Below are 113,533 nucleotides of genomic sequence, written 5' to 3'. Positions count from 1 at the left end.
CCCAGGCCAGATTGAGCGCCTGAGTGTTTTTGGGGGCTGTCCTGGCACATGCGGCGCTCGATTTGCGCACCACCTCAAACCCAAGCCATGCACCACAAAGGAAGCCCACCATGCGCGCCCTGTTGTTCAGCAGCCAGCACTACGACCAGGAAAGCTTCACCCGAGCCGCCAGCGGCACCACCCTGGACCTGCACTTCCAGCCAGCCCGCCTGACCCTCGATACTGCAGCCCTGGCCGCTGGCTGCGAGGTGGTCTGCGCCTTCATCAATGACGAACTCGACGCCCAGGTACTGCAACGCCTGGCCGCCGGCGGCACGCGCCTGGTCGCCCTGCGCTCGGCCGGCTACAACCATGTCGACCTGGCCGCCGCCCAACGCCTGGGCCTGACCGTCGTGCGGGTGCCGGCGTACTCGCCACACGCCGTGGCCGAACACGCCGTGGCGCTGATCCTGGCCCTCAACCGGCGCCTGCACCGGGCCTACAACCGCACCCGCGAGGGTGACTTCACCCTGCACGGGCTGACCGGCTTCGACCTGCACGGCAAGACCGTCGGCGTGGTCGGTACCGGCCAGATCGGCACCGCCTTCGCCCGCATCATGGCCGGTTTCGGCTGTCAGTTGCTGGCCTATGACCCCTACCCCAACCCCGAGCTGCTGGCCCTGGGCGCACGCTACCTGCCATTGTCCGAGTTGCTGCGCGAAGCCCGTATCATCAGCCTGCACTGCCCGCTGACCGAGCACACCCGGCACCTCATCAATGCGCAAAGCCTGGCCCGGCTGCAGCCCGGCGCCATGCTGATCAACACCGGCCGCGGCGCGCTGGTCGACACCCCGGCGCTGATCGACGCGCTGAAGAGCGGCCAGCTCGGCTACCTGGGCCTGGACGTCTACGAAGAAGAAGCCCAGTTGTTCTTCGAGGACCGCTCCGACCTGCCGCTGCAGGACGACGTACTGGCCCGCCTGCTGACCTTCCCCAACGTGATCATCACCGCCCACCAGGCTTTCCTTACCCGCGAGGCACTGGATGCCATCGCCGTGACCTCGCTGGATAACATCAACCGCTGGGCGGCAGGCAATCCACAGAATCTGGTGAGGGGTTAGTGCTAGGATACGCGGCATTTCTGGAGGACCCATGGTCGAGCACGATTTCCGCTACACCCTTTTCAACCCGCAACACACCCTGATCGAGTGCCGTGCACTGGTGCCGGGCCGTTACCAGGTCACCGGCAATGGCGGCTCGATGCACAAAGGCGACACCCTGCTGGTTACCCTCAAGGGCAGCAAGGACTTGTCCATGCGCCTGACAGTGGAGAGCGTGCGTCACCTGATCAACCCGCGCGGCCAGTGGGTTGCCGTAGCCAGCGGCCCAGTGTTCAACGAGCTGGAAATCCTCACCTGGCAGGTCGCGTGCGACAGCTGCGACGCCGTGCTGGACTTCGAGTTCGCGGTGGACGCCAAGCTGGGCAAGAAAGCCCGCCAACCTGCCGCCAGCGCGCGCGTTGCCGAGCTGGGCTGGGCCAGCCGTGGCGAGAAACACCTGTGCCCGCGATGCCAGGAGAACGCCGAGTGAAGAATCTGCTGACCGGCGTGCTGATTGCCAGCGGCCTGCTCGGCTGCGCCGCGGAACCGCCCAAACTGCAGCAGGAGCGCAGCTACGTGCTGGAGTGGATTGGCGAACGGCCGCTGATCGACTACAGCCATCTGACCCTGACTCTGGCCAGCGATGGTCGTGCCTATGGCAACGGCGGCTGCAACCACTGGTTCGCGCCGTACACACTGGACGGCGAGCACCTGAGCTTCGGCAAGGTCGGCAAGACCCGCAAACTGTGCGCACCGGCGTTGATGGAGCAGGAAAAGCGCTTCCTGCAGGCGTTGGAAACGGTGCAGCGCTGGGATGTGTCGCCTATCGAACAGATGCGCTTCTGGCCGGCCGAAGGCAAGCCACTACGCTTCTGGCCTGAAGAAGGCTGAGGATTGCCGGGCCGCTTTGCGGCCTGTGGGAGCGGCCTTGTGTCGCGAAAGGGCTGCATGGCAGCCCCGGCAATTTCAGCGGCGAAGCTGATATCCGGGGCCGCTGCGCGCCCCTTTCGCGACACAAGGCCGCTCCCACAAGACCGCGTAGCAACCCAAGGGGATCAGGCGCCCTTCAGGGCCTTGATCCTGGCCTGCAGGCCTTCCCGGGTCTGCTCGCCCATCAGCTGTTCCCGCACCTTGCCCTTGTCATCGATGATGTAGGTCACCGGCAGCGCCTCGCTGCGCGGCAGGTCAAAGCGCTCGGCCGGGTCCTGCGCCAATACCGTGAAAGCAATGCCCAGGGTTTCGGCCGCCTGTTTCAGCTCCTGCCCCTGCAAGCCATCGAAGTTCACCCCCACCACCTTGATGCCGTCGGCCGCCCACTGCTTGGCCGCCGCGTTCAGTTCAGGGATTTCGGTACGACACGGCCCGCACCATTCGGCCCAGTAGTTGAGCACCAGCCAGTGCCCGTCGACCTGTTCGGCCTTAACCGTATTACCGTGTTGGTCCACGCCATAATCGGCACCGCAACCACCGAGCAACAGGCTCGCGGTGATGGCCAGTACTGCTGCCAGACGCCTTGCCATGGGTCAATCCTTATCGAGTTTTCAAGCAAATTGGTCAGTCGCTGCGGTTAGAATAGCCGCCACACCCTGCTGGATGCGACCCGACATGACCGACCTCACGCTCTATCATAACCCGCGCTGCTCGAAATCCCGCGGCGCCCTGGAACTGCTCGAAGCCCGCGGCCTGGCACCGACCATCGTGCGCTACCTCGAGACCCCGCCCGACGCCGCCACCCTCAAGGCCCTGCTCGGCAAGCTGGGCATCGCCCCGCGCCAGCTGCTGCGTACCGGCGAGGACGAGTACAAAGAGCTGAACCTGGCCGACCCGGCGCTGACCGACGCGCAGCTGATCGAGGCCATGGCCCAACACCCCAAGCTGATCGAGCGGCCGATCCTGGTCGCCGGTGACAAGGCTGTGGTTGGCCGCCCACCGGAGAAAGTACTGGAGATCCTGCCGTGAGCCAGCCCTACATCCTGGTGCTGTATTACAGCCGCCATGGTTCGACCAGCGAGATGGCCCGGCACATCGCCCGCGGCATCGAGCTGGCCGGCATGGAGGCCCGCCTGCGTACGGTGCCGGCGATTTCCACCGAGTGCGAAGCGGTGGCCCCGGACATCCCGGCCAGTGGCGCGCTGTACGCCACCCTGGACGACCTGCGCCACTGCGCCGGCCTGGTACTGGGCAGCCCGACCCGCTTCGGCAACATGGCAGCGCCGCTCAAGTACTTCCTGGATGGCACCAGCAGCCTGTGGCTGGGCGGTGAGCTGGTCGGCAAGCCGGCAGGTGTGTTCACCTCCACCGCCAGCCTGCACGGCGGCCAGGAAACCACCCTGCTGTCGATGATGCTGCCGCTGATGCACCACGGCATGCTGGTAATGGGCCTGCCGTACAGCGAATCGGCATTGCTCGAGACCCGCGGCGGCGGCACACCGTATGGTGCCAGCCATCATGCTGGCGCCGATGGCAAGCGCGAGCTCGACCAACACGAGATAGCCCTGTGCCGCGCCCTTGGCCAACGCCTGGCGACCACTGCCAAGGCCCTGGAGGGCGCACGTGGCTAAGAAGCCCAAGGTATTGCCGGCACTGGAATGGCTGGCGCCGCGCCTGCGCCTGACGCGGGCGCTGAGCCTGGCGTTCTTCTTCGGCCTGATCGCCCTGCTGGTGGTGAACAACCTGTGGTTCGCCAACCTGCACGGGGCACGGGTCGAGGTAATCCTGGCGATCGAACTGGTACCCTTGCTGCTGTTGCTGCCGGGCATGCTGACGGGCAGCGCCCGGGCACATGCCTGGACCTGCTTCGTGGTGAATATCTATTTTATCAAGGGCGTACTGGCGGCCTTCGACCCGGCGCGGGCGCTATTTGGCTGGGTAGAAGTACTGGTGAGCCTGGGGCTGTTCATTGCCGCGCTGCTGTATGTGCGCTGGAAGTTCCAGCACGAGCGGCGCATGGCGGGCGAAGGGAATTAATATTGGGGCCGCTTTGCGGCCCATCGCCGGCAAGCCGGCGATGGGCCGCAAAGCAACCCTAAAATCTCAATGATTGACGGTATGCGCCAGCATCACCGACAACTGGCACAGCGGCCGCCCACTTTCTGCATGCCACTGGTTGAACGCCTGCTGCACCAAGGCCAAATCCCGCTGGCTGGTCGGTGGCTTGTCGATCACCTTCTGCGCAATCAACGCCGCGGCCATGTCATCGGTAGGAATGAAGGTGTCCTTGCCGACCATGCGCAAAAAGCGCGGCGCCGACAACCCGCCCAACTGGTTGCCGTGCTTGGCCAGGTACTTCCACAAACCGACGATGTCGGTCAGCGGCCAGTCGGCGATGAAGGCGCCGAAACTGCCCTTCTCCTTCACCATGTCAAGGACCATCTGCGCATTGCGCGGCACGCTCTTGAGCTTGCCCAGGTGGCGGATGATGCGCTCGTCGTGCATCAGCCGCTCCAGGTGCTCGGCGCCCATCAATACCACCTTCTCCGGGTCGAAGCCGAAGAACACCTGCTCGAAGGCCGGCCACTTGGCATCCACCAGGCTGTGCTTGAGCCCGGCGCGGAACACGCGCAGGGCCAAGGTCGACAGGTAGCGGTCGTCGCTGATATCACGCAGTTGCGCCGGCGTGCGCGGCTGCGGCAGGAAGGCCTCCAGGGCCTGGGCCGAGCCGAAGCGGTTCAGGCAGTACTCATGCAACCACTGGTAGTCACGCATGGGCTCAGATGTTCAGCACGTCAAGGAAACGCGGGGTGGCGTTTTCGTCGATCTTCAGGCTGCTGAAGTCGAACAGGTTGCGGTCGGCCAGCTGCGACGGTGCCACGTTCTGCAGGGCGCGGAAGATGCTCTCGGTACGGCCCGGGTGCTTGCGCTCCCACTCCACCAGCATGTCCTTGACCACCTGGCGCTGCAGGTTTTCCTGCGAACCGCACAGGTTGCACGGGATGATCGGGAACTCCTTCATGTCCGAGTAGGCCTGGATATCCTTCTCGCTGCAGTAGGCCAGCGGGCGGATCACCACGTTGCGGCCATCGTCGGCGCGCAGCTTTGGCGGCATGCCCTTGAGCGCGCCGTTGAAGAACATGTTGAGGAAGAAGGTCTCGACGATATCGTCGCGGTGGTGCCCCAGCGCCATCTTGGTCGCGCCGATTTCGTCGGCGAAGGTGTACAGGGTGCCACGACGCAGGCGCGAACACAGCGAGCAGGTGGTCTTGCCCTCGGGCACCAGCTCCTTGACCACCGAGTAGGTGTCCTTCTCGACGATGTGGTACTCGACGCCCAGTTCCTTGAGGTAGGCCGGCAGCACATGCTCGGGAAAACCCGGTTGCTTCTGGTCCATGTTCACCGCAACGATCTCGAACTTGATCGGTGCCACCTTCTGCAGGTGCAACAGAACGTCGAGCATGGTGTAGCTGTCCTTGCCCCCGGACAGGCAGACCATGACCTTGTCGCCATCCTCGATCATGTTGTAGTCGGTGATGGCTTCGCCGGCGAGACGACGCAGGCGTTTTTGCAGTTTGTTCTGGTTGACCGAGAGGGTGCCCATAGCGCTTGGATCCGCGAGGTGTGACAAAAGCCGGCTATTTTACGCACAAACGCGGCGGCGCTGTAGGCATTCCGATAAAGACTTCAATGTAATCAACAGCGCGCCTTACAGCGCAATTTGCTCTAAAAAGCGCGGTTTATGCGGGTAACGGCTTCCTATACTGCGACATAAGGCCACATTACCGCTTGCTTCGGTGTTCGGGCCTCGGGCCGCTTGCGCTCCATCTGGGGGGCGTTTGGCAACAATGAGAGGAGTGACCGGCATGATTCATCACGTTGTGGGGCTGTTTACCCATCCCGACCAGGAATGGCGGGAAATTCGTGGCGAAGAAGAAACCATCAGCCACATGTACCTGACGCACACCCTGATCCTGGCTGCGATCCCCGCCGTTTCGGCGTTCATCGGTACCACCCAGGTCGGCTGGGTGATCGGCGACCGGCCAGCGGTGATGCTGACCATGGAAAGCGCCATCTGGATGAGCATCATGTCGTACCTGGCGATGCTTGCCGGGGTGGCGGTAATGGGTGCGTTCATCCACTGGATGGCCCGCACCTACGATGCCAACCCGTCCATGGCCCAGTGCATCGCCTTTGCCACCTACACCGCCACCCCGTTGTTCATCGGCGGCCTGGCGGCGCTGTACCCGCACCTGTGGCTGGGCATGCTGGTTGGCACCGCCGCCATCTGCTACACGGTGTACCTGCTGTACGTCGGCTTGCCGACGTTCATGAACATACCGCCCGACGAAGGCTTCCTGTTCTCCAGCTCGGTGCTGGCGGTTGGCCTTGTGGTACTGGTGGCGATCATGGCCGCCACGGTGATCATCTGGGGACTGGGCGTGGGGCCCGTCTACACCAACTAGAACAGCTCGACCAACACTGGGGCATCAACCAGGGGCCGCCGCAAGGCGGCCTCTGGCTGTACGCTGACCGGTGGCTCGGCAGGCTACCCGGGGTTGCGGCATAATGCCCGGTCAGGAGAACCACCCCGCCATGCCCGAGCTGCTAAGACAACGCGTCGAAACCTGTTACCAGCAAGCCGAAACCTTCTTCAAACGCCCCTTCCCGCGCCCGGAAGTCAGTTTCAAGCTGCGCGGGCAAAAAGCCGGTGTCGCCCACCTGCACGAGAACCTGCTGCGCTTCAACCTGCAGCTTTACCGCGAAAACCAGGAAGACTTCCTGCGCCAGACCGTGGCCCATGAAGTGGCGCACCTGGTGGCCCACCAGCTGTTCGGCGACCGTATCCAGGCCCATGGCGAGGAGTGGCAGCTGATCATGCGCGGGGTGTATGAACTGCCGCCCAACCGTTGCCACAACTACGAAGTGCAACGGCGCGTGGCGACCCGCTACATCTACCGCTGCCCGTGCCCGCAGAGCGACTTCCCGTTTACCGCGCAGCGGCACAAGCTGGTGCGCCAGGGGCGGCGCTACCTGTGCAAGCGGTGCAGGGAGATATTGGTGTATAGCGGCGAGACGCGCGTCGAATAGATTGTGTCTTGCCTGTTCCGGCCTCTTCGCGGGTAAACCCGCACAGGGATACCACTGACCTCGGACCTTGTGGTATCCCTGTGCGGGTTTACCCGCGAAGAGGCCAGTGCTGGCGATACATGAATCACAGGCACAAGAAAGGCGACCCAAGGGTCGCCTTCTTTGCATCAGCCTGTGCCTTACTTCTCGACGAAGGCACGCTCGATCAGGTAGTCACCCGGCTCGCGCATGCGCGGGGAGATCTTCAGGCCGAAGCTGTCCAGCACTTCGCTGGTCTCGTCAAGCATGCTCGGGCTGCCGCAGATCATCGCACGGTCGTCCTGCGGGTTGATCGGTGGCAGGCCGATATCGCTGAACAGCTTGCCGCTGCGCATCAGGTCGGTCAGGCGACCCTGGTTCTCGAACGGTTCGCGGGTCACGGTCGGGTAGTAGATCAGCTTGTCGCGAACCGACTCACCGAAGAACTCGTTCTGCGGCAGGTGCTCGGTGATGAATTCGCGGTAGGCGACTTCGTTCACGTAGCGCACGCCATGCACCAGGATCACTTTCTCGAAGCGCTCGTAGGTTTCCGGGTCCTGGATGACACTCATGAACGGCGCCAGGCCAGTACCAGTGCTCAGCAGGTACAGGTGCTTGCCCGGGTTCAGGTCGTCGAGTACCAGGGTACCGGTAGGCTTCTTGCTGATGATGATCTCGTCGCCTTCCTTCAGGTGCTGCAACTGCGAGGTCAGCGGGCCGTCCGGCACCTTGATGCTGAAGAACTCCAGATGCTCTTCCCAGTTCGGCGAAGCGATGGAATAGGCGCGCATGAGCGGACGGCCGTTGTCCTGTTGCAGGCCGATCATCACGAACTGACCGTTCTCGAAGCGCAAGCCCGGGTCGCGGGTGCACTTGAAGCTGAACAGGGTGTCGTTCCAGTGGTGAACACTGAGGACACGTTCGTGGTTCATGTTGCTCATCTAATGGGGCTCCTGAAGAAAGACGCGGCGCGCGCAAGGCACGCAGTTGCGCAATAGTTTAGGGGCAGCGACAATATCTGTTAACTGGATTATCAAGATATGTGTTATCGGTTATATCGATATGCGATTTACACTTCGTCAACTGCAAGTCTTCGTGGCCGTGGCCCAGCACCAGAGCGTTTCGCGCGCCGCCAGTGTGCTGGCCTTGTCACAGTCGGCCGCCAGCACCTCGATCACCGAACTTGAGCGCCAGTCCAGCTGCCAGCTGTTCGACCGCGCCGGCAAGCGCCTGAGCCTCAACGCCCTGGGCCAGCAACTGTTGCCGCAGGCCGTGGCCCTGCTCGACCAGGCCAAGGAAATCGAAGACCTGCTCAACGGCAAGTCCGGTTTCGGCTCGCTGGCGGTCGGCGCCACGCTGACCATCGGCAACTACCTGGCCACCCTGCTGATCGGCAGCTTCATGCAGGTACACCCGGAAAGCCAGGTGAAGCTGCATGTACAGAACACTGCGCACATCGTGCACCAGGTGGCGCATTACGAAATTGATCTGGGTCTGATCGAAGGCGATTGCAACCACCCGGACCTGGAAGTGCAGCCCTGGGTCGAGGACGAACTGGTGGTGTTCTGCGCACCGCAGCACCCGCTGGCCAAGCTGGGCCGCGCCGATGTACAGACCTTGTCCCAGGAAGCGTGGATCCTGCGCGAACAGGGTTCAGGTACGCGCCTGACCTTCGACCAGGCCATGCGTCACCACCGCACCAACCTCAACATCCGCCTGGAACTGGAACACACCGAAGCGATCAAGCGTGCAGTGGAATCGGGCCTGGGCATCGGCTGCATCTCGCGCCTGGCCCTGCGCGACGCCTTCCGCCGCGGCAGCCTGGTCGCGGTGGAAACCCCGGAGCTGGACCTGATGCGCCAGTTCTACTTCATCTGGCACAAACAGAAGTACCAGACCTCGGCCATGCGCGAATTTCTCGAACTGTGCCGCAACTTCACTGCGGGCTTCACCCGCAGTGACGAGATCGTGTTGCCACCAATCGCTTAAAGCAGGATCACACCCCACACCAGCGCCACCATGGTCAGTGCCACCAATTGCGCGGCGCTGCCCATGTCCTTGGCGTTTTTCGACAGCGGGTGGCGCTCCAGCGAAATGCGGTCGATGGCTGCCTCCACCGCCGAGTTGAACAGCTCGACGATCAAGCCCAACAGGCACACAGCGATCATGATCGCCCGCTCCGCACGGCTCACCGGCAGCCAGAAGGCGATCGGGATCAGCAGCACATTGAGCAGCACCAGTTGGCGGAACGCGGCCTCGCCCTTGAAGGCGGCGCGCAGGCCGTCCAGCGAATAGCCAGCGGCGTTGAGAATACGTTTGAGGCCGGTCTGGCCCTTGAATGGCGATGTCATGTGAGTCACTTCACAACAGAAAGGCCAGCAGACTAGACCGGCACGGGTCAAAAAAGCGTGAAGCCACGCGTACTCAGTTGCTGGCAACCGACTCAAGTTGTTGCAGCAGCAACGCGGCCTGGGTGCGAGTACGCACACCCAGCTTGCGGAAGATCGCGGTCACGTGGGCCTTGATGGTCGCTTCCGACACGTTCAGCTCATAGGCGATCTGCTTGTTCAGCAAGCCTTCGCAGACCATGGTCAGCACGCGGAACTGCTGCGGCGTGAGACTGGCCAGGCCTTCGCTGGCGGCCTTGGCTTCGGCCGAGACATCGACCTTTTCAAACGCCTGCGGCGGCCACCAGACCTCACCGTCGAGCACCTTGCGCACCGCATCCTGAATCACTTCCAGGGTGCTGGACTTGGGAATGAAGCCACTGGCGCCAAACTCGCGGGACTTGACCACCACTGCGGCCTCTTCCTGCGCCGACACCATAACCACGGGGATCTGCGGGTATTGCCCGCGCAGCAGCACCAGCCCGGAAAAACCGTAGGCACCCGGCATGTTCAAGTCCAGCAACACCAGGTCCCAGTCGGCTTTTTCGCTCAGGCGGGTTTCCAGTTCGGCAATGCTGGCGACTTCAACCAGGCGTACATCCGGGCCCAGGCCGAGGGTAACGGCCTGGCGCAAGGCGCCACGGAACAGCGGGTGGTCATCGGCAATCAGGATTTCGTAAGTGGCCATCGATCTGGGGATCCTGTTCTGTGTCGGGCACTCGGGTAAGGGTCATTATGAACCAAAGCAGGGGTTGTGCCCCTTGGACTATAGGAAGGTATGCAAACGCTGGTGGGTGTCGTCCTGCTCGTCCAGCGGCAGGCGCCGCTTGCCGCTCAGGTAATGCAGGCTGAACACGTCCAGGTAGGCGTCCAGCGCCTGCGAGGCCTGGGTATCGCCAGCCAGGTCCAGGCACATGGCCGCGACTTCCGCGGTGCAGAAGTGATCATCGCGCCTGGAGCGGCGCAGGCGGTAGCGGGACATCTGCTCGGCCTGCAGGCTCAACACCGGGAAGCGGTCAAGGTACGGGCTTTTGCGGAACATCTTGCGCGCTTCGGTCCAGGTGGCATCGAGCAGGATGAACAGCGGGCGCTTGCCCGGCTCACGCAGCACCTCGCTGACCACCCGCTGCTGGGCCACGAATTCGCCGGGAAAGACGATATAGGGCTGCCAGCGCGGGTCATCCAGCAAAGCCAACAAACCCTCGTCGACTGACGTGCGCAGCCAGCCAAAGGCCGAAGTGTCCTCGATCAGGTCGGCGATCAGCCAACCGGTATTGGTGGGCTTCAGCGGCTCGGTGTCATGCATCAGCAGGCACACGCCGGACTCGGCCTGCACCCGGGGCTTCCAGGCGCACAGGCAATGCGTGGCGATAACCCGGCAGTCGGGGCAACGTTCGGCACGCGAGCCACGGGCGATGAAGGGCTTGTTGCTGCGGGCCAGGCGTTCGGCGCGCAGGCGCGCTACCGCATGGCTCATGCCGGCAGGCCTCTGGACAGGTTGGGAATGGACACAAGGATGACTCGGAGAAAACAAGGGCGCCAGTCTACCAGAACAGGGGGCAATTGCTGTGCAGGTGCCAGCGCGGCCCTTATAATCGTTGTTTATACCGTACCCCAGCCTCGCGCCTGCGCGCTTCTGGGGCTGCTGCGCAGCCCATCGTCGGCAAGCCAGCTCCCAGCTCGACTGCATTGCCCACCAGGCCATGTGCAATCCCTGTGGGAGCTGGCTTGCCGGCGATGGGCCGAACTGCGGCCCCAATTGCAGCCACAGTGCGATTTTCAGGGAACGCCGTCGACCCGCGCATGTCAAAGCGCCAGTCATCGAACCAGGAGATATTCATGCTGCGCCGTATCATCCCCGCCCTGAGCCTGTTGCTCGCCCTGCCTTTGGCAGCCCAGGCGGCTTCCAAGCAGGAATACGACCTGAACAACATGCTGCAGAAGGTTGCCAAAGAGAGCAGCGTCGGCACCCCGCGAGCCATCAACGAGGATATCCTCGACCAGGGTTACACGGTGGAAGGCAAGGCACTGGTCAACCACCTGAGCGTGCGCCAGGAACACGCCGAGCGCATGCAGGGCAACCCCGAACAGGTACGCAGCCAACTGGGTGACAGCGTCTGCCGCAATAGCGGCTTCCGCAACCTGATGTCCAAAGGCGCGGTCATGGTCTACCGCTTCACGGTCTACAAGACCAACCAGCCGATCATGGACCAGGCGTTCGACAATGCCAGCTGCGTGGCCGGCAACAAGAAAAAGTAGCTACAACTTTCAATCGCTACACCTTCTCGTCTTCACGGGGGCGCCAGCCCCCTCAGCGGCATCGGCGCGCATCTCTGCCAGCAGCGCCTGCAAGTAGCGCGACTGGCACTCCAGCCCCGACAACCGGCGACGGCACTCGGCCTCCAGGCTCAGGTGATGCACCTGGGCCGCATTCTCCAGCTGCTGGTAAAGCTGCCGGTCCACCTCGATGATCAAGCGATGCATACCGCCACCTCCTGCATCGACACGTTTCGCTTTACCCAGTTAACCAAACCCGCATCACCTGAGGCTGCACGCCGACGGGCGGCTGTGCCGAACACCTCCGGCACGATCGGGCGCGAGGGTCTAGATTGAGGTCAGAGGTATTGGTGCAGAAGGAGACGTTGCATGCCTTACCAATCGAGTGAACTGCTGTTCAGCCACTTCCGCGACAACAACATCGACCTGAGCAACATCGACGCACAACTGCAACTGGTGGCACCGAACAGCCCCAACCTGCCGTTGTACCGCGACATGATGCTGACCATCCTGCGCATGGCCCATGACGACACCGACCGCTGGAGCGCCAAGATAACCCTGCAGGCCCTGCGCGAACTGGACCATTCGTTCCGCAGCCTGGAACGCTACAAGGGCCGGCGCAAGGTAACCGTGTTCGGCTCGGCGCGCACCCCGCTGGAACACCCGATGTACGCCCTGGCCCGCGAATTGGGCGCAACCCTGGCGCGCTCCGACCTGATGGTCATCACCGGTGCCGGCGGCGGTATCATGGCTGCAGCCCACGAAGGCGCCGGCAGCGACCACAGCCTGGGTTTCAACATCACCCTGCCCTTCGAACAACACGCCAACCCCACGGTGGACGGCACCGACAAGCTACTGCCGTTCCACTTCTTCTTCATCCGCAAGCTGTTCTTCGTCAAGGAAGCCGATGCCCTGGTGCTGTGCCCTGGCGGTTTCGGCACCCTGGATGAAGCGCTGGAGGTGCTGACCCTGATCCAGACCGGCAAGAGCCCGCTGGTGCCGGTGGTGCTGCTGGATTCACCGGGCGGCAGTTTCTGGCGCGACTGCCTGGACTTCATCAGCCGCCAACTGGAGGAAAACCGCTACATCCTGCCCAGCGACCTGAAACTGCTGCGCCTGGTGTACAGCGCTGACGAGGCAGTGGAGGAAATCAACCAGTTCTACAGCAACTACCACTCCAGCCGCTGGCTGAAGAGCCAGTTCGTGATCCGCATGCACCACCCGCTCAGCGAGGCGGCGCTGTATGACATCCAGGAAGGCTTTGCCGACTTGCGCCTGAGTGGCAAGTATCACCAGCAACCTGACAGCAGTGCCGAGCACGAAGTGGGCAATTTCAACCATCTGACCCGTTTGTCATTTGCCTTCAATGGCCGGGATCAAGGCAGGCTGCGCGAGCTGGTGGATTTCATCAACCTGCCGGAGAACTGGGCCAAGCCGCAGCCCATGCATACCACGCAGCGGGCCAGGGAGGCGTTGAAGGTCAGTTGATCGTGACACAAGTCCGCCTACCCTGTGGGAGCGGGTTCATCGAGGCGTCGAACCGCCGCGAAAAATCCAACGCGGTGTATGGCACCGGCTGCGCCGGTGTTCGCGGGTAAACCCGCTCCCACAAAGGGCTGCGAAGCAGCCCGGTTTTCAGTAATCGTCGAGATCACGCCCACTGAGCAGGCGGCCGATCATGTCCATGGGGAAACCCCGGTAAGCCAGAAACCGGGTCTGCTGGGCGCGGCTGCGGGGATCTTGCGGGCGCTGACCGGCAAACTTGCGTTGCCATACGTCACGCATACGCTCGCTCCAGTCCACCTCGCTCTCGCGTAATGCCTGCTCGATATCACCACGCGCCAAACCACGCTGGCCCAGCTCTTCGCGAATACGCGCAGGGCCATAGCCGGAGCTGGAACGGTATCTGATGAAACTTTCGAGGTAGCGGGCCTCGCTAAGTAGCCCTTCTTCGGCGAGCCGGTCGAGTTCAGGCTCGATCAGCTCGTCCGCAGCGCCGCGCTGACGCAACTTACGCGTCAGCTCGACGCGACCGTGCTCACGTCGCGCGAGCAGATCCATGGCTGTCCGCCGGATGGCGACGGGGGTGTCGAGTACGGCGGACATATTCAGCTATCTACCGCGCAATCAATAGCCAGCGTCAGCGTCGGCCATATCGTCGGCATCAGCCTCGACAGCAGCAGCCTTACCAGCAGCCGCTGCAGCACCAGCAGTCAGCAGCTTCTCACGAATCTGCTTCTCGATCTCGGCCCCAATGGCCGGGTTCTCAGCCAGGTACTTGGCAGCGTTTGCTTTGCCTTGACCGATCTTGTTGCCCTGGTAGGCGTACCAGGCACCGGACTTCTCGACCAGGCCCTGGGAAACACCCAGGTCAATGATCTCGCCATTACGGTAGATGCCCTTGCCATAGAGGATCTGGAACTCGGCCTGACGGAACGGTGGCGAGACCTTGTTCTTGACGATCTTGACGCGGGTCTCGCTACCAACCACCTCATCGCCTTCCTTGACCGCGCCGGTACGGCGGATATCCAGGCGCACCGAGGCGTAGAACTTCAGGGCATTACCGCCGGTGGTGGTTTCCGGGCTGCCGAACATCACACCGATCTTCATACGGATCTGGTTGATGAAGATGACCAGGCAGTTGGCGTTCTTGATGTTACCGGTGATCTTGCGCAGCGCCTGGGACATCAGGCGCGCCTGCAGGCCCACGTGCATGTCACCCATTTCGCCTTCGATCTCGGCCTTCGGTACCAGGGCGGCCACGGAGTCGACGATGATCACGTCAACAGCGTTGGAACGCACCAGCATGTCGGTGATTTCCAGGGCCTGTTCGCCGGTGTCCGGCTGCGAAACCAGCAGGTCGTCGACGTTGACGCCCAGCTTGCCGGCGTACTCGGGGTCGAGGGCGTGTTCGGCGTCGACGAAGGCGCAGGTGGCGCCGTTTTTCTGGGCTTCGGCGATGACCGACAGGGTCAGCGTGGTCTTACCCGACGATTCCGGGCCGTAGATCTCGACGATACGGCCTTTGGGCAGGCCGCCGATGCCCAGGGCGATGTCCAGGCCCAGCGAGCCGGTGGAGATGGCAGGGATAGCCTGGCGCTCGTGGTCGCCCATACGCATGACTGCGCCCTTGCCGAATTGGCGTTCGATCTGACCCAGGGCCGCAGCCAAGGCGCGCTTCTTGTTGTCGTCCATTGAAATCCTCACGTGTTCGACTTGGCCCTGACGGCCGGAATACCTGTATAAGTAGCCAGTATTATTCCACAGGCAAGCGCCCGCGCAAACCCCTGTCGTCGATTTACTCGGCACCAAGCTGTAACAAGCCGTCTAACGCGGCGATCACCGTCTGTCGGCGTACTGCCTCGCGGTCGCCGTCGAACTGGCGCCGCTCGCTGAACACGTGGCGGCCGTCGCCCCAGGCCAGCCACACGGTGCCCACCGGTTTGGCCGGCGAACCACCTTCCGGTCCGGCCACGCCGCTCACCGCCACGGCAAAACGTGCGCCGCTGGCGGCCTGGGCGCCGCGGACCATGGCTTCGACCACTTCCTGGCTGACCGCGCCAACCTGGCCGAACAACGCCTCGGGCACTCCCAGCTGGCGGGTCTTCTGGGTGTTGGAATAGGTCACGTAACCGGCCTCGAACCAGGCCGAGCTGCCCGGCACGCGGGTGATGGCCTCGGCGATACCGCCGCCGGTGCAGGATTCGGCGGTGGTCACCTGCGCATTGAAGCGGCGCAGATGTTCACCCAGGCGGGTGGCAAGCGTGGTGATCGGGTCCATGTCGGGCTCCTTGAAGGCAGGCCTCTACCCTAGCATTTTGTGGATGGGGGATGAGCATCGAGCAGTGCGCGAGGACTGCGGGGGGGGCGCCTTGAGATTCTTATCGCCCAAGGCCTGCACCTCAAAGCACCCACACAACCTCAAGGCCGCCACTCGCAGCTATCAGAAGTTCAGCCGCAGCACGGTACGCCAGATGTTCTTCATCGGTGAGCGACGGTGCTTGACCCAGTTGCGCTCCCACCACTCGTCCTCATTGCGCACCACCTGTTCCAGGTCGCTGCCGGCCACGGCAGCGGCGTGCTGGCGGAACATCATGGGGAACACGCAATGCTGGCGGATCCTGTGCTTGACCACCACATCCACCGGCGTGCCATCGTAGGGCGTCTCTGCCAGAATCCGGCAGCCCTCGCGCGACAGCACATAGGCATGCAGCGCCACCACCCGCCCCCGGGCAATGAACGGGAACCAGGTCAGCCAGGTTCGCCCCATGGAATAGCCCAGGTGCAAGGCCTCGAAGGGCCGTTTCTGCATGAAGCGATTTACCCAGCGCACCCGCGAAGGCTTGAATTCATAGGCCTTGGCATCGTCTTCGAAAATCAGGATTCGATCGAGGCCGTTGTCCAGCGCATGGCGGGCCAGTTGCTGGTGCGACTCGTAGCAACCGCGCTTGGGGTCGCTGTCTTTCTCGACGACATGAAAGTGCACTTCGTTGCCGAGCTGTCGCCCGATGGTTTCGCTGAACAGCGTGCGCCGGTCAGCACGGGTGTCGAGGGAAATACAAAAAACCGCATCTACATCAAAACGAATTGCGCTCACTGCACTGATCAACCTGGTTGCAATAACTGCCTACTGGGCCGCGGGCCACCGCGAATACGTCAGCCAGGCCATCCCTGATGGGCAAAAAGCACGCAATTCTCCATGGCAGCACCATGATGTCAACCTGCCTTCAGTGCATCTCTGCACACTCGCCGGACTTGCAGGTACTGCCTGCCGGGTAGCCGTGGTAACCTATGCGGCTTGAAAAATCCGGTGGGTCTCGGCGTCGCGCATGCAACACAGAACGCCCCAAATTTGCCCCACAATGTTGAGACCTACCTTCTAAGCCCTTGATGAATAAAGCAATCTCCGATTTCTCCGCACACACCCCGATGATGCAGCAGTACTGGAAGCTGAAGAACCAGCACCCGGACCAGCTGATGTTCTACCGCATGGGCGACTTCTACGAGATCTTCTACGAAGATGCGAAAAAAGCCGCAAAACTGCTGGACATCACCCTGACCGCGCGCGGTCAGTCGGCCGGCCAGTCCATCCCCATGTGCGGGATTCCGTTCCATTCACTGGAAGGTTACCTGGCCAAGCTGGTCAAGCTCGGCGAATCGGTGGTGATCTGCGAGCAGATTGGCGACCCCGCCACCAGCAAGGGCCCGGTGGAACGTCAGGTGGTGCGCATCATCACCCCCGGTACGGTCAGCGACGAGGCCCTGCTCGACGAGCGTCGCGACAACCTGATTGCCGCGCTGCTCGGTGACGAGCGCCTGTTCGGCCTGGCCGTGCTGGACATCACCAGTGGCAACTTCAGCGTGCAGGAGATCAAGGGCTGGGAGAACCTGCTGGCCGAACTCGAGCGCCTGAACCCGGTCGAGCTGTTGATCCCCGACGACTGGCCGCGCGACCTGCCGGCCGAGAAACGCCCGGGCGCCCGTCGCCGTGCGCCATGGGACTTCGACCGCGACTCGGCACGCAAGGCCCTGTGCCAGCAGTTCGCGACCAAGGACCTCAAGGGCTTTGGCTGCGACAAGCTGACCCTGGCCATCGGCGCCGCCGGTTGCCTGCTGATCTACGCCAAGGAAACCCAGCGCACGGCCCTGCCGCACCTGCGCAGCCTGCGCCACGAACGCCTGGACGACACGGTCATCCTCGACGGCGCCAGCCGCCGCAACCTGGAGCTGGATATCAACCTGGCCGGCGGCCGTGACAACACCCTGCAGTCGGTGATCGACCGCTGCCAGACCGCCATGGCCAGCCGTTTGCTGAGCCGCTGGTTGAACCGACCGTTGCGCGATCTCAAGGTGCTGCAGGCACGCCAGGACTCGATCCGCTGCCTGCTCGACGGCTACCGCTTCGAGAAGCTGCAGCCGCAGCTCAAGGAAATTGGCGATATCGAGCGGATTCTCGCCCGTATCGGCCTGCGCAACGCCCGCCCACGCGACCTGGCGCGCCTGCGCGATGCCTTGGGCGCGCTGCCCGAGCTGCAGAACGCCATGACTGAGCTGGAAGCGCCGCACCTGGCGCGCCTGGCCGCCATTACCGGCACCTACCCCGAACTGGCCAGCCTGCTGGAGCGGGCGATCATCGACACCCCGCCGGCGGTGATCCGCGATGGCGGCGTGCTCAAGGCCGGCTATGACAATGAGCTGGACGAACTGCTGGCGATCAGCGAGAACGCCGGCCAGTTCCTGATCGACCTGGAAGCCCGGGAAAAGGCCCGCACCGGCCTGGCCAACCTCAAGGTCGGTTACAACCGCGTGCATGGCTACTTCATCGAGCTGCCGACCAAGCAGGCCGAGCAGGCCCCGGGCGACTACATCCGCCGCCAGACCCTCAAGGGCGCCGAACGCTTCATCACCCCGGAGCTGAAGGCGTTCGAGGACAAGGCCCTGTCGGCCAAGAGCCGCGCCCTGGCCCGCGAGAAGATGCTCTACGATGCCCTGCTGGAAACCCTGATCAGCCACCTGGCGCCGCTGCAGGACAGCGCCGCCGCCCTGGCCGAACTGGACGTGCTCAGCAACCTGGCCGAACGCGCGCTGAACCTCGACCTGAACTGCCCGCGCTTCGTCGACGAGCCGTGCCTGCGCATCGAGCAGGGCCGCCACCCGGTGGTGGAACAGGTATTGACCACGCCGTTCGTGGCCAATGACCTGGGCCTGGACAACAGCACGCGCATGCTGATCATCACCGGCCCGAACATGGGCGGTAAGTCCACCTACATGCGCCAGACCGCCCTGATCGTGCTGCTGGCGCACATCGGCAGCTTCGTGCCGGCAGCCAGCTGCGAGCTGTCGCTGGTCGACCGTATCTTCACCCGCATCGGCTCCAGCGACGACCTGGCCGGCGGCCGCTCGACCTTCATGGTCGAGATGAGCGAAACCGCCAACATCCTGCACAACGCCACCGACCGCAGCCTGGTGCTGATGGACGAAGTAGGCCGCGGCACCAGCACCTTCGACGGCCTGTCGCTGGCTTGGGCCGCCGCCGAACGCCTGGCCCAGCTGCGCGCCTATACGCTGTTCGCCACGCACTATTTCGAGCTCACCGTGCTGCCGGAAAGCGAACCACTGGTGGCCAACGTGCACCTGAACGCCACCGAGCACAACGAACGCATCGTGTTCCTGCACCACGTGCTGCCTGGTCCTGCCAGCCAGAGCTACGGCCTGGCCGTGGCGCAGCTGGCCGGCGTGCCGACGGCCGTCATCCAGCGTGCCCGCGAACACCTGGGGCGGCTGGAAACCACCAGCCTGCCGCATGAACAGCCCCCGGCCCAAAAAGCCAAGGACGTGCCACAGGTCCCGCACCAGAGCGACCTGTTCGCCAGCCTGCCACACCCGGCCATCGAGAAGCTGGGCAAGCTGCAGCTGGACGACATGACCCCGCGTCAAGCTATCGAAATGCTATATCAACTAAAGAACCTGTTATAACGGCGCCCACTACAAGCTGGTAGAATCCGCCGCGGTTTGCTGGTGCTGCAGGTTATTAGCCTGGCCTGCAGCCACATGCCCGTAAACCGCGCGACCCTGAGAGGAAGGGCCGCCGCCGTCGCCTGAGGAGAGAACTAGAAATGACCTTCGTCGTCACCGACAACTGCATCAAATGCAAATACACCGACTGCGTGGAAGTCTGTCCGGTGGACTGCTTCTACGAAGGCCCGAACTTCCTGGTCATCCACCCGGACGAGTGCATCGACTGCGCCCTGTGCGAGCCGGAATGCCCAGCGCAAGCCATCTTCTCGGAAGACGAAGTGCCTGCGGGCATGGAGAACTTCATCGAGCTGAACGCCGAACTGGCGGAAATCTGGCCAAACATCACCGAGCGTAAGGACGCCCTGCCGGACGCTGAAGAGTGGGATGGCAAGACTGGCAAGATCGACCAACTGGAGCGCTGATAGCGCCCGGACATGAAAAAGGCCCCTCGGGCCTTTTTTTGTTTTCTGCGGGCAAAAAAAAGGGGCGGTTTGACCCGCCCACATTTTTTCCGTAGTCCCTGCTTGTCCTAAACATCATCCTGATGAAATCGCCTCTTGCGATGTCCCTGGCTTTCCTCCTGAAAGCCTGCGCATGTCCCTGTGCACAGTTCGAATACTAGCGACTTGAACCGGGCGGGCAACCGCGAAAGCTCACAGGGTGTTGCAGGTGACACATTTCCTCACAGCTGAATAAGCCAGGGTTTTCAATGGGTTGAGAAAACGCAGGTTCTGGATACGACAATGATTTACTGAAGTGTACATAAAAGGCTTACGAAACAAGTAAGCAAAGGCTTACACGCGATGTTACCGGGGTAGCGCGGTACACATTTGATACTTGTTTTGCCTGGCCGATTTTGGGGCTGCTTTGCAGCCCTTTCGCGACACAAGGCCGCTCCCACAGGATCGTGGTGCATTCAAAGGCGATGAAATACCTGTGGGAGCGGCCTTGTGTCGCGAAAGGGGCGCAAAGCGCCCCCGGCAATTTTGAATGGGACACCTCTGATCGCCACATACAAAAACGCCCCGAAATCATCGGGGCGCTTTGTGTTGCAGGCTTCCGCTACTGGAACAACGACTCACTGGACAGGCCGTTCTTCTCGAGGATCTCGCGCAAACGCTTGAGCCCCTCTACCTGGATCTGCCGCACCCGCTCGCGGGTCAGGCCGATCTCCAGGCCGACATCTTCCAGGGTGCTGCTTTCATGCCCGCGCAGGCCAAAGCGACGCACCACGACCTCACGCTGCTTGTCGGTCAACTCACCCAGCCATTGGTCGATGCTCTGCGACAGGTCGTCATCCTGCAGCAGTTCGCACGGGTCGGTCGGGCGATCGTCGGTCAAAGTATCGAGCAGGGTCTTGTCCGAGTCCGGGCCGAGCGAGACATCCACCGAAGACACCCGCTCGTTCAGGCCCAGCATGCGCTTGACCTCGGCGACCGGCTTCTCCAGCAGCGTGGCGATTTCTTCTGGCGAGGGTTCGTGGTCCAGCTTCTGGGTCAGCTCGCGCGCCGCGCGCAGGTAGACGTTCAGTTCCTTGACCACGTGGATCGGCAGGCGAATGGTGCGGGTCTGGTTCATGATCGCCCGCTCGATGGTCTGGCGAATCCACCAGGTCGCATAGGTCGAGAAACGGAAACCACGCTCCGGGTCGAACTTCTCGACCGCACGGATCAGCCCCAGGTTGCCCTCCTCGATCAGGTCGAGCAGCGACAGGCCGCGATTGACGTAACGACGGGCAATTTTTACAACCAGGCGCAGGTTGCTTTCGATCATGCGCTTACGGCCGGCAGGGTCACCCTTTTGCGACAGGCGCGCAAAGTGCACTTCCTCTTCCGGCGAAAGCAGAGGCGAGAATCCGATCTCGTTGAGATACAACTGGGTGGCATCGAGCGCCCGGCTGTAATCGATGTACTTGTGTTGCTTGAGCGAAGAGCCCGACTTGGCCCTCGTCCGAACCGAAGATACAGCAGGTTCGTCTGACACCACATCCGTTTCCAAAACGATTCCCGTCTCCATCAGGAGGACGTCATCGTCGATGTCAAACTCCGGCACTTCTTTACTGAGAGCCATTGTTATAGTCCTTTGCTGAGTTCGAACTCAGACTCGAGCGGCACCTATCTCCTTGGCAGCGCTGGAGCCTGTCCCCTCTACATCACAGGAACAGGCCGGGTACAACGGTCAACGACGTGGCAGGAACTGGAGCGGATCGACGGGTTTACCCTGGCGGCGAATCTCGAAATGCAGCTTCACCCGATCAGTGCCCGTGGACCCCATTTCAGCAATCGACTGCCCTGCCTTGACCTGCTGCCCCTCCCGAACCAACAGCCTGCGGTTATGGCCGTAGGCACTGACGTAGGTATCGCTGTGCTTGATGATGATCAGTTCGCCGTAGCCCCTCAAACCACTCCCGGCATAAACCACTGCACCATCAGACGCAGCAAAAACAGGCTGTCCCAAATCACCGGCGATATCAATGCCTTTATTCAAACTACCGTTTGAAGCGAATTTTCCAATCAGCACGCCATTGGCAGGCCAGGTCCAGCCGCCTACCGCGCGCTCCGCCGCGGGCACGGTGGCAACCACCGGGGCGCTGCTGGAGGCTGCCGGCGTGGCCGGTTTGCTGGTGCTGCCAGGGGGTGTGGCGGTGCTTGCCACAGGCCGCCGGATGACTGTGGTCTTGCTCGACGACGACGGGCTGGACACCACCGTGGTGCTGCCGGTAGAGCCGCTGCTGAAACGAATCGCCTGCCCCGGGCGAATCGTGTAAGGCGCCGAGATGCCGTTGCGCGCGGCCAGTTCCTTGTAGTCCCAACCATAACGGAAGGCGATGGAGAACAGCGTATCGCCAGGTTTGACGATGTACTGCCCGGTGGTTACCGCCGGGCGCTTGGGCACGGTGTTATTGCGGTCGACCACCCGCGCGCTGTTGCTGCTGGTGCTTGAGCAACCCGCCAGTAGCGTGCCCATGGCCAGTGCAATCACCAGAAGCGTGAAACCCGACCCGTCCTTGCGCTGCCGAATGACTGTGTGACCCACCCGCGCTCCCCTCATGGTGCCGAAAAACGAAATGAAGACAAGAAATGCAATATTGTTGCAATTATAACCAAGCCCGCCCGCATTGGCAGGATTGGTGAAAGACTGCTGCAAAGCCTTGGTGCAAGCTGTGCGCTAGCGCTTCACCCCGCCAGATAGACAGGGTGTTGCTGCAAGAATTCGGTGCTGGCGCAAAAATATCGTGTGGCTCAAACCAGCAGTGTTCAGGCCAGCGGGCCGTTGAGCAGCGGTACGAAGCGCACGGCCCCCAGCACGCGGCGGGAGAAGCCATGCTCCTCGCGCACGATCAGCATCAGTTGCTGGGTTTCCCCGGCTGGCCCCACCGGGATCACCATACGGCCACCGGGTGCCAGCTGGTCGAGCAGTGCCTGCGGCACTTCCGGCGCCACCGCGGTGACGATGATGCCGTTGTACGGCGCCAGCGCCGGCCAGCCCTCACAACCGTCGCCCCAACGGAACACCACGTTGCGCAGGTTCAGCTCCACCAGGCGCTCCTTGGCCCGGTCCTGCAACACCTTGATGCGTTCCACCGAGAACACCCGCTCGACCAACTGGGCCAGGATCGCCGTCTGGTAGCCCGAGCCGGTGCCGATCTCCAGCACCTTGTCCAGTGGCCCGGCCTCAAGCAGCAGCTCGCTCATGTGGGCAACCATGAACGGTTGCGAGATGGTCTGATTGTGGCCGATTGGCAACGCGGTGTCTTCGTAGGCGCGATGCGCCAGCGCTTCGTCGACGAACAGATGGCGCGGGGTACGGCGGATCACATCGAGCACCTTGGTGTTCGAAACGCCCTCTTCGCACAGGCGCTGGATCAGCCGCTCCCGGGTACGCTGGGAGGTCATGCCGATGCCACGCCGCAGCATATCGTCCTCGCGCATCAGAGCAGGCCCTCCAGCCAACCGTCGAGCTGCTCGAAGGCATCACTGAAGGTGCGGTCGAGCTGCAGCGGAGTGATCGATACGTAGCCTTGCATTACCGCGTGGAAGTCGGTGCCCGGGCCGCCGTCCTCGGCATCCCCGGCCACGGCGATCCAGTAGCCTTCCTTGCCGCGCGGGTTGACCACCTTGGTCGGCGCCGCCGCCCGCGCCCGGTGACCGAGGCGGGTGAGCTGAATGCCACGAATGTGCTCCAGCGGCAGGTTGGGGATGTTGACGTTGAGTACGGTGCGCGGCGGCAAGGCCAGGCGCGACTGCGCCTCGACCAGGCGGCGGGCGATATGGGCCGCGGTCGGCAGGTTGTCCGGCTGGCGCGACAACAGCGAAAACGCCAGCGAGGTACCGCCGAGGAAACGGCCCTCCAACGCGGCCGCGACCGTGCCCGAATAGAGCACATCGTCGCCCAGATTGGCACCGAGGTTGATCCCCGACACGACCATGTCCGGTGCCTGCGGCAACAGCCCATTGAGCCCCAGGTGCACGCAGTCGGTTGGCGTGCCGTTGAGGCTGATGAAGCCATTGGCCAAGGTCTGCGGGTGCAGTGGCCGGTCCAGCGTCAGCGAACTGCTGGCGCCACTCTTGTCTTGATCCGGGGCAATCACCACGCACTCGGCGTAATCCACCAGCGCAGCGTGCAGCGCGGCGATGCCGGGTGCGGTAACACCGTCGTCGTTCGAAATCAGAATACGCATGAGCTGTCCGTCTGCCCTGCCGACACCAGATCCACGACTTCGCGCACCACCACGGTGGCGAAGCATCCGGCCGGAAGGACGAATTCCAGTTGCAGGATATCAGGCTCGGGATAATGCCACGTAAGGCCGCCAATAGGGAGCCGCAGAATGCGTCGTTCGTGATCCATGCCTGCCTGGGCCAACCACTGGCAAAGTGCCGGCTGACGCGCGCCGACAGCGTTTTCCAGCTGTGCCGTGACACCGGTGGCCGGCGAATCGCCCGCGCCCCACATCGGGCCGGTCGGGTGCAAATCGAGAATCGCCAGGCGCGGGTCGGCACATTCCGCCTCACCCGCCGGGAAGAAGCTGCGGCTGTCGGTGAACGCCAGCAGGTCGCCCACCTGGGCCCGCGCCCAGCTGCCATCGTCGACACGAGCCGCCAACAGCTGGTTGAACAGGTAACTGCGTCCGGCCGACAGCAGCCGCGAGCGCACGTTGCGCTGCTCGGGCAGGGCCTTGCGTGCGGCCCAGTCGAGGGCGTCGTGAACGTTGCCGCCACCGTGGCCGAAGCGCTGGGTGCCGAAATAGTTGGGCACACCATGCTGCTTGAGCTGGTGCAGGCGCGTATCCAGCGCCTGGTGATCGGCAGCCAGGGCCGTCAGGCGCAGCGTGAAGCCGTTGGCCGAATGCGCGCCGCGCTGCAGCTTGCGCTGGTGGCGCACCTGCTTGAGCACGCGCAGGCTGGCATCCTCGGCACGCGACAGGTCCGGGTCGGCCTTGCCCGGCAGGTGCAGGCTGAACCACTGGCGGGTCAGCGCCTGGCGGTCCTTGAGGCCGGCGTAGCTGATCGTGCGCACGGGCACGCCAGCGGCGCGGGCCAGGCGGCGGGCGGCCTCTTCGGTGTTCAGGTCACGCTTCTCGACCCACAGCCACAGGTGCTCGCCCTGGCCCGACAGCGGGATGTCCAGCACTTCGTCGACCTGGAAATCTTCGGCCACCGCCTTGAGGACGGCAGTACCCAGTGGTTCGCCCGATGCGCGCGGGCCCAGCAGTTCCAGTTCGGTCATGCTGGCAGCAGCAGGGCTACCGAATGCACGGCGATGCCCTCCTCGCGGCCGGTGAAACCCAGCTTCTCGGTGGTGGTAGCCTTGACGTTGACCTGGTCGAGTTCGACCTGCAGGTCTGCGGCGATCAGCTGGCGCATGGTTTCGATGTGCGGGGCCATCTTCGGCGCCTGGGCGACGATGGTGGCGTCGATGTTGCCGACCTTCCAGCCCTTGGCCTGGACGATGCCGACCACATGGCGCAGCAGCACGCGGCTGTCGGCGCCCTTGAACTGCGGGTCGGTGTCAGGGAAGTGCTTGCCGATGTCGCCCAGCGCTGCCGCGCCAAGCAAGGCATCGCTCAGGGCATGCAGCAGCACGTCACCATCGGAGTGGGCCAGGAGGCCGTATTTGTGGGGGATACGCACCCCGCCCAGGGTAATGAAATCACCGTCGCAGAAACGGTGCACATCGTAGCCGTGGCCAATACGCATAGAAAAACGCCCTGAATGAGTCAGGGCGTGATTCTACCTGCTTTTGAGGCATTGGGGCTGGAGGTGATCGCCTTGGGGTCTTCAGCGCCTGCGAGATCGAGCGCCGCGCGGGCGGCGCTCGATCTCGCAGGCCCCCAAAATGCTACGCCTTACACCCGCCCCAAGGCCACCGCATGATGACGCAGGTGCTCCTCGATGAAGCTGGCGATGAAGTAGTAGCTGTGGTCATAGCCAGGCTGCAGGCGCAGGGTCAGCTCATGCCCCCCTTTGCGTGCCGCCTGCTCCAGGGCTTCTGGCTTGAGCTGCTTCTCGAGGAAGTCGTCGCGGTCGCCCTGGTCCACCAGCAATAGCGGGCACTCACCGGCCGGGGTTTCGGCCAGCAGCACGCTGGCATCCCACTCGCGCCAGCGCGCACGGTCTTCACCCAGGTAGCGGCTGAAGGCTTTCTCGCCCCACGGGCAATCCATAGGGTTGCTGATCGGCGAGAACGCCGATACCGAGCGGTAGCGCCCCGGATTGCGCAAGGCGCACACCAGCGCGCCATGCCCACCCATCGAGTGGCCACTGATGCTGCGCTCGCCCGAGGCCGGAAAGTGCGCTTCGATCAATGCGGGCAACTCCTCCACCACATAGTCGTGCATGCGGTAGTGCTGGGCCCAGGGCTGCTGAGTGGCATTGAGGTAGAAGCCGGCCCCCAGGCCGAAGTCCCAGGCGCCGTCCGGGTCGCCCGGCACCTGCTCGCCACGCGGGCTGGTGTCGGGGGCGACGATGATCAGCCCAAGCTCCGCGGCCAGGCGCTGGGCGCCGGCCTTCTGCATGAAGTTCTCGTCGGTGCAGGTGAGGCCGCTGAGCCAGTACAGCACCGGCAGCTTCTCGCCTTGTTCGGCCTGCGGCGGCAGGTAGACGGCGAACACCATGTCGCAGCCCAGCACCTTGGAGTGATGCCGGTAACGCTTGTGCCAGCCGCCGAAGCTCTTCTGGCAGGAGATGTTATCCAGGCTCATGGCAAACCTCAGAAGTGGATCACGCTGCGGATGCTCTTGCCTTCGTGCATCAGGTCGAAGGCCTTGTTGATGTCTTCCAGGCCCATGGTGTGGGTGATGAAAGTATCCAGCGGAATCTCGCCCTTCTCGGACATTTCCACGTAGCTTGGCAGCTCGCTGCGGCCACGCACGCCGCCGAATGCCGAACCACGCCATACACGGCCGGTGACCAGCTGGAACGGACGGGTGGCGATTTCCTGACCGGCACCGGCCACGCCGATGATCACCGACTCGCCCCAGCCCTTGTGGCAGCACTCCAGCGCAGCACGCATCAGTTGCACGTTGCCGATGCACTCGAAGGAGAAGTCCACGCCACCGTCGGTGAGGTCGACGATCACTTCCTGGATCGGGCGGTCGTAGTCTTTCGGGTTGATGCAATCGGTGGCACCCAGCTGGCGGGCGATTTCGAACTTGGCCGGGTTGATGTCGATGGCGATGATGCGCGAGGCCTTGGCCTTGACCGCACCGATCACCGCCGACAGGCCGATGCCGCCCAGGCCGAAGATGGCCACGGTGTCACCCGGCTTGACCTTGGCGGTGTTGAGCACCGCGCCAATACCGGTGGTGACGCCACAGCCCAGCAGGCAGACCTTTTCCAGCGGCGCTTCTTTCTGGATCTTGGCCACGGAGATTTCCGGCAGCACGGTGTACTCGGAGAAGGTCGAGGTACCCATGTAGTGGAACAGCTGCTGGCCTTTGTAGGAGAAGCGCGTGGTGCCATCCGGCATCAGGCCCTTGCCCTGGGTGGCGCGGATGGCCTGGCACAGGTTGGTCTTGCCCGAGAGGCAGAACTTGCACTTGCCGCATTCCGGGGTGTACAGCGGAATGACGTGGTCACCGACGGCAACCGAGGTGACGCCCTCGCCTACCGCCTCGACGATCGCGCCACCTTCGTGGCCCAGGATCGACGGGAAGATACCCTCCGGGTCGGCGCCGGACAGGGTGTAGGCGTCAGTGTGGCAGACACCGCTGGCGACCACGCGCAGCAGCACTTCACCGGCCTTGGGCATGGCCACGTCGACTTCGACGATTTCCAGGGGTTTCTTGGCTTCGAAGGCTACGGCAGCACGGGACTTGATCATCAAAGGTCTCCAGAAAGGGGGGCGATTCAGTCTGGCAGTGTAATTCACCGCCTTTTGATGAATAATCCGGGCAAAGACAAAACATTGTTGCCATACAGGGATAATCCATGAGCAGCCGCTGGGAAGGCATCGACGAATTCGTCGCCGTGGCCGAGTCGGGCCAGTTCACTGCGGCCGCCGAGCGCCTGGGGGTATCCTCGTCGCACATCAGCCGGCAGATCGCCCGGCTGGAGGAACGCCTGCAGACGCGCCTGCTGTACCGCAGCACCCGGCGGGTGACCCTGAGCGAGGCCGGGCAGACATTCCTGCAGCACTGCCAGCGCCTGCAGGATGGCCGCGAGGAAGCCCTGCGCGCCATCGGCGACCTGGCCAGCGAACCCAAGGGCTTGCTGCGCATGACCTGTGCGGTGGCCTATGGCGAGCGCTTCATCGTGCCGCTGGTGACGCGGTTCATGGCGCTATACCCGCAGTTACGGGTGGATGTGCAACTGAGCAACCACACCCTCGACCTGCTGCATGAAGGCATGGACCTGGCCATCCGCCTGGGCCGGCTGGCCGACTCGCGACTGGTGGCAACCCGCCTGGCGCCGCGGCGCATGTACCTGTGCGCCTCGCCGGCCTACCTGGAACGCTATGGTCGGCCACACAGCCTGTCGGAACTGGCACGACACAATTGCCTGGTGGGCAGTTCGGACTTGTGGGCGCTGCAGCAGGACGGCCGCGAGATCAGCCAGCGAGTGCAAGGCAACTGGCGCTGCAACAGCGGGCAGGCGGTGCTGGATGCGGCGCTGCAGGGGATGGGGTTGTGCCAGTTGCCGGATTATTACGTACTGGAGCACCTGAACAGTGGTGCATTGGTGTCGTTGCTGGAGACGCACCAGCCGCCGAATACCGCGGTGTGGGCGCTGTATCCGCAGCAGCGGCATCTTTCGCCGAAGGTGCGACGGCTGGTGGATTACCTGAAGGAAGGATTGGCGGGGTTGCCGGAGTATCGCTTGAACTGAAACCTTGTGCTGGCTGGTCTGGCCTCTTCGCGGGTAAACCCGCTCTCATAGAACTGCACATAACTCGTTGAATTAGCAGGGCCCCTGTGGGAGCGGCTTTAGCCGCGAACAGCGGCGCAGCNCAGGATGCACGGACCGCTTGCGAATTCAGTTCTCTATGCGACAGCGCAGACCAAAGGGCTGGGCCATCTCCCACAGGTAAAGCGCGCGATACCCGCGAAGAGGCCGGCACAGGAGCAAGAAATTCAGCGGCGCCCCGACCAACGCTGGCGCAACCACTCCAGGTCTTCCGGCCGGGTCACCTTGATGTTGTCACTGCGCCCTTCGACCAGCCGCGGCGCCTGGCCGGACCATTCGATAGCAGAGGATTCGTCGGTCACCAACACATCCGACACCAGGCACTCGGCCAGCGCCTGGTGCAGCGCCCCGAGGCGGAACATCTGCGGCGTGTACGCCTGCCAGATGGTGCTGCGGTCTACGGTAGCGCCCACCCGACCATCGGCATTGGCCCGCTTGAGGGTATCGCGCGCCGGCACCGCCAGCAGGCCACCCACCGGGTCGTCCGCCAGTTCCGACAACAGCTTGTCCAGATCGCTGCGCGCCAGGTTCGGTCGCGCGGCATCGTGCACCAGCACCCAGTCGCTGTCCGCCGCCCCTTGGGCATGCAGCATCAGCAAGGCATTGAGCACCGAGTCGGCACGCTCGCGGCCACCCGCCGCGCGCTGGATACGCGGGTCACTGGCGCAGCGCAGAGCAGGCCAGTACGGGTCGTCTTCGGCGATGCTGACCACCACGCCCTTGAGCATCGGATGGCCAAGAAAACAGTCGAGGCTGTGCTCGAGAATAGTCTGCCCGGCCAGCTCCAGGTACTGCTTGGGGCGGTCGGCAGCCATGCGGGCACCTACGCCCGCAGCAGGAATCACGGCCCAGAAGGCCGGTAACGTTTCGATCATTTTTGTGGCAACTGGAAGAGGGTTTCGCCCTCTTTGACCATTCCCAATTCATGGCGAGCACGCTCTTCAACGGTCTCCATGCCTTTTTTCAGCTCCAGCACTTCGGCATCGAGCACGCGGTTGCGCTCGAGCAAGCGCTCGTTTTCGGCATGCTGCTCGGCAATCTGCTGCTTCAGCTCGGTCACTTGCGCCAGGCTGCCATTACCCACCCACAGGCGGTATTGCAGGCCACCCAGCAGCAGGAGCAGGACGAGGAACAACCAATAGGGACTGCGCATCACGTTATCCAGGTTAAAAAGGCTGCCGGGTATTGTTTACTTCGGGGCCTCGAATAGCACGAAGCCTGGCCGAGGCCAGGCTTCGTCGACAGAAACCCGTTGGAATGTAGGAAAGATCAGTACGAACGTTCCTACAACTCCAGCTGCTGTCTTTTTACCATCTCTTGCTTAGCCGCGAAACTCGGCACGACCGCGGTAAACCGCTTTGGCACCCAGTTGCTCTTCGATGCGCAGCAGCTGGTTGTACTTGGAAACGCGGTCGGAACGGCACAGCGAGCCAGTCTTGATCTGACCTGCGGCGGTACCCACGGCCAGGTCGGCGATGGTCGAGTCTTCGGTTTCACCGGACCGGTGCGAGATCACCGCGGTGTAGCCAGCAGCCTTGGCCATCTGGATGGCTTCCAGGGTTTCGGTCAGCGAGCCGATCTGGTTGAACTTGATCAGGATCGAGTTACCGATGCCCTTCTCGATGCCTTCCTTGAGGATCTTGGTGTTGGTCACGAACAGGTCGTCGCCAACCAGCTGCACCTTGGTGCCAATCTTGTCGGTGAGGATCTTCCAGCCAGCCCAGTCGGACTCGTCCAGGCCGTCTTCGATCGAGATGATCGGGAAGCGCTCGGTCAGGCCTTTCAGGTACTCGGCGAAGCCTTCGGCGTCGAACGACTTGCCTTCGCCGGACAGGTTGTACTTGCCGTCTTCGTAGAACTCGGAAGCCGCACAGTCCAGGGCCAGGGTCACGTCGGTGCCCAGCTTGTAGCCGGCCTTCTCAACGGCTTCGGCGATGGCGCCCAGGGCGTCTTCGTTGGAAGCCAGGTTAGGGGCGAAACCACCTTCGTCACCAACCGCGGTGTTCAGGCCACGGGCCTTCAGCACGGCCTTGAGGTGGTGGAAGATTTCGGTCCCCATGCGCAGGCCGTCGGAGAAGGTCTTGGCGCCAACCGGCTGAACCATGAACTCCTGGATGTCGACGTTGTTGTCGGCGTGCTCGCCACCGTTGATGATGTTCATCATCGGTACCGGCATCGAGTACTGGCCCGGGGTGCCGTTCAGGTTGGCGATGTGCGCGTACAGCGGCAGGTCCTGGTCCTGGGCAGCGGCCTTGGCGGCAGCCAGGGAAACGGCCAGGATGGCGTTGGCGCCCAGCTTGGCCTTGTTCTCGGTACCGTCCAGTTCGATCATGGCGCGGTCCAGGGCCTTCTGGTCGGCAGGGTCCTTGCCCAGCAGCAGGTCACGGATCGGGCCGTTGATGTTGGCGACGGCCTTCAGCACACCCTTGCCCAGGTAACGGCTCTTGTCGCCATCACGCAGCTCCAGCGCTTCGCGCGAGCCAGTGGAAGCACCGGACGGCGCGCAGGCGCTGCCGATGATGCCGTTGTCGAGCAGTACATCGGCTTCCACGGTGGGGTTGCCACGCGAATCGAGAACTTCACGACCTTTGATGTCGACGATTTTTGCCATTGTTGTAAGCACTCCAGAATTGACGAAAACAACTTAGCTTAGGAAATTCTTGCCGTTCACCGGGCGGACTTGCAGTGGGCAGGCCGGGTGAAGGGAACCCCTGACCGACTGGTCAGGGGTGGATCGGACGGTACTTTACCCGAGAATTGAGCTTTACGCGGTTTCTACCGTCGGAAAACTTTTCACCAGGTCGTCCAGTTGCTTGAGCTGGGCCAGGAACGGCTCCAGCTTGTCCAGGCGCAGGGCGCATGGGCCATCGCACTTGGCGTTGTCCGGGTCGGGGTGGGCTTCGAGGAACAGCCCGGCCAGCCCCTGGCTCATGCCGGCCTTGGCCAGGTCGGTGACCTGGGCGCGGCGACCACCGGCGGAGTCGGCACGACCACCCGGCATCTGCAGGGCGTGGGTCACGTCGAAGAACACCGGGTACTCGAACTGCTTCATGATGCCGAAGCCGAGCATGTCCACCACCAGGTTGTTGTAGCCGAAGCTCGAACCACGCTCGCAGAGGATCAACTGGTCGTTGCCAGCCTCTTCGCACTTGCTCAGGATGTGCTTCATTTCCTGGGGCGCGAGGAACTGGGCCTTCTTGATGTTGATCACCGCGCCGGTCCTGGCCATGGCCACCACCAGGTCGGTCTGCCGCGACAGGAAGGCCGGCAGCTGGATGATGTCGCACACCTTGGCTACCGGCTCGGCCTGGTAAGGCTCGTGCACGTCGGTAATGACCGGCACGTTGAAGGTGCGCTTGATCTCTTCGAAGATCTTCAGCCCTTCTTCCATGCCCGGGCCACGGTACGACGTTACCGACGAACGGTTGGCCTTGTCGAAGCTGGCCTTGAACACGTAGGGGATGCCGAGCTTCTCGGTCACCCGTACGTACTCTTCGCAGACCTTCATTGCCAGATCACGGGACTCCAGGACGTTCATGCCGCCGAACAGGACGAACGGCTTGTCGTTGGCGATCTCGATGTTACCGACGCGAATGATCTTCTGGGTCATTGATCAGGCCTTGTTCTTCTGAGCCAGGGCTGCCTTGACGAAACCACTGAACAGCGGGTGGCCGTCACGCGGGGTCGAGGTGAATTCCGGGTGGAACTGGCAGGCGACGAACCATGGGTGGTCCTTGGACTCGACCACTTCCACCAGCGCGCCGTCTTCGGAACGACCGGAAACCACCAGGCCGGCGTCGACCAGTTGCGGCAGCAGGTTGTTGTTCACTTCGTAGCGGTGACGGTGACGCTCGGTGATCACGTCCTTGCCGTAGCAGTCGTGCACCTTGGAACCGGCGGCCAGCTGGCAGTCCTGTGCGCCCAGGCGCATGGTGCCGCCCAGATCGGAGGCTTCGCTGCGGGTTTCGACGGCACCGGTTGCATCGGCCCACTCGGTGATCAGGCCGACTACCGGGTGACCGCTGTTGCGGTCGAACTCGGTGGAGTTGGCGTCTTTCCAGCCCATCACGTTACGGGCGAACTCGATCACGGCCACCTGCATGCCCAGGCAGATACCCAGGTACGGCACCTTGTTCTCACGGGCATATTGCACCGCGGTGATCTTGCCTTCCACGCCGCGCAGGCCGAAACCGCCCGGCACCAGGATGGCATCGGCGCCTTCGAGCAGGCTGGTGCCCTGGTTCTCGATATCTTCCGAGTCGATGTAGCGCAGGTTGACCTTGGTGCGGTTGGTGATGCCGGCGTGGCTCATCGCTTCAATCAGCGACTTGTACGCATCCAGCAGTTCCATGTACTTGCCGACCATGGCGATGGTCACTTCGTGCTCAGGGTTGAGCTTGGCATCGACCACCTTGTCCCATTCGGACAGGTCGGCGCCATTGCACTGCAGGCCGAAACGCTCGACGACGAAGTCGTCCAGGCCCTGTGCGTGCAACACGCCCGGAATCTTGTAGATGGTGTCGACGTCTTCCAGCGAAATCACCGCACGCTCTTCGACGTTGGTGAACAGCGCGATCTTGCGACGCGACGAGGCATCGACCGGGTGGTCGGAGCGGCAGATCAGCACGTCAGGCTGCAGACCGATGGAGCGCAGTTCCTTGACCGAGTGCTGGGTCGGCTTGGTCTTGGTCTCGCCAGCGGTGGCGATGTACGGGACCAGGGTCAGGTGCATCAGCATGGCGCGCTTGGAGCCCACTTCGACGCGCAGCTGGCGGATGGCCTCGAGGAACGGCTGCGACTCGATGTCACCCACGGTACCGCCGATTTCCACCAGGGCCACGTCGGCATCGCCGGCGCCCTTGATGATGCGGCGCTTGATTTCGTCGGTGATGTGCGGGATGACCTGGATGGTCGCGCCCAGGTAGTCACCACGACGCTCCTTGCGCAGTACGTGCTCGTAGATGCGGCCGGTGGTGAAGTTGTTGTTCTGGGTCATGGTGGTGCGGATGAACCGCTCGTAGTGGCCCAGGTCGAGGTCGGTCTCGGCGCCATCGTGGGTGACGAACACTTCACCGTGCTGGAACGGGCTCATGGTGCCCGGATCGACGTTGATGTACGGATCCAGCTTGAGCATGGTGACCTTCAGGCCCCGCGCTTCCAGGATGGCCGCCAGGGAAGCCGAGGCAATGCCTTTCCCCAATGAAGAAACAACACCGCCCGTGACGAATATGTAGCGCGTCATGAAAAACCCTAGAAGTCTGCGTTAAGGCGACCAGCGCCGCCGGAGAAAGCGAAGGAAGGCCGAAGCCCCCGATCACCTGCGTCAATCACAGTGCATCTCGAAAAACTGCCGCGTCTGTACAGACCAGGGGTATCCCCGGCATGGAGCTCGCTCGTCATTTCCAGAATCAGCCCAGCAAAAAACTGCTTGGTAATCGGCAACTCCTGTGTTTTCGCGGAACCCACAGAAGCTGTATCAAGAAGGGAGGGTAGTCTACCGGATTGTACCCTTCAGCTCAAACCTTGCGCGTTCGTCGGCAACTGCCAATACAGCTGGCAATCCGCCTGCACCAGCCCGGGCAGGTTGGCTACCGCCAGCAGGCGCTCGCCCTGGTATAGCAATGGCAGGCGCGGACGCAGGAAGAACGGCACCTGCAGCTCGTTGAGCAGGCGCTTGAGGTCGCGTCGGCCGCGGCCAGGCAGGTCCAGCACTTCACCGCCCTGGCGGTAGGCAATGCGCAAGCCGTGCGGCGGCGCTGCGCCAGCAAGACGCACGCTACCGTTACCCGGCAACAGCAAAGGCTCGGTGGGATCAGCCCAGGCCAGTTCGCCGGCGGGCAGCTGCAACCAGTCGCCGCTCAGCCACCAGATGCGCCCATGACTGCGCAGCAGTTGCCCATCGGCAAGGCGCCAGACAGGCCGGGCATCGGCGGCGGCATCGCGCAGGTCCGCCCAGCCGGCCCAGTGCCGGCTGTCGGGCAGGCGGGTGCGCCGGCTCAGCCAGTATTGCAGGGCATTGCGCTGACGGGCCGGCGACAACGCCACCAGGGCAGCCAGGTCGAGGGAGTCCAACCCCGACCAGGCCACCGGCCTGCCCTCCCCTGCGAGCGTCAGGTCGTCCTGGGCCAACTCGTCCAGCAGGCCCAGGGCTTCGCCCAGGTGCTCGGCGGCGCGGGCGAGGTTCTGGCTTGCTTGCGGCCAACGCTGCCGAAGTAACGGAAACACTTCGCCGCGCAGGTAGTTGCGGGCAAATTGCGTGTCAGCGTTTGACGGATCTTCGATCCAGGCCAGCCCATTCGCCTGGGCGTAGCCCTGCAGTTGCTGGCGGGAACAGCCCAGCAATGGTCTGACCAGGCTGCCCTGCCCTAGCGCCCGCTGCCCCGGCATTGCCGCCAGGCCACGCAGGCCGGCGCCGCGTAGCAGGCGGAACAGCAGGGTTTCGGCCTGGTCGTCGCGGTGCTGGCCGGTGAACAGGATGTCGCCTGGGCCGAGGGCTTGCTTGAAAGCGGCATAGCGGGCGTCGCGGGCGGCCTGTTCGAGGCTCGCGCCGGGGCAGACCCGGACGTGGATGACCTGGAATTCGATACCGAGATTGTCGCAGATGGTTTGGCAGTGGGCAGGCCAGGCATCGGCGGCGCGCTGCAGGCCGTGGTGGACGTGGATGGCGCGCAGTGGAGGCGATGCGTGATGGCGGGCGTAGTCGGCCAGCAGGTGCAGGAGGACGGTGGAGTCGAGGCCACCGGAGAAGGCGATGTACCAGGTTGGGGCGTTGAGCCAGGGGGTGAGGTTGATCATCGAACCCGCACTCAATTCGAGAATGCATTCGCGGGTGAACCCGCTCCCACAGGGATCGCGCCGTTTCAAAGGGCTGCGCAGTACCTGTGGGAGCGGGTTCACCCGCGAACACCGGCGAAGCCGGTGCCATTCTCTCGCTATCAGATACCGTAGCTCATCAGGCGATCGTAACGGCGGGCCAGCAGCGCGTCGCTGTCGAACTTGGCGAGCATGTCCAACTGCTGCACCAGGTCGGCGCGAATGCTTTCCGACATCTTGGCCGGGTCACGATGGGCACCGCCCAGCGGCTCCTGGATGACCTTGTCGACGATATTCAGGCTCTTCAGGCGCTCGGCAGTGATGCCCATGGCCTCGGCCGCGTCAGCTGCCTTGTCGGCGGTCTTCCACAGGATTGAGGCGCAGCCTTCCGGCGAAATCACCGAGTAGGTGGAGTACTGCAGCATGTTCAACTGGTCGCACACGCCGATGGCCAGCGCACCGCCGGAACCACCCTCACCGATCACGGTGGCGATGATCGGGGTTTTCAGACGCGCCATCACGCGCAGGTTCCAGGCGATGGCCTCGCTCTGGTTGCGCTCTTCGGCGTCGATGCCCGGGTAGGCCCCCGGGGTGTCGATGAAGGTCAGGATCGGCATCTTGAAGCGCTCGGCCATTTCCATCAGGCGGCAGGCCTTGCGGTAGCCTTCAGGGCGCGGCATGCCGAAGTTGCGGCGTACCTTCTCGCGCACTTCGCGGCCCTTCTGGTGGCCGATGACCATGACCGGCTTGCCATCCAGGCGCGCGGTACCACCGACGATGGCGGCATCGTCGGCGAAGTGGCGGTCGCCGTGCAGCTCTTCGAACTCGGTGAAGATGTGCTCCAGGTAGTCCAGGGTATAAGGACGACGCGGATGGCGGGCCAGGCGGGCGATCTGCCAGCTGGTCAGGTTGCCGAAGATGCTTTCGGTCAGGGTGTTGCTCTTGTCTTGCAGACGGGCAATTTCATCGCTGATGTTCAGCGAGTTGTCGTTGCCCACCAGGCGCAAGCCTTCGATCTTGGCTTGCAGGTCGGCAATCGGCTGTTCGAAGTCGAGAAAATTCGGGTTCATAGTCATCCGTCTTGGGTCTACGGCCAGGCGGCCGGCCGGTTGATCCGTTTGGCGCCCTACCTTAAGGGATCAGGCGCATTCAGGTCGAGATTAAATTTTTTGTCGGTTCAACGATATTGCAGGAAGACGTTCTCACGCCCGAACTGGTCACGCAGTGCCTGAATCAGCCCATCGGCCGGGTCGATGGCCCACTGCTCACCGAACTGCAGCATCGCCTTGGCGTCGCTGCCGGTGTACTCGAGGGTGATCGGGCAAGCGCCGCGATAGCGGGTAATCAGCTCACCCAGCCACTTCAGCCGGTCGCCCTTGAGCGCTTCGTGGGCCACCTTCAGGCGCAGGCTCTCGGCCAGCTTGGTGCGCGCATCCTCCATGGTCATCACCTGCTTCACCCGCAGGCGCAGGCCACCAGAGAAGTCGTCGTTGCTGACTTCTCCTTCGACCACCACCATGGCATCGGTCTGCAGCAAGGACTGTGCCGCCATGAAGGCATCGGCAAACAGCGACGCCTCGATACGCCCGGAGCGGTCATCCAGAGTGACGAAGCCCATCTTGTCGCCCTTCTTGTTCTTCATCACCCGCAGGGCAATGATCATGCCGGCGATGGTCTGGGTATCGCGTGAGGGCTTGAGGTCGATGATGCGCTGGCGGGCGAAGCGGCGGATCTCGGCCTCGTACTCGTCGATCGGGTGGCCGGTGAGGTACAGGCCAAGGGTGTCCTTCTCGCCCTTCAGGCGTTCCTTGAGGGTCAGCTCGCGCACCTTGCGGTGGTTGGCGTAGACGTCGACGTCCGCTTGGTCGAACATGCCGCCGAACAGGTCGACATGACCACTGTCAGCAGTGTGGGCGGCCTGCTCGGCCGCCTTGATGGCCTCGCCCAGCGCCGAGAGCAAGGTTGCACGGTTGATGTCGATGTTGGCGTGGTAGGCCTTGATCTCGTCATGGAAGTGCGGGCCCAGGCGGTCCAGCGCGCCACTGCGGATCAGTGCGTCGAGGGTACGCTTGTTGACCCGCTTGAGGTCGATGCGCTCACAGAAATCGAACAGGTCCTTGAACGGGCCACCTTGGGCGCGAGCCTCGACGATCGCCTCCACCGGGCCTTCGCCGACGCCCTTGATGGCGCCCAGGCCGTAGACGATGCGCCCGTCATTATTGACGGTGAACTTGAAGTCGGAGAAGTTCACATCCGGCGCGTCGAGGCGCAGCTTCATGCTGCGCACTTCTTCGACCAGCACCACCACCTTGTCGGTGTTGTGCATATCCGCCGACAGCACCGCAGCCATGAACGGCGCCGGGTGGTGGGTTTTCAGCCAGGCCGTCTGATAGGAGACCAGACCGTAGGCGGCGGAGTGGGATTTGTTGAAGCCGTAACCGGCAAATTTCTCCACCAGGTCGAAGATGTTACCGGCCAGGTCCGCATCGATATTGTTATTGGCGCAACCCTCGATGAAACCACCGCGTTGCTTGGCCATCTCCTCGGGCTTTTTCTTACCCATCGCACGGCGCAACATGTCGGCGCCGCCGAGGGTGTAACCCGCCATCACCTGGGCGATCTGCATCACCTGTTCCTGGTACAGGATGATGCCGTAGGTGGGTGCCAGTACCGGCTTCAGGCCTTCGTACTGGTAGTCCGGGTGCGGGTAGGCCAGCTCGGCGCGGCCGTGCTTGCGGTTGATGAAGTCGTCCACCATGCCCGACTGCAGCGGGCCTGGGCGGAACAGTGCCACCAGTGCGATCAAGTCTTCCAGACAGTCGGGCTTGAGCTTCTTGATCAGCTCCTTCATGCCGCGCGATTCAAGCTGGAACACCGCCGTGGTTTCAGCCTTCTGCAACAGCTCGTAGGTCTTGCGGTCGTCCAGCGGGATGAAGTCGATGTTGAGGTCGGGCAGGTTCTTCTTGGCCTGCTCGCGATTGATGATCTCCATCGCCCACTTGATGATGGTCAGGGTCCGCAGGCCGAGGAAGTCGAACTTGACCAGACCGGCGGCCTCGACGTCATCCTTGTCGAACTGGGTTACCAGGCCGCCGCCCTCTTCGTCACAGGCGATCGGCGAGAAGTCGGTGAGCTTGGTCGGGGCGATGACCACACCACCGGCGTGCTTGCCGGTACCGCGCGTCACGCCCTCGAGCTTCAGGGCCATCTCCCAGATTTCGCGGGCGTCTTCGTCACCCTTGAGGAAGTCACGCAGGATTTCTTCCTGCTCGTAGGCCTTCTCCAGGGTCATGCCCACTTCGAACGGGATCATCTTCGACAGGCGGTCGGCCAGGCCGTAGGACTTGCCCTGTACCCGCGCCACGTCTCGCACCACTGCCTTCGCCGCCATGGTACCGAAGGTGATGATCTGGCTGACTGCGTTGCGGCCATAGGCTTCGGCCACGTAGTCGATCACCCGGTCACGGCCATCCATGCAGAAGTCGACGTCGAAGTCAGGCATGGAAATACGTTCAGGGTTGAGGAAGCGCTCGAACAGCAGGTCGTAAGCCAGCGGATCGAGGTCGGTGATCTTCAGCACGTAGGCCACCAGCGAGCCGGCACCCGACCCCCGGCCCGGGCCGACCGGCACGCCGTTGTTCTTGGCCCACTTGATGAAGTCCATAACGATCAGGAAGTAACCGGGGAAGCCCATCTGGATGATGATATCCAGTTCGAACTTCAGGCGGTCCAGGTAGACCTGGCGCTTCTCTTCGTAGTCGGGCGTGGTCTCTTTCGGCCACAGCACCGCCAGGCGCTCTTCCAGGCCTTCGTGGGACACATGCCGCAGGTAGTCATCGATGCCCATGCCGTTGGGTGTGGGGAAGTCGGGCAGGAAGTACTTGCCCAGCTGCACCTGGATGTTGCAACGCTTGGCGATTTCGACGGTGTTGGCGATGGCGTCGGGCAAATCACTGAACAGCTCGACCATTTCCTCGGCCGACTTCAGATACTGCTGATCGCTGTACATCCTTGGCCGACGCGGGTCGTCGAGGGTCCAGCCCTCGCCGATGCACACGCGGGTTTCGTGGGCGTCGAAGTCGGACTGCTTGATGAAGCGCACATCGTTGGTTGCCACCAGCGGGGCGCCGAGCTTGTCGGCCAGGGCTACGGCGGCGTGCACGTACTCTTCGTCGCGGGCGCGGTTGGTACGCTGCACTTCGACGTAGAAGCGCTCGGGGAACATGCCCATCCAGTCTTGCAGCAGGGCCTCGGCTTCATCGTCCTTGCCGGCCAGCAAGGCCATGCCGATGTCACCTTCCTTGCCTGCGGACAGGGCGATCAAGCCCTCGCTGGCAGGGGCGATCCATTCACGCTGAAGGATGACCAGGCCGTTGCGCTGGCCCTCGGTCCAGCCGCGCGAGATCAGCTCGGTGAGGTTGCGGTAGCCCTTGGGGTCCATGGCCAGGAAGCAGATACGCGACAGCGGTGCTTCCGGGTCGGCTGCGGCCAGCCACAGGTCGGCGCCGCAGATCGGCTTGATGCCGGCACCCATGGCGGTCTTGTAGAACTTTACCAGCGAGCACATGTTGCTCTGGTCGGTGATCGCCACCGCCGGCATGTTCATCCCGGCCAGCGCCTTGGCCAGCGGCTTGATCCGCACCAGGCCGTCGACCAGCGAGAATTCGGAGTGGACGCGCAGGTGAACGAAGGGAACCGGCATGGAAGATCCTGTAGCAGTGCTGAACGACAAGGGCGGGATTGTAGCTTAATTGCGAGGGGGTTTTGGGGCTGCTTTGCGGGCCATCGCCGGCAAGCCAGCTCCCACCTCGAGCGCATCGACCTGAAGCCATGCACCATTCCTGTGGAAGCTGGCTTGCCGGCGATTGGGCCGCAAAGCGGCCCGAATAGGTCAGATCAGGGACTCGGTAATGCCCGAACGCGCTTCCCAGGCCGCCCGCACCGGGGCAAAGGAGCGCCGATGAATGGGCGTTGGCCCCAACCGTGCCAGCGCCTCGAGGTGCACCGGGGTCGGGTAACCCTTGTGCCCGCCAATGCCATAACCCGGGTAGATCAGCTCGAATGCGCTCATCTCCCGATCACGGGTCACCTTGGCCAGGATCGACGCCGCCGCGATGGCCGGCACCTGGCTATCGCCCTTGACCACCGGCGACGCCGGTACGGCCAGTTTCGGGCAGCGGTTACCGTCGATCAGGGCCAGCTTCGGTGTAATGTGCAGGCCTTCCACTGCGCGCTGCATGGCCAGCATGGTCGCATGCAGGATGTTCAGGCGGTCGATTTCCTCGACCTCGGCGCGGGCGATGCAAAAGCTCAGGGCCTTCTCGCAGATTTCGTCGAACAGCGCCTCGCGCCTGGCTTCGGTGAGCTTCTTCGAATCGTTCAGGCCGAGGATCGGGCGCGCCGGGTCAAGGATCACCGCCGCAGTCACCACCGCACCGCACAGCGGGCCACGGCCCACTTCGTCGACGCCGGCGACCAGGTCTTCGACCAGGTTGAAGTCCAGTCCAATTTGCATGTCAGCGGTCCTTGAGCAAGGCCAGTACCGCCTCGGCCGCCTGGTTGGAGGCGTCACGGCGCAGGGTGCGGTGAATTTCGTCGAAACGTTCGGTCTGCTGGCTGCCATCGGCTACCAGCGGCGCCAGGGTGTTGGCCAGTGCTTCGCTGGTGGCGTCGTCCTGCAACAGCTCGGGTACCAGCGCACGCTGGGCCAGCAGGTTCGGCAACGACACGTAGGGGCTCTTTACCAGGCGTTTGAGGATCCAGTAGGTCAGAGGTGCCAGGCGATAGGCCACCACCATCGGCCGCTTGTACAGCAGCGCTTCGAGGGTGGCGGTACCCGAGGCGATCAGCACCGCGTCACAGGCCGCCAGGGCCTGGTGCGACTGGCCATCGAGCAGGGTCAGCGGCAGCTCGCGCCCTTCGAGCATCTGCTCGACCTGGGCACGCCGCGCGGCATTGGCGCAGGGCAGCACGAAACGCACCCCCGGGACCTGCTGACGGAGCCGTTCGGCAGCATCCAGGAACAGTGCCCCCAGGCGCCCTACTTCACCGCCCCGGCTGCCCGGCATCAACGCTACCACCGGCCCTTCGCCCAGGCCCAGCGCGGCACGCGCCGCCGGGCGGTCGGCTTCGAGCGGAATGGTGTCGGCCAACGGGTGGCCGACGAAGCGCACCGGCACGCCCTGCTCTTCATAGAACCGCGCCTCGAATGGCAACAGCGTCAGCATCAGGTCGCAGCCTTCGCGAATCTTCAGCACGCGCTTCTGCCGCCAGGCCCAGACCGACGGGCTGACGTAGTGCACGGTCTTGATCCCGGCCTGGCGCAGTTTCAGTTCGATGTTGAGGGTGAAGTCGGGGGCATCGATGCCGATGAACACATCGGGCTTTTCGCCGATCAGAGTCTCGATCAGCAGCTTGCGGCGCTTGAGCAGCTCGCGCAGGCGCCCCAGCACTTCGACCAGGCCCATGACGGCCAGGCGCTCCATGGGGAAATAGGATTGCAGGCCTTCGGCTTCCATCAAGGGGCCGCCAACACCGATGAACCGCACGTCGGGGTGGCGTACCTTGAGGGCACGCATCAAACCTGAACCGAGAATGTCGCCGCTGGCCTCACCTGCGACCAAGGCTACGCAAAGCCGGGCCATGTCAGCGGGTAATGCCGCGGGCGGAGTTCACGATCGACTGACGGAACAGCTCGACCTCTGGGTGCTTCGCAGCCAGTTCGTCCAGCTCCTTGAGCGCGTCTTCAACGGTCAGGCCCTGGCGATAGACAATCTTGTAGCAACGGCGGAGCACGTGGATCACCTCGTCGCTGAAACCCCGGCGGCGCATGCCTTCGAAGTTCATGCTGCGGGCTTCGGCCGGGCTACCGAACACCGTGACGAAGGCCGGGACGTCCTTGCCGATCGCCGTGCCCATGCCGGAAAACGCATGTGCACCGATATGGCAGTACTGGTGCACCAGGGTGTAGCCGGACAGGATCGCCCAGTCCCCCACGTGCACATGACCGGCCAGGGCCGTGTTGTTGACCAGGATGCAGTGGTTGCCGATGACGCTGTCGTGGCCGATGTGGGCATAGGCCATGATCAGGTTGTGGTCGCCGACGGTGGTTTCCGCACGGTCCTGGACGGTGCCGCGGTGAATGGTCACCCCTTCGCGAATCACATTGTGGTCGCCGATCACCAGGCGCGTCGGCTCACCCTTGTACTTGAGGTCCGGAGTGTCTTCGCCGATCGAGGAAAACTGAAAGATACGGTTGTGTCTGCCGATGCGGGTCGGCCCTTTGAGCACAACATGCGGGCCGACAACGGTGCCCTCCCCGATTTCCACATCGGGGCCAACGATCGACCAGGGGCCGACCTCGACACCGTCGGCCAACTTGGCCGAGGGGTCGATAATGGCCCGAGGATCAATCGAATTCATAGGGAGCGTTCCGCACAAGTAATCTCTGCCGAGCAAACCGGCTTGCCATCGACCAGGGCACGGCATTCGAACTTCCAGACCATGCTCTTGCGGCTGAGGAACTTGGCCTCCAGCACAAGCTGGTCACCCGGCAGTACCGGCTGACGGAAACGCAGTTTGTCGGAACCGACGAAGTAGTACAGGGTGCCATCGGCCGGCTTGGTATCGAGCATCTTGAAGCCAAGGATGCCGGCCGCCTGGGCCATGGCTTCGATGATCAGAACGCCCGGCATGATCGGGTGCGCCGGGAAGTGGCCATTGAAGAACGGCTCGTTGATGCTGACATTCTTGTAGGCACGAATGCTCTGGGCCTCGTAGTCCAGATCCGTCACGCGGTCCACCAGCAGGAACGGGTAACGGTGAGGCAGGTATTCGCGAATCTCGTTGATGTCCATCATTTCGGGGGGGAAGCCTGTAATAAGAATAGGGAGCGCAGGTGCTGACCACACGCTCCTTTTGCAGTCCAAAGAGGAGCCAGATAGCGACTGTTCACTCTTGCTCAGGGAATGGTATCAGCCTTCTGATGCCGGCTGGCCACCTGAGGTCACGGTATCGACGCGTTTTTCCAGCTGCTGGAGACGCTTGGCCATGTCGTCCAGGTGGCGGATACGCGCGGCGCTCTTGCGCCATTCAGCCAGTGGCTGCATGGCAGTGCCGGAAGAATAGGCACCCGGTTCGGTGATCGAACGGGTCACCATGGTCATCCCGGACACGAAAACGTTATCACAGACATCGATATGACCCACCATGCCGACACCGCCGGCAATGGTGCAATGCTTGCCGATGCGCGTACTGCCGGAAATCCCGACACAGGCAGCCATGGCCGTGTGCTCACCGATCTGCACGTTGTGGGCGATCTGGATCTGATTGTCGAGCTTGACCCCGTCAGCGATCCGCGTATCCGACAGTGCACCACGATCGACCGCGGTGTTGACGCCGATTTCCACGTCGTCGCCGATGGTCACGCCACCGATCTGGGCGATCTTGCGCCAAACGCCCTTCTCGTTGGCGAAGCCGAAGCCCTCTCCGCCGATAACCGCACCCGACTGGATGACCACACGCTTGCCGATGGTCACATCATGGTACAAGGTGACCCGTGAAGCCAGCCAGCCGCCCTCACCGATCACGCAACGGGCACCGACTACGCAGTGCGCGCCCACGCTGACATTGGCCCCGATGCGCGCACCGCTTTCGATGACCGCGAACGGCCCGATGCTGGCACTGGCATCCACCTGCGCGTCCTCGGCTACCACGGCGCTGGGATGAATACCCGCCACAGCCTTGGGTTTGCGGTCGAACAGGTGGGAAATACGTGCGTAGGCCAGGTAGGGATCGGCGACGATCAGTGCATTGCCGGCAAAGCCTTCGGCGTCCGCCGCCTTCAGCAGCACCGCGGCCGCCTGGCTGTTATCCAGGAACTTGCGGTACTGCGGGTTGGCGAGGAAGCTCAACTGACCGGGGCCAGCCTCCTGCAAGGTGGCCAGCCCGGTAATCTGCAGCGCCTCGGGCCCCTTGAGGGTGGCGCCGAGGGCCTCGGCCAACTGGCCTAGCGTCATGGTCACGGTCATATCAACGGGCTTGGTTCATGCGCTCGATGACTTGGCGGGTGATGTCGTACTGAGGCTTGACATCGATGACCGCGCCACGCTCGAGGACCAGGTCGTAACCGCCTTTCTTGATCACTTCCTCGACAGCGCCATCCAGCTTCGGCTTCAACTGCTTGAGCATATCGCGGTCGGCAACGGCCTTGGCTTCGTTCAGCTCCTTGGACTGGAACTGGAAGTCACGGGCCTTCTGCTTGAACTCGAGCTCCAGGCGCTCACGCTCCTGCTGCTGCATCTTGTCGCCGCCCTTGATCAGACGGTCCTGAATACCCTTGGCGCTGCTTTCCAGGCTTTTCAGCTTGGTCAGTTGCGGGCCGAACTTCTTCTCGGCATCCACCGCGTATTTCTTGGCGGCATCCGATTCCAGCAGGGCCATCTGATAGTTCAGGACGGCAACCTTCATTTCGGCGAAAGCCGGGGTGGCGACCAGCGCCGCGGCCACTACGGCCAGTTGGGTCAACTTACGCACGATGAACTCCTGGATAAACCGTTGTCATTAAGCGAGGGCCGACCTCAGAAGGTCTGGCCCAGAGAGAATTGGAACACCTGGGTGTCGGCATCGTCCGGCTTCTTGACCGGCATCGCCAGGCTGAAGCTCAGCGGGCCCAGTGCGGTAATCCAGGTCACGCCCAGGCCGACCGAACTGGCCATGCCCGAGAAACCGACCTTCTCGCAATCAGGCTGGTTGCCGCAATTGGTGTCGAACACGTTACCCACGTCCCAGAACACGGAGGTGCGCAGCGAACGCTGGTCCTTGACGAACGGCAGCGGGAACAGCAGCTCGACACCGCCTTGTACCAGCACGTTGCCACCAAACGGCAACGGATCCTGGTCCGGGTCTCTCAGGGTGCCAGGGCGCGTACCGTCACTCGGCGTACTGCGTGGGCCCAGGCTACTATCCTTGAAGCCACGAACCGAGTTGAAGCCACCTGCGAAGTAGTTCTCGTAGAACGGCAGGCCCGAGGTGCTGCCGTAACCATCACCGTAGCCCAGCTCGGTGTGCAGGCGCAGGGTGTAGTCGTTGCTGATCGGCTTGAACAGCTGGCCACGGTAGTCGAGCTTGAAGAACGACAGGTCGCTACCCGGAACGGTGGACTCCAGGGTCACGCTCTGGGAGTGACCGCGGGTCGCCAGCACGCCTTTGTTCAGGGTCGATTCCGACCAGCCGATCGAGGCCTTGAAGTTCAGGAAGCTGTCGCCCTCCTCTTCGAGGAAGTCGAAGATTTCGTCAACGGTGTACCTGCCGGTCTTGATCTTGTCCTGCTGCACGCTCAACCCATAGGTCAGGCGCGAAGTCTCGCTGATCGGGTAGCCGAGGCTGACGCCGGCACCGTAGCTGTCCACCGCGTAGCTGGCCACGTCGACATCGAGGTCGTCGTAGTCGGTACTGCGGTAGAAGGCGTTGTAGCCCAGGCTCACGCCATCGGCAGTGAAGTAGGGGTCAACGAAGCCGAAGTTGTAGCGGGTCTGGTATTCCGAACGGGTCAGGCCGATGGATACCTTGTTACCGGTACCGAGGAAGTTGCTCTGGCTGATCGAACCACCGAGGATCAGACCCGCGCTCTGGGCGAAACCGACGCTGGCGGTGATCGAGCCGGAGGCCTGCTCCTCGACACTGTAGTTGACGTCGACCTGGTCGTCGGTGCCCGGCACCGGCGGGGTCTCGACGTTGACTTCCTTGAAGAAGCCCAGGCGCTCCAGACGGGTCTTGGACTGGTCGATCAGGTAGGTCGAGGCCCAGCCGCCTTCCATCTGGCGCATTTCGCGACGCAGCACCTCATCTTCGGTCTTGGTATTGCCGCGGTAGTTGATGCGGTTGACGTAGGCACGCTTGCCCGGGTCGACCACGAACATGATGTCGACGGTGTGGTCTTCATCGTTCGGCTGCGGCACGCCGTTGACGTTGGCGAAGGTGTAGCCTTCGTTACCCAGGCGACGGGTGATCAGCTCGGAGGTGGTGGTCATCACCTTGCGCGAGAACACCTGGCCAGGCTGCACCAGCAGCAGCGACTTGACCTGGTCTTCCGGCACCTTCAGGTCACCGGACAGCTTCACGTCGCGGACGGTGTACTTCTCGCCTTCGTTGATGTTGACGGTGATGTAGACGTGTTTCTTGTCCGGCGTGATGGACACCTGGGTGGAAGCGATGTCCATGTTGATGTAGCCGCGGTCCAGGTAGTAGGAACGCAGACGCTCCAGGTCACCGGAGAGTTTCTCGCGGGCGTACTTGTCGTCGTTCTTGAAGAACGACAGCCAGTTGGTGGTCTTCAGCTCGAACAGCTGCGCCAGGGTCTCGTCGTCGAACACGTTGTTGCCAACGATGTTGATGTGCTGGATGGCGGCGACGGTCCCTTCGTTGATCTTGATCTTCAGCGCCACGCGGTTGCGCGGCTGCGGCACCACTTCGGCATCGACCTCGGCCGAGTAGCGGCCCTGGGCCACGTACTGGCGCTGCAGTTCGTTACGCACACCTTCGAGGGTGGCGCGCTGGAAGATCTCGCCTTCGGCCAGGCCCGATTGCTTCAGGCCCTTCATCAGGTCTTCGGTACTGATCGCCTTGTTGCCTTCGATCTCGATGCTCGACACCGACGGGCGCTCGACCACGTTGATGATCAGGACATTGCCATCGCGGTTCAGCTGGATGTCCTGAAAGAAGCCAGTCTTGAACAGGGAACGGGTCGACTCCACCAGGCGGCGGTCATCGGCCTGGTCGCCGACGTTCAGCGGCAAGGCACCGAAGACACTGCCGGCGGAAACCCGCTGCAGGCCGTTGACGCGGATATCGGAGATGGTGAAGGACTCGGCGTGAACTTCAGCGATCATCAGTGCGGACATGACCGCAGTTAGCAGCAGACGTTTCATGAAGTCCTTTTATTCCAACTGGCAATAAACAGCCCGCCGCGACAAAACGGCAGGTTTCGCAATTGAGCGAAGCTTTTATAGTCGACCCAGATCGTTGATCAGGGCGAGCAACATCACCCCTATGACCAAACTGATACCGATCTGGACCCCCCAACCTTGCACCCGATCCGACAGCGGACGACCGCGCGCCCACTCGACCAGGTAAAACAGCAAATGCCCCCCATCCAGAACCGGGATGGGCAGCAGGTTAAGAACCCCCAGGCTTATGCTCAGGTAGGCCAGGAAATTCAGGAAATCCCCCACGCCCGACTGGGCTGAAGCGCCCGCCACTTTAGCAATGGTTATCGGTCCGCTCAAGTTTTTTACCGAGAGCTCCCCGAACAGCATTTTCTTCAGCGACTCAAGGGTCAGGACGCTCATGTTCCAGGTACGTGACAGCCCCTCACCCACCGCATCCAGCGGGCCGTAGCTGACTTCGCGGAGCATGTTGGCAGGCCATTCGCCACCTTTTACCCCGGCACCAAGATAGCCGCCGGCAGCCTTGCCCTCGCCCTTGCGCGCCAGGGTGACCGGCACATCCAGCGCAGCACCAGCGCGTTCGACACGCACCACTACCCTGGCTTGCGGGTGGGCCCGCACGGCATCGACCACCTGCTGCCATTCACTCACGGCCACGCCATCGAGGGCCAGCAGCTTGTCACCGGTTTTCAGGCCCGCAGCGGCCGCCGGGCCCTTCGGATCGATCTCGGCCAACACCGGCACGATCGCCGGGCGCCAAGGATGCAGCCCCAGGGACTGGATCGGGTCGGGCTCGTCGGCGCCCTTGAGCCAGCTGTCCAGCTTCACCTGCAGTTGGCGCTCGGCACTGGTGCCTTCTTCACGCACGCCAACCTGCAAGGTGCCGCTCTCGCCCAGACGGCGAACCAACTGCAGATTGACCGCAGACCAACCATTGGTCGGCTTGCCATCGATGGAGACGATTTCCTGACCTGCGGTCAGGCCTGCCGATGCTGCCAGGCTGCCAGCATCGACCGCACCGATCACCGGGCGGATCTGCTGGGTACCTAGCATCGCCAGCACCCAGAAGAACAGGATGGCCAGCAGGAAGTTGGCAACCGGGCCAGCCGCGACGATCGCGATACGCTGGCGCACGGACTTGCGGTTGAACGACTGCCCGACCAGCGTCGACGGCACGTCGCCCTCGCGCTCGTCGAGCATCTTGACGTACCCACCCAGCGGGATCGCCGCGATCACGAACTCGGTGCCATGGCGGTCATGCCAGCGCAGCAGCGGCGTGCCGAAGCCCACCGAGAAGCGCAGCACCTTGACGCCGCAGCGGCGCGCCACCCAGAAGTGGCCGAATTCATGGAAAGTGACCAGCACACCCAGGGCTACGAGGGTGCCGATAATCATGTAGAGCGCTGTCATATCCATCTCCGAATGATGTTCAGCGGGCTGGCATCATGCCCAGCCCCCTCGTGAACCGTGGCGGGCCTGCATCAGCGACCGTGACGCCTCAGCCATTCACGGGAAAGCTCCCGGGCACGCTGATCGGCGGCGAACACCGCGTCCAGCGACGGCAGCGGCAGGACGGGCTCCTGATCGAGCACCTGTTCGATCATACCCGCGATCTCCGGGAAGCGGATACGCCGCTGGAGAAATGCCTCGACAGCAACCTCGTTGGCCGCATTGAGCACGGCCGGCGCACTGTTGCCGGCCTCGGCAGCCTGCCGCGCCAGGCGCAGGCAAGGGAAGCGCTGTTCGTCGGGCGCCTGGAAATCCAGACGGGCGATGGCGAACAGGTCCAGCGGGGCCACCCCGGAATCGATCCGCTCGGGCCAGGCCAAGGCGTTGGCGATGGGCGTGCGCATGTCCGGGTTACCCAACTGCGCCAGCACCGAACCATCCACGTAGTCCACCAGGGAGTGGATCACACTCTGCGGATGCACCACCACCTCGACCTTGGCCGGTGCGGCATCGAACAGCCAGCAGGCCTCGATCAGCTCCAGGCCCTTGTTCATCATGCTGGCCGAATCCACGGAAATCTTGCGCCCCATGGACCAGTTGGGGTGCGCGCAGGCCTGTTCCGGGGTGACGTCCAGCAGTGCCTTGACGGGGGTCTCGCGGAACGGGCCACCGGAGGCGGTAAGCAGGATCCGGCGCACGCCGACAGCACTCAGGCCGCGCGCGTAGTCGCCAGGCATGCACTGGAAGATCGCGTTGTGCTCGCTGTCGATCGGCAGCAACACGGCGCCACTGCGCCGCACCGCGTCCATGAACAGCGCGCCGGACATCACCAGCGCCTCCTTGTTGGCCAGCAACACCTTCTTGCCCGCCTCGACCGCCGCCAGGGTGGGGCGCAGGCCGGCGGCGCCGACGATGGCCGCCATCACCGCATCCACTTCCGGTGCTGAAGCCACCTGGCACAGCCCGGCCTCGCCTTCCAGCACCTCGGTAGCGCAGCCTGCCGCAGCCAGGCCTTCACGCAGTCGCACGGCCGCCTCGGCGTTCGGCACCACGGCGAACGCCGGGCGATGGCGCACGCACAGGGCCAGCAATTCGTCGATACGCGAATAGCCGCTCAGGGCAAACACCTGATAGCGGTCGGGGTGGCGCGCGATGACATCCAGCGTGCTCAGGCCGATGGAGCCGCTGGCCCCGAGCACGGTAATACGCTGCGGGCGGCTCACATCACACCCCATTCGGCCGCCCACAGCAGCACGGCGAAAATCGGGATCGCCGCGGTCAGGCTGTCGATGCGGTCGAGCACCCCACCGTGGCCGGGCAACAGATTGCTGCTGTCCTTGATGCCGGAACGGCGCTTGAACATGCTTTCGGTCAGGTCTCCGACCACCGAAGACATGACCACCAGCGCGGCGCCCAGCAGGCCCAGCAGGATCTGACCGAAGCCCCAGTCGCGGCTGATGCCGACCACCAGGGTAATCGCCAGGCTGACGGCCAGGCCGCCATACACGCCCTCCCAGCTCTTGCCCGGGCTGACCTGTGGTGCCAGCTTGCGCTTGCCGAAGGCACGGCCAGAGAAGTACGCGCCAATATCGGCTGCCCACACCAGCACCATGACCGACAGGATCAGCCAGTTACCCAGCGGCCAGTGCTTAAGCAGCACCAGCCCCTGCCAGGCCGGCAGCAATACCAGCAGCCCGATCAGCAACCGGCAGGCGGCACTGGCCCACAGCTCACTGCTGCGCGGGTAGGTAAGCACCAGCCAGGTGGCCAACCCCCACCAGATCACCGCGGCCCCCAGCACCCAGGGTGCCAGCTCCGGAAGGATGTACAGCAGCATCAGCGCTCCGGCGACAACCACGGCATAGGCGATGCGCAGCGGCTGGGCCATCAGCCCGGCCAGGCGCGCCCACTCCCAGGCGCCGAGGGTCACCACGAAGCCGATGAACAGGGCGAAATCCCCACCATTGAGCAGGAAGAAGCCACCCAGCGCGACCGGCAGCAGGATCAGCGCGGTAATGATGCGTTGTTTAAGCATTAAGCACGAGCTCCAGCCTCGACCTGCTCGCTGGTCTTACCGAAGCGGCGCTGGCGCGAAGCGAAATCGGCCAGGGCGTTGCGCATGGCCTCGTGTTTGAAGTCCGGCCAGTACAGGTCGGAGAAGTACAGCTCGGCGTAGGCCAGCTGCCACAACAGGAAGTTGCTGATGCGGTGCTCGCCACCAGTGCGGATGCACAGGTCCGGCAGTGGCAGTTCGCCGGTTGCCAGGCAGGTCTGCAGCAGGTCCGGGGTGATGTCTTCCGGGCGCAGATGCCCGGCTTGCACTTCCCGCGCCAGCCGCTGGGCGGCCTGGGCGATGTCCCACTGGCCACCGTAGTTGGCCGCGATCTGCAGGATGAAGCGGTTGTTGCCGGCGGTCAGCGCCTCAGCCTCGCGCATGGCGGCCTGCAGTTCCGGATGGAAACGCGAACGGTCACCAATGATACGCAGGCTGATGTTGTTCTCGTTGAGGCGCCTGGCCTCGCGGCGCAGGGCCGAGAAGAACAACTCCATCAGCGCACCGACCTCTTCGGCGGGACGCTGCCAGTTCTCGCTGGAGAAGGCGAACAGGGTCAGCACCTCGACCCCGGACTCGGCACACACTTCGATGACCGCGCGAACGGCGTCGACACCCGCCTTGTGCCCGGCAACGCCCGGCAGCAGGCGTTTTTTCGCCCAGCGGTTGTTGCCATCCATGATGATCGCGACATGACGCGGCACCGAGGACGGTGCCGCTGGCTTGGTCTTTTCCATTAAAAAACCCCGGCCTTAGACGGCCATCAGGTCCTTTTCCTTGGCTTTGAAGGCAGCATCGACCTCGGCAACGTACTTGTCGGTCAGTTTCTGGATCTCGTCAGCAGCGCGACGCTCTTCGTCTTCGCTGATTTCCTTGTCCTTGGTCAGCTTCTTCAGGTCGGCCAGGGCGTCACGACGCACGTTGCGCACGGCCACCTTGGCATCCTCGGCAACGCCGCTGGCCTGCTTGGTGTAGCCCTTGCGGGTTTCCTCGGTCAGGGCTGGCATCGGCACACGGATGGTGGTACCGGCGCTGGACGGGTTCAGGCCCAGGTCGGAGGTGAGGATAGCCTTCTCGATGGCGGCACTGAGGTTCTTGTCGTGAGCGACGATCTTCAGGGTGCGGGCATCTTCGACGGTGATCGCGGCCACCTGGTTCAGCGGCATCTCGCTACCCCAGGCCGGGACCTTGACGCTGTCCAGGATGCTTGGGTGGGCGCGACCGGTGCGGATTGCCGCCAGGTTGCGAGCCAGGGCCTCGAGGGACTTGGTCATGCGCTCCTGCGCGTCTTTCTTGATGTCGTTGATCATGCTTGGCCTTCCTCGATCAGAGTACCTTCAGCGCCACCCACCACGATGTTCAGCAGGGCGCCAGGCTTGTTCATGTTGAATACCCGCAATGGCATCTTGTGGTCACGGCACAGGCAGATTGCGGTCAGATCCATCACACCCAGCTTACGATCCAGGACCTCATCGTAGGTCAGGTGATCGAACTTCTCGGCATGCGGATCCTTGAATGGATCGGCAGTGTACACACCATCGACCTTGGTCGCCTTCAGCACCACGTCGGCATCGATTTCGATGGCGCGCAGGCAGGCCGCGGAGTCGGTAGTGAAGAACGGGTTGCCGGTACCGGCGGAGAAAATTACCACATCCCCGGAGTTGAGGTGGCGAATAGCTTTGCGACGATCGTAATGATCGGTGACACCGACCATGGAAATGGCCGACATGACCAGGGCCGGGATGTTCGAGCGCTCCAGCGCGTCGCGCATGGCCAAGGCGTTCATGACGGTAGCCAGCATGCCCATGTGGTCACCGGTGACGCGGTCCATGCCGGCTGCGCTGAGCGCGGCGCCGCGGAACAGGTTGCCACCACCGATCACCAGACCGACCTGGACACCGATCCCTACCAGCTGGCCAACTTCAAGGGCCATGCGATCCAGCACTTTCGGGTCGATCCCGAAGTCTTCCGAGCCCATCAGGGCCTCGCCGCTAAGTTTGAGCAAAATGCGTTTATAGCGAGGTTGGCGACCACTCACCTGCTGAGCCATTGCGAGTCTCTCCTGCGGCGTACTTTTAGAAAATTCGTGCGGGCTGTGTTCAGCCTGCTAACTGTAGCGTGGCACTGCTTCGGTGCCAGCGGCGGCGGGCCTTATAAACCCTTCGCCGTTTTGACAAAGAGGCTGCGCGCGTGAGCGGGCAGCCTCTTGGGGGCGACAGACGGGGCTGTCTTACTGCTTGGCAGCAGCGACCTGAGCGGCAACTTCAGCAGCGAAGTCGTCGACTGGCTTCTCGATGCCTTCGCCAACCTTGAAGTAGGTGAAGGAAACGATTTCAGCACCGGCTTTCTTGGCCAGCTCGCCAACCTTGACTTCCGGGTTCATGACGAAGGCTTGCTCGACCAGCGAAGCTTCGGCCAGGAACTTCGAGATACGACCTTTGATCATGTTCTCGACGATGTTTTCCGGCTTGCCGGCGATCTTGTCAGCATTCAGCTGCAGGAAGACGCCCTTCTCGCGCTCGATGGCTTCGGCCGAAACTTCCGACGGCAGCAGGAACTCAGGGTTCGAAGCTGCAACGTGCATGGCGATGTTCTTGGCCAGGTCAACGTCGCCGCCTTTCAGGACAACGGCAGCGCCGATCTTGTTGCCGTGCAGGTAGGCACCGACAACGTCACCTTCAACGCGCACCAGGCGACGGATGTTGACGTTCTCGCCGCACTTGGCAACCAGGGCTTCACGAGCAGCTTCACGCGAAGCGATCAGCGGAGCGGCGTCGGTCAGCTTCTGGGCAAAGGCTTCTTCGATGCTGTCGGCAACGAAGTTTTTGAAGTCGTCTTGCAGGGCCAAGAAGTCGGTCTGCGAGTTCACTTCCAGCAGGACGGCGGATTTACCGTCGGTCTTGACGGCGATAGCGCCTTCAGCAGCGACGTTGCCAGCCTTCTTGGCGGCCTTGATGGCGCCCGAGGCACGCATGTCGTCAATGGCTTTCTCGATGTCGCCGCCGGCCTTTTCCAGGGCCTTCTTGCAATCCATCATGCCTTCGCCGGTACGCTCGCGCAGTTCTTTGACCAGCGCTGCAGTAATTGCTGCCATTTCAAAATCCTCTTGGAAAGTTTTTCAACCATTCCACCCGTTCGTCACGGGCGTTCAATTCTGCAAATCCGCTGTGTTCATCTCAGCAAGCCCATGATGCGGGGCCGATGCTGACAGCAGGATTTCAAGGTGGCAAAAAGGGGGCAGAGCCCCCTTTTTGCGTGCCAAGTCGACGCTAGCGTCTAATTACTCGGCAGCAGGTGCAGCCGCTTCTTCAGCGTAAACTTCGGTGCCGCCGGCAACGTTGTTGCGGCCGCGGATGACAGCGTCAGCCATCGAAGTCATGTACAGCTCGATAGCGCGGATGGCGTCATCGTTACCCGGGATGATGTAGTCAACACCTTCAGGGCTGCTGTTGGTATCGACAACGCCGATAACCGGGATGCCCAGCTTGTTGGCTTCGGTGATCGCGATGCGCTCGTGATCAACGTCGATAACGAACAGAGCGTCTGGCAGACCGCCCATGTCCTTGATACCGCCCAGGCTGCGATCCAGTTTTTCCAGGTCGCGGGAGCGCATCAGGGCTTCTTTCTTGGTCAGCTTGGCGAAAGTGCCGTCTTCGGCCTGGGTTTCCAGGTCGCGCAGACGCTTGATCGAAGCGCGGATGGTCTTGTAGTTGGTCAGCATGCCGCCCAACCAACGGTGGTCAACGTACGGCGAACCGCAACGAGCAGCTTGCTCGGCGACGATCTTGCCGGCGGAACGCTTGGTGCCGACGAACAGGATCTTGTTCTTGCCCTGGGCCAGGCGCTCTACGAACGACAGAGCGTCGTTGAACATCGGCAGGGTTTTTTCCAGGTTGACGATGTGGATCTTGTTACGCGCGCCGAAAATGTACTTGCCCATTTTCGGGTTCCAGTAACGGGTCTGGTGGCCGAAGTGCACACCGGCCTTCAGCATATCGCGCATGTTGACTTGGGACATGATAGTTCCTTGATAAGTCGGGTTGGGCCTCCACGTATCCCAATGACCAACCCGCGAATTCTGCAACTCGGGGCACCCAGGTCATCGTGTCGACACGTGTGTGGGTTAAGTGCTGACGGGGTCGTCCCCGAAAGCGGCGCATTTTATACCACAGACCGCGGCCGAACGGAACCCGGATACTGTTGCGTCCGTCAGCGGTTTTTGCAGCACCCCGGCTTTCACGCCAGAATGCCTTCTATGGAAGACAGCTTTCAGGGCACTTGGGGCCGCTGCGCGCGCCATCGCCGGCAAGCCAGGCCCCCACAAGGGTAACGCGATTCCTGTGGGAGCTGGCTTGCCGGCGATGGGCTGCACAGCAGCCCCAATTCTCCACCGGTATCCCGACCGATCGGCGCCCTGCTCTGCTAGAATCAGGCCTTTCCCGTTTGTTCGCGCCGTTCACGGCGCTGTAGAGAGCCTGTAATGACCGTCACCATCAAGACCGCAGAAGACATCGAGAAGATGCGCATCGCTGGCCGCCTGGCCGCCGAGGTGCTGGAAATGATCGAAGAACACGTCAAGCCCGGTGTCACCACCGAAGAGCTGGACCGCCTGTGCCACGACTACATCGTCAACGTCCAGCAGGCGATCCCGGCACCGCTCAACTACAAGGGCTACCCGAAGTCGATCTGCACCTCGATCAACCATGTGGTCTGCCACGGCATCCCCAACGACAAGCCGCTCAAGGACGGTGACACGCTGAACATCGACGTCACCGTGATCAAGGACGGCTACCACGGCGACACCAGCCGCATGTTCCACGTCGGCACCGTGCCGGTATGGGCCGAGCGCCTGTCCAAGGTCACCCAGGAGTGCATGTACAAGGCCATCGAGCTGGTCAAGCCGGGCTGCCGCCTGGGCGACATCGGCGAAGTGATCCAGAAGCACGCTGAAAAGAACGGCTTCTCGGTGGTGCGCGAGTTCTGCGGCCACGGTATTGGCAAGGTGTTCCATGAAGAGCCGCAGATCCTGCACTACGGCCGCGCCGGCACCGGCATGGAGCTGAAGGAAGGCATGACCTTCACCATCGAACCGATGATCAACCAGGGCAAGGCCGACACCAAGGTGCTGGGCGACGGCTGGACCGCCATCACCAAGGACCGCAAGCTCTCGGCCCAGTGGGAACACACCCTGGTGGTGACCGCGACCGGCTACGAGATCTTCACCCTGCGCAAGGACGACACCATCCCGCGCACCTCGGCCTGACCGCACTCCGACAGGCCACCCCACGACAGGAACGTGACGCGATGCCCCAGGTGGACCCCGAGCTGTTCGACCGTGGCCAGTTCCAGGCGGAACTGGCCCTCAAGGCGAGCCCCATCGCCGCCTTCAAGAAAGCCATCCGCCAGGCCGGCGAGGTGCTCGACAGGCGTTTCCGCAGCGGCAGCGAAATCCGCCCACTGATCGAGGCCCGCGCCTGGCTCGTCGACAATATCCTGCAACAGGCCTGGAACCAGTTCGACTGGGGCGACCAGAGCGGCATCGCCCTGGTCGCGGTGGGTGGCTACGGGCGCGGTGAACTGCACCCGCATTCGGACATCGACCTGCTGATCTTGCTGGGCGCTGCCGAACACGAGCAGTACCGCGACGCCATCGAGCGGTTTCTCACCTTGCTGTGGGACATTGGCCTGGAAGTGGGCCAGAGCGTGCGCACCGTCGACGAGTGCGCCGAGCAGGCCCGCGCCGACCTGACGGTTATCACCAACCTGATGGAAAGCCGCACCATTGCCGGCCCCGAGGCCCTGCGCCAGCGCATGCTGGAGGTGACCAGCACCGCGCACATGTGGCCGAGCAAGGACTTCTTCCTGGCCAAACGAGCCGAACTCAAGGCCCGCCACCACAAGTACAACGACACCGAGTACAACCTCGAACCCAATGTGAAAGGTTCGCCCGGTGGCCTGCGTGACATCCAGACAGTGTTGTGGGTGGCCCGCCGCCAGTACGGCACCCTCAACCTGCATGCGCTGGCCGGCGAAGGTTTCCTGCTGGAAAGCGAGAACGAGCTGCTGGCCTCGTCCCAGGACTTCCTGTGGAAGGTGCGCTACGCCCTGCACATGCTGGCCGGGCGTGCCGAGGACCGTCTGCTGTTCGACCACCAGCGCAGCATCGCCGCGTTGCTGGGCTACAGCGACGACAACCCCAAGCGGGCAATCGAGCAGTTCATGCAGCAGTACTACCGGGTGGTGATGAGCATCAGCCAGCTGTGCGACCTGATCATCCAGCACTTCGAGGAGGTCATCCTCGCCGATGACGACAGCGGCACCACCCAGCCGCTGAATGCGCGCTTCCGCCTGCATGACGGTTATATTGAAGCGGCCAGGCCGAACGTGTTCAAGCGCACCCCGTTCGCCATGCTGGAAATCTTCGTGCTGATGGCCCAGCACCCCGAGATCAAGGGCGTACGCGCCGATACCGTGCGCCTGCTGCGCGAGCACCGCCACCTGATCGACGACACCTTCCGCACCGATATCCGCAACACCAGCCTGTTCATCGAGCTGTTCAAGTGCGAAATCGGCATCCACCGCAACCTGCGGCGGATGAACCGCTACGGCATCCTTGGCCGCTACCTGCCGGAGTTCGGCCTGATCGTCGGGCAGATGCAGCACGACCTGTTCCACATCTATACGGTCGATGCGCACACCCTCAACCTCATCAAGCACCTGCGCAAGCTGCAATACACGCCGGTGTCCGAGAAATTCCCGCTGGCCAGCAAGCTCATGGGCCGCCTGCCCAAGCCTGAGCTGATCTACCTGGCCGGCCTGTACCACGACATCGGCAAGGGCCGCCAGGGCGACCATTCCGAGCTGGGCGCGGTGGATGCGCAGAAATTCTGCGAACGCCACCAACTGCCGGCCTGGGACAGCCGGCTGATCGTCTGGCTGGTGCAGAACCACCTGGTGATGTCGACCACCGCCCAGCGCAAGGACCTGTCCGACCCGCAGGTGATCAACGATTTTGCCCTGCACGTGGGCGACGAGACGCGCCTGGACTACCTGTACGTGCTGACCGTGGCCGATATCAACGCCACCAACCCCAGCCTGTGGAACTCGTGGCGGGCCAGCCTGCTGCGCCAGCTCTACACCGAGACCAAGCGCGCCCTGCGCCGTGGCCTGGAAAACCCGCTGGACCGCGAAGAGCAGATTCGTCAGACCCAATTGGCAGCGCTGGATATCCTGGTGCGCGAAGGCACCGACCCGGACGACGTCGAGCAGCTGTGGTCGCAGCTGGGCGATGACTACTTCCTCAAGCACACCGCTGCCGACGTGGCCTGGCACAGTGACGCAATCCTTCAGCAGCCGGCCGATGGCGGGCCGCTGGTGCTGATCAAGGAAACCACCCAGCGCGAGTTCGAGGGTGGTACGCAGATTTTCATCTATGCCCCCGACCAGCACGACTTCTTCGCCGTGACGGTGGCGGCCATGTCGCAGCTGAACCTGAACATTCATGACGCGCGGATCATCACCTCGAGCAGCCAGTTCACCCTCGACACCTACATCGTGCTGGACAACGACGGCGGCTCGATCGGCGACAACCCGCAGCGGGTCAAGCAGATTCGCAACGGTCTGACCGAAGCGCTGCGCAACCCCGAGGACTACCCGACCATCATCCAGCGCCGGGTGCCGCGCCAGCTCAAGCACTTCGACTTCCCGCCACAGGTGACCATCCTCAACGATGCCCAGCGACCGGTGACCATCCTCGAAATCACCGCCCCCGACCGCCCAGGCCTGCTGGCCCGGCTGGGGCGGATCTTCCTGGAGTTCGACCTGTCACTGCAGAACGCCAAGATCGCCACCCTTGGCGAGCGGGTGGAAGACGTGTTCTTCATCACCGATGCCGACAACCAGCCGTTGTCCGACCCACAGCTGTGCAGCCGACTGCAGGAGGCCATCGTCCAGCAGTTGCAGACCGGCCAGGCCAGCGATGCCAGCCCTACCCGCGTGACCTTTTAACGACTAGATGATTGACGAGACCTTGCGCCAATGAACCATGCCCTGACCCAGCTTCAGCCCTATCCGTTCGAGAAGCTCCGCGCCCTGCTGGGCAGCGTGAAGCCTGCGGCAGACAAACGCGCCATCGCCCTGTCGATCGGTGAGCCGAAGCACGAATCGCCGGCGTTCGTCGCCCAGGCCATGGCCGACAACCTCGACAAGCTGGCGGTGTACCCGAGCACCATCGGCCTGCCGGCCCTGCGCCAGGCCATTGGCCAGTGGTGCGAGCGGCGCTTTGGCGTACCGGCCGGCTGGCTGGACGCCGACCGCCACATCCTGCCGGTAAACGGCACCCGTGAAGCGCTGTTCGCCTTCACCCAGGCCGTGGTCAACCGCGCCGATGACGGCCTGGTGGTCAGCCCCAATCCGTTCTACCAGATCTACGAAGGCGCAGCGCTGCTGGCCGGTGCCACCCCGCACTACCTGCCGTGCCTGGAAAGCAACGGCTTCAACCCTGACTTCGACGCCGTGCCGGTTGATGTGTGGAAGCGTTGCCAGATCCTGTTCCTGTGCTCACCGGGCAATCCCACGGGCGCACTGGTGCCGATGGATACCCTGAAGAAGTTGATTGCCCTGGCCGACGAGCACGATTTCGTGATTGCCGCCGACGAGTGCTACAGCGAACTGTACTTCGACGAGGACGCCCCGCCACCGGGTCTGCTGACTGCCTGTGCGGAACTGGGCCGCAGCGACTTCAAGCGCTGCGTGGTATTCCACAGCCTGTCCAAGCGCTCCAACCTGCCAGGTCTGCGCTCTGGCTTCGTCGCCGGTGACGCCGAGATCATCAAGCCGTTCCTGCTGTACCGTACCTACCACGGCTGCGCCATGCCGGTACAAACCCAGCTGGCCAGCATCGCTGCCTGGCAGGATGAAGCGCATGTGCGCGAGAACCGCGACCAGTACCGCGCCAAGTACGATGCCGTGCTGGATATCCTGCAGCCGGTGCTGGATGTGCAGCGCCCGGATGGCAGCTTCTACCTGTGGGCCAAGGTGCCCGGCGGCGATGCCGAGTTCACCCGTGACCTGTTCGAGGCCCAGCATGTGACGGTGGTGCCGGGGTCGTACCTGTCGCGTGAAGTGAATGGCGTGAACCCGGGCGCCGGGCGCGTGCGCATGGCGCTGGTTGCACCGCTGGCCGAGTGCATCGAGGCGGCGGAGCGGATTCGCGAATTCCTGCAGAACCGCTGATTCGACAGAGGCCGTACAATTATTGAGTGTTGTGCAGTACCTGTGGGAGATGGCCCAGCCCTTTGGGCTGCGCTGTCGCATAGAGAACTGAATTCGCAAGCGGTCCGTGCATCCTGTGGGAGCGGCTTTAGCCGCGAAGAATCCAACGCGGTGCATGGCACCACGTCGCCTGATTCGCGGGTAAACCCGCTCCCACAGGGCCGCAAAGCGACCCCCTGCGGTCTACCTGACCGCCCCTAGGTTTGCCTCACTCATATCCAGCTCACCCAGCACCTGCCGCACCACTTCATCCCCCACCAGATGCTGGCGATGTAGCTCATACAACTCCAGCCGCTGCGCCCGCAGCGCCCGCAAGCGCAAACGCCGCTCCAGCAGGTCCATCTGCTCGGCCAGGGCCTTGGCTTCGGCACTGTCGTTGTAACTGTCCAGTTCATCGCGGTATTCCGCCATCAACCGCGCCTTCAGCTCGGTCGCCAGGGTCGCCTGCGCGGCATCCTGCGGGGCCTTGCTGTCGATCACTTCCTCTGCCTCCAGCGCATGGATCGCCGCCTCCGCCGTGCGCCGCCAGGCTTCCTGCACCTCTTGGTGCAAGCGCTCGTCAGGGCTCTTGGTCACCCCACGCAGCAATAGCGGCAGGGCGATACAGGCACTGATCAACGACAGCAGGATCACCCCGGCGGCAATGAAGATCAGCAGGTCACGCTCCGGGAAGACCTTGCCGACACCTATCAGCAACGGGATCGACATCACACCGGCGAGGGTAACCGCACCGCGCACGCCGCCCAAGGTCAGCAGCCAGCAGGAGCGGGCCGTGGGCATCAGTACCAGCGCCGGCTTGCCGCGCCAGCGGCGCACCACACCGATCGAGCGCCAGATGCTCTGCACCCAGATGAATCGCAGCAGAATCAGCGCGGCGAAGATCGCCACCACGTCCAGGCAGCGGTAGGCCAGGGTCGGCCACACGGTCGTTTCATGGCTGACCACCGCCTTGATGATATCTGGCAGCTGCAGGCCCAGCAGCAGGAAGATCAGGCCGTTGAAAGCGAACTCCAGCAGCGACCACACGCTGCGGTTGAGCAGGCGCGTGCTGGTCTGCCGTGGCAGCAGGTCGAGCCAGCTCTGCATCATGCCGGCCGCCACCGCCGAAAGGATGCCCGACACGCCCAGGCGCTCGGCCAGCACGTAGGCGGCAAACGGCAGCAGCAACATGAACACCACGTGGGTAGCGGGATCGTCCCAGCCACGGGTAATCATCCACATGCGCAGGCGTCCGATCAGCCAGCTCAGGGCCACGCCCACCGCCAGGCCACCCAGTGCGACCAGCACGAAACTGAAACTCGCGTCGGCCAGCGAGAACGCCCCGGTGATCGCCGCCGCCAAGGCAAACTTGAAGGTCACCAGGCCCGACGCATCATTCATCAGTGCCTCACCCTGCAACATGTGCATCAGCGGGGTGGGCAGGCGGTCCTGGGTAATCGCCGAAACGGCCACGGCGTCGGTCGGCGAAAGCACTGCAGCCAAAGCGAAGGCCACCGGCAACGGGATGCTCGGCAGCAACCAGTGAATGAAGTAACCGGCGCCGACCACGGTAAACAGCACCAGGCCCACGGCCAGCGCCACCACCGGCCCGCGAATGCGCCACAACTCGCGCTTGGGAATGCGCCAGCCGTCGGCGAACAGCAACGGCGGCAGGAACAGGAACAGGAACAGCTCGGGGTCCAAAGCCACATGCAGGCCCAGTGTCGGCCACGCGAGCAAGGCACCGGCGGCGATCTGCACCAGCGGCAAGGGCAACGGAATCATGCGGCCGACCAGCTTCGACACGCTGACCAGCGTCAGCAGGATGAGGACGGTGTAGGCGGACTGCATCCGGGAAAGCTTCCTTTGTGAACCAGAAACGACAACAGGGCGAAACATCGCCATTGAAACAATATGTTAGCGGCGATGGGCGATTCGGGGCCGCTGCACGATAGTCGCAGGTGGCGAATTAACATGTAACATGATGATACCCAGCAATCGTGACTGACGTTGGCAAGTATCGTGCGCGAGTCAAGGGCTTGAACTGCTGGGATCTCGTCGTATAATCGACCTTAACGAATAACGTTAAGCATTCAACCCCATGATTCGAAGCTTCAGCTGTGCCGACACGGAAGCACTTTTTACTCATGGAAAGACACGGCGGTGGTCAGATATCAAGTCAGTTGCGGAGCGCAAACTGGCCATGCTCGATGCCGCAGCAGAGCTGCGAGACCTTCGGTCGCCACCTGGCAACCGTCTCGAGGCATTGAGCGGCAACCGGGCTGGCCAGCACAGTATCCGTGTCAATGACCAATGGCGCCTGTGCTTTATCTGGACCGACAACGGGCCGATTAACGTTGAAATTGTCGATTACCACTGAGGTGCATCATGCTCAAGAGCGGTATGCGTCCGATTCATCCCGGAGAAGTCCTGCGTGAGGACTTCCAGAAAGAAATGGGTTTCAGCGCCGCGGCACTGGCCCGGGCGCTAGGCGTTGCCACGCCAACCGTCAACAATATCCTGCGTGAACGGGGCGGTGTTTCCGCCGACATGGCGCTGCGCCTGTCCATCTGCCTGGACACCACCCCCGAGTTCTGGCTCAACCTGCAGACCGCCTTCGATCTGCGCACCGCCGAACAGCAACACGGTGATGAGATCATCGGTTCGGTACAGCGCCTGGTCGCTTGAGACATACCTTGATCAGTAAACATGGGCACCACGGGCGTGGCGCCGCGAGGATCGTTCCCGCATAATCCCGCGAATGACATCGGAAAACGGAGAGATTGGGGCAGCCTGTGATCCCCAATGCACACAATGACCTACACGCTCTACGGCATCAAAGCCTGCGACACCATGAAAAAGGCGCGTACCTGGCTCGAAGACCAGGCCATCGCCTACGAATTCCACGATTACAAGACCCAAGGCATCGACCGCGACAGCCTGAACCGCTGGTGCGACGAGCACGGCTGGGAAGTCATCCTCAACCGTGCCGGCACTACCTTCCGCAAGCTGGACGACGCCTGCAAGGCCGACCTCGACCAGGCCAAGGCCGTCGAGTTGATGCTGGCCCAGCCGTCGATGATCAAGCGTCCGGTGCTCAACCTTGGCGCGCGTACCCTGGTCGGCTTCAAGCCTGACCTGTACGCCGCTGCCCTGGCCTGAGCCCTACCCTATTTCGCACGAGGTAATCACATGTCCAATACCCTGTTCAGCCTGGCCTTCGGTGTCGGCTCCCAGAACCGCCAGGGCGCCTGGCTGGAAGTGTTCTACGCACAACCGCTGCTCAACCCGAGCGCCGATCTGGTCGCTGCAGTAGCCCCTGTTCTCGGTTACCAAGGTGGCAACCAGGCCATCACCTTCAGCAACGCCCAGGCCGCGCAACTGGCCGAAGCCGTGAAAGGTGTGGATGCCGCCCAGGCCGCCCTGCTGACCCGCCTGGCTGAAAGCCACAAGCCGCTGGTCGCCACCCTGCTGGCCGAAGACGCCGCGCTGACCTCGACCCCGGAGGCCTACCTCAAGCTGCACCTGCTGTCGCACCGCCTGGTCAAGCCGCACGGCTTGAGCCTGGCCGGCATTTTCCCGCTGCTGCCGAACGTGGCCTGGACCAACCAGGGCGCGGTCGATCTGGCCGAGTTGGCCGAGCTGCAACTGGAAGCGCGCCTGAAGGGCGAGCTGCTGGAAGTGTTCTCGGTGGACAAGTTCCCGAAAATGACCGACTACGTGGTCCCGGCCGGCGTGCGTATCGCCGACACCGCCCGTGTGCGCCTGGGCGCCTACATCGGCGAAGGCACCACCATCATGCACGAAGGCTTCGTCAACTTTAACGCTGGCACCGAAGGCCCGGGCATGATCGAAGGCCGCGTTTCCGCTGGCGTGTTCGTCGGCAAGGGTTCCGACCTGGGCGGCGGCTGCTCGACCATGGGCACCCTGTCCGGTGGCGGCAATATCGTCATCAAGGTTGGCGAAGGCTGCCTGATCGGCGCCAACGCCGGTATCGGCATTCCGCTGGGCGACCGCAACACCGTCGAAGCCGGCCTGTACATCACCGCTGGTACCAAGGTGAACCTGCTGGACGAGAACAACCAGCTGGTCAAAGTGGTCAAGGCCCGCGACCTGGCCGGCCAGACCGACCTGCTGTTCCGCCGCAACTCGCTGAATGGCGCGGTAGAGTGCAAGACCCACAAGTCGGCCATCGAGCTGAACGAAGCACTGCACGCGCACAACTGAGAATCCGTCAGCCCCTGTAGACGCGAGCTTGCTCGCGAACAGCGGATTCTCAGCGTTTGAAATGTTAAGATCGGGTCTGGCACCACGCCAGACCCGTTTTTCATTCCAGGCCCCGCGACCATGTTCCAGCCCTCCCCCTGGCGTGCCGATTTTCCCGCTATCGCCGCCCTGCAACGGCAGCACCAGACCTACCTGGACAGCGCCGCCACCACCCAGAAGCCGCAAGCCCTGCTTGATGCCCTGGGCCATTACTATGGCCATGGCGCGGCCAACGTGCACCGTGCCCAGCACTTGCCCGGCGCACTGGCGACCCAGGCTTTCGAAACCAGCCGCGACAAGGTTGCCGCCTGGCTCAATGCGGCAGACTCACGGCAGATCATCTTCACCCACGGCGCTACCTCGGCACTGAACCTGCTGGCCTATGGCCTGGAACACCGCTTCGAGGCCGGCGACGAAATTGCCGTCAGCGCCCTGGAGCACCATGCCAACCTGCTGCCCTGGCAACAGCTGGCGCGTCGGCGCAACCTGCGCCTGGTGGTGCTGCCACTGGATGCCCATGGCCGCATCGACCTGGACCAGGCGCTGCAACTGATCGGCCCACGCACCCGGGTGCTGGCGGTGAGCCAGCTGTCCAACGTGCTGGGCACCTGGCAGCCGCTGCCGGCGCTGCTGGCCCATGCCCGTGCGCAAGGCACGCTGACCGTGGTCGACGGTGCCCAGGGCGTGGTGCATGGCCGCCATGATGTGCAGCAGCTTGGCTGCGACTTCTATGTCTTCTCCAGCCACAAGCTGTACGGCCCGGAAGGCGTTGGCGTGCTGTACGGCCGCAGCCAGGCGCTGGATCTGCTGCATCACTGGCAGTTCGGTGGCGAGATGGTGCAACTGGCCGAGTACCAGAGTGCCAGCTTCCGCCCGGCGCCGTTGGGGTTCGAGGCGGGGACACCGCCGATCGCCGGGGTGATCGGCCTGGGTGCAACCCTGGATTACCTGGCCAGCCTCGATGCCCAGGCGCTCGAAAGCCATGAAACCAGCCTGCACCAGCATCTGCTGCGTGGCCTGGCGGACCGCGATGGTGTGCGCATTCTTGGCACGCCACAGGCGGCCCTTGCCAGTTTCGTCATCGAAGGCGTGCACAACGCCGACATCGCCCACCTGCTGACCGAGCAAGGCATTGCCGTGCGTGCCGGGCACCACTGTGCCATGCCGCTGCTGAAGGGCTTGGGCCTGGAGGGAGCGATCCGCGTGTCATTGGGGCTGTATAACGACAGCGATGACGTGCAGCGTTTCTTCGAGGCGCTGGATCAAGGCCTGGAGCTGTTGCGATGACCCTGCCGGACCAGGCGCGCCAGGCGCTGGAAGCTTTCGAGCAGGGCAAGGGCTGGGAACAGCGTGCGCGGCTGCTGATGCAGTGGGGCGACCGGCTGGAACCGCTGGCTGACACTGAAAAGACCGAGGCCAACCGGGTGCATGGCTGCGAAAGCCTGGTATGGCTGGTGGCCGAGCAGGTTGAGGGGGTATGGCGCTTCAAGGCCGGTAGCGACGCGCGCTTGTTGCGCGGGCTGCTGGCGTTGTTGCTGGTGCGGGTACAGGGGTTGGCCAGTGACGAGCTGGCCGGGCTTGATCTGCGTGAGTGGTTCACTCAGCTGGGGCTGGAAAGACAGCTATCACCGTCGCGCAGCAACGGCCTGCATGCGGTTTTGCAGCGGATGGCAGAGTTGGCGTCCAACCGCTAGATCGGCGCTGGCTTCTTCGCGGGTGAACCCGCTCCCACAGGTACAGCGCCAGCCTGAGCGCTGCGTGGACCAGGTGGGAGCGGGTTCACCCGCGAAGAGGCCCGCGCGGTCTATTCGGACTTGACCCGCTCCGAGGGCCGCCGCGCCCCGCCCACCAGCTTCTCCACCGCCTTGCTCGCCGCCACCATGCCAAAGGTCGCGGTCACCATCATCACCGCGCCAAAGCCACCCGAGCAGTCCAGCCGCACGCCCTCGCCGACGAAGCTTTTCTGCAGGCAAACGCTGCCATCGCCCTTGGGGTAGCGCAGTTGTTCGCTGGAGAACACGCATGGCACGCCATAGTTGCGGCTGACATTGCGCGAGAAGTTGTAGTCGCGGCGCAGGGTGGAACGCACCCGCGAGGCCAGCGGGTCATTGAAGGTCTTGTTCAGGTCGGCGATCTGGATCTGTGTCGGGTCGATCTGCCCGCCGGCGCCACCCGTGGTGACGATGGCGATCTTGCGCCGCCGGCACCAGGCGATCAGCGCCGCCTTGGCCATGACGCTGTCGATGCAGTCGATCACACAGTCGAGGTTCTCGGTGATGTACTCGACCATGGTGTCGCGGGTGACGAAGTCGGCCACCGCATGCACCGTGCACGCCGGGTTGATCGCCCGCAGGCGCTCGGCCATGACCTCGACCTTGGGCCGCCCCACCTGCCCTTCCAGGGCATGGGCCTGGCGGTTGGTGTTGCTGACGCAGACGTCGTCGAGGTCGAACAGGGTGATCTCGCCCACGCCACTACGGGCCAGCGCTTCCGCCGCCCACGAGCCTACCCCGCCAATACCGACCACGGCCACATGGGCCTGGCCCAGACGGTGCAACCCCTGGTCGCCATACAGCCGGGCAACGCCGGCGAAGCGTGGATCTTCTGTGCTCATGTTCATACCCCAAAAAACCGGCGCGCATTATATGCCAGCGGGCCCATGGCCTGCATCGTTAGGAAAGACACTGCCAACCCTGCTTTAATGTCCTATCACTTCGACACATATGGACGACAATGTCTTCACGTAAATTCGGCCTGAACCTGGTCGTGGTCCTGGCCATCGCCGCGTTGTTCACCGGGTTCTGGGCACTGATCAATCGCCCGGTTTCCGCCCCCGCCTGGCCCGAGCAGATCTCTGGCTTCTCGTATTCACCGTTCCGTCTGGGCGAAAGCCCGCAGAAGGGCCAGTACCCCAGTGACGACGAGATGCGCCAGGACCTGGAGCAGTTGAGCAAACTGACCGACAGCATCCGGATCTACACCGTAGAGGGCACCCAGGCGGATATCCCGCGCCTGGCCGAGGAATTCGGCCTGCGGGTAACCCTGGGCATCTGGATCAGCCCGGACCTGGAGCGCAACGAGCGCGAAATCGCCACGGCCATCCAGCTGGCCAACACGTCGCGCAGCGTGGTGCGGGTAGTGGTCGGCAACGAGGCGCTGTTCCGTGAGGAAGTCACCCCGGAGAACCTGATCAAATACCTCGACCGGGTACGCGCAGCCGTCAAGGTGCCGGTGACCACCAGTGAGCAATGGCACATCTGGAAGGAAAACCCGCAGCTGGCCAAGCACGTCGACCTGATTGCCGCGCACATCCTGCCGTACTGGGAGTTCGTGCCGATGAAGGATTCGGTCGAGTTCGTGCTCGACCGCGCCCGCGAGCTGAAACACCAGTTCCCGCGCAAACCCCTGCTGCTGTCGGAAGTCGGCTGGCCGAGCAACGGCCGCATGCGCGGCGGTGCCGATGCCACCCAGGCCGACCAGGCCATCTACCTGCGCACCCTGGTCAACACCCTCAACCGCCGTGGCTACAATTACTTCGTCATCGAAGCCTACGACCAGCCGTGGAAAGCCAGCGACGAAGGCTCGGTGGGCGCCTACTGGGGCGTGTACAACGCCGAACGCCAGCAAAAATTCAACTTCGACGGCCCGGTAGTGGCCATCCCGCAGTGGCGTGCCCTGGCGGTGGCCTCGGTGGTGCTGGCGATGATTGCCCTGATGGTGCTGTTCATCGACGGCTCGGCCCTGCGCCAGCGCGGCCGCACCTTCCTGACCTTCATCACCTTCTTGTGCGGGTCGGTGCTGGTATGGATCGCCTACGACTACAGCCAGCAATACAGCACCTGGTTCAGCCTGACCGTGGGCGTGCTGCTGGCCCTCGGCGCGCTGGGCGTGTTCATCGTGCTGCTGACCGAGGCCCACGAACTGGCCGAGGCAGTATGGATACACAAGCGCCGGCGCGAGTTCCTGCCGGTACAGGCCGACAGCGCCTACCGGCCCAAGGTATCGGTGCATGTGCCGTGCTACAACGAGCCGCCGGAGATGGTCAAACAGACCCTCGATGCCCTGGCCGCGCTGGACTACCCCGACTACGAAGTGCTGGTGATCGACAACAACACCAAGGACCCGGCCGTATGGGAGCCACTCAAGGCCCATTGCGAAAAACTCGGCGAGCGCTTCAGGTTCTTCCACGTCGCGCCCCTGGCCGGCTTCAAGGGCGGCGCGCTGAACTACCTGATCCCGCACACCGCCAAGGACGCCGAAGTGATCGCGGTGATCGACTCGGACTACTGCGTCGATCGCAACTGGCTCAAGCACATGGTGCCGCACTTCGCCGACCCGAAAATTGCCGTGGTGCAGTCACCGCAGGACTACCGCGACCAGCACGAAAGCGCCTTCAAGAAACTGTGCTACAGCGAGTACAAGGGCTTCTTCCACATCGGCATGGTCACCCGCAACGATCGTGACGCGATCATCCAGCACGGCACCATGACCATGACCCGGCGCAGCGTGCTGGAAGAGCTGGGCTGGGCCGAGTGGTGCATCTGCGAGGACGCCGAACTGGGCTTGCGGGTGTTCGAGAAAGGCCTGTCGGCCGCCTACGCCCACAACAGCTACGGCAAGGGCCTGATGCCCGACACCTTCATCGACTTCAAGAAGCAACGTTTCCGCTGGGCCTACGGCGCCATCCAGATCATCAAGCACCACGCCAGCGCCCTGCTGCGCGGCAAGGGCAGCGAGCTGACCCGCGGCCAGCGCTACCACTTCCTGGCCGGCTGGCTGCCGTGGATCGCCGATGGCATGAACATCTTCTTCACCATCGGCGCACTGCTGTGGTCGGCGGCGATGATCATCGTGCCGCACCGGGTCGATCCGCCGCTGATGATCTTTGCCATTCCGCCGCTGGCGCTGTTCTTCTTCAAGGTCGGCAAGATCATCTTCCTCTACCGCCGCGCGGTAGGGGTGAACCTGAAGGATGCCTTTGCTGCGGCGCTGGCGGGGCTGGCACTGTCGCATACCATCGCCAAGGCGGTGCTGTACGGCTTCTTCACCAGCAGCATGCCGTTCTTCCGCACCCCGAAGAACGCCGACAGCCATGGGCTGCTGGTGGCGATTTCCGAAGCGCGGGAAGAGCTGTTCATCATGTTGCTGCTGTGGGGCGCGGCGCTGGGCATCTACCTGGTACAAGGGCTGCCAAGCTCGGACATGCGTTTCTGGGTGGCGATGTTGCTGGTGCAGTCATTGCCTTATGTGGCAGCGTTGGTGATGGCCTTCCTGTCTTCGCTACCCAAGCCGGTGGAAAAGGCCGCCGAACCGCAACAGGCTTGAGATCCTGGGGGCGCTTTGCGCCCCTTTCGCGACACAAGGCCGCTCCCACGGGATCACCACAGCCCATCAGGCGTGTGCAATACCTGTGGGAGCGGCCTTGTGTCGCGAAAGGGCCGCAAAGCGGCCCCAATGGCCCATCGGTTTGATATAAGATAACGCCCCTCAGATTTCCCCGCCTTGCCCCGGAGTCCCCCATGACGGCCCCAGCCGAGCTCTCGCCTACCCTTCAACTGGCCTGCGACCTGATCCGTCGCCCCTCGGTCACCCCCGTCGACGCCGACTGCCAGGCGCAGATGATGAACCGCCTGGGCGCCGTAGGCTTCCAGCTCGAGCCGATGCGCATCGAGGACGTCGACAACTTCTGGGCCACCCACGGCAGCCAGGACGGCCCGGTGCTGTGCTTCGCCGGCCACACCGACGTGGTACCCACCGGCCCGGTGCAGCAATGGCAACATGAGCCGTTCGAAGCGCTGATCGACGCCGACGGCATGCTCTGCGGCCGTGGCGCCGCCGACATGAAAGGCAGCCTCGCCTCCATGGTGATTGCCAGCGAGCGCTTCGTGCAGGACTACCCGGACCACCGCGGCAAGGTCGCGTTCCTGATCACCAGCGACGAGGAAGGCCCGGCCCACCATGGCACCAAAGCCGTGGTCGAACGCCTGAAAGCACGCAACGAGCGCTTGGACTGGTGCATCGTCGGCGAACCTTCCAGCACAACCCTGCTGGGTGACGTGGTCAAGAACGGCCGCCGTGGCTCGCTGGGCGCCAAGCTGACCGTGCGCGGCAAGCAGGGCCATGTGGCCTACCCGCACCTGGCGCGCAACCCGATCCACCTGGCCGCGCCGGCCCTGGCGGAACTGGCGGCCGAGCACTGGGACGAAGGCAATGCGTTCTTCCCGCCGACCAGCTTCCAGATCTCCAACCTCAATTCCGGCACCGGCGCCACCAACGTGGTCCCGGGCGAGCTGACTGCACTGTTCAACTTCCGCTTCTCCACCGAGTCGACCGTCGAAGGCCTGCAGGCGCGGGTATCGGCGATCCTCGACAAGCATGAACTGGACTGGTCGATCGACTGGGCGCTGTCGGGCCTGCCGTTCCTCACCGAACCGGGCGAATTGCTGGACGCCGTCTCGGCCAGCATCAAGGGGGTCACCGGCCGCGACACCCAGCCGTCGACCAGCGGCGGTACCTCCGATGGCCGTTTCATCGCCACCATGGGCACCCAGGTGGTCGAGCTCGGCCCGGTCAACGCCACTATCCACCAGGTGGATGAGCGGATCCTGGCCAGCGACCTCGACCTGCTGACCGAAATCTATTACCAGACCCTGGTCCGGTTGCTCGCCTGATGCTCGCCTGCCCGCTTTGCCAGGCGCCGCTGAGCCGGCTCGACAATGGTGTGGTGTGCCCGGCCGGCCACCGCTTCGACCGCGCCCGCCAGGGTTACCTGAACCTGCTGCCGGTGCAGCACAAGAACAGCCGCGACCCGGGTGACAACCAGGCCATGGTCGAAGCCCGCCGCGATTTCCTCGACGCCGGCCACTACGCGCCGGTGGCGCGCCGCCTGGCCGAGCTGGCCGCCGAGCGCCAGCCCGGTGCCTGGCTGGACATCGGCTGTGGCGAGGGTTACTACACCGCGCAGATCGCCCAGGCCCTGCCGGCCGCCGACGGTTACGCCCTGGACATCTCGCGCGAGGCGGTCAAGCGTGCCTGCCGACGCGCGCCCGAGGTCACCTGGATGGTCGCCAGCATGGCCCGTGTACCGCTTGCCGACACCAGCTGCCAGTTCATCGCCAGCGTGTTCAGTCCGCTGGACTGGGCCGAGGCCAGGCGCCTGCTCAGCCCCGGCGGCGGCCTGATGCGGGTCGGGCCCACCAGCGGCCACCTGATGGAACTGCGCGAAGTGCTCTACGATGAAGTGCGCCCGTACGCCGACGACAAACACCTGGCCCTGGTCCCCGAAGGCATGACCCATGCCCACAGCGAAACCCTGGAGTTCCGCCTGAGCCTGGCCGCGCCCAAAGCCCGCGCCGACCTGCTGGCCATGACCCCGCACGGCTGGCGCGCCAGTGCCGAAAAGCGTGCCCGGGTGATCGACCAGCCCGAGCCGTTCGAGGTCACGGTTTCCATGCGTTATGACTATTTCGTGCGCCAAGACTGAGCACACCTGGAGCCCTTATGCGCCAACCTGATATCGAGATCTACCTGAAGGACGCCGACGTCGACCACAAGCAGATTGCCGAGTGGCTCGCCCAGGCGATCGGCCCGTGCAGCGAGTGGAAGCAGAAAGGCCATACTTTCAAATGCCAGGCCGGTAACATTCCGGTCACCTGGCTACCCAAGGCTGTAGGGAAATGGAACAGCCTGTACCTGGAAAGCGACCAGACGCCGTGGGCCGATGACGTCGCCTGCGCCCGCGCCGCATTTGCCGCACTGGGTGTGGAAGTGCGCTGCGCGCCAGGTGGCTGGGTGGAAGAAGACGGGGAAGAAGATGCCGACCGCTGGGTCCGCATCAGCGCCGACGGTGAAGAGGAAATCACCTGGCGCACCAACTGAAAAATGGTTGCTTCAGGCTGCAAGTTACACGGTCAACTTGCAGCTTGAGGCCTACCACATGAGGCTCAGAGGCCTACTACGTCCTCGGCTTGCAGGCCCTTCTGGCCCTGCACGCAGGCGTATTCCACCCGCTGTCCTTCGACCAGGGTACGATGCCCCTCACCGCGAATCGCCCGATAGTGGACGAACACATCCGCCCCACCTTCGCGCTGAATGAAGCCATAACCCTTGGCATCGTTGAACCACTTTACATTCCCAGTCTCACGAGACGACATCTGAACTACTCCGGATTTTTATTGTGAAGATCGCCTTGTAGACACAGGGGTCTGCTCCCTGTGTCGACGCCGCTTGCGCAAATATCCTGCAAGTGGCAGGCCGAGTATATGACACAGAACAAAAAAATTTGATGACCATCGCGCCGTTCGGCGATTTTTGCTGAACTTGCGCGGATACGGCAGACTAATTGGCCGGATACCCACCTGAACATCACACCCAGGGCACACACCCCATGACCCGTTCCCCCCTGCGCCGCCTGATCTTCGGCGCCCTGCGTCGCCTGTTGTACCTGTGGGTGCGCTCCGAAACCATCAACCAGTCCTCCCTCACCCTCAAGCTCGACCGCAGCCGCCCGGTGTTCTATGCCCTGCCCTCGCCCGCGCTCACCGACCTGGCCGTGCTCGACCATGAATGCACCAAGGCGGGCCTGCCGCGCCCGGTACTGCCGGTGGCGGTTGGCCCGCTGCAGGAGCCGGCGGCCTTTTTCTACCTGACCCCGGACCCGGACTGGCTCGGCCGCCATGACAAGCGCGGCGCCCCGCCCACCCTGGAGCGCCTGGTCGCCGCCGTCAGCCAGCATGCCGAAGAGGATGCGCAGATCATTCCGGTCAGTGTGTTCTGGGGCCAGACCCCGGACAGTGAATCCAGCCCGTGGAAGCTGCTGTTCGCCGACAGCTGGGCGGTTACCGGGCGCCTGCGCCGGCTGCTGACCGTACTGATCCTCGGGCGCAAGACCCGTGTGCAATTCTCCGCCCCCATCCACCTGCGCGAACTAGTGCAGCACAACAAGGGCCACCAGCGTACCGTGCGCATGGCCCAGCGCCTGATGCGCGTGCATTTTCGCAACCTCAAGACCGCCGTCATCGGCCCGGACATCTCGCACCGGCGCAACCTGGTCAAGGGCCTGATCCATGCGCCCCAGGTGCGCCAGGCCATCGTCGATCAGGCGCAGCGCGAAAACCTGCCGCTGGCCAAGGCCGAAGCCCAGGCTCTGCGCTATGGCAACGAGATCGCCTCGGACTACACCTACACCGCCATCCGCTTCCTCGAAGTGGTGCTCAGCTGGTTCTGGAACAAGATCTACGACGGCATCAAGGTCAACCACATCGAGCAGGTGCAGGGCATCGCTCCCGGCCACGAAGTGATCTACGTACCGTGCCACCGCAGCCACATCGACTACCTGCTGCTATCGTACCTGTTGTTCCGCAACGGCTTGACCCCGCCGCACGTGGCCGCGGGCATCAACCTCAACATGCCGCTGGTGGGTAACCTGCTGCGCCGTGGCGGCGCCTTCTTCATGCGCCGCACGTTCAAGGGCAACCCGCTGTACACCGCGGTGTTCAACGAGTACCTGCACACCCTGTACACCAAGGGCTTCCCGGTCGAGTACTTCGTCGAAGGCGGCCGCTCGCGCACCGGGCGCATGCTGCAGCCACGCACCGGGATGCTGGCCATTACCCTGCGCAGCTTCCTGCGCTCGTCGCGCACGCCGATCGTGTTCGTGCCGGTGTACATCGGCTACGAGCGCGTGCTCGAAGGCCGCACCTACCTGGGCGAGCTGCGCGGTGCCAGCAAGAAGAAAGAGTCGATCTTCGACATTTTCAAGGTGTTCGGCGCGCTCAAGCAGCGCTTTGGCCAGGTATACGTGAACTTCGGCGAACCGATCCGCCTGGCCAGCTTCCTCGACCAGCAACAACCCGGCTGGCGTGAACAGGACCACGGCCCGCAGTACCGCCCGGCCTGGCTCAACGCCACCACCACCCGCCTGGGCGAAACCGTGGCCCGCCACCTCAACGAGGCGGCCGCGATCAACCCGGTCAACCTGGTAGCCCTGGCGCTGCTGTCCACCAGCCGCCTGGCCCTGGACGAACGCGCCTTGACCCGCGTGCTCGACCTGTACCTGGCGCTGCTGCGCGAGGTGCCCTACTCGCCGCACACCACCCTGCCCGACGGCGACGGCCAGACGCTGATCGAACACGTGCGCAGCATGAACCTGGTGGCCGAGCAGAAGGACGCCTTGGGCCGCATCCTCTACCTGGATGAAGGCAACGCGGTCCTGATGACCTACTACCGCAACAACGTGCTGCACATCTTCGCCCTGCCGGCGCTGCTGGCGAGCTTCTTCCTCAGCAGCTCGCGCATGAGCCGCGAACTGCTGGGCCAGTATGTGCATGCGTTGTACCCGTACCTGCAGGCCGAATTGTTCCTGCGCTGGACGCCAGAGCAACTGGACGAAGTCATTGACCAATGGCTGGCCGCACTGGTCGAACAGGGGCTGCTGCGCCTGGACAACGATGTATACGTGCGCCCGGCGCCCAGCTCGCGGCAGTTCGTGCTACTGACCCTGCTCGCCCGCACCATCACCCAGACCCTGCAGCGCTTCTACATGGCCACCTCGCTGCTGCTGAACAACGGGCAGAACAGCCTCAGTGCCGAAGAACTGGAAGACCTGTGCGTGATGATGGCCCAGCGCCTGTCGATCCTGCATGGCCTGAACGCCCCGGAGTTCTTCGACAAGACCCTGTTCCGCCACTTCATCCAGACCCTGATCGAGCAAGGCGTGCTGCATGCAGATGCCCTGGGCAAGCTGGGTTATCACGACAAGCTGGGCGAGCTGGCCGAAGGTGTGGCCAAGCGCGTGCTATCGGCCGAGCTGCGCCTGTCGATCCGCCAAGTGGCGTTGCACCGTGAGGACGGGCTGGAGACCTCTTGACTCTGATGGGGGCCGCCACAGCATTTGCAGCGCCTGGTAGATCGAGCGCCGCCCGCGCGGCGCATCGCGAGCTGCGCTCGCTCCTACGTTTGTTTTCGGCCAATTATGCCTGTGGGATTTGCGCGCGAACGCTTTGGCGCATGACGCAATTTCTCGTCGTACAAACAAGGCGGTCGCGTGCGCCTGTGACAGGCGTTACTGGCCCGAAACAAACGTAGGAGCGAGCACAGCTCGCGATGCGCCGCGCGGGCGGCGCTCGATCTCACAGGCACTGCAAGGCCGACGACCAGCACTTGCCAGCAATGGTTGACAAGCCTCCATCAGCCGGGAGAATCCAGAAGTTATCCATCTACAAGGAAAGCTCCATGATCCGCACTTCCCTGCGCTTCTCCACCCTGTGCGCCGGCCTGCTGCTGTCAGCCAGCGCCCTGGCCCTGTCGCTGGGCGACCTGACCCAGAAAGACGCCACCGGCGGCCTGAAAGATGCCCTGACCCAGGGCGCACAACTGGCCGTCAAGCAGCTGAGCACCCCGGGCGGCTTCAACAACAACCCGGACGTGCGCATCGAACTGCCTGGCAACCTGGGCAAGGCCGCCAAGGCGATGAAGATGTTCGGTAAAGGTGAACAGGTCGAAGCCCTGGAAACCAGCATGAACAAGGCCGCCGAGGCTGCGGTGCCGCAGGCCCAGGCAATTCTGGTGGATGCCGTGAAGAACATGAGCGTGACCGATGCCAAGGGAATCCTCAGCGGTGGTGACGACTCGGCCACCCAGTACTTGAACAAGAGCAGCCGCGAGCAGATCCGCGCCAAGTTCCTGCCGATCGTCAAGCAGGCTACCGACAAGGTTGGCCTGGCTCAGCAGTACAACAACTTTGCCGGGCAGGCCGTGGCATTGGGTGTGGTCGATGCCAAGAGCGCCAGCATCGAGAACTACGTGACTGAAAAGGCCCTGGATGGCCTGTTCGAGATGATCGGCAAGCAGGAGCAAAGCATTCGTCAGAACCCGGCTGAAGCAGCTACCAGCCTGGCCAAGAAGGTCTTCGGCGCCCTGTGATGGCCCTGGGGGCTGCTTTGCAGCCCATCGCCGGCAAGCCAGCTCCCACCTCGATTGCATTGACCTCAAGCCATGTGCAGTACCTGTGGGAGCCTGGCTTGCCCGCGAATGGAGGGCAAAGCCCTCCCCCTGCGGTCTTCAGCCCTTCTTCACCCTGAACCACGCCGCGTACAACGCCGGCAGGAACAGCAGGGTCAGCACCGTGGCCACGATCAATCCCCCCATGATCGCCACCGCCATCGGCCCGTAGAACACACTACGCGACAACGGAATCATCGCCAGCACCGCCGCCAGTGCGGTCAGCACGATCGGACGGAAGCGCCGCACCGTGGCTTCGATGATCGCCTGCCAGCGCGCCATCCCCGCCGCGATGTCCTGCTCGATCTGGTCCACCAGGATCACCGAGTTGCGCATGATCATCCCCGCCAGGGCAATGGTGCCGAGCATGGCGACAAAGCCGAACGGCTGGCGGAACACCAGCAGGAACAGGGTCACGCCAATCAAGCCCAGCGGCGCGGTGAGGAACACCATCACCGTGCGCGAGAAGCTGCGCAGCTGGATCATCAGCAAGCTCAGCACCACTACCACGAACAGCGGCATGCCGGCATTCACCGACTTCTGTCCGCGCTCGGAGTCCTCCACGGTGCCGCCTACTTCCAGCAGGTAGCCATCCGGCAGCTTGGCGCGTATCTCCCGCAGGGTCGGCTCGATCTGTTTCACCAGCGTGGCCGGCTGCTCCTTGTCGTAGATATCGGCGCGCACGGTCACCGTCGGCAAGCGGTTGCGGTGCCAGATAATGCCTTCCTCGAAGCCGTACTCCAGGGTCGCCACCTGCGACAGCGCCACACTCTGGCCGTTGTCGGTCGGCAGCGCCAGGCTACCGAGGTTGCTCAGCTCGCTGCGCTCCTGCCGGGTGCCGCGCAGCAGGATCTCGATCAGCTCGTTGTCTTCGCGGTACTGGCTGACCGTGGTACCGGTCAGCGAGCTTTGCAGGAAGCGCGACAGGTGCGCGGTGCTCACGCCCAGGGCGCGGGCACGGTCCTGGTCGATCTCGAGGAACACCGCCTTGCTCGGCTCCTCCCAGTCCAGGTGCACATTCACCACATGCGGGTTCTGGCGCACCTTGTCGGCCACTTCGCGGGCCAGCGCACGGGCCTTCTCGATGTGCTCGCCAGTCACCCGGAACTGCACCGGGTAACCCACCGGCGGGCCGTTTTCCAGGCGGGTGACCCGGGCGCGCAGGTCGGGGAACTGCTGGTCCATGGCACTGATCAGCCAGCTGCGCAGGCGCTCGCGGTCTTCCATCGACTTGGCCAGTACCACGAACTGGGCGAAGCTGGCTGCCGGCAGCTGCTGGTCCAGCGGCAGGTAGAAACGCGGCGAACCGGTACCCACGTAGGCCACATAGTTGTCGATGCCGTCCTGCTGCTTGAGCAGCGCCTCCAGCTGCTTGACCCGCTCGGCGGTGTTGGCCAGCGAGGCACCTTCGGCCAGCTTCAGGTCGACCATCAGCTCCGGGCGCCCGGAGGCCGGGAAAAACTGCTGGGGCACGAAACGGAACAGCAGAATGCTGCCGACAAAGGCGGCAATGGTCAGCAGGATCACCGTCTTGCGCCGCCGCACGCACCACTCCACCACACGCCGCACACGCTGGTAGAACGGTGTGGCGTAAGGGTCTGGCGCGTAGCCGTCCTGGCCATGGCGCGCGGCATGCAGCTTGGCCAGGTCTGGCAGCAGGCGCTCGCCCAGGTAAGGCACGAATACCACGGCGGCCACCCAGGAGGTCAGCAAGGCGATGGTCACTACCTGGAAAATCGAACGGGTGTATTCGCCCGTACCGGAGGCTGCCGTGGCAATAGGCAGGAAGCCCGCTGCCGTGATCAGGGTGCCGGTGAGCATCGGGAAGGCAGTACTGCTCCAGGCGTAGCTGGCCGCCTTGAGGCGGTCGTAGCCCTGCTCCATCTTGATCGCCATCATCTCCACGGCAATGATCGCATCATCCACCAGCAGGCCCAGGGCCAGCACCAGCGCGCCAAGGGAGATCTTGTGCAGGCCGATGCCGAAGTAGTGCATGGCGGCGAAGGTCATGGCCAACACCAGCGGGATGGCCAGCGCCACCACCAGCCCCGTGCGCAGGCCAAGGGAGAAGAAGCTCACCAGCAGCACGATGACCAGCGCCTCGACCAGCACCTGGACAAACTCGCCCACGCCAGCCTTGACCGCCGCCGGCTGGTCCGAAACCTTGCGCAGCTCCATGCCGGCCGGCAGGCTGCGTGCCAGGCGCTCGAACTCGCTTTCCAATGCCTTGCCCAGCACCAGGATGTCGCCGCCATCCTTCATCGACACCGCCAGGCCAATGGCATCCTCGCCCATGAAGCGCATGCGCGGTGCGGGCGGGTCGTTGAAGCCACGCTGCACCTCGGCCACATCGCCAATACGGAAGGTGCGGTCACCGACGCGAATGGGGAACTGGCGAATCTGCTCGACGCTGTCGAAGCGCCCGCTCACCCGCAACTGCAGGCGCTCGCTGGGCATTTCGAAGAAGCCGGCGGTGCTGACGGCATTCTGCTCCTGCAGGGCTTGCTGCACGGCCTCCAGCGGCACGCCGAGGGTGGCCAGCTTGAGGTTGGACAGCTCGATCCAGATTTTCTCGTCCTGCAGGCCGATCAGCTCGACCTTGCCCACGTCCTTGACCCGCTGCAGCTGGATCTGGATACGGTCGGCATAGTCCTTGAGCACCGCGTAGTCGAAGCCTTCACCGGTCAGCGCATAGATATTGCCGAAGGTGGTACCGAACTCGTCATTGAAGAACGGTCCCTGGATTTCCGGCGGCAAAGTGTGGCGGATGTCCGCGACCTTCTTGCGAATCTGGTACCACAGCTCGGGGATGTCCTTGGAATGCAGCGAGTCGCGGGCCATGAAGGTAACCTGCGATTCGCCCGGGCGGGAGAACGAGACAATCCGCTCATACTCGCCGGTTTCCATCAGCTTCTTCTCGATGCGCTCGGTGACCTGGCGCGACACTTCCTCGGCGGTGGCACCAGGCCACAGGGTACGGATGACCATGGCCTTGAAGGTGAACGGCGGATCCTCGCTCTGGCCGAGTTTGGTGTAGGACATGGCGCCTATGGCCGCCAGCAGGATCATCAGGAACAGGACGATCTGGCGGTTGCGCAGCGCCCAGGCAGAAAGGTTGAAACCCATCGGGACTTACTCCTTGGCCGTCAGGTTCACTACGCGGTTGGTACGGTCCACGGGGCGTATTTCCTGGCCCTCGCGCAGTACATGGCCACCCGCAGCGACGACCCAGTCGCCAGGGGCAAGGCCCTCGAGCACCGGTACGCTGTCGGCGCCATAGGCCCCCAGGCGCACCACTGCCCGCTCCAGGCGGCTGTCCTTGTTGACCCGCCAGACGTAGGCCTGGCCGTTCTCCGCAGTGACTGCCGACAGGGGTACCGCCAGCGGGATCAGCCCTTCGTGGGCGACGAACACCCGGGCACTCTGGCCCAGCTCCGCCGGCGTGGCGGACGAGATAAAGGCGATGCGTGCAGCGAAGGTGCGCGAACGCGGGTCGGCGGCCGGTGACAGCTCGCGGATACGCCCCGGGAAGCGCTCTTGCGGGTGCGACCACAGCTCCACGCTCACCGGCTGGCCCACGGCGAAGCGGGCGAACTGCTGCTCTGGCAGGCCGATGGCCACTTCCCGCTCGCCATCGGTGGCCAGGGTGAACACGGTCTGCCCGGCGGCGACCACCTGGCCCACTTCGACCTGGCGCTTGGCGATCACCCCGGCCTGCGGTGCGCGCAGCACAGCATATTCGGCCTGGTTGCCAGCCACGTCGAACTCGGCCTTGGCCTGTTTCAGCCGGGCCAGGCCGGCGCGGTAGAGGTTTTCGGCATTGTCGTACTGGGAATGGCTGACCATCTGCCGGTCCAGCAGCTTCTGGTAGCGATCACGCTCGGCGCGCACCAGCGACAGGTTGGCCTCGGCGGCCGCCAACTGGGCACGATTGGCTTCCAGTTGCAGGCGCACGTCCTGCGGGTCCAGCTCGGCCAGCGCCTGGTCGGCCTTGACCCGCTGCCCTTCCTCGACCAGGCGCTTGCTGACCTTGCCGCCAATGCGGAAAGCCAGTTCCGGCTCGAAGCGCGCGCGCACTTCGCCGGGGTAACTGTCGGCAGCGGCTTCGGCCGGCTGCGGCTGCACCACCAGCGCCGGGCGCGGCGCGGCAGGTGGGGCTGCTTCCTGGCCGCACGCCGCCAGGAACAGCACGGCAACGGCGGGCAGAGCGATGGACAAGGCATGGCGCAACATGATGAATCCTTTCGCGGAGGGCACATTCAATATTTGTACTGATGAGTATATTAAGTCAGGCAACGGATGCCGGGAAGAGGTTGCAGCCGAATACGGCAGGCGCGTGTTGAACAGCATGCAACCGTGCGCCTTCGACCTCCCGACACCAACACCATGTAGTCCGATACTCCCAGCCCGCCTAGGAGGATCAGCCAATGCGCAGTCCATGGCGCTTATCCATAGTGGAAGTCTGTAGCAGAGGTCTGCGGTCCGGCCTCGACAACTGGCAGAGCTTGGGAGAGAGCCATGACTATTCACAAGAAGAACGCTTCGCCAACGAACAAACTCAGCAGCCCCACCGCCGACGACCTGCCCGCCATCCCCCCACCAACCGTCACCACCGACCAGAGCGACTATAGCCCTGGCAGCACCGCCACCTTCACGGCCAGCGGCTTCGCGGCTGGCAGCACGGTCGCATTCGAGGTGGACCATGCCACGGGCGCCGGTGCGGATAACGTGTGGGGCACCCCCGACGATGTACTCGCCACCGAGTCCGGCGAGGGTCACACCCCCTGGTACGTGACCGACGGCGGCCCAGGCGATCTCGACGGCCAGGCCAACGGCAGCATCACCACTTCGTGGTACGTCAATCCCGACGACTCGGCGGGTGCCACCTTCCTGCTCAGCGCGACAGGCGCGGGCGCCGATCAGGTGTTCGGCAGCGCCGACGACGTGGTGGCCACGACGTCGTTCACAGACAGCGCGGCGGTGATCACGGCGACCGGTGTAAGCGTGACGCTGGACGAAACGGCCGGGTTGCAGAACGGCACAGCCACACCAAGCCCGGCCTCGGATGCCGACGACAACGACATCCTGGTAGCCTCCCTGCCCTCCGCCTTCTCGACCCGCTTGACCGCACTGGGAGCCGGTACCCCGGCAGGTGCCGCCTTGAGCGGCTATACCGGGGCCGTGGGCAACACCGGTAGCAACGCGTTCACCATCACCCCGGAACCGGGCGGGACCATCACCGACATCAGCTTCACCGACAGCGCTGGCGCGCCCCTCAATGGCCTGGACAGTGGGCTGGATACCCTCGATGGCGTCAACATCCTGCTGTATACCGATACCAACAACAACATCGTGCTGGGCCGGGCTGGCGGACCATCCGGCGCGATCATCTTCGCTGGCTACATCGAAGAAACCGGATCGCCTGTCAGCGGCGGCAAGCTCTGGACAGTGGAATACCAACCGCTGAAGCACCCGGACGCGAGCAACCCTGACGATGTCCTCAATCTGCTGAACAAGGTGTTCATCGGCACCAGCCAAGACCTGCAGTTCAGCCTGGCCAACGCACCGTCCGGCCAGAACCTGTTCCTGATGTTCACCACCGCGAACCCGACAGTCGTCGATGATGGCGGCATCCTGCGCATCACCGACCCGACGATCATCGCCACCGGGAAGGACCCGGCAGACCAGTCGAGCGGCGCCAACATCACCACTGGCGATACGATCAATACCAGCCAGGCAGGTGGCCCGACCACCTTCGGCACCAACAACCAGATGATTGTGGAACAGGAAGGTATCCGTTTTTCCTTCGTCACCGGCGCCCGGCAGAATTTGACCATTCCCAACCTGGACCAGAACGAAGCAGATGTTGAAGCCAACATCGACTACACCGCCGTCTTCAATGCAAGGTCGGCCACGTTCAATGTGGTGCAGTTGCAAAGTGGCAAGAGCGCCGTGGTCAAGATCAGCGCCTTCAGCACGGCCGCTGAACCTGGCGTGAATTTCATCAATGGGTACACCAACGATGCCTCGGTGGCGATCACCAACGTTCGCGTCATCGACATCGCCACCGGGACAGTGATCGAGAACTCGGACGGGTCGGTGAATGACCAGAGCATCGTCATCAACTTTGCTTCCGGGGTCGCCACCCTCACTGGCATCAAAGCCGGCCAGAAAATCGAATACACCACCACACAGGATCACAACCGTGTGCTGGTCGAGAACGGGGCTGCCGTCGACGCCAAAGGCAATGATCATGCCGATTTCGATATCGGCAGCTTCACGCTACGCCAGGTCACTACCGCAACCGCCGAAATCGGCTCCAAGATGGCCTTCGAGGACGATGGACCAAGTATCAGCACTACCGGCACGGAACCAACCCTGACCGTCGATGAAACCAACCTGGCGATCAACGCCACCCAGAGTTTCGCCGCCAACTTCACCTCGGCCTTCGGCGCCGATGGCGCCGGTACGCTCACCTACGCCCTGGGCGTGGTGGCAGGTGCTTCCGGCCTGACGGATACGGCCACCGGCGAGGCAGTCAACCTGTCGCTCAATGGCGCCGTGGTGGAAGGCCGCACGGCCACCACCAACCTGCTGGTGTTCACCGTCAGTGTCGCCAGCAATGGTGACGTCACCCTCGACCAGCTCCGCGCCATCGTGCACCCCGATACCAGCAACCCCGATGACGCGAAGACCCTGAGCGCCGACAGCCTGGTGACCCTGACCGCGACCAAGACCGACAAGGACGGCGACAGCGCCCAGGCCACCCTCAACATCGGGCAGAACCTGGTGTTCAAGGATGACGGCCCGAGCATCACCACTACCGGCACGGAACCAACCCTGACCGTCGATGAAACCAACCTGGCGATCAACGCCACCCAGAGTTTCGCCGCCAACTTCACCTCGGCCTTCGGCGCCGATGGCGCCGGTACGCTCACCTACGCCCTGGGCGTGGTGGCAGGTGCTTCCGGCCTGACGGATACGGCCACCGGCGAGGCAGTCAACCTGTCGCTCAATGGCGCCGTGGTGGAAGGCCGCACGGCCACCACCAACCTCCTGGTGTTCACCGTCAGCGTCGCCAGCAACGGCGCCGTCACCCTCGACCAACTCCGCGCCATCGTGCACCCCAACACCAGCGACCCCGATGACGTGAAGACCCTGGCCTCCGACAATCTGGTGATCTTGACCGCGATCAAGACCGACAAGGACGGCGACAGCGCCCAGGCCACCCTCAACATTGGGCAGAACCTGGTGTTCCACGATGATGGACCAACACTTGCCTTCGGCAACCTGATCGGAACCGGGAGCACCCTGCCGCAATATGGGTTCTGGAACAATACGATCGGCGCCGACGGCCTGGGCGCGACCGGGCTGGACATTTCGCTGGTGGGTGACCAGTTCACGCTGGTCAGGCCAGACAACACCACCACGACCGGTACTGGCACACTCACCGAGACGTCACCTTCGCCCGACGCCAATGGTGCGTTCCACTTCACCGGCACCTTGACCGGGGACTTCGACAATAACCCCACAACGGCCAACACCACGATCGACTACACGCTGACGGCCTTTGCCAATGGCAGCTATACACTGGATCTGGTGCAAGGCTTCAGTTCGGTCACCACGCTCAGCAGTGCCGACGGCTCGCTCGATGCCGGCGGTCCGGACCCTGTGCGCACCTTGCTGATTCCTGAAACGAATGACCCGACCATTCCTTCGGCATCCGAGGAGATCGTGTTCTTTTCCGCCAAAGCGCTCGCCTCGACGACAGACATCTTCACCGGCATAGGACTCGGGGCTCCCGACCCGACCGAAGCCGCGCTACAAACCAATCCCCTGCCGTCGTACATCGACCCTGCGTCCATGAACGTCAGTACGTCCGGTATCGGTGTCGCCAACAACTTGTTCCAAGGCGACAACCTGGCGGCGATCAGCTCCGCCGATGAGAGCTTCGTGGTCAACCCGGAGAGCCTGCTGTCGGGTATGAAGGTCTTCATCGACAACTCGGTAGGGGGCTACAACACCGCGACCGAGGACCTGTACTACCGCATCTACTACGCAGATGGGACGACGTCGAACCTGACCGAGGTGAATACCCTGACACCGGAGGCTGGCGGTCAGGTGTCCTTCCTGATCCAGAAGGAGGGTTCGTCGCTGATCGACGCCGTTCAACTGACGATGGCGCGAGGCGACATCAAAATTCCGGTGATCGAGTTCATCAAGGAAACCGAGAACCTGGCCAGCGATGTCAAATTGCAGTTCAGTGCGACGCTGACGGACAAAGATGGCGACTCCGCGAGCAGTACGTTCGACGCCAACCTGTTCGCCAACGAAGCGGACAACGCGCCGTTCGACTTCACCCTGGTTGGCACGACCGGCCAGCGCGATGCCTTCAACGTCGACCTGTCGGCCGATGAACAGCTGTATCAGGTCAACGGGTTCGATGCCGGCGCGGGGCAACGAGACACGCTGGTGCTCAACGGCGATCCGAACGCCGTCGTTCAGTCGATCGACAACACCGGCGCAGACAGCATCGTGACCATTGCCGAATCCGGCGGGCAGACGACGACCATCACCCTGGTCGGGGTCGACATCCTCAACACCGACATCTTCAATGGGAGTGTCTGAAGTGAAAAACTGCGAGGGTGGCTTGAAAACCACCCTCGCAGCGTATTTTTTGCAGGACGCCGACACGAAGACAGGCCGGGCACCCGGCAGGGTCCATCAGCCTGATGCGTTGTGTCTGGATATTCAGTCCATCTCACCCCATGTGGACGCAGGCGGCTCTTCGCCACTGGTGAGTCCGTGCCTCACCGCATACATCAGCAAGTCGATACGGTTGGTGAGGTTGAGCTTCTGATAGATGCTGCTGAGGTGATTGTGCACAGTGTGCTCGCTAATGCCCAAGCGCCCGGCGATACACAGGTACTTGGCGGACGGGTCGCCAACGATGGCGCGAACGAGTTCCCGCTCGCGCAACGTCAGCCGTGCATGTTTCGCCTGCGCCAGATTGCACCTCAACGGTATATGCCTGGCCGAGGCATAACCGGAAAGCCCACGGACCCAGGCTCTGTCCAGCCCGATGTCGCAATGGTGGACTTTGATGATGGCCTGGATGATCGACTCCGTCGACTCCTCCGCCAGCACGATGCCACGTGCCCCCGCCTCGATGGCCTGTGCAACGGGGACGTTTTCGTACACCCCCTTGAGCACCAGTACTTTCATGTCGCCAGCGCGCGCGAGCCCGGCAACCACCTCGAGCGGGTCCAGCGCATCTGGAAAAAAGCTGAAGAAAATGACATCAGGCCGCAACTGATCGGCAAGATCCAGCGCATGGGTATAGGTGGTGGCCTGGCCACTCACCTCCATATGGGGCTTTCTGGCATTTATCAGATCGTGAAGGCCCAGGAGCACCAGAGGCCGACAATCGATCAGCATCACGCTTATCATTTTTTTATGGTCCGCCATAATCTTCCTGTCTCCCATGAAGACGGTCCATGCCCTCCATTTGTTAGCCTTCTCCCACATGCCCTTCAGCGGAGTCTAGGCCAGCCCTGCGTACTGCCAGGCCCTCACGCCGTCAGGCAGTGCCTTAACGTCCATGTGGATCGGTGCCCCGCTCACCGCGCCGTGCGCCTGAAAATCAAGGACTTGGACTAGTCGGGCGCCCCCCATGGGCGCATTCCTGTACCGGACAAAAAGTCAATTAATCGACGAGTGACGTGAACTTGCGCACACGAAAATGATCGCGTCAATTTACCGCCACGTATTACCTGGCCAAATCAGGGGCTCGATACGCCCTGGCCGAGGCCACCGGGACTCAAGCGCTCAAAATCCGCCTCCTGCTGCACACAGCCGCCAATGGTTTGTGGTCAAACCACCCGTAAGCCACTGTTTACCCGCATGTGCGATTCCGATGATGTTTGAAAATCCGCGGCGAGACCGGGCTTGTGCTTTGTTGCGCTCGATCTCGTGCCTCACTGTCAATCAGCTTTCCGCTGGCAAACAGCAGGTTTTGCCGGCGGGCTTTAGCCGAATGGCGCCAGACCCGTTAAGATGGGCGATTCTTCAAACAGATGCAGACCACAATGTCCAACGACGCCCCCATCGGCCCGGGCCGGCCCAAGGACCTGGCCAAGCGCGAGGCTATTCTCGAAGCCGCCAAGGCACTGTTCCTCAGCCTTGGCTACGCCAACACCAGCATGGATGCGGTCGCTGCGGCGGCAGGTGTTTCAAAGCTCACCGTGTACAGCCACTTCACCGACAAACAGACTCTGTTCTGCTCGGCGGTAATGGCTACCTGCCAGATCCAGTTGCCTGACCTGCTGTTCGAATACCCCGAGGGGGTACCCGTGGAAGAGGTGCTGCTGACCATTGCCCGTGGCTTCCAGGCACTGATCAGCAGCGATGAAGCGGTCAAGCTCAGCCGCCTGATCATGGCCCAGGGCAGCCTCGACCCGAGTTTTGGCGAGTACTTCTACGAAGCCGGCCCCAAGCGCGTGTTGTCAGGGATGGAAGCACTGCTGCGCGGCGCGCATGAGCGCGGGCTGCTGCGCATCGACAACCCGCTGCGTGCGGCGGAGCACTTCTTCTGCCTGGTCAAGGGCGCGCCGGATTACCGGTTGCTGCTGGGATGCGCGGGGCCGCTGGAAGGGGAGGAGGCCGAGGCGCACGTGCGCGAGGTGGTGGGGGTGTTCTTGCGGGCATTCCGCCCCTGATACCTGGATGCCTGTGCGGGCCTCTTCGCGGGTAAACCCGCTCCCACAGGTGCTGCACAAACTTCAAGATCACATCGATCCTGTGGGAGCGGGTTTACCCGCGAAGAGGCCCGCACAGGCATAGCCAAATCAGGCCTTCAGCGCCTTCTTCGGGTAAATGTCATACCGGCTCGACTTGCCCTCCAGGCTATGGCTCGGTTTTGGCCCGTCGATGATCGGCGCCTTGCGCGGCCGCTTCACCACCACCCGGTGGCTGGCCAGCGCCAAGGCAGCTTCGAGCAAGGCAGGGGCATCCAGGTCGTCGCCCACCAAGGGCCGGAACACACGCATTTCCTTCTTCACCAGCGCACTCTTGTCCCGGTGCGGGAACATCGGGTCGAGGTAGATCACCTGCGGCGCCTCGCCTTCCCAGGTGCGCATGCGCTCAATGGCGTTGCCAGTCAGCAAGCGCATGCGCCCGACGATCGGCCCCACCTCTTCATCCGACCGAGCCCGCGCCAGGCCATCCTCCAGCAGCGCGGCAATCAACGGCTGGCGTTCGATCAGGGTCATCTGGCAACCCAGGCTGGCCAGTACGAACGCATCCTTGCCCAGCCCGGCAGTAGCATCCAGCACCTGCGGGCGCACGCCTTGGGCGATGCCTACGGCCTTGGCGATCATCTGCCCGTTGCCACCGCCAAACTGGCGCCGGTGCGCGGCCTGGCCTTCGACGAAGTCCACCCGCACCGGCCCCGGGGCCTGCGGCCCCAACTGCTGGATCTGCAAGCCATCGACGCCCACCTGCACGGCAAACCCGGCAGCATCGTCCTGCAGCGGCAACTCAAGGCGCTCGGCCCACGCAACGGCTTGCGCCTCGAACTCAGCCGACAGCGCCTCGACCCGGATACCTGTGCCCTGCTCTTCCATCATTCACACCTAGAAATTGAACCCAGCCGTTAATGTATCGGCTACTTCGGCCGATACAGGCAATATCCCGCTATTCTGCCAGAGCACAACGCGCGCGACTGCCATGTCAGATACTCTTCCTATCGGCTTGACCTACCTGTCGCCTGTCGGCAATTACAGTCAGCACAACACCCAGGCACTCGGGGGCGTCAGCCACCTGTGGCAGGATTTCTTTGCCCGGGCCATGGCCGAGCAGCAGGAAGAGCCCGTAGACAGCGTCAGCCAGTCATTCGTGCAATACGACCAGAGCAGCGGTGAGCCGATCGGCGGCGCCCGTGCGCTGGCCCTGATCGACGCTCAGCGCGCCTGCCCGGTACACGACACCGAGGTGGCACCGCCAGAGCCACTGTTCCTGCCCAAGGCCGAGCTCGAAGCCAACCTGCTGCCGCCCGCTCCCGAGCCGTTCAGCGCAGTCGAACTGATCGAGCAGCAGCGCCAGCTCGATATCAGCAACAGCTGGCTGCGCCCGGTGGTGATAAGCCAAGGTCACCCCGTTGCCGAGCCCGGCCCCGGTCCCACCCCGCGCTCGCTGTTCCTGCCGATCGCCGAGTTCGAGACCCACCTGCTGGACCCGGCCCCCGAGCCGTTCGACGATGCCACCCTGGTCAAGCAGCAGAACGACCTGGAATTCGACATCCACTGGGCCCGCCCGGTAGTGCTGAACAACGTGCGCGCCCACGCCTGAGGTCAGCGGCGGAACAGCTCGTTGAGCTGGGCGAACGGTAGTGCCTGTTCCCCGTAGCCGAACGTGCCCTCATCACGAATTTCCAGCGCGGCCCGGTGGAAGGCCGCCAACGCGGCACGGGCCAGCGATGAGCCGACGCTGATGCGGCGTACGCCCAGGTCCTGCAACTGGTTGACGCTCAGTGGCACGCCCGCCATGCCCATCAACACATTCACCGGCCGTGGCGCGACGGCCTGCACTACCGCGCGGATTTCCTCGACAGTACGCAGCCCGGGGGCGTAGAGCACGTCAGCACCGGCCTCGGCATAGGCCTGCAAACGCAGGATGGTGTCGTCCAGGTCCATGCGCCCGTGCAGCAGGTTTTCGGCCCTGGCGCACAGGGTGAACGGGAATGGCAGGCCACGCGCCGCCTGCACCGCTGCACGCACACGTTCTACTGCCAGCCCTAAATCATAGATCGGCGCATCGCTGCGGCCACTGGCATCCTCGATAGAGCCTCCCACCAAGCCGACTTCGGCTGCCCGCAGAATGGTCTGGGCGCAATCTTCGGGCAGGTCGCCAAAGCCGTTCTCCAGGTCGGCAGCCACCGGCAAAGGGGTGGCATCGACGATCTCGCCGGCATTATCAAGGGTATCTTCCAGGCTCAAGGCGCCTTCGGCGTCCGGCCGGCCCAGGCTGAAGGCCAGGCCGGCACTGGTGGTGGCCAGCGCCTCGAAGCCCAGGCTGGCCAGCAACTTTGCCGAGCCGGCATCCCACGGGTTGGGCATCACGAAGGCGCTGTCGCGCTCGTGCAAGGCCTTGAAGGCTTCGGCTCGCAGGGTTTGCACATCCATGGTTCAACCTCCGGCAGTCAGGGAAAAGTCAGAGTAGCCCCAGTTGTTCGACCTCGGGGGTGCGCGGCAATTCCGGCAGCGCGGCAAGGCCCGGCAGGCGCTGCATCAGGCGTTGGTGAAAGCGCAGGGCCAGCGCCGCGGCCAGGCGGTTGTCCGAGGTGTGCAGGAAGATGTAGGGGCTGCGGCCTTCGCCGATCCAGGTGGCAACCTTGTCCACCCAAGGGGTCAGGAAGGCCTCGTTGGCCTCCAGCTGCGGATGGCCGATGAAGCGCACCTGCGGGTGCTGGCTGAAGGCTGCCGGGCGTGGCGGTACCTTGGGTTTCTTCGCCTGCGCATGCAGCACGGCGGGGTCGCGTGAGGTGCAACTGAACAAGGCACGTGGGTCGAGGCAGATACGCTCCACGCCACGCTCGTGCAGCAGCCGGTTGAGCAGCCGCTCTTCTTCACCCTTGGCGAAGAAAGCCTGGTTGCGCACTTCCACGGCCACCGGCATGCCGATTTCGTCGAGGAAGTGGCAAAGCTCGCCCAGTCGCGCCGGGCCGAACTGGGCCGGCAACTGCAGCCAGTACGGCGCAACGCGCTGGCCCAGCGGGGCCATCAGACGGGTAAAGTCAAAGGCAGGTTCGAGCTGATCACGCAGGTCGCCTTCGTGGCTGATGTCCCTGGGGAACTTGGCAGTGAAGCGGAAGTGTTCGGGCATGATCTGCGCCCAGCGCGCAATGGTGCCGGGTGCAGGACGCGCGTAGAAGGTGGTATTGCCCTCCACGGCGTTGAACACCTGGCTGTAGTAGCCAAGCATTTCACTGCTGTTGGCGTCGGCGGGATACAGGTAGTCGCGCCAGGCGTTTTCGCTCCAGGACGGGCAACCGAGAAAATAAGGCAGTGGTGAGGGACTCATCCACTAAATGTACAGGTCGAGCCCCAGCACTTCCATGTCCCAGTCGGTAAAACCGGCGGTGCTCAGGTAGCTGGCCAGTGCCGTAGCGGTGCGGCGGTCACGGCCGCGGGGGAAAATCATGTCCTGCTGGCGGGCCGGCAGGCCACCGCTGTGACGGCGGGCGATGGCTTCCTGAGGGGCTGTTTCGGCCTCCTCGATCACCTCGGCATCTTCGATGGCCTCGTCACGCACCGCTGCCTTGCGCGGCAAGCGCTTGATCGGGTAAGACTGCGATGAGAAACCGTCGATACGCATGGCATCAGCACTCAGGACCAATGATGGCAATCTAGCAGCATCAGGGTTCCATCGCTAATGCTCGAGTGATAACTGGACCACAGATCGCGCAAAAGGTTTTAGTGTCACCGGTGATGAGCGACGAGCAGCACTCAGCGTTTCTTGGGTGTCGCTACATTATCGCGCAGGTAGACCGGTTGCGCCTGTTCGGCAACGATCGCCTCGCCGCGTGCCCAGGCAAACCTGGCCAGGCTGAGGATGTCCAGTGCGTTGGGCAAGGCACTGGCATTGCTGGCCGCCACCTGCACCGCCAGGCGCTCGGCATAGCCCCAACCGGTACCGGCACCGAACCACTCGCCACCGCTGCCCGCCGGCAGTGCCACCTGCTCGGGCGGTAGCACCGCCTCTTGGCCGACCAGGCGCATTTCGCCGTCAGTGGCCTGGTAGCAGCCCCAATACACTTCATCCATGCGCGCATCAATGGCGGCAGCCACCTGCTGCACGCCGTGCTCGCGCAGCGCGCCCTGGGCCAGTGCGGCCAGGTTGGACACCGGCAACACCGGGCGCTCCAGGGCAAAGGCCAGGCCCTGGACCACACCGATGGCAATGCGCACGCCGGTGAAGGCGCCCGGGCCACGGCCAAAGGCGATGGCATCCAGCGCATTCAGCGCCACGCCGGAGTCGGCCAGCAACTGCTTGATCATCGGCAGCAGCTTCTGGGCATGCATGCGCGGGATCACCTGGTAATGGCTGGTTACCTTGCCGTCATGCAGCAGCGCAACGGAACAGGCTTCGGTGGCGGTATCCAGGGCCAGCAGGGTGGTCATCGAACAGGTATCCAGGTGCGAATTAAAAAGAGCGGCAGTATAGAGCAGCGGCGGCGTTGTGTCCCGAAGGGGCCGCTGTGCGGCCCAAAACGACAACGGCCCGCAAGCGGGCCGTTGTCGAGGTGCGTCAGGCGCCGGATCAGCTCAGGGCTGCCAGGACCTTGGCGGTGATGGCCTCGACCGAACCGACACCTTCGATGTGGCTGTACTTCGGCTTGCCGGCATTGGCGGCCGACAGCTTCTGGTAGAAGTCCACCAGCGGCTTGGTCTGGCTGTGGTAGACAGACAGGCGATGGCGAACGGTTTCTTCCTTGTCGTCATCGCGCTGGATCAGGTCTTCACCAGTCTCGTCGTCCTTGCCTTCCACCTTCGGCGGGTTGTACTGAATATGGTAGGTGCGGCCCGAGGCCAGGTGCACGCGGCGGCCAGCCATGCGGCCGACGATTTCCTCGTCGTCCACGGCGATTTCAACCACGGCGTCGATGTCGACACCGGCAGCGACCATGGCTTCGGCCTGCGGGATGGTGCGCGGGAAGCCGTCGAACAGGCAGCCCTTGGCGCAATCAGGCTGGGCGATGCGCTCCTTGACCAGGCTGATGATCAACTCGTCGGAGACCAGCTGGCCGGCATCCATGACTTTCTTCAGTTCCAGGCCCAGCGGGGTGCCGGCCTTGACGGCGGCACGCAGCATGTCACCGGTGGAAATCTGGGGGATACCGAACTTTTCGGTGATGAACTTTGCCTGAGTACCTTTACCGGCCCCGGGAGCTCCCAGCAGAATTACGCGCATCTTGTGCTCCTCAAATTTTTTTATGAAATTCAATGGATTCGGCGACCAGGGCCAAGTCCGGAAAATCGGGTATGACCACAAATCGGTCAGAAGGCTGCTCAAGATACACAGCGCCCGGCAGCCAGACAAGCGTCCCAAAGTTGCAGGAATGCGCCACCTACGACTGCCCTGGCAGGCGGTTGCGCCCGGCGCAACCACCCTCTTCGCCCACTTGCGTGCCCGGTACAGCAGTTTCCCGGGACGCCCCGGACTTACCCTCAGCCGGTGTTGCGCAGGCCGGCTGCAATACCCGCCACAGTAACCAGCAAGGCCTGCTCCAACGGGCTGTCCAGAGCGGCTTCGCGGCTGCGCGAGCGGGCCAGCAACTCGGCCTGCAGACGGTGCAGCGGGTCCAGGTAGGTGTTGCGCAGCCGGATGAATTCCAGCGTCTCGGGGCTGTGTGCCAGTAGCACCGGCTGCCCGGTCAGGCCCAGGACCACCTGGCACGACTGCGACAATAGGTCGCGCAGGTGCCCCCCCAACGGCAACAAGTGCGGTTGCACCAGACGTTCGTCGTAGGCCTCGGCGATCTGCGCATCGGCCTTGGCCAGCACCATCTCGAGCATATCGATGCGGGTGCGGAAGAACGGCCATTGTTCGCGCATTTGCCCCAGCAGTTCACCCTGGCCACGGGCCAGGGCATTGTTCAATGCTGTTTCCCAGCCCAGCCAGGCCGGCAGCATCAGGCGGGTCTGGGTCCAGCCGAAGATCCACGGGATGGCCCGCAGGCTTTCGATGCCACCGGCGCGGCGCTTGGCCGGGCGGCTGCCCAGCGGCAGGCGCCCCAGTTCCTGCTCCGGGGTCGACTGGCGGAAGTACTCGACAAAATCGGGGTTCTCCCGCACTACACCGCGATAGGCCTTGACGCCATCGGCGGCCAGCTGGTCCATCACCTCGCGCCAGGCCGGCTGCGGTGGTGGCGGCGGCAACAAGGTGGCTTCGAGCACCGCGGCCAGGTACAGGTTGAGGTTCTGCTCGGCAATGCCCGGCAAGCCGAACTTGAAGCGGATCATCTCGCCCTGCTCGGTGGTACGGAAGCGCCCCGCCACCGAACCCGGTGGCTGCGACAGGATCGCGGCATGGGCCGGGCCTCCACCGCGGCCTACCGTGCCGCCACGGCCGTGGAACAGCAGCAGCTCGACCTGGTGCTCGGCGCAGATACGCACCAGGTTTTCCTGGGCCCGGTACTGCGCCCAGGCCGCTGCCGTGGTACCGGCGTCCTTGGCCGAGTCGGAGTAGCCGATCATCACTTCCTGCGGGCCGCGCAGGTTGGCACGGTAGCCTGGCAGGCCGAGCAGGCGCTGCATCACCGGGCCGGCATTGTCGAGGTCGGCCAGGGTCTCGAATAGCGGCACCACGCGCATGGGCCGAGTCAGGCCAGCCTCCTTGAGCAGCAACTGCACCGCCAGCACATCCGAGGCAGCACCGGCCATGGAGATGACGTAAGAGCCCAGCGAGGCGGCCGGCGCGGCGGCAATTTCCCGGCAGGTGGCCAGCACCTCGGCGGTATCGGCCTGCGGCTTGAAGTGCGCGGGCAGCAGGGGCCGGCGGTTTTTCAGTTCAGCCTGGAGGAACTCGATGCGCTGCTCTTCATTCCAGTCGGCATAGCGCCCCAGGCCCAGGTAGTCGGTAATCTCGCTCAGCGCATCACGGTGGCGGGCGGCGTCCTGGCGCACGTCCAGGCGGCCCAGGAACAGGCCGAAGGTCACGGCGCGGCGCAGGCTGTCCAGCAACGGGCCTTCGGCGATCACACCCATACCGCAGGCGTGCAGGGACTGGTAGCACAGCTCCAGCGGCGCGATCAGGTCGCGGTTGTCCACCAGCACCTCGGCGCTGGCCGGCTGGCTGCTGGTCAACGCCGAATGCGCCCAGGCGCGTGTCGCCCGCAGGCGGTCGCGCAGTTGCTTGAGTACGGCGCGGTAGGGTTCGGCGCTGTCGCCGACCTGCTCGCGCAGGGCATCGTTGGCCTGCTGCATGGATAGCTCGGAAGCCAGCGCCTCGATGTCGCGCAGGAACAGGTCGGCGGCCATCCAGCGCGCCAGCAGCAACACTTCGCGGGTAACGGTGGCGGTCACATTGGGGTTGCCGTCGCGGTCACCGCCCATCCACGAGGCAAAGCGGATCGGCGCGGCTTCCAGCGGCAGGCGCAGGCCGGTGGCCTCCAGCAGGGCCCTGTCGACCTTGCGCAAGTGGCTGGGGATGGCATGCCACAGCGAATGCTCGATCACCGCGAAACCCCACTTGGCTTCGTCTACCGGCGTCGGTCGGATGCGGCGGATTTCTTCGGTATGCCAGGCCTCGGCGATCAGCCGACGCAGGCGTTCGCGCACCTGCTGGCGTTCGCCCGGGGTCAGGTCGCGGTGGTCCTGGGCAGCCAGTTGGCCGGCGATGGCGTCGTACTTCTGGATCAGGGTACGGCGGGCCACCTCCGTGGGGTGCGCGGTGAGCACCAACTGGATGTCGAGCTTGGCCAATTGCCGGGCCAGGGCATCATTGCTGTGCCCGGCCTGCTTCAGGCGCGCCAGCAGCTCGGGCAGCACCCGCGCCTCGAACGGCTCGGGCTGGTCGGCGTCGCGGCGGCGGATCAACTGGTACTGCTCGGCCATGTTGGCCAGGTTGAGGAACTGGTTGAAGGCCCTGGCCACCGGCAGCAAGTCTTCTTCGGCCAGGTCCGCCAGGGTCGAGCTCAGTTGCTCGCCGGCGCTACGACGGTCGGCCTTGGCACTGTGGCGGATGCTCTCGATCTTCTGCAGGAACGCCTCGCCATGCTGCTGGCGAATGGTTTCGCCGAGCAACTCCCCCAACAAATGGACATCTTCACGCAAACGCACATCGATATCGGTCATTGGCCCTCTCCGTTACATCCCTTCCCGGCTCCACGCGATCCCTGTGGGAGCGGGTTCACCCGCGAAGAATCCAACGCGGTGTCGGGCACCGGCTACGCCGGTGTTCGCGGGTGAACCCGCTCCCACAAGGATGGGTGCGCGGTACAGGACCCAAGAGTGCCCACAGCCGGGCGACGATGGCAAGCCGTGATCGGCCAAAGCAAACTAAAGTGAAAGCACAGCACTCCCATGCAATGCCGCCTTAGCAGGCGTTTAAAGAGGTCGACATGAAAATCCGTGAACTCGCCCAGCACTGGGAACAGAATGCCGCCGGCCCCCTCAGCCCCACTGGCCATGTGCTGCACCTGGACCTGGAGTCCGAGGCGCGCCTGGCCGCACTGATCGACATGTATCCCAAGCGCACCGCCGAAGAATTGCTCGGCGAACTGGTCGCGGCCGCCCTCGAGGAACTGGAAGCCAGCTTCCCCTATGTGCAGGGCCGCCAGGTCATCGCCACCGACGAGGAAGGCGACCCGCTGTACGAGGACATCGGCCCTACTCCGCGTTTTCTCTTACTATCGCGACAACATCTGTACGCCATGAGTCACCCCGCTGCCGACCGCGAAAAGTAACCAGCCGCCCCACCGTCCGGGCCTGCCAAGGGCCCGGAATACCGCTTCAGCCCGCCAAAGTTCCCGAAAAATCACACTGACCGATTAGTCAGAAATAGCTACCCGTCCGGGATTTTTTTTCTGAACTATTCGAAAAACGCACCAGTCACAGCCAATAGCCATCACGCTAAAACCCTGCACACCTGCCGTTGTGCACCGTTGAGCTGAAGCGCGCGTACGTGTCAGGGAATCAGCGATGGACTGCTACGGACAACGTCGTAAACAGGAGTGATCCAATGGAACTGACCACCAAGAAAACCCGCATTTGCAAGCTGTCATCCACGCCGGTGCGCGGGCTCAGGCTGGCAGCGCTGGCCCTGGGCAGTAGCCTTGCTCTGGCCGGCTGTGCGGGTAACCCGCCCACCGAGCAGTACGCCGTCACCCAATCCGCCGTGAATTCCGCCGTCAGCGCTGGCGGCACCGAGTTCGCCGCCGTGGAAATGAAAGCGGCCCAGGACAAGTTCAAGCAGGCTGAGATCGCCATGCACGACAAGAAGTACGACGAAGCCAAGCGCCTGGCCGAGCAGGCCGAGTGGGACGCCCGCCTCGCCGAACGCAAGGCGCAGGCGGCCAAGGCCCAGAAGGCCGTGCAGGATGCCCGCCAGGGCGTTCAGGACGTACGTGAGGAAGGCCTGCGCAGCGCTCAATGAGCCCTGCCCCGCCAACCTCTGCCTTCGCACACGATCAAAGGATGAACACTATGCGCAACCACGTCATGATTCCCGCCCTGCTGGCCCTGAGCGTCGGCCTTGCCGCCTGCTCGCACGACCCGAATGCCAACCTCGAAGCGGCCCGCAGCAACTTCTCCTCGCTGCAGAGCGACCCGCAATCAAGCAAGGTCGCGGCGCTGGAAACCAAGGACGCCCAGGACTGGCTGAACAAGGCCGACAAGGCCTTCATGGAGCGTGAGGACGACCAGCAGATCGACCAGCTGGCCTACCTGACCAACCAACGTGTCGAAGTAGCCAAACAGACCATTGCCCTGCGCACCGCCGAGGGTGAACTGAAGAATGCTTCGGCCCAGCGTGCCCAGGCCAAGCTGGACGCCCGCGACGCACAGATCGCCAAGCTGCAGGACAGCCTCAACGCCAAGCAGACCGACCGCGGCACCCTGGTAACCTTCGGCGACGTGCTGTTCGACTTCAACAAGGCCGAACTCAAGAGCAACGCCTACCCGAACATCACCAAGCTGGCGCAATTCCTCCAGGAAAACCCGGAGCGCAAGGTGATCGTCGAGGGCTACACCGACAGCGTCGGCTCGGCCAACTACAACCAGACCCTCTCCGAACGTCGCGCCAACAGCGTACGCATGGCCTTGGTGCGTGCCGGTGTAGACCCGGCGCGTATCGTTTCCCAGGGTTATGGCAAGGAGTATCCGGTAGCGGACAATTCGAGCAACTCGGGGCGTGCGCAGAACCGTCGGGTGGAGGTGACCATCTCCAACGACAACCAACCGGTAGCGCCGCGCTCGGTGAGCCAGGTGCAGCAGTAAGGCTGGCTGGCTGAAACGACAAGCCCCGCGATCAAAGCGGGGCTTTCTTTTGTCTGTTGTGGCCCCTTCGCGGCTTTAGCCGCGAAGGGGCCACAACAGGCCGCAGAGATGTTGGCTCACTGCACCTGCTGCGGGGTTTCCTCGCCCATGCAGCGCACCGCGCGCTTGCGGTTGTCCACCAGCACGCCGGTCAGGCCTTTCTGCTGGGTATCGAACAGCACCAACACGCCATCGACGCACTGGGCCACCTGTGGCGCCGGGTCCAGCGAGGCCTTGTAGTCCTCGCCGGGGATGGTCTTGAGCATGGTGAAATCCTGCAGCAACAGGGCATCCTCGGGCTTGGCGAAATGCAGGTAACCGTAGTACCACAAGGCCCCAACCGTCACGATGATGCTGCCGACACCGGTCAGGATCAGCGGGATGGCGTTGCGTTCTTCACTCATTGCTTGTTCTTCTCGTCAGGGTAATTGGGTACTTCGGCCAGCCGCCGCAGGCCGTTGAAATGGCTGGGATCGTCAAGGAAACGCAGCATCACCTGGCGCCAGGTCGGGTCGGCGAAGGTCTGCACGTGGCCACCACGGGTCAGTTGCAGTACCCGTGGCGGTGGTGCGTGCTGGTACAGGCGAATGCCATTGTCCATCGGCACCAGGGTGTCGTCGATGCTGTGGAAGAACAGCTTGGGCGGGTTGCTCAACTGCTCGATCGAGCGGATCGCACTGTCGCCGTCCGGCACCAGCCACGACAGCGGCACCTGCAGCGGCCAGGTCATCCACGAGGTGCTGAGGGCAAAGCGCCCCACCGCACGGTAGCTGGCCGGCACACCGTCGAACACCAGGGCGCTGAAACGCTGGCGCTGCTCGGGGTGGGCCGCCAGGTAGTGAATGGCCATGGCCCCGCCAAGGCTCTGCCCCAGCAGCACCAGCGGCCTGCCCTTGACCTCGGGTGCCTGGTCCAGCCAGGCCATGGCCGCGGCAATGTCCTCGTACACCTCGGGCAGGCTCGGCTCGCCCTGGGACAGGCCATAGCCGCGGTAGTCGATCATCAACACCTGATAGCCCTGCTCCGGCAGCCAGTAGCTGCCGCCCAGGTGCCCAGGCAGGTTGCCACCATTGCCGTGCAGGTGCAGCACCGTGCCCTTGACCTCGCCCCCGGCCCTGGCCGGCAACCACCAGCCGTGCAGGCGGAGGCCATCAGCCGTGGTCAGGGTGACATCGCGGTACTCGAGCCGGGCCCGCTCGGGCGTAAACGCTTGGCCACGCTCGGGATAGAACAGCAGGCTGCTGCAACCGCCCAGGCCCAGCAGGATCAAACCCAGGGCCAACAGGCGGCAGCACTCAGAGAATGTTCGCGTAGTCGGCTTCAATGCGGTCCAGGCTCAGGTGGTTGAGGAAGTTGGAGAAGCACATCCAGGCCGACAGCGCGTTGAGGTCGCGGAACTGTTCGGGCAGGTACTTGGGCGGCTCGACCAGGCCTTCCTCGACCAGCTGACGCAGGGTGCGCATGTCTTCCAGGGTGGTCTTGCCACAGAACAGCAACGGGATCTGTTCGAGCTTGCCCTTCTTCACAGCCAACTGAATGTAGTTGTAAACCATGATGAAGCCTTTGAGGTAGGACAAGTCCTTGGTAAATGGCAGGCCATTGGGCACCGACCCGCGGAACACCCGGCTGGCGTTGCTGTAGCTCTGCGCCATCTCGAAGCCCTGCTCGCGGAAGAAGTTGTAGACCTGCATGAAATCTGCGCCCTCCTCGACCATGTGGATGGCGCGGGTGCGGTTGGTGAGCTTGCGCAGGCGGCTGGGGTAGGAGGCGAAGGCGATCACCTCCATGAGGATGGCCAGGCCCTCCTGGGTTACCGTCGACGAGGGCGGGCCCTTGGCCAGGAAGGTACAGATCGGCTGGTTCAGGCCGTTGAGGGTGGTGCCGACATGCACCAGCCCTTCGTGCACCTCCAGGGCACGCACGTCACGGGCGTTGAACATGGCGTCGGCCCGCACCTTGATGTAGTCGGCCCCGGCTGCGGCATCGGCGACGATACCGTCGGACTCGAACACACGGATGGTCCCCTCGGCCTCGCCGAACACCTTGTTCAGCCGGTGCTGGAGGATTTCCACGGCCTCCTTGGCGGTGAGGTTCTTCGGTTCGTCCTTGAGGTCGCCACGGCCATCGATGTTGTTCAGGTAGTCCGACAGCATCAGGCCGAGGTCGGCCAGGGTCGGGTCACCGGCGTGGAAGGCATCCGAGGCAGCGCCGTACAGCTCTTGGGAGATCAAACCGAAATCCTCGGTGCCGCGCGCTTCGAGCATACGCACCACCATGCGGTATTCGCGGCACATGCGCTTCATGATCTGCCCGACCGGGTTGAACTGGCCAAGCTGGCGAATGATGTCGCGCTCGATGCCCTGGAACTCGGCCTTGACCGCGCTGGAGTCGAACGCCAGCGGGCGCGACTGGTAGTAGGCACGGTCGACGGCCGGCGGCTCCTTGCCCTTGGCCTTGAGGAAGCCCTGGCGAATGTTGTCGTCCCACTTCACCGCGTCCAGCACCCGGATCGGGGTCTGTGCCGCGACGATGCGGTCGGACAGGGCACGGATGGTTTGCTGGTATTCGTCCACCGGGGACTCCTTATTGGAACAAAGTGCCAAGCCTTGCATTGCCTGAACCGGCCTCTTCGCGGCTAAAGCCGCCCCCACAGGGATTGCAGTACCTGTGGGAGCGGCTTTAGCCGCGAAGAGGCCGGCACGGGTAATTACTTGCCAGAGCGCTGGAACCGCGCCACTTCAACGAACAGGTCGGAGTTGGCCGGGTCGTCGAGGTACGCCAGCACCCGCGCCGACGGGCTGTCGATCAGCACGCCGTCGCCGTTGTCTTCCGGCACCTCGGTGCTGCGCCCGGTCAGCTCCTTCTTGTCCACCGCCTGCTGCACCTGCTCGACATCCAGGTTGTAGACCACCAGCTCCTTGCCATCGACGATATCGAAACCGCCGATCAGGAAGTTGCCGCCCAGGCGCTTGGGCACGCCGGCCGACAGGTACCAGCGGTTGCCATGGCGCGACACGGTGAACACGTATTCTTCGGGGGCCTTGCCCTTGGCCGTGGCCACCGCCTTGTAGGCATCACCGCCGCTACGGCTGATCACCAGCTTAAGGGGCTCGCCCCAGGCGTCCTTGCTGCTCCAATTGCCGAGCAGGGCCTTGGGCGCCGCCTGGTTGCTCGGCAAGGGCTCGTGGAAGGTCACCAGACAACCGCCCAGCAGCAGGAATGACAGAGTCAACAACACCACACGCCAGGCTTTCATCAGGTTCTCCTTGAAAAGTCAGTCTCGGCTCAGGCCGATGCCAGCACCAGCTGCAAGTATCGGCTAAGCATAGCGAGCATCTGCCCATCGGCTTGCGCGTTCGCATCCTTGAGCAGGCCCTGATATTCCATCTGCTCGATAATCGCCGTCAACATTTGGGCGTCCTGTTCCGGTTGCCGCGAGCCCACCACCTGCAGCAATTGCCGGGTGCCATGCAGCAGGATCTGCTCATGGGCGCATACCAGTTCGGCCAGGCGCGGGCACAGCAGCGCCTCCTGGCGGAAGGCCTGCTCGGCCATCAGGAAATCGCGGCGGGTCAGCAGTTGCCGCTGTACATAGTCGGCAGTCATGCGCGCTACCTCGTCAGCCAACCGTGCCCGCGCCTGCGGGCTGCCGTCGCCCTGGGCCAGCAACTGGCGCAACACCACCTCGGTGTTGGCCCACAGCTTGGCCATGTAGGCAGCGCTGCGCTCGACGTACTGGGCGAAGGTATCGGTGAGCAGGTCCTCGATGTCCTTGAAGTAGTAGGTGGTGGCCGACAGTGGCACACCGGCCTCGGCGGCCACGGCGCGGTGGCGCACGCCGCGTACGCCATCGCGCACGACAATGCGCATGGCGGCGTCGAGGATCAGCTGGCGACGCTGCTCGCTGCCCTGGCGGGCAGTCTTGCGGCCTTGGTATTGCACGCTTTCGGCGACGGCGGTGGCGATGCCGGCGGCGCCCTGGTGAGGCATTGCGGGTGTCACGGGGGGATACCTCATGGTTCAAGTCATCTGCAGCCTGTACCGGCCCTATCGCCGGCAAGCCAGCTCCCACAGGTACTGCACAAGTCCTGACGATTGTGGGGTCCCTGTGGGAGCTGGCTTGCCGGCGGTAGGGCCGGTACTGACAACATAAAGCTTCAGGCAAGAAAAAGCCGCCTCGAAAGGCGGCTCGTTCAATTCACTCAGGCCTGCGGACGCATGTGCGGGAACAGGATCACGTCGCGGATCGACGGCGAGTTGGTCAGCAGCATCACCAGGCGGTCGATGCCGATACCTTCACCCGCAGTCGGCGGCATGCCGTATTCCAGGGCGCGAACGAAGTCGGCGTCGTAGTGCATGGCTTCGTCGTCACCCGCGTCCTTCTCGGCCACCTGGGCCAGGAAGCGCTCGGCCTGGTCTTCGGCATCGTTGAGCTCGGAGTAGGCGTTGGCGATCTCGCGGCCACCGATGAACAGCTCGAAACGGTCGGTAACAGCCGGGTTGTCGTCGTTGCGACGGGCCAGCGGCGACACTTCGAACGGGTACTCGGTGATGAAATGCGGCTGCTCCAGCTTGTGCTCGACCAGCTCTTCGAAAATCATCACCTGCAGCTTGCCCAGGCCTTCGTGGCCCAGCACCTTGGCGCCGGCCTTCCTGGCGATCTCGCGGGCGCGGTCGACGTCCTGCAGGTCGGCAGCGGTCAGCTCCGGGTTGTACTTGAGGATCGAGTCGAATACCGACAGGCGGGCGAACGGCTCACCGAAGTGGAACACCTTGTCGCCGTACGGCACGTCGGTAGTGCCCAGTACCAGCTGCGCCAGCTCGCGGAACAGTTCCTCGGTGAGGTCCATGTTGTCGCGGTAGTCGGCGTAGGCCTGATAGAACTCGAGCATGGTGAATTCAGGGTTGTGACGAGTCGAAACGCCTTCGTTACGGAAGTTGCGGTTGATCTCGAACACCTTCTCGAAGCCACCGACCACCAGACGCTTGAGGTACAGCTCCGGCGCAATACGCAGGAACATGGCCATGTCCAGGGCGTTGTGGTGGGTTTCGAACGGCTTGGCCGCGGCACCGCCCGGGATGGTCTGCAGCATCGGCGTCTCGACTTCGAGGAAGTCGCGCTCGATGAGGAACTTGCGGATGTGCGAGATCACCTGCGAACGCACACGGAAGGTGTGGCGGGTTTCTTCATTGACCATCAGGTCGACGTAACGCTGGCGGTAACGCTGCTCGGTGTCGGTCAGGCCGTGGTGCTTGTCGGGCAGCGGGCGCAGCGACTTGGTCAGCAGGCGTACGTTGGTCATTTCGACGTACAGGTCGCCCTTGCCGGAACGGGCCAGGGTGCCTTCGGCGCTGATGATGTCGCCCAGGTCCCAGGTCTTCACCGCGGCCAGGGTTTCTTCCGACAAGGTCTTGCGGTTGACGTAGACCTGGATACGGCCAGTCATGTCCTGAATGACCATGAACGAACCACGGTTGAGCATGATGCGGCCGGCAACCTTGACCGGAATCGCTGCAGCTTCCAGTTCTTCCTTGGTCTTGTCCGCGTACTGCTTCTGCAGGTCGTTGCAATAGCTGTCGCGACGGAAGTCATTGGGGAAGGCATTGCCCTTGGCGCGCTCGGCGGCAAGCTTTTCCTTGCGCAGGGCGATCAGGGCGTTTTCTTCCTGTTGCAGGTCTTGCGCTTCGGTCTTGAGGTCGCTCATTTCGTCATTCTTTCCATCAGGTGTTCGGTGCCCCTTTCGGGCAGGGCACGCGATACCGGCCTCAGGCCGGGTACCGCGGCGGTTGTGTGTGGCTTACAGCCCCTGCTTGAGGCTCGCTTCCAGGTACTGGTCGAGATCACCGTCCAGGACCTTCTGGCAGTCGCTGCGCTCGACGCCGGTACGCAGGTCCTTGATACGCGAGTCATCCAGCACGTAGGAGCGGATCTGGTGGCCCCAGCCGATGTCCGACTTGCTGTCTTCCAGCGCCTGCGAGGCGGCGTTGCGCTTCTGCATTTCCAGCTCGTACAACTTGGCCCGCAGCATTTTCATGGCGGTGTCCTTGTTGGCGTGCTGGGAGCGTTCGTTCTGGCAGGCCACCACGGTGTTGGTCGGTACGTGGGTAATACGCACCGCCGAGTCGGTGGTGTTCACGTGCTGACCACCGGCACCGGAGGAACGGTAGGTGTCGATGCGCAGGTCGGCCGGGTTGATCTCGATCTCGACCTTGTCGTCGATCTCGGGCGACACGAACACCGCCGAGAACGAAGTATGACGACGGGCACCGGAGTCGAACGGGCTTTTGCGCACCAGGCGGTGCACGCCGATCTCGGTACGCAGCCAGCCGAACGCGTACTCGCCCTTGATATGCACGGTGGCGCCCTTGATACCGGCGACTTCACCTTCGGAAAGCTCGATGATGGTGGCATCGAAACCACGCTTGTCGGCCCAGCGCAGGTACATGCGCAGCAGGATGTTGGCCCAGTCCTGCGCCTCGGTACCACCGGAGCCGGCCTGGATATCCAGGTAGGCGTTGTTCATGTCCATCTCGCCGCTGAACATGCGACGGAACTCAAGCAGGGCCAGGGACTCTTCCAGGGCCTGCAACTCGGCCTCGACGTCGCCTACGGCGCCTTCATCCTCTTCCTCGACGGCCATGTCGAGCAGGTCCTTGCAGTCGGACAGGCCGTTGGACAGCTTGTCCAGAGTCTCGACGACCTGCGCCAGCATGGCACGCTCGCGGCCCAGGGCCTGGGCGTACTCGGGTTTGTTCCAGACGTTGGGGTCTTCCAGCTCGCGGTTGACTTCGATCAGGCGGTCATGCTTGTGATCGTAGTCAAAGATACCCCCGAATGGACTGGGAACGCTCGGTGAGGTCCTTGATGGTGTTCAGGATCGGTTGGATTTCCATGGGCTGGCTACTCGCACGAATTCGGTGAAAAGCCCGCGAGTATAACCGAGTCCGCCGCAGGGCGGCAGACCCGCCGGGCGGTAGAAGTGGCGTCGGCAGAATGACATGAACGCCTGACAGGGCCCTGTCAGGCGATGCCAACCTGGTTGCGCCCGCCGTTCTTGGCTTGGTACAGGCCTTTGTCCGCGGCCGAAATCAGCTGCCGGCTATGGCTGCCGATGGCCGGGGTCTGGGTCGCCAGGCCGATGCTGACGGTCAGGTACGAGTCAGCCGTCGGCGCGGTGTGCGGGATGCCCAGGCCCAATACGGTCTGGCGCAGCTTCTCGGCCACCAGGCGAGCACCACCCGGCGAGGTATTGGGCAGCACCAGGACGAATTCCTCGCCACCATAGCGCGCCGGCAGGTCGGTCGGTCGCGAGCACGAGCCGCGGAGCGCCTCGGCCACCTGACGCAAGGCCTCGTCACCGGCCAGGTGACCGAAGCTGTCGTTGTAGGCCTTGAAGAAGTCCACATCGATCATCAGCAGCGACAACTGCTGCTGTTCACGCATGGCCCGGCGCCATTCCAGCTCCAGGTACTCGTCGAAGTGACGGCGGTTGGACAGCCCGGTCAGGCCATCGGAGTTCATCAGCCGCTGCAGCATCAGGTTGGTATCGAGCAGTTGCTGCTGGCTGACGCGCAGGGCGCGGTAGGCCTCATCGCGCTGCAGCAAGGTCAGGTAGGAACGCGAGTGGTAGCGGATGCGCGCCACCAGTTCGATGGTGTCCGGCAACTTGACCAGGTAATCGTTGGCCCCGGCGGCAAACGCCGCGCTCTTGACCAGCGGATCTTCCTTGGTCGACAGGACGATGATCGGGATGTCCTGGGTCGCCGGGTTGTTGCGGTATTCACGCACCAGGCTCAGCCCGTCCAGGCCAGGCATGATCAGGTCCTGAAGGATCACCGTGGGCTTGATGCGCACAGCCTGGGCCACCGCCTGGTGCGGGTCGGAGCAAAAGTGGAAGTCGATGTTCTCTTCATTGGCCAGGCCACGCCGCACCGCCTCACCGATCATGGCCTGGTCGTCGACCAGCAGCACCATCGCCGAGTTCTCGTTGGGGGTGGTGAAACCTTCGATCGGTAAATCATTCATACCTGTTCACCCGATCACTGCCGGCCTGGCGGCGTGATTCATTACACTTCGTCATTTTGCGAAAAATTCCATCAAGCGCCCGGCAATACGTTCCAGCGGGCGGATTTCCACCGCAGCATCGATGGACGCAGCGGCCTTGGGCATCCCGTAAACCGCGCTGCTGGCCTGGTTCTGGGCAATGGTCAGGAAGCCCTGCTGGCGCATCAGTTTCAGGCCCTGGGCACCGTCGCGGCCCATGCCGGTAAGCAACACGCCCACCGCATCGCCGGTCCAATAGCGCGCCACACTCTCGAAGAACACATCGATCGAGGGCCGGTAGATTTCATTGACTGGTTCGGCAGTGTAGGCCAGCTGGCCGTTCTGTAGCAGGCGGATGTGGTGATTGGTGCCGGCCAGCAGTACCTGACCGGGCTGGGGCGGTTCGCCTTCACGCGCCAGGCGCACCGGCAGGCCGGCCGCGCTGCTGAGCCACTCGGCCATGCCCGCAGCAAACACCTGGTCGACATGCTGGACCAGCACGATAGCCGCCGGGAACGCCTCCGGCAGGCCCTTGAGCAGCACTTCAAGGGCGGCCGGGCCACCAGCGGACGAGCCGATAGCCACCAGCCCGCGGTGCTGGGACGCGGCCCGCACGGGCGCAGCGACCGGGCGTGCGGCCGGTGCACGCTGCTGGCCGATCAGCCAGCTTATGTTGAGAATCTTGCGCAGCAGTGGCGCTGCCGCTTCGCGTGGGTCGCCCGCCCCCAGCGCCGGGGTGTCGACCACGTCGAGGGCGCCGTGCCCCATGGCCTCGAACACCCGGTGCATGTTCTGCTTGCGGTCGACCGTTACGATCACGATGGCGCAGGGGGTTTCGGCCATGATCCTGCGGGTGGCCTCGACGCCGCCCATCACCGGCATGATCAGGTCCATGAGGATCAGGTCTGGCAACTGCTCCGCGCAACGCCGCACCGCCTCGGCTCCATTGCCGGCCACCCATATCACCTGGTGCTCGGGCTCGAAGGCGACCGCCCGGCGCAGCGCCTCGACAGCCATGGGCATGTCGTTGACGATGGCGATCTTCATCCCTGAGCACCTCCGATCAACTCAACCACAGCATCCAGCAACGCATCGTCGTGGAAACTGGCCTTAGCCAAATAATAGTCGGCGCCGGCATCCAGGCCCCGCCGTCGGTCTTCCTCACGGTCCTTGTAGGACACCACCATCACCGGCAGCGATTGCAGACGCTGATCGCGGCGCACCAGGGTGACCAGCTCGATGCCGTCCATGCGCGGCATGTCGATGTCGGTAATCAGCAGGTCGAAATCCTCGCTACGCAGGGCGTTCCAGCCGTCCATGCCATCCACCGCCACGGCCACGTCGTAGCCACGGTTGCCGAGCAGCTTGCGCTGCAGTTCACGCACGGTCAGCGAATCGTCGACCACCAGGATGCGCCTGCGCGCAACACCACGATCGCCGCGGCTACCGCGCTCGATGCGCTCCAGGCTGCCGGTGCTGAGCAGTTTCTCCAGCGAGCGCAGCAGGTCCTCGACATCGACGATCAGCACCACCGAGCCATCGTCGAGCAAGGCGCCGGAGGAAATGTCCTGGACCTTGCCCAACCGAGGGTCGAGCGGCATCACCACCAGCACCCGCTCGCCCACCAGCCGCTCCACGGCCACGCCGTACAGTTGCTCGCGTTCACGGATCACCACCACCCGCAGACTGCTCTCCTGCGTTTGCCCGGCCGGGCGGTTGAGCAGCTGGCTGGCCGCGACCAGGCCGATGTGCCGGCCTTCGTGCCAGAAGTGCTGGCGCCCTTCGATCTGCACGATCTCTTCAGCGCTCACTTCCAGCGTGCGTTCGATATGGGCGAGCGGGAAGGCATAGGCCTCGCCCCCCACCTCGACCACCAGACTGCGCACCACCGACAGGGTCAGCGGCACCTGCAGGTGGAAACGGCAGCCCTGCCCGGCCAACTGGGTCAGCTCGATCGAACCGCGCAGCTCACGGATCATGTGCTGCACCGCATCCAGACCCACACCGCGCCCGGACACCTCGGTGACCTTGTTGCGCAGGCTGAAACCGGGCAGGAACAGGAACGTCAGCAACTCTGCCTCGCTCATCCGTGCCACCGTGTCGGCGGGTGACAGGGCACGCTCGACGATGCTGCTGCGCAGGCGCTCGAGGTCGATGCCGGCACCGTCGTCGATCAGTTCCAGGCTGAGCATACCGGCCTGGTGCGAGGCCCGCAGGCGAATCACCCCCTCCTCCGCCTTGCCCGCCAGCAGGCGCCGCTCGGGCAGCTCGATGCCGTGGTCGACCGCGTTGCGCAACAGGTGGGTCAGCGGTGCTTCGAGCCTTTCCAGCACATCGCGGTCGACCTGGGTCTTGTCCCCTTCCACCAGCAGCCGCACCGGCTTGCCCAGCGAACGGCCAAGGTCACGCACCATGCGGCTCTGGCCGGTCAACACATCGGCAAACGGCCGCATCCGGCAGGCCAGCGCGGTGTCGTACAGCAGTTGTGCGCGCTGGCTGGCCTGCCAGCCGAACTCGTCCAGGTCAGCCGTCTGCTGCTGCAGGATCTGCTGGGTTTCCGCCAGCAGGCGCTGGGTCTGTGCCAGGGCTTCGAGCACCTCGCTGCTCTGGCCACTGTCCTCCAGCTGCATGCGCAGGCCGTCAAGCGCCTGCATGCCCTGGCCGTGCATGCGCTTGAGGCGCTGCAGGGTAGCCAGGTAAGGCTTGAGCCGCTGGGTTTCCACCAGCGACTTGCTGGACAGGTCAAGCAGGCTGTTGAGGCGGTCGGCAGTGACCCGCAGCACCCGCTCCGCACCTTCGCCGACGCGCTTGCCGGCCTTGCGCGGCGAGGCCAGCTCGGGCTCGGGCTCCAAGGCCTCGACAGGCAGCGGCAAAGGTGCGGCTTGCGCGGTTTGCACCGGTGTTTCCGACAGCGCTGGCACGGCTGGCGGCACGGGGGGCATGGCTACCGCCCCCAGGTCGAGCAGGCCGGCCATTTGCGCAAGGAACACCGGCAGGGTCGCCTGCGCCCCGGCGTCGCCAGGCGTGGCGATGCGCATCAGCAGGTCGGTACCCTGCAGCAGGGCGTCGATATGCTCGGCGCTCAAGCGCAGGCGGCCCTCCTGGGCGGCCACCAGGCAGTCTTCCATGACGTGGGCGACGCTGACGCCAGCGTCCACCCCGACGATCCGCGCCGCACCCTTCAGCGAGTGGGCGGCGCGCATGCAAGCCTCGAGCTGGTCAGCCTGCGTGGGGTTACGCTCCAGCGCCATCAGGCCGGCGCTGAGCACCTGGGTCTGCGCCTCGGCCTCCAGGCTGAACAGTTCGAGCAACGATGCGTCGCGCATTTGCTCTGGGGTCATGACAGGCTCCGCTGCACGGCAGACAGTAAGTATTGATCGTCCAGCACCCGCACGCTGCGGCCACGCCATTGCAGGACCGCGGCGGTGAAGTGGGTGGCGTCCTGGCCGCTGCCCGCCAGCAGCGGGTCGAGCCGGTGAATGCCGTCGATTTCCTCGACCGCCATCACTACCGGTCCGCCCTCAGCGGCCAGGATCAGCATGCGAGGCATCGCCCGGCCGTTGCGTTGCTCGGCAACACCGGCCTGCACACCCAGCAGGTCGGCCAGTGACAGGCACGGCACCAGCGTACCGCGCACGTTGGCCACCCCCAGCAACACTCGCGAGCGCTGGTGCGGCAGCGAATGCACCGCCTGCAGCGGGGCAATTTCAACCAGGCAGGCGGTAGCCAGCGCCAGCCATTCTTCGCCAAGGCGGAACAGCAGCATGGAGCGGCCAGTGCTGTCCTCGACCGGCGGCGCCACGGCAGCCTGGTGGTCCTGCATCAGCGCGTAGCGGTCGAGCAGGCGTGTGGCCGCTGCGGCATGTACCTCACAGTTGCGGCAGTGAACGTGACGCTCCAACAGCGGGCACTGCTTGTCGCCGTGCACGCCAATGCGGTTCCAGCAGTCGTCGATGTGTGCGTCATCCTCGGCGAGCAATTGCATCGCGGATTCCTTCATCGTTCAGACTCCCGGCCAACCCGCGCGGCGCGCTCCTGCAGGCGCCGGGCACCGGCCAGGTCGCCCTGGGCCGCCAGCAGGGCCGCCAGGTGCACCAGTGCCTCAGGGTGCTGCGGTTCCAGGTACAGGGCTTTGCGGTAGTGGCTCAGAGCCTGCTGCGCATCACCTTCGGTATCGCTGAGCAGCCCCAGCCAGTAGTAGACCTGCGCCGCAGGCGCGAACTGGCCCAGGTAACGCTGGCATTCGGCACGGGCCTGCTCGCTGGCACCGGCATTGGCCAGCCGGGCAATGCTGGCCAGCAACTCGCTTGCGTCCTCACGCTTGTGCTCGTGCGCCGGCGCTGGCTTGGCTGCCACGGGCAGCACGCGCAGTGGCCGCAGTGGGCGCGGCAGCGCTGCGCCCGGTGACGGATAGCCTGGCGCGGCCGGTGCTGGCGACATGCGCCGCGAAGACTGGACCGGTGGCGTTGCCGGCGCAGCGCCACCACCCTCCTGGCGCACGTAGGCGAACGACTGGGCAATCCCCAGCGGGCGCATGCCCAACCGCGCCAGCAAGCTGCCTTCGGCCGGGCCAATGAACAGCACGCCCTGTGGGTGCAACAAACGCTTGAGCACTTCGAACACCCGTTGCTGGGTCGGCACGTCGAAATAGATCAGCAGGTTGCGGCAGAACACGAAGTCGTACAGGCCATCGCGGCTGGCCAGCGCCGGGTCGAGCACGTTGCCCACCTGCAGGCTGACTTGCTCGCGCACCCGCTCATGCAGGTGGTGGCCTTCTTCGAGAGCGTCGAAGTAGCGCTCGCGAAAGCCCAGGTCGCTGCCTCGGAAGGCATTGCGCCCGTACACAGCCTGCCCGGCCTTGGCTACCGAACTGGGGCTGATGTCCATGCCGTCGATCAGGAACGCCCCCGGCGCGATGCCGGCATCGAGCAAGGCCATGGCCAGCGAATAGGGTTCCTCGCCGGTCGAGCATGGCAGGCTGAGCAAGCGCAGCGGGCGCGCCCCGGCCAGCTCGGCCAGACGTTTGTGCGCCAGGCTAGTCAGGGCGGTAAAGGATTCGGGGTAACGGAAGAACCAGGTTTCCGGGACAATGACCGCTTCGATCAGCGCCTGTTGCTCATCCATCGACTGCTGCAGGTAAAGCCAGTAATCATCCAGGTTCGCGGCGTTCACGGCTACGCAACGCTGACGCAGCGCACGCTCGACCATCGGCGCGCCCACCGACTCCACATCCAGGCCGATGCGTTCGCGCAAGAAACGGAAGAAACGCTGTTGGTTCATGTCGGCATCCCTGTCGGATCATCCGCGTACAGCAACTCGTGCACGGCATCGGGCAGCAGGTGATTGACCTCGATGCGCTGCAACAAGCCTTGCTCATCCTGGCGCACCGGGCCCAGGTACGGGGCTTCGCCGCTGTCCACGCCATACGGCTGGAACTCGTCGGGGTGGCAACGCAGGGTTTCGGTGGCCTGTTCCAGGATCAGGCCAAGCTGCAGGCCGTCTCGGTAATGCACCAGCACCAGGCGGGTACTGGTGCGCTGCGCTGCCGGCTGGCCGAAGCTCAATGCCGCCAGGTCGACCACCGGCACCAGCAGGCCTCGGTGTGCAAGGATGCCTGCGACCCAGGCAGGCGCCTTGGCGATCGGTTTGAGCGGCTGGCGCGGCAGTACCTCGATCACCTCGTGCACACTCAGGGCAAAGCGTTGCTCGCGGATGCGAAATTGCAGGTACAACGCCCCTTTGGCATCGCCCGCCCGCGCGGCGCGCGGTTGCAAGTCGTTCATCGCAGTCAGACTTTGAAACGCGACACGCCGCCACGCAGGCCAGCGGCCACCTGGCTCAGCTCATCGATGGCGAAACTGGCCTGGCGCAGCGACTCGACGGTCTGGGTGCTGGCATCGCTGAGCTGGGCCAGCGCCTGGTTGATCTGCTCGGCACCGGTGGCCTGGGCCTGCATGCCTTCGTTGACCATCAGCACGCGCGGCGCCAGGGCCTGCACCTGGTGGATGATCTGGCTGAGCTGCTCGCCCACCTGCTGCACCTCGAACATGCCGCGGCGTACTTCTTCGGAGAACTTGTCCATGCCCATGACCCCGGCCGACACCGCCGACTGGATCTCGCGCACCATCTGCTCGATATCGTAGGTGGCCACGGCGGTCTGGTCGGCCAGGCGGCGCACTTCGGTGGCCACCACGGCAAAGCCGCGGCCGTACTCGCCAGCCTTTTCCGCTTCGATGGCAGCGTTGAGCGACAGCAGGTTGGTCTGGTCGGCAACCTTGACGATGGTCACCACCATCTGGGTGATGTTGCTGGCCTTCTCGTTGAGGATGCCGAGCTTGGCGTTGACCAGGTCGGCGGCGCCCATCACCTGGTGCATGGTTTCTTCCATGCGCGCCAGGCCCTGCTGGCCGGAGCCAGCCAGGCTGGAAGCCTGATCGGCGGCCGAGGTGACTTCGGTCATGGTCCGCACCAGGTCACGCGAGGTGGCGGCGATCTCCCGCGAGGTGGCACCGATTTCGGTGGTGGTGGCGGCCGTTTCGGTGGCGGTGGCTTGCTGTTGCTTGGAAGTGGCGGCGATTTCGGTCACCGAGGTGGTCACCTGTACCGAGGAACGCTGGGCCTGCGACACCAGGTTGGCCAGGGCCTCGGCCATTTCATTGAAGCCGCTTTCGATGGCGCCGAACTCGTCCTTGCGGTCCAGGCTCAGGCGCATGCTCAGGTCGCCCGAACGCAGTTTGTCGAGGGCATGGACGATACGCTGCATGGGCGCACTGATGGCGCGCATCAGCAGCAGGCCGCATACGCCCGCAGCGATGATCGCCAGCAACAGCGAAACTACCATGCTGCCCTTGGCCGTGCTCACGGCGTTGACGATTTCGTTGGTAGCCTCGTCGGCCGAGCCCCGATTGTCTTCGATCACTTCGCTGAGGTGCTTGCGCCCATCCACCCAGGCCGGGGTGAGCACCTCGTTGATCAGCCGCTGGGCTTCGTCGTAGTCATGCTGGCGGTAGGCGTCCAGCATCTGGTTGACGATCTTGAGGTAGGTGTCTGCGAGTTGCCTAAAGCTGTCGAAGCGAGTCTGGTCGTCCTTGGTCTGGATCGTGTTCTGGTAACTCGCCATGTGTTGCTTCAGGCGGTCCTCGAAATTTTTGAACAGTTCCATGTCGGCCGAGGAGATTTCGCGACGGTTGGACAGGCCCACCAGTTGCTGGCTGGTGACGTAGCTGTCGACCCAGGCACTGCGGATCATAGAGCTGTAGTAGAGGCCGGGAATGCTGTTGCTCCCCACTGCCTGTTCGGCAGATGCGATGGTCGCCAACCGCGAGTAGGCGGCGACGATCATCAGCAGCATGATGGCGATGATCACAGCGAAACTTGCCAGGATCCGTTGGCGCAAGGTCCAGTTCTTCACATTCAGCCCTCAGGAATTCACAACGAGCGGGGAAAATCGCCGAAGTATAGCCTAGCCGCCCAACGCTTATACGGCTGAAATGTGGGGTGATCAGGTATCCCTGCCGACAGACAGGTCATTTGTGCCCAAGACCCTTGGGGCCGCTGTGCGGCCCATCGCCGGCAAGCGAGGCGCCCAACCTCGAGCGCATGACCTCAGGCCATGTGTGATCCCTGTGGGAGCGCGGCTTGCCGGCGATGGGCTGCAACGCAGCCCCCGATCACTGGCCAGCGGCAAGCCTGGCCTGGCTCTCCAGTTCCTGGCGCAGGGCCGGGTCCAGGCGCAACTGGCGGGCCAGTTCGTCCAGGTAGGCACGCTCCATGAAGTTTTCCTGGTCGACCATCATCACGCTGGCCAGGTACATCTCGGCGGCCATCTCCGGCGTTTGCGCGGCGCGGGCCACTTCGGCCGGGTCCAGTGGCTTGTTCAGCTCGGCATGCAGCCAGTGCTGCAATTCGCGGTCAGTGTCCAGGCGGGTGAACTCGCCCTCGATCAGCGCCCGCTCGCGTTCGTCGATATGGC

The 113,533-nt window shown here is 63.7% G+C and carries 106 protein-coding genes and 1 pseudogene (2 of these 107 running past the window's edge); 36 read left to right on the top strand and 71 right to left on the bottom strand.

What is annotated here, in order from left to right:
- The 4 genes from FQ664_RS08595 to FQ664_RS08580 form a co-directional block, all read left to right on the top strand.
- Positions 1-23, top strand: the 3' portion of a protein-coding gene (locus FQ664_RS08595) for a response regulator (RefSeq protein WP_144171555.1). Its footprint begins 2,731 nt before the window's first position; only the last 23 of its 2,754 coding nucleotides appear in the window; its start codon lies beyond the left edge, outside the window; the stop codon is at positions 21-23.
- Positions 24-110: 87 nt separating this feature from the next.
- Entirely contained in the window at positions 111-1,100 is a 990-nt protein-coding gene (locus tag FQ664_RS08590; RefSeq protein WP_144171554.1) for a 2-hydroxyacid dehydrogenase, read from the top strand.
- A 31-nt stretch (positions 1,101-1,131) separates the two neighbouring features.
- A complete protein-coding gene (locus FQ664_RS08585; RefSeq protein WP_144171553.1) occupies positions 1,132-1,569 on the top strand; it encodes a hypothetical protein in 438 nt (145 codons plus the stop codon).
- Positions 1,566-1,970 carry an META domain-containing protein gene (locus tag FQ664_RS08580; protein ID WP_144171552.1) on the top strand — a complete coding sequence of 135 codons (405 nt, stop codon included), beginning with the start codon at positions 1,566-1,568 and terminating at the stop codon, positions 1,968-1,970. Before FQ664_RS08585 ends, FQ664_RS08580 begins: the two co-directional genes overlap by 4 nt.
- Positions 1,971-2,134: 164 nt before the next feature.
- On the opposite strand, the gene FQ664_RS08575 is transcribed toward FQ664_RS08580, so the two are convergent.
- Positions 2,135-2,599, bottom strand: a complete 465-nt coding sequence (locus FQ664_RS08575) for a TlpA disulfide reductase family protein (protein WP_144171551.1) — start codon at positions 2,597-2,599, stop codon at positions 2,135-2,137.
- A gap of 85 nt (positions 2,600-2,684) precedes the next feature.
- On the opposite strand from FQ664_RS08575, the gene arsC reads away from it, so the two are divergent.
- Genes arsC through FQ664_RS08560 form a run of 3 tightly spaced genes read left to right on the top strand, consistent with a single transcriptional unit; the run spans position 2,685 to position 4,046 of the window.
- Positions 2,685-3,038 carry an arsenate reductase (glutaredoxin) gene (gene arsC, locus FQ664_RS08570; RefSeq protein ID WP_144171550.1) on the top strand — a complete coding sequence of 118 codons (354 nt, stop codon included), beginning with the start codon at positions 2,685-2,687 and terminating at the stop codon, positions 3,036-3,038.
- Positions 3,035-3,640: an NAD(P)H:quinone oxidoreductase gene (gene wrbA, locus FQ664_RS08565; protein WP_144171549.1), complete on the top strand. Its 606-nt coding sequence runs from the start codon at positions 3,035-3,037 to the stop codon at positions 3,638-3,640. The genes arsC and wrbA overlap by 4 nt, the downstream gene beginning before the upstream one ends.
- Complete coding sequence (locus FQ664_RS08560; RefSeq protein WP_144171548.1) at positions 3,633-4,046, top strand: DUF2069 domain-containing protein; 414 nt, start codon at positions 3,633-3,635, stop codon at positions 4,044-4,046. Before wrbA ends, FQ664_RS08560 begins: the two co-directional genes overlap by 8 nt.
- Positions 4,047-4,112: 66 nt before the next feature.
- On the opposite strand, the gene FQ664_RS08555 is transcribed toward FQ664_RS08560, so the two are convergent.
- Both FQ664_RS08555 and ttcA read right to left on the bottom strand, forming a co-directional pair.
- Positions 4,113-4,784: a DNA-3-methyladenine glycosylase I gene (locus FQ664_RS08555; protein ID WP_144171547.1), complete on the bottom strand. Its 672-nt coding sequence runs from the start codon at positions 4,782-4,784 to the stop codon at positions 4,113-4,115.
- A gap of 4 nt (positions 4,785-4,788) precedes the next feature.
- A complete protein-coding gene (gene ttcA / locus FQ664_RS08550) occupies positions 4,789-5,613 on the bottom strand; it encodes a tRNA 2-thiocytidine(32) synthetase TtcA (RefSeq protein ID WP_144171546.1) in 825 nt (274 codons plus the stop codon).
- Positions 5,614-5,875: 262 nt separating this feature from the next.
- Here ttcA and FQ664_RS08545 point away from each other — a divergent pair, with 262 nt between their 5' ends.
- Together FQ664_RS08545 and FQ664_RS08540 are read left to right on the top strand one after the other, a co-directional pair.
- Positions 5,876-6,475, top strand: coding sequence for a Yip1 family protein (locus FQ664_RS08545; protein WP_144171545.1), 600 nt, complete (start codon positions 5,876-5,878; stop codon positions 6,473-6,475).
- A 130-nt stretch (positions 6,476-6,605) separates the two neighbouring features.
- Entirely contained in the window at positions 6,606-7,100 is a 495-nt protein-coding gene (locus tag FQ664_RS08540) for a SprT family zinc-dependent metalloprotease (protein WP_085602071.1), read from the top strand.
- 179 nt (positions 7,101-7,279) lie between these two features.
- Here FQ664_RS08540 and fpr read toward each other — a convergent pair whose 3' ends face one another.
- Positions 7,280-8,059: a ferredoxin-NADP reductase gene (fpr, locus tag FQ664_RS08535; RefSeq protein WP_003252381.1), complete on the bottom strand. Its 780-nt coding sequence runs from the start codon at positions 8,057-8,059 to the stop codon at positions 7,280-7,282.
- Positions 8,060-8,180: 121 nt separating this feature from the next.
- On the opposite strand from fpr, the gene finR reads away from it, so the two are divergent.
- Entirely contained in the window at positions 8,181-9,107 is a 927-nt protein-coding gene (gene finR / locus FQ664_RS08530; RefSeq protein ID WP_144171544.1) for a LysR family transcriptional regulator FinR, read from the top strand.
- Here finR and FQ664_RS08525 read toward each other — a convergent pair.
- The 3 genes from FQ664_RS08525 to FQ664_RS08515 all read right to left on the bottom strand — a co-directional run bounded on the left by FQ664_RS08525 (position 9,104) and on the right by FQ664_RS08515 (position 10,982).
- Positions 9,104-9,469 carry a diacylglycerol kinase gene (locus FQ664_RS08525; protein ID WP_087501428.1) on the bottom strand — a complete coding sequence of 122 codons (366 nt, stop codon included), beginning with the start codon at positions 9,467-9,469 and terminating at the stop codon, positions 9,104-9,106. The genes finR and FQ664_RS08525 overlap by 4 nt on opposite strands.
- A 73-nt stretch (positions 9,470-9,542) precedes the next feature.
- Positions 9,543-10,193 (bottom strand): response regulator transcription factor ErdR, encoded by a 651-nt coding sequence (gene erdR / locus FQ664_RS08520; protein ID WP_016715442.1) that lies wholly within the window; start codon positions 10,191-10,193, stop codon positions 9,543-9,545.
- Between the two features lie 78 nt (positions 10,194-10,271).
- Complete coding sequence (locus FQ664_RS08515) at positions 10,272-10,982, bottom strand: tRNA-uridine aminocarboxypropyltransferase (protein ID WP_144171543.1); 711 nt, start codon at positions 10,980-10,982, stop codon at positions 10,272-10,274.
- A gap of 362 nt (positions 10,983-11,344) precedes the next feature.
- Here FQ664_RS08515 and FQ664_RS08505 point away from each other — a divergent pair, with 362 nt between their 5' ends.
- Complete coding sequence (locus FQ664_RS08505; RefSeq protein ID WP_144171541.1) at positions 11,345-11,764, top strand: quorum-sensing-regulated virulence factor family protein; 420 nt, start codon at positions 11,345-11,347, stop codon at positions 11,762-11,764.
- A gap of 16 nt (positions 11,765-11,780) precedes the next feature.
- On the opposite strand, the pseudogene FQ664_RS08500 reads toward FQ664_RS08505, so the two are convergent.
- Positions 11,781-11,989: pseudogene (locus FQ664_RS08500) on the bottom strand (hypothetical protein).
- Between the two features lie 162 nt (positions 11,990-12,151).
- Here FQ664_RS08500 and FQ664_RS08495 point away from each other — a divergent pair.
- Positions 12,152-13,270 carry an LOG family protein gene (locus FQ664_RS08495; RefSeq protein WP_144171539.1) on the top strand — a complete coding sequence of 373 codons (1,119 nt, stop codon included), beginning with the start codon at positions 12,152-12,154 and terminating at the stop codon, positions 13,268-13,270.
- A gap of 147 nt (positions 13,271-13,417) precedes the next feature.
- Here the strand turns inward: FQ664_RS08495 and recX are convergent, their stop codons facing one another.
- The 4 genes from recX to FQ664_RS08475 form a co-directional block, all read right to left on the bottom strand.
- A complete protein-coding gene (recX, locus tag FQ664_RS08490; protein ID WP_144171538.1) occupies positions 13,418-13,888 on the bottom strand; it encodes a recombination regulator RecX in 471 nt (156 codons plus the stop codon).
- A 21-nt stretch (positions 13,889-13,909) separates the two neighbouring features.
- Positions 13,910-14,977 carry a recombinase RecA gene (recA, locus tag FQ664_RS08485; RefSeq protein WP_144171537.1) on the bottom strand — a complete coding sequence of 356 codons (1,068 nt, stop codon included), beginning with the start codon at positions 14,975-14,977 and terminating at the stop codon, positions 13,910-13,912.
- Positions 14,978-15,080: 103 nt separating this feature from the next.
- Positions 15,081-15,563, bottom strand: a complete 483-nt coding sequence (locus tag FQ664_RS08480) for a CinA family protein (protein ID WP_144171536.1) — start codon at positions 15,561-15,563, stop codon at positions 15,081-15,083.
- A gap of 162 nt (positions 15,564-15,725) precedes the next feature.
- Positions 15,726-16,379, bottom strand: a complete 654-nt coding sequence (locus FQ664_RS08475; protein ID WP_144171535.1) for a glycosyltransferase family 25 protein — start codon at positions 16,377-16,379, stop codon at positions 15,726-15,728.
- Between the two features lie 305 nt (positions 16,380-16,684).
- On the opposite strand from FQ664_RS08475, the gene mutS reads away from it, so the two are divergent.
- Both mutS and fdxA read left to right on the top strand, forming a co-directional pair.
- Positions 16,685-19,258: a DNA mismatch repair protein MutS gene (gene mutS / locus FQ664_RS08470; RefSeq protein WP_178090966.1), complete on the top strand. Its 2,574-nt coding sequence runs from the start codon at positions 16,685-16,687 to the stop codon at positions 19,256-19,258.
- 140 nt (positions 19,259-19,398) lie between these two features.
- Positions 19,399-19,722 carry a ferredoxin FdxA gene (gene fdxA / locus FQ664_RS08465; RefSeq protein WP_144171533.1) on the top strand — a complete coding sequence of 108 codons (324 nt, stop codon included), beginning with the start codon at positions 19,399-19,401 and terminating at the stop codon, positions 19,720-19,722.
- A gap of 640 nt (positions 19,723-20,362) precedes the next feature.
- Here fdxA and rpoS read toward each other — a convergent pair.
- The 8 genes from rpoS to FQ664_RS08425 all read right to left on the bottom strand — a co-directional run bounded on the left by rpoS (position 20,363) and on the right by FQ664_RS08425 (position 27,622).
- Positions 20,363-21,370 (bottom strand): RNA polymerase sigma factor RpoS, encoded by a 1,008-nt coding sequence (gene rpoS, locus FQ664_RS08460; RefSeq protein ID WP_003252351.1) that lies wholly within the window; start codon positions 21,368-21,370, stop codon positions 20,363-20,365.
- Between the two features lie 108 nt (positions 21,371-21,478).
- Positions 21,479-22,336 (bottom strand): peptidoglycan DD-metalloendopeptidase family protein, encoded by an 858-nt coding sequence (locus FQ664_RS08455; protein ID WP_144171578.1) that lies wholly within the window; start codon positions 22,334-22,336, stop codon positions 21,479-21,481.
- Positions 22,337-22,557: 221 nt separating this feature from the next.
- Positions 22,558-23,196 carry a protein-L-isoaspartate(D-aspartate) O-methyltransferase gene (locus tag FQ664_RS08450; protein ID WP_015269209.1) on the bottom strand — a complete coding sequence of 213 codons (639 nt, stop codon included), beginning with the start codon at positions 23,194-23,196 and terminating at the stop codon, positions 22,558-22,560.
- Between the two features lie 35 nt (positions 23,197-23,231).
- The gene (gene surE, locus FQ664_RS08445; protein WP_013971274.1) at positions 23,232-23,981 is read right to left on the bottom strand and encodes a 5'/3'-nucleotidase SurE; all 750 of its coding nucleotides are present in this window, start codon (positions 23,979-23,981) and stop codon (positions 23,232-23,234) included.
- Positions 23,969-25,027, bottom strand: a complete 1,059-nt coding sequence (truD, locus tag FQ664_RS08440; RefSeq protein WP_144171532.1) for a tRNA pseudouridine(13) synthase TruD — start codon at positions 25,025-25,027, stop codon at positions 23,969-23,971. Before truD ends, surE begins: the two co-directional genes overlap by 13 nt.
- Positions 25,024-25,497, bottom strand: a complete 474-nt coding sequence (gene ispF, locus FQ664_RS08435) for a 2-C-methyl-D-erythritol 2,4-cyclodiphosphate synthase (RefSeq protein ID WP_144171531.1) — start codon at positions 25,495-25,497, stop codon at positions 25,024-25,026. The genes truD and ispF overlap by 4 nt, the downstream gene beginning before the upstream one ends.
- Before the next feature lie 149 nt (positions 25,498-25,646).
- Entirely contained in the window at positions 25,647-26,501 is an 855-nt protein-coding gene (fghA, locus tag FQ664_RS08430; RefSeq protein ID WP_144171530.1) for an S-formylglutathione hydrolase, read from the bottom strand.
- 8 nt (positions 26,502-26,509) lie between these two features.
- Complete coding sequence (locus FQ664_RS08425; protein WP_016712915.1) at positions 26,510-27,622, bottom strand: S-(hydroxymethyl)glutathione dehydrogenase/class III alcohol dehydrogenase; 1,113 nt, start codon at positions 27,620-27,622, stop codon at positions 26,510-26,512.
- A 107-nt stretch (positions 27,623-27,729) separates the two neighbouring features.
- Between FQ664_RS08425 and FQ664_RS08420 the strand changes: the two genes are divergently transcribed.
- On the top strand, positions 27,730-28,626 hold the full coding sequence (locus tag FQ664_RS08420; protein WP_144171529.1) for a LysR substrate-binding domain-containing protein: 897 nt from the start codon (positions 27,730-27,732) through the stop codon (positions 28,624-28,626).
- A 245-nt stretch (positions 28,627-28,871) separates the two neighbouring features.
- Here FQ664_RS08420 and ispD read toward each other — a convergent pair whose 3' ends face one another.
- From ispD to rpsB, 23 genes are all read right to left on the bottom strand, one after another.
- Complete coding sequence (gene ispD / locus FQ664_RS08415; protein WP_144171528.1) at positions 28,872-29,579, bottom strand: 2-C-methyl-D-erythritol 4-phosphate cytidylyltransferase; 708 nt, start codon at positions 29,577-29,579, stop codon at positions 28,872-28,874.
- Positions 29,576-29,857, bottom strand: a complete 282-nt coding sequence (gene ftsB / locus FQ664_RS08410) for a cell division protein FtsB (RefSeq protein WP_004375443.1) — start codon at positions 29,855-29,857, stop codon at positions 29,576-29,578. The genes ispD and ftsB overlap by 4 nt, the downstream gene beginning before the upstream one ends.
- Positions 29,858-30,025: 168 nt before the next feature.
- Positions 30,026-31,315 (bottom strand): phosphopyruvate hydratase, encoded by a 1,290-nt coding sequence (gene eno / locus FQ664_RS08405; RefSeq protein ID WP_015269203.1) that lies wholly within the window; start codon positions 31,313-31,315, stop codon positions 30,026-30,028.
- 153 nt (positions 31,316-31,468) lie between these two features.
- On the bottom strand, positions 31,469-32,314 hold the full coding sequence (gene kdsA, locus FQ664_RS08400) for a 3-deoxy-8-phosphooctulonate synthase (RefSeq protein ID WP_114168916.1): 846 nt from the start codon (positions 32,312-32,314) through the stop codon (positions 31,469-31,471).
- Between the two features lie 3 nt (positions 32,315-32,317).
- Positions 32,318-33,946: a CTP synthase gene (locus FQ664_RS08395; RefSeq protein ID WP_025337984.1), complete on the bottom strand. Its 1,629-nt coding sequence runs from the start codon at positions 33,944-33,946 to the stop codon at positions 32,318-32,320.
- 269 nt (positions 33,947-34,215) lie between these two features.
- Positions 34,216-35,499: a tRNA lysidine(34) synthetase TilS gene (tilS, locus tag FQ664_RS08390; RefSeq protein ID WP_144171527.1), complete on the bottom strand. Its 1,284-nt coding sequence runs from the start codon at positions 35,497-35,499 to the stop codon at positions 34,216-34,218.
- Between the two features lie 140 nt (positions 35,500-35,639).
- Complete coding sequence (gene accA / locus FQ664_RS08380) at positions 35,640-36,587, bottom strand: acetyl-CoA carboxylase carboxyl transferase subunit alpha (RefSeq protein WP_144171525.1); 948 nt, start codon at positions 36,585-36,587, stop codon at positions 35,640-35,642.
- A 107-nt stretch (positions 36,588-36,694) separates the two neighbouring features.
- Positions 36,695-40,219, bottom strand: a complete 3,525-nt coding sequence (dnaE, locus tag FQ664_RS08375) for a DNA polymerase III subunit alpha (RefSeq protein WP_144171524.1) — start codon at positions 40,217-40,219, stop codon at positions 36,695-36,697.
- Between the two features lie 189 nt (positions 40,220-40,408).
- Positions 40,409-41,032 carry a ribonuclease HII gene (gene rnhB, locus FQ664_RS08370; protein WP_144171523.1) on the bottom strand — a complete coding sequence of 208 codons (624 nt, stop codon included), beginning with the start codon at positions 41,030-41,032 and terminating at the stop codon, positions 40,409-40,411.
- Position 41,033: 1 nt separating this feature from the next.
- A complete protein-coding gene (gene lpxB / locus FQ664_RS08365) occupies positions 41,034-42,161 on the bottom strand; it encodes a lipid-A-disaccharide synthase (RefSeq protein ID WP_144171522.1) in 1,128 nt (375 codons plus the stop codon).
- A gap of 1 nt (position 42,162) precedes the next feature.
- A complete protein-coding gene (gene lpxA, locus FQ664_RS08360; protein ID WP_144171521.1) occupies positions 42,163-42,939 on the bottom strand; it encodes an acyl-ACP--UDP-N-acetylglucosamine O-acyltransferase in 777 nt (258 codons plus the stop codon).
- Complete coding sequence (gene fabZ / locus FQ664_RS08355) at positions 42,936-43,376, bottom strand: 3-hydroxyacyl-ACP dehydratase FabZ (protein WP_144171520.1); 441 nt, start codon at positions 43,374-43,376, stop codon at positions 42,936-42,938. The genes lpxA and fabZ overlap by 4 nt, the downstream gene beginning before the upstream one ends.
- Before the next feature lie 114 nt (positions 43,377-43,490).
- Complete coding sequence (gene lpxD, locus FQ664_RS08350) at positions 43,491-44,546, bottom strand: UDP-3-O-(3-hydroxymyristoyl)glucosamine N-acyltransferase (RefSeq protein ID WP_144171519.1); 1,056 nt, start codon at positions 44,544-44,546, stop codon at positions 43,491-43,493.
- A gap of 1 nt (position 44,547) precedes the next feature.
- Positions 44,548-45,051, bottom strand: a complete 504-nt coding sequence (locus tag FQ664_RS08345) for an OmpH/Skp family outer membrane protein (RefSeq protein ID WP_015269197.1) — start codon at positions 45,049-45,051, stop codon at positions 44,548-44,550.
- Between the two features lie 44 nt (positions 45,052-45,095).
- Positions 45,096-47,444 (bottom strand): outer membrane protein assembly factor BamA, encoded by a 2,349-nt coding sequence (gene bamA / locus FQ664_RS08340; protein ID WP_144171518.1) that lies wholly within the window; start codon positions 47,442-47,444, stop codon positions 45,096-45,098.
- 75 nt (positions 47,445-47,519) lie between these two features.
- Positions 47,520-48,872, bottom strand: a complete 1,353-nt coding sequence (gene rseP, locus FQ664_RS08335) for an RIP metalloprotease RseP (RefSeq protein ID WP_144171517.1) — start codon at positions 48,870-48,872, stop codon at positions 47,520-47,522.
- 71 nt (positions 48,873-48,943) lie between these two features.
- Positions 48,944-50,134 carry a 1-deoxy-D-xylulose-5-phosphate reductoisomerase gene (gene ispC, locus FQ664_RS08330; RefSeq protein WP_144171516.1) on the bottom strand — a complete coding sequence of 397 codons (1,191 nt, stop codon included), beginning with the start codon at positions 50,132-50,134 and terminating at the stop codon, positions 48,944-48,946.
- The gene (locus tag FQ664_RS08325) at positions 50,131-50,946 is read right to left on the bottom strand and encodes a phosphatidate cytidylyltransferase (RefSeq protein WP_144171515.1); all 816 of its coding nucleotides are present in this window, start codon (positions 50,944-50,946) and stop codon (positions 50,131-50,133) included. The genes ispC and FQ664_RS08325 overlap by 4 nt, the downstream gene beginning before the upstream one ends.
- On the bottom strand, positions 50,946-51,701 hold the full coding sequence (gene uppS / locus FQ664_RS08320) for a polyprenyl diphosphate synthase (RefSeq protein ID WP_144171514.1): 756 nt from the start codon (positions 51,699-51,701) through the stop codon (positions 50,946-50,948). Before uppS ends, FQ664_RS08325 begins: the two co-directional genes overlap by 1 nt.
- A gap of 15 nt (positions 51,702-51,716) precedes the next feature.
- On the bottom strand, positions 51,717-52,274 hold the full coding sequence (frr, locus tag FQ664_RS08315; RefSeq protein ID WP_025337974.1) for a ribosome recycling factor: 558 nt from the start codon (positions 52,272-52,274) through the stop codon (positions 51,717-51,719).
- Positions 52,271-53,014 (bottom strand): UMP kinase, encoded by a 744-nt coding sequence (pyrH, locus tag FQ664_RS08310; protein ID WP_056796398.1) that lies wholly within the window; start codon positions 53,012-53,014, stop codon positions 52,271-52,273. Before pyrH ends, frr begins: the two co-directional genes overlap by 4 nt.
- 180 nt (positions 53,015-53,194) lie before the next feature.
- Positions 53,195-54,058, bottom strand: coding sequence for a translation elongation factor Ts (gene tsf, locus FQ664_RS08305; RefSeq protein ID WP_013971250.1), 864 nt, complete (start codon positions 54,056-54,058; stop codon positions 53,195-53,197).
- A gap of 186 nt (positions 54,059-54,244) precedes the next feature.
- A complete protein-coding gene (gene rpsB, locus FQ664_RS08300) occupies positions 54,245-54,982 on the bottom strand; it encodes a 30S ribosomal protein S2 (protein WP_003252287.1) in 738 nt (245 codons plus the stop codon).
- A gap of 462 nt (positions 54,983-55,444) precedes the next feature.
- Between rpsB and map the strand changes: the two genes are divergently transcribed.
- From map to dapC, 3 genes are read left to right on the top strand one after another with little or no spacing between them, the layout of a single operon-like run.
- Positions 55,445-56,227: a type I methionyl aminopeptidase gene (gene map, locus FQ664_RS08295; protein WP_004375406.1), complete on the top strand. Its 783-nt coding sequence runs from the start codon at positions 55,445-55,447 to the stop codon at positions 56,225-56,227.
- Between the two features lie 41 nt (positions 56,228-56,268).
- Positions 56,269-58,971 (top strand): [protein-PII] uridylyltransferase, encoded by a 2,703-nt coding sequence (locus FQ664_RS08290; protein WP_144171513.1) that lies wholly within the window; start codon positions 56,269-56,271, stop codon positions 58,969-58,971.
- Between the two features lie 30 nt (positions 58,972-59,001).
- Positions 59,002-60,198 carry a succinyldiaminopimelate transaminase gene (dapC, locus tag FQ664_RS08285; protein ID WP_144171512.1) on the top strand — a complete coding sequence of 399 codons (1,197 nt, stop codon included), beginning with the start codon at positions 59,002-59,004 and terminating at the stop codon, positions 60,196-60,198.
- 222 nt (positions 60,199-60,420) lie between these two features.
- Here dapC and FQ664_RS08280 read toward each other — a convergent pair whose 3' ends face one another.
- Entirely contained in the window at positions 60,421-62,067 is a 1,647-nt protein-coding gene (locus FQ664_RS08280) for a Na+/H+ antiporter (RefSeq protein ID WP_144171511.1), read from the bottom strand.
- 250 nt (positions 62,068-62,317) lie between these two features.
- On the opposite strand from FQ664_RS08280, the gene FQ664_RS08275 reads away from it, so the two are divergent.
- From FQ664_RS08275 to FQ664_RS08250, 6 genes are all read left to right on the top strand, one after another.
- A complete protein-coding gene (locus FQ664_RS08275; protein ID WP_144171510.1) occupies positions 62,318-62,596 on the top strand; it encodes a type II toxin-antitoxin system RelE/ParE family toxin in 279 nt (92 codons plus the stop codon).
- An 8-nt stretch (positions 62,597-62,604) separates the two neighbouring features.
- Positions 62,605-62,904: a type II toxin-antitoxin system antitoxin GraA gene (gene graA, locus FQ664_RS08270; protein WP_144171509.1), complete on the top strand. Its 300-nt coding sequence runs from the start codon at positions 62,605-62,607 to the stop codon at positions 62,902-62,904.
- A 126-nt stretch (positions 62,905-63,030) separates the two neighbouring features.
- On the top strand, positions 63,031-63,378 hold the full coding sequence (locus tag FQ664_RS08265; protein WP_178090965.1) for an ArsC family reductase: 348 nt from the start codon (positions 63,031-63,033) through the stop codon (positions 63,376-63,378).
- Between the two features lie 30 nt (positions 63,379-63,408).
- A complete protein-coding gene (gene dapD / locus FQ664_RS08260; RefSeq protein WP_144171507.1) occupies positions 63,409-64,443 on the top strand; it encodes a 2,3,4,5-tetrahydropyridine-2,6-dicarboxylate N-succinyltransferase in 1,035 nt (344 codons plus the stop codon).
- Between the two features lie 120 nt (positions 64,444-64,563).
- Entirely contained in the window at positions 64,564-65,769 is a 1,206-nt protein-coding gene (locus tag FQ664_RS08255; protein ID WP_144171506.1) for a cysteine desulfurase, read from the top strand.
- A complete protein-coding gene (locus FQ664_RS08250) occupies positions 65,766-66,176 on the top strand; it encodes a SufE family protein (RefSeq protein ID WP_144171505.1) in 411 nt (136 codons plus the stop codon). The genes FQ664_RS08255 and FQ664_RS08250 overlap by 4 nt, the downstream gene beginning before the upstream one ends.
- Before the next feature lie 110 nt (positions 66,177-66,286).
- On the opposite strand, the gene tcdA is transcribed toward FQ664_RS08250, so the two are convergent.
- A complete protein-coding gene (gene tcdA, locus FQ664_RS08245) occupies positions 66,287-67,096 on the bottom strand; it encodes a tRNA cyclic N6-threonylcarbamoyladenosine(37) synthase TcdA (RefSeq protein WP_178090964.1) in 810 nt (269 codons plus the stop codon).
- Positions 67,097-67,215: 119 nt separating this feature from the next.
- Here tcdA and FQ664_RS08240 point away from each other — a divergent pair, with 119 nt between their 5' ends.
- From FQ664_RS08240 to FQ664_RS08220, 4 genes are all read left to right on the top strand, one after another.
- The gene (locus tag FQ664_RS08240; protein ID WP_144171503.1) at positions 67,216-69,807 is read left to right on the top strand and encodes a glycosyltransferase; all 2,592 of its coding nucleotides are present in this window, start codon (positions 67,216-67,218) and stop codon (positions 69,805-69,807) included.
- A gap of 194 nt (positions 69,808-70,001) precedes the next feature.
- Entirely contained in the window at positions 70,002-71,153 is a 1,152-nt protein-coding gene (dapE, locus tag FQ664_RS08230; protein WP_013971240.1) for a succinyl-diaminopimelate desuccinylase, read from the top strand.
- On the top strand, positions 71,153-71,965 hold the full coding sequence (locus FQ664_RS08225; RefSeq protein ID WP_144171502.1) for a putative RNA methyltransferase: 813 nt from the start codon (positions 71,153-71,155) through the stop codon (positions 71,963-71,965). Before dapE ends, FQ664_RS08225 begins: the two co-directional genes overlap by 1 nt.
- A gap of 17 nt (positions 71,966-71,982) precedes the next feature.
- Entirely contained in the window at positions 71,983-72,360 is a 378-nt protein-coding gene (locus FQ664_RS08220) for a hypothetical protein (protein WP_144171501.1), read from the top strand.
- 65 nt (positions 72,361-72,425) lie between these two features.
- Here FQ664_RS08220 and FQ664_RS08215 read toward each other — a convergent pair whose 3' ends face one another.
- Positions 72,426-72,635, bottom strand: coding sequence for a cold-shock protein (locus FQ664_RS08215; RefSeq protein WP_003252255.1), 210 nt, complete (start codon positions 72,633-72,635; stop codon positions 72,426-72,428).
- Between the two features lie 233 nt (positions 72,636-72,868).
- On the opposite strand from FQ664_RS08215, the gene plsB reads away from it, so the two are divergent.
- The gene (gene plsB / locus FQ664_RS08210) at positions 72,869-75,349 is read left to right on the top strand and encodes a glycerol-3-phosphate 1-O-acyltransferase PlsB (RefSeq protein WP_144171500.1); all 2,481 of its coding nucleotides are present in this window, start codon (positions 72,869-72,871) and stop codon (positions 75,347-75,349) included.
- 365 nt (positions 75,350-75,714) lie between these two features.
- Positions 75,715-76,404 (top strand): DUF4197 domain-containing protein, encoded by a 690-nt coding sequence (locus FQ664_RS08205; RefSeq protein ID WP_144171499.1) that lies wholly within the window; start codon positions 75,715-75,717, stop codon positions 76,402-76,404.
- 138 nt (positions 76,405-76,542) lie between these two features.
- Here FQ664_RS08205 and FQ664_RS08200 read toward each other — a convergent pair whose 3' ends face one another.
- Positions 76,543-79,608: an efflux RND transporter permease subunit gene (locus tag FQ664_RS08200; protein WP_144171498.1), complete on the bottom strand. Its 3,066-nt coding sequence runs from the start codon at positions 79,606-79,608 to the stop codon at positions 76,543-76,545.
- Positions 79,609-79,614: 6 nt separating this feature from the next.
- The gene (locus FQ664_RS08195; RefSeq protein ID WP_144171497.1) at positions 79,615-80,715 is read right to left on the bottom strand and encodes an efflux RND transporter periplasmic adaptor subunit; all 1,101 of its coding nucleotides are present in this window, start codon (positions 80,713-80,715) and stop codon (positions 79,615-79,617) included.
- 285 nt (positions 80,716-81,000) lie between these two features.
- On the opposite strand from FQ664_RS08195, the gene FQ664_RS08190 reads away from it, so the two are divergent.
- Entirely contained in the window at positions 81,001-85,110 is a 4,110-nt protein-coding gene (locus tag FQ664_RS08190; RefSeq protein ID WP_144171496.1) for a DUF5801 repeats-in-toxin domain-containing protein, read from the top strand.
- A 123-nt stretch (positions 85,111-85,233) separates the two neighbouring features.
- Here FQ664_RS08190 and FQ664_RS08185 read toward each other — a convergent pair whose 3' ends face one another.
- Positions 85,234-85,950, bottom strand: coding sequence for a response regulator transcription factor (locus FQ664_RS08185; protein WP_144171577.1), 717 nt, complete (start codon positions 85,948-85,950; stop codon positions 85,234-85,236).
- A 608-nt stretch (positions 85,951-86,558) separates the two neighbouring features.
- Between FQ664_RS08185 and FQ664_RS08180 the strand changes: the two genes are divergently transcribed.
- A complete protein-coding gene (locus FQ664_RS08180; RefSeq protein WP_144171495.1) occupies positions 86,559-87,200 on the top strand; it encodes a TetR/AcrR family transcriptional regulator in 642 nt (213 codons plus the stop codon).
- A gap of 129 nt (positions 87,201-87,329) precedes the next feature.
- On the opposite strand, the gene FQ664_RS08175 is transcribed toward FQ664_RS08180, so the two are convergent.
- Entirely contained in the window at positions 87,330-88,106 is a 777-nt protein-coding gene (locus FQ664_RS08175; RefSeq protein ID WP_144171576.1) for a class I SAM-dependent methyltransferase, read from the bottom strand.
- 103 nt (positions 88,107-88,209) lie between these two features.
- On the opposite strand from FQ664_RS08175, the gene FQ664_RS08170 reads away from it, so the two are divergent.
- Entirely contained in the window at positions 88,210-88,830 is a 621-nt protein-coding gene (locus tag FQ664_RS08170) for an energy transducer TonB (RefSeq protein ID WP_144171494.1), read from the top strand.
- Between the two features lie 2 nt (positions 88,831-88,832).
- Here FQ664_RS08170 and FQ664_RS08165 read toward each other — a convergent pair whose 3' ends face one another.
- From FQ664_RS08165 to ppc, 6 genes are all read right to left on the bottom strand, one after another.
- Positions 88,833-89,663, bottom strand: a complete 831-nt coding sequence (locus FQ664_RS08165; RefSeq protein ID WP_144171493.1) for an isocitrate lyase/PEP mutase family protein — start codon at positions 89,661-89,663, stop codon at positions 88,833-88,835.
- Positions 89,664-89,691: 28 nt separating this feature from the next.
- Positions 89,692-90,561 carry a DUF72 domain-containing protein gene (locus FQ664_RS08160; RefSeq protein WP_144171492.1) on the bottom strand — a complete coding sequence of 290 codons (870 nt, stop codon included), beginning with the start codon at positions 90,559-90,561 and terminating at the stop codon, positions 89,692-89,694.
- 3 nt (positions 90,562-90,564) lie between these two features.
- Positions 90,565-90,855 carry a hypothetical protein gene (locus tag FQ664_RS08155; RefSeq protein WP_144171491.1) on the bottom strand — a complete coding sequence of 97 codons (291 nt, stop codon included), beginning with the start codon at positions 90,853-90,855 and terminating at the stop codon, positions 90,565-90,567.
- A gap of 131 nt (positions 90,856-90,986) precedes the next feature.
- On the bottom strand, positions 90,987-91,661 hold the full coding sequence (gene tsaB / locus FQ664_RS08150; protein WP_144171490.1) for a tRNA (adenosine(37)-N6)-threonylcarbamoyltransferase complex dimerization subunit type 1 TsaB: 675 nt from the start codon (positions 91,659-91,661) through the stop codon (positions 90,987-90,989).
- Positions 91,662-91,800: 139 nt separating this feature from the next.
- A complete protein-coding gene (adk, locus tag FQ664_RS08145; protein ID WP_003259830.1) occupies positions 91,801-92,451 on the bottom strand; it encodes an adenylate kinase in 651 nt (216 codons plus the stop codon).
- 257 nt (positions 92,452-92,708) lie between these two features.
- Positions 92,709-95,336: a phosphoenolpyruvate carboxylase gene (gene ppc, locus FQ664_RS08140; protein WP_144171489.1), complete on the bottom strand. Its 2,628-nt coding sequence runs from the start codon at positions 95,334-95,336 to the stop codon at positions 92,709-92,711.
- A 266-nt stretch (positions 95,337-95,602) separates the two neighbouring features.
- Between ppc and FQ664_RS08130 the strand changes: the two genes are divergently transcribed.
- From FQ664_RS08130 to lptF, 3 genes are all read left to right on the top strand, one after another.
- Positions 95,603-95,947 (top strand): pilin assembly protein, encoded by a 345-nt coding sequence (locus tag FQ664_RS08130; RefSeq protein WP_144171488.1) that lies wholly within the window; start codon positions 95,603-95,605, stop codon positions 95,945-95,947.
- A gap of 275 nt (positions 95,948-96,222) precedes the next feature.
- A complete protein-coding gene (locus FQ664_RS08125) occupies positions 96,223-96,636 on the top strand; it encodes a DUF4398 domain-containing protein (RefSeq protein ID WP_144171486.1) in 414 nt (137 codons plus the stop codon).
- A 50-nt stretch (positions 96,637-96,686) separates the two neighbouring features.
- Complete coding sequence (lptF, locus tag FQ664_RS08120; RefSeq protein WP_144171483.1) at positions 96,687-97,478, top strand: lipotoxin F family OmpA-related lipoprotein LptF; 792 nt, start codon at positions 96,687-96,689, stop codon at positions 97,476-97,478.
- A 116-nt stretch (positions 97,479-97,594) separates the two neighbouring features.
- Here lptF and FQ664_RS08115 read toward each other — a convergent pair whose 3' ends face one another.
- The 15 genes from FQ664_RS08115 to FQ664_RS08045 form a co-directional block, all read right to left on the bottom strand.
- Positions 97,595-97,921 carry a PA3694 family proteiin gene (locus FQ664_RS08115; protein WP_144171481.1) on the bottom strand — a complete coding sequence of 109 codons (327 nt, stop codon included), beginning with the start codon at positions 97,919-97,921 and terminating at the stop codon, positions 97,595-97,597.
- Positions 97,918-98,841, bottom strand: a complete 924-nt coding sequence (locus FQ664_RS08110; protein ID WP_144171479.1) for an alpha/beta hydrolase — start codon at positions 98,839-98,841, stop codon at positions 97,918-97,920. Before FQ664_RS08110 ends, FQ664_RS08115 begins: the two co-directional genes overlap by 4 nt.
- The gene (locus tag FQ664_RS08105; RefSeq protein WP_178090963.1) at positions 98,813-100,129 is read right to left on the bottom strand and encodes a flavohemoglobin expression-modulating QEGLA motif protein; all 1,317 of its coding nucleotides are present in this window, start codon (positions 100,127-100,129) and stop codon (positions 98,813-98,815) included. Before FQ664_RS08105 ends, FQ664_RS08110 begins: the two co-directional genes overlap by 29 nt.
- A 95-nt stretch (positions 100,130-100,224) precedes the next feature.
- Positions 100,225-100,773 (bottom strand): hypothetical protein, encoded by a 549-nt coding sequence (locus FQ664_RS08100; RefSeq protein ID WP_144171475.1) that lies wholly within the window; start codon positions 100,771-100,773, stop codon positions 100,225-100,227.
- 29 nt (positions 100,774-100,802) lie between these two features.
- Positions 100,803-101,507: a TetR/AcrR family transcriptional regulator gene (locus tag FQ664_RS08095; RefSeq protein WP_063911478.1), complete on the bottom strand. Its 705-nt coding sequence runs from the start codon at positions 101,505-101,507 to the stop codon at positions 100,803-100,805.
- Between the two features lie 212 nt (positions 101,508-101,719).
- A complete protein-coding gene (lysS, locus tag FQ664_RS08090) occupies positions 101,720-103,222 on the bottom strand; it encodes a lysine--tRNA ligase (protein WP_144171473.1) in 1,503 nt (500 codons plus the stop codon).
- Between the two features lie 93 nt (positions 103,223-103,315).
- Positions 103,316-104,411 (bottom strand): peptide chain release factor 2 gene (prfB, locus tag FQ664_RS08085; RefSeq protein ID WP_144171471.1). Its coding sequence is split into 2 segments (ribosomal slippage): positions 103,316-104,338 and positions 104,340-104,411, totalling 1,095 coding nucleotides; the frame shifts between segments, so codons are not numbered across the junction.
- Positions 104,412-104,538: 127 nt separating this feature from the next.
- Positions 104,539-105,543 (bottom strand): Wsp signal transduction system regulator diguanylate cyclase WspR, encoded by a 1,005-nt coding sequence (gene wspR, locus FQ664_RS08080; RefSeq protein ID WP_144171469.1) that lies wholly within the window; start codon positions 105,541-105,543, stop codon positions 104,539-104,541.
- Positions 105,544-105,594: 51 nt separating this feature from the next.
- Complete coding sequence (cheB, locus tag FQ664_RS08075; protein ID WP_144171468.1) at positions 105,595-106,608, bottom strand: chemotaxis response regulator protein-glutamate methylesterase; 1,014 nt, start codon at positions 106,606-106,608, stop codon at positions 105,595-105,597.
- Complete coding sequence (locus FQ664_RS08070) at positions 106,605-108,902, bottom strand: hybrid sensor histidine kinase/response regulator (protein ID WP_144171466.1); 2,298 nt, start codon at positions 108,900-108,902, stop codon at positions 106,605-106,607. Before FQ664_RS08070 ends, cheB begins: the two co-directional genes overlap by 4 nt.
- Positions 108,899-109,561 (bottom strand): chemotaxis protein CheW, encoded by a 663-nt coding sequence (locus tag FQ664_RS08065; protein WP_144171464.1) that lies wholly within the window; start codon positions 109,559-109,561, stop codon positions 108,899-108,901. The genes FQ664_RS08070 and FQ664_RS08065 overlap by 4 nt, the downstream gene beginning before the upstream one ends.
- The gene (locus FQ664_RS08060; RefSeq protein WP_144171461.1) at positions 109,558-110,841 is read right to left on the bottom strand and encodes a CheR family methyltransferase; all 1,284 of its coding nucleotides are present in this window, start codon (positions 110,839-110,841) and stop codon (positions 109,558-109,560) included. The genes FQ664_RS08065 and FQ664_RS08060 overlap by 4 nt, the downstream gene beginning before the upstream one ends.
- Positions 110,838-111,344, bottom strand: coding sequence for a chemotaxis protein CheW (locus FQ664_RS08055; RefSeq protein ID WP_144171459.1), 507 nt, complete (start codon positions 111,342-111,344; stop codon positions 110,838-110,840). Before FQ664_RS08055 ends, FQ664_RS08060 begins: the two co-directional genes overlap by 4 nt.
- Positions 111,345-111,349: 5 nt before the next feature.
- A complete protein-coding gene (locus FQ664_RS08050; RefSeq protein ID WP_144171457.1) occupies positions 111,350-112,972 on the bottom strand; it encodes a methyl-accepting chemotaxis protein in 1,623 nt (540 codons plus the stop codon).
- A gap of 259 nt (positions 112,973-113,231) precedes the next feature.
- Positions 113,232-113,533, bottom strand: the end of a protein-coding gene (locus FQ664_RS08045) for a tellurite resistance TerB family protein (RefSeq protein ID WP_144171455.1). The gene runs 391 nt beyond the window's last position; the window shows 302 of its 693 coding nt (coding positions 392-693); its start codon lies beyond the right edge, outside the window; it ends in the stop codon at positions 113,232-113,234.

It is taken from the genome of Pseudomonas persica, assembly GCF_900291015.1.
Classification (GTDB): Bacteria; Pseudomonadota; Gammaproteobacteria; order Pseudomonadales; family Pseudomonadaceae; genus Aquipseudomonas.
This window is presented reverse-complemented; position numbering and strand designations above follow the sequence as displayed.

What these genes read in the sequence shown, in the direction of transcription:
- bamA (WP_144171518.1), bottom strand. Translation starts at nt 47,444, where the DNA reads ATGAAACGTCTGCTGCTAACTGCGGTCATGTCCGCACTGATGATCGCT.
- FQ664_RS08200 (WP_144171498.1), bottom strand. Translation starts at nt 79,608, where the DNA reads ATGGGTTTCAACCTTTCTGCCTGGGCGCTGCGCAACCGCCAGATCGTC.
- FQ664_RS08165 (WP_144171493.1), bottom strand. Translation starts at nt 89,663, where the DNA reads ATGGATGTGCAAACCCTGCGAGCCGAAGCCTTCAAGGCCTTGCACGAG.
- uppS (WP_144171514.1), bottom strand. Translation starts at nt 51,701, where the DNA reads ATGGAAAAGACCAAGCCAGCGGCACCGTCCTCGGTGCCGCGTCATGTC.
- eno (WP_015269203.1), bottom strand. Translation starts at nt 31,315, where the DNA reads ATGGCAAAAATCGTCGACATCAAAGGTCGTGAAGTTCTCGATTCGCGT.
- FQ664_RS08275 (WP_144171510.1), top strand. Translation starts at nt 62,318, where the DNA reads ATGATTCGAAGCTTCAGCTGTGCCGACACGGAAGCACTTTTTACTCAT.
- FQ664_RS08505 (WP_144171541.1), top strand. Translation starts at nt 11,345, where the DNA reads ATGCTGCGCCGTATCATCCCCGCCCTGAGCCTGTTGCTCGCCCTGCCT.
- tilS (WP_144171527.1), bottom strand. Translation starts at nt 35,499, where the DNA reads ATGATCAACCTCACCCCCTGGCTCAACGCCCCAACCTGGTACATCGCC.
- FQ664_RS08480 (WP_144171536.1), bottom strand. Translation starts at nt 15,563, where the DNA reads ATGGACCCGATCACCACGCTTGCCACCCGCCTGGGTGAACATCTGCGC.
- rseP (WP_144171517.1), bottom strand. Translation starts at nt 48,872, where the DNA reads ATGACAGCGCTCTACATGATTATCGGCACCCTCGTAGCCCTGGGTGTG.
- FQ664_RS08065 (WP_144171464.1), bottom strand. Translation starts at nt 109,561, where the DNA reads ATGAAGGAATCCGCGATGCAATTGCTCGCCGAGGATGACGCACACATC.
- rpoS (WP_003252351.1), bottom strand. Translation starts at nt 21,370, where the DNA reads ATGGCTCTCAGTAAAGAAGTGCCGGAGTTTGACATCGACGATGACGTC.
- recX (WP_144171538.1), bottom strand. Translation starts at nt 13,888, where the DNA reads ATGTCCGCCGTACTCGACACCCCCGTCGCCATCCGGCGGACAGCCATG.
- FQ664_RS08155 (WP_144171491.1), bottom strand. Translation starts at nt 90,855, where the DNA reads ATGCGTATCGACGGTTTCTCATCGCAGTCTTACCCGATCAAGCGCTTG.
- FQ664_RS08225 (WP_144171502.1), top strand. Translation starts at nt 71,153, where the DNA reads ATGCTCGCCTGCCCGCTTTGCCAGGCGCCGCTGAGCCGGCTCGACAAT.
- graA (WP_144171509.1), top strand. Translation starts at nt 62,605, where the DNA reads ATGCTCAAGAGCGGTATGCGTCCGATTCATCCCGGAGAAGTCCTGCGT.
- FQ664_RS08590 (WP_144171554.1), top strand. Translation starts at nt 111, where the DNA reads ATGCGCGCCCTGTTGTTCAGCAGCCAGCACTACGACCAGGAAAGCTTC.
- lpxB (WP_144171522.1), bottom strand. Translation starts at nt 42,161, where the DNA reads ATGGCCCGGCTTTGCGTAGCCTTGGTCGCAGGTGAGGCCAGCGGCGAC.
- FQ664_RS08545 (WP_144171545.1), top strand. Translation starts at nt 5,876, where the DNA reads ATGATTCATCACGTTGTGGGGCTGTTTACCCATCCCGACCAGGAATGG.
- pyrH (WP_056796398.1), bottom strand. Translation starts at nt 53,014, where the DNA reads ATGGCTCAGCAGGTGAGTGGTCGCCAACCTCGCTATAAACGCATTTTG.
- fabZ (WP_144171520.1), bottom strand. Translation starts at nt 43,376, where the DNA reads ATGATGGACATCAACGAGATTCGCGAATACCTGCCTCACCGTTACCCG.
- rnhB (WP_144171523.1), bottom strand. Translation starts at nt 41,032, where the DNA reads ATGCAAATTGGACTGGACTTCAACCTGGTCGAAGACCTGGTCGCCGGC.
- FQ664_RS08190 (WP_144171496.1), top strand. Translation starts at nt 81,001, where the DNA reads ATGACTATTCACAAGAAGAACGCTTCGCCAACGAACAAACTCAGCAGC.
- accA (WP_144171525.1), bottom strand. Translation starts at nt 36,587, where the DNA reads ATGAACCCGAATTTTCTCGACTTCGAACAGCCGATTGCCGACCTGCAA.
- FQ664_RS08205 (WP_144171499.1), top strand. Translation starts at nt 75,715, where the DNA reads ATGATCCGCACTTCCCTGCGCTTCTCCACCCTGTGCGCCGGCCTGCTG.
- finR (WP_144171544.1), top strand. Translation starts at nt 8,181, where the DNA reads ATGCGATTTACACTTCGTCAACTGCAAGTCTTCGTGGCCGTGGCCCAG.
- erdR (WP_016715442.1), bottom strand. Translation starts at nt 10,193, where the DNA reads ATGGCCACTTACGAAATCCTGATTGCCGATGACCACCCGCTGTTCCGT.
- dapC (WP_144171512.1), top strand. Translation starts at nt 59,002, where the DNA reads ATGAACCATGCCCTGACCCAGCTTCAGCCCTATCCGTTCGAGAAGCTC.
- FQ664_RS08280 (WP_144171511.1), bottom strand. Translation starts at nt 62,067, where the DNA reads ATGCAGTCCGCCTACACCGTCCTCATCCTGCTGACGCTGGTCAGCGTG.
- fdxA (WP_144171533.1), top strand. Translation starts at nt 19,399, where the DNA reads ATGACCTTCGTCGTCACCGACAACTGCATCAAATGCAAATACACCGAC.
- tsaB (WP_144171490.1), bottom strand. Translation starts at nt 91,661, where the DNA reads ATGACCACCCTGCTGGCCCTGGATACCGCCACCGAAGCCTGTTCCGTT.
- FQ664_RS08160 (WP_144171492.1), bottom strand. Translation starts at nt 90,561, where the DNA reads ATGAGTCCCTCACCACTGCCTTATTTTCTCGGTTGCCCGTCCTGGAGC.
- recA (WP_144171537.1), bottom strand. Translation starts at nt 14,977, where the DNA reads ATGGACGACAACAAGAAGCGCGCCTTGGCTGCGGCCCTGGGTCAGATC.
- ftsB (WP_004375443.1), bottom strand. Translation starts at nt 29,857, where the DNA reads ATGCGCAGTCCCTATTGGTTGTTCCTCGTCCTGCTCCTGCTGCTGGGT.
- lptF (WP_144171483.1), top strand. Translation starts at nt 96,687, where the DNA reads ATGCGCAACCACGTCATGATTCCCGCCCTGCTGGCCCTGAGCGTCGGC.
- truD (WP_144171532.1), bottom strand. Translation starts at nt 25,027, where the DNA reads ATGACCGAACTGGAACTGCTGGGCCCGCGCGCATCGGGCGAACCACTG.
- FQ664_RS08100 (WP_144171475.1), bottom strand. Translation starts at nt 100,773, where the DNA reads ATGAAAGCCTGGCGTGTGGTGTTGTTGACTCTGTCATTCCTGCTGCTG.
- FQ664_RS08185 (WP_144171577.1), bottom strand. Translation starts at nt 85,950, where the DNA reads ATGGCGGACCATAAAAAAATGATAAGCGTGATGCTGATCGATTGTCGG.
- FQ664_RS08130 (WP_144171488.1), top strand. Translation starts at nt 95,603, where the DNA reads ATGAAAATCCGTGAACTCGCCCAGCACTGGGAACAGAATGCCGCCGGC.
- tcdA (WP_178090964.1), bottom strand. Translation starts at nt 67,096, where the DNA reads ATGAGCACAGAAGATCCACGCTTCGCCGGCGTTGCCCGGCTGTATGGC.
- FQ664_RS08195 (WP_144171497.1), bottom strand. Translation starts at nt 80,715, where the DNA reads ATGTTGCGCCATGCCTTGTCCATCGCTCTGCCCGCCGTTGCCGTGCTG.
- FQ664_RS08425 (WP_016712915.1), bottom strand. Translation starts at nt 27,622, where the DNA reads ATGATCAAGTCCCGTGCTGCCGTAGCCTTCGAAGCCAAGAAACCCCTG.
- FQ664_RS08115 (WP_144171481.1), bottom strand. Translation starts at nt 97,921, where the DNA reads ATGAGTGAAGAACGCAACGCCATCCCGCTGATCCTGACCGGTGTCGGC.
- ispF (WP_144171531.1), bottom strand. Translation starts at nt 25,497, where the DNA reads ATGCGTATTGGCCACGGCTACGATGTGCACCGTTTCTGCGACGGTGAT.
- map (WP_004375406.1), top strand. Translation starts at nt 55,445, where the DNA reads ATGACCGTCACCATCAAGACCGCAGAAGACATCGAGAAGATGCGCATC.
- ispD (WP_144171528.1), bottom strand. Translation starts at nt 29,579, where the DNA reads ATGATCGAAACGTTACCGGCCTTCTGGGCCGTGATTCCTGCTGCGGGC.
- fghA (WP_144171530.1), bottom strand. Translation starts at nt 26,501, where the DNA reads ATGAGCCTGGATAACATCTCCTGCCAGAAGAGCTTCGGCGGCTGGCAC.
- FQ664_RS08255 (WP_144171506.1), top strand. Translation starts at nt 64,564, where the DNA reads ATGTTCCAGCCCTCCCCCTGGCGTGCCGATTTTCCCGCTATCGCCGCC.
- arsC (WP_144171550.1), top strand. Translation starts at nt 2,685, where the DNA reads ATGACCGACCTCACGCTCTATCATAACCCGCGCTGCTCGAAATCCCGC.
- FQ664_RS08495 (WP_144171539.1), top strand. Translation starts at nt 12,152, where the DNA reads ATGCCTTACCAATCGAGTGAACTGCTGTTCAGCCACTTCCGCGACAAC.
- FQ664_RS08220 (WP_144171501.1), top strand. Translation starts at nt 71,983, where the DNA reads ATGCGCCAACCTGATATCGAGATCTACCTGAAGGACGCCGACGTCGAC.
- FQ664_RS08175 (WP_144171576.1), bottom strand. Translation starts at nt 88,106, where the DNA reads ATGGAAGAGCAGGGCACAGGTATCCGGGTCGAGGCGCTGTCGGCTGAG.
- dnaE (WP_144171524.1), bottom strand. Translation starts at nt 40,219, where the DNA reads ATGCCGGTTCCCTTCGTTCACCTGCGCGTCCACTCCGAATTCTCGCTG.
- tsf (WP_013971250.1), bottom strand. Translation starts at nt 54,058, where the DNA reads ATGGCAGCAATTACTGCAGCGCTGGTCAAAGAACTGCGCGAGCGTACC.
- FQ664_RS08240 (WP_144171503.1), top strand. Translation starts at nt 67,216, where the DNA reads ATGTCTTCACGTAAATTCGGCCTGAACCTGGTCGTGGTCCTGGCCATC.
- FQ664_RS08540 (WP_085602071.1), top strand. Translation starts at nt 6,606, where the DNA reads ATGCCCGAGCTGCTAAGACAACGCGTCGAAACCTGTTACCAGCAAGCC.
- FQ664_RS08250 (WP_144171505.1), top strand. Translation starts at nt 65,766, where the DNA reads ATGACCCTGCCGGACCAGGCGCGCCAGGCGCTGGAAGCTTTCGAGCAG.
- kdsA (WP_114168916.1), bottom strand. Translation starts at nt 32,314, where the DNA reads ATGACCCAGAAGATCATTCGCGTCGGTAACATCGAGATCGCCAACGAC.
- plsB (WP_144171500.1), top strand. Translation starts at nt 72,869, where the DNA reads ATGACCCGTTCCCCCCTGCGCCGCCTGATCTTCGGCGCCCTGCGTCGC.
- lpxA (WP_144171521.1), bottom strand. Translation starts at nt 42,939, where the DNA reads ATGAATTCGATTGATCCTCGGGCCATTATCGACCCCTCGGCCAAGTTG.
- FQ664_RS08070 (WP_144171466.1), bottom strand. Translation starts at nt 108,902, where the DNA reads ATGACCCCAGAGCAAATGCGCGACGCATCGTTGCTCGAACTGTTCAGC.
- FQ664_RS08575 (WP_144171551.1), bottom strand. Translation starts at nt 2,599, where the DNA reads ATGGCAAGGCGTCTGGCAGCAGTACTGGCCATCACCGCGAGCCTGTTG.
- fpr (WP_003252381.1), bottom strand. Translation starts at nt 8,059, where the DNA reads ATGAGCAACATGAACCACGAACGTGTCCTCAGTGTTCACCACTGGAAC.
- frr (WP_025337974.1), bottom strand. Translation starts at nt 52,274, where the DNA reads ATGATCAACGACATCAAGAAAGACGCGCAGGAGCGCATGACCAAGTCC.
- ttcA (WP_144171546.1), bottom strand. Translation starts at nt 5,613, where the DNA reads ATGGGCACCCTCTCGGTCAACCAGAACAAACTGCAAAAACGCCTGCGT.
- FQ664_RS08215 (WP_003252255.1), bottom strand. Translation starts at nt 72,635, where the DNA reads ATGTCGTCTCGTGAGACTGGGAATGTAAAGTGGTTCAACGATGCCAAG.
- FQ664_RS08125 (WP_144171486.1), top strand. Translation starts at nt 96,223, where the DNA reads ATGGAACTGACCACCAAGAAAACCCGCATTTGCAAGCTGTCATCCACG.
- lysS (WP_144171473.1), bottom strand. Translation starts at nt 103,222, where the DNA reads ATGAGCGACCTCAAGACCGAAGCGCAAGACCTGCAACAGGAAGAAAAC.
- FQ664_RS08180 (WP_144171495.1), top strand. Translation starts at nt 86,559, where the DNA reads ATGCAGACCACAATGTCCAACGACGCCCCCATCGGCCCGGGCCGGCCC.
- FQ664_RS08395 (WP_025337984.1), bottom strand. Translation starts at nt 33,946, where the DNA reads ATGACGCGCTACATATTCGTCACGGGCGGTGTTGTTTCTTCATTGGGG.
- FQ664_RS08055 (WP_144171459.1), bottom strand. Translation starts at nt 111,344, where the DNA reads ATGAACGACTTGCAACCGCGCGCCGCGCGGGCGGGCGATGCCAAAGGG.
- FQ664_RS08290 (WP_144171513.1), top strand. Translation starts at nt 56,269, where the DNA reads ATGCCCCAGGTGGACCCCGAGCTGTTCGACCGTGGCCAGTTCCAGGCG.
- FQ664_RS08420 (WP_144171529.1), top strand. Translation starts at nt 27,730, where the DNA reads ATGAGCAGCCGCTGGGAAGGCATCGACGAATTCGTCGCCGTGGCCGAG.
- FQ664_RS08095 (WP_063911478.1), bottom strand. Translation starts at nt 101,507, where the DNA reads ATGCCTCACCAGGGCGCCGCCGGCATCGCCACCGCCGTCGCCGAAAGC.
- FQ664_RS08265 (WP_178090965.1), top strand. Translation starts at nt 63,031, where the DNA reads ATGACCTACACGCTCTACGGCATCAAAGCCTGCGACACCATGAAAAAG.
- FQ664_RS08450 (WP_015269209.1), bottom strand. Translation starts at nt 23,196, where the DNA reads ATGACCTCCCAGCGTACCCGGGAGCGGCTGATCCAGCGCCTGTGCGAA.
- FQ664_RS08060 (WP_144171461.1), bottom strand. Translation starts at nt 110,841, where the DNA reads ATGAACCAACAGCGTTTCTTCCGTTTCTTGCGCGAACGCATCGGCCTG.
- dapE (WP_013971240.1), top strand. Translation starts at nt 70,002, where the DNA reads ATGACGGCCCCAGCCGAGCTCTCGCCTACCCTTCAACTGGCCTGCGAC.
- lpxD (WP_144171519.1), bottom strand. Translation starts at nt 44,546, where the DNA reads ATGACCGTGACCATGACGCTAGGCCAGTTGGCCGAGGCCCTCGGCGCC.
- dapD (WP_144171507.1), top strand. Translation starts at nt 63,409, where the DNA reads ATGTCCAATACCCTGTTCAGCCTGGCCTTCGGTGTCGGCTCCCAGAAC.
- adk (WP_003259830.1), bottom strand. Translation starts at nt 92,451, where the DNA reads ATGCGCGTAATTCTGCTGGGAGCTCCCGGGGCCGGTAAAGGTACTCAG.
- wspR (WP_144171469.1), bottom strand. Translation starts at nt 105,543, where the DNA reads ATGAATGATTTACCGATCGAAGGTTTCACCACCCCCAACGAGAACTCG.
- FQ664_RS08170 (WP_144171494.1), top strand. Translation starts at nt 88,210, where the DNA reads ATGTCAGATACTCTTCCTATCGGCTTGACCTACCTGTCGCCTGTCGGC.
- ppc (WP_144171489.1), bottom strand. Translation starts at nt 95,336, where the DNA reads ATGACCGATATCGATGTGCGTTTGCGTGAAGATGTCCATTTGTTGGGG.
- rpsB (WP_003252287.1), bottom strand. Translation starts at nt 54,982, where the DNA reads ATGTCCCAAGTCAACATGCGCGATATGCTGAAGGCCGGTGTGCACTTC.
- cheB (WP_144171468.1), bottom strand. Translation starts at nt 106,608, where the DNA reads ATGAAGATCGCCATCGTCAACGACATGCCCATGGCTGTCGAGGCGCTG.
- surE (WP_013971274.1), bottom strand. Translation starts at nt 23,981, where the DNA reads ATGCGTATTCTGATTTCGAACGACGACGGTGTTACCGCACCCGGCATC.
- FQ664_RS08585 (WP_144171553.1), top strand. Translation starts at nt 1,132, where the DNA reads ATGGTCGAGCACGATTTCCGCTACACCCTTTTCAACCCGCAACACACC.
- FQ664_RS08325 (WP_144171515.1), bottom strand. Translation starts at nt 50,946, where the DNA reads ATGCTTAAACAACGCATCATTACCGCGCTGATCCTGCTGCCGGTCGCG.
- FQ664_RS08105 (WP_178090963.1), bottom strand. Translation starts at nt 100,129, where the DNA reads ATGCAAGGCTTGGCACTTTGTTCCAATAAGGAGTCCCCGGTGGACGAA.
- FQ664_RS08555 (WP_144171547.1), bottom strand. Translation starts at nt 4,784, where the DNA reads ATGCGTGACTACCAGTGGTTGCATGAGTACTGCCTGAACCGCTTCGGC.
- FQ664_RS08525 (WP_087501428.1), bottom strand. Translation starts at nt 9,469, where the DNA reads ATGACATCGCCATTCAAGGGCCAGACCGGCCTCAAACGTATTCTCAAC.
- FQ664_RS08515 (WP_144171543.1), bottom strand. Translation starts at nt 10,982, where the DNA reads ATGAGCCATGCGGTAGCGCGCCTGCGCGCCGAACGCCTGGCCCGCAGC.